Raw genomic sequence first — 99,554 nt, 5'->3', positions numbered from 1 at the left:
GGGGTCGTAGGGGGTGATGTGGTCGAGGTCGCAGCGGGTGGCGGGTTGTCGGCATCCGGGGAACGTGCAGGTCACGTCCCGGGCGATCACGGTCCGGGTCAGGTCCGCACCCGGCCGGTAGCCGACCGTCCCGGTGTCGATGACCAGCCCGGTGGGGTCGGTCAGCAGGCGCCGCCAGGTCCCGTCCTGGGCCAGCTCACGAGCCATCGCCGCGGGGATCGGCCCGAACGAGYCCAGGAACCCGGGTTGGTCGTCGAGCCCGGCCAGGGTGCTCGCGGCGATGGTGACGCCGATGSTGATGGKGTGGCCGTGGCGGCGCGGYAGCGGGGTCCCGTCCGGGGTCGCCTGCCGGTCCACGATGCCACTGAACACGTCACTGAAGGCGTCCGCGCGGCGCTGGTCCACGCTGCGGTCRTCMCCCTGCACCCGGGTGGTGCCGGCCARSGCGTCCAGCACGGTGAAGGCCATGACYGCCTCGGGTGCGGGCAGGTACGCGGACAGCCACGCCATCCCGTCCACCGACGCCGTCAACGACACCGCCCGGTCCTCCCGCGCGGCGACCAGGCGTTCCTGGGCGGCGTGAGGGTCGGTGGCGATCACCGCGGCGCGCACATGCCGGACCAGCTGCGGACCCGTCATCCGCTCCGCCGCCGCCAACCCCACCGCCAAGACCGCGTCACGCCCCGACGGGTCCGCGACCATCACCTCGCCCATCAGGACGTCGACCTTGCGCGCATCCACCACACCCGCAGCCCAGGCGTCCAGGACCACCGGATGCGTGCACGCCAGGGACGCGCGCACGACCAGCATCTCCGCCGAGCGCCGCGTGATCACCAACGCACACGCCAACTCATCCGGCACCGGAGACGGGTGCACCGGGCGGCGGACCTCCAGCTCATGGATCGCGACCGCCTGCGCCGCCTGAGCCGCCCGGATCAGCTGCTCGAAGCCTTGGACCACCCCGATCACCGCACCCGAAGGCAGATCGGCGACCTCCACACCATCAAGCAGGCCCGCCAGGTCCAGAACCGAAGCACCCGGCACCGGGAACTCCGGCAGACCGGCGGCGCGCCCGGTCGCTGACTCCGACGCGGAGATGGACTCGGGCGCAGGGGCGCACTCGGCGCTCGCCGCGGCGGCGGGAGCCGGGCGGGGCGCGGCGGCTGACGCCGGGTCGGACGCGTCGGGTCGTGTCGTGCCCATTCGTCGCGCCTCCTCGTCCGCCGGATCGATCCGTTCGAACAAGTGTACGATCGACCACCGACACGCGACAGGGCCGCGGATGCGATCTGTGGACAACCGAGGCGAGCACCCCGAGAAGGCCGAGAGCCTTACAGCAGCCGGCGGGCGGCGGCCCAGCGGGTCAGCTCGTGGCGGCTGGACAGCTGGAGCTTGCGGAGGACCGCGGAGACGTGGGTCTCGACGGTCTTGATGGAGATGAACAGCTCGCTCGCGACCTCGCGATAGGAGTAGCCGCGCGCGATGAGCCGCATGACCTCCCGCTCGCGGGCGGACAGCCGGTCGAGCTCGTCGTCACCGATCGCGACGTCGCCGGCGGACGACCCGAAGGCGTCGAGGACGAACCCGGCAAGGCGCGGTGAGAAGACGGCGTCCCCGGAGGCCACGCGGCGCACGGCGTCGGAGAGGTCGGTGCCGTCGATGTTCTTGGTGACGTACCCGCGAGCGCCCGCGCGGATGACTGCGACGACGTCCTCGGAGGCGTCGGAGACGGACAGGGCGAGGAAACGGGTCGTCCCGAGCAGGTCGGTGCAGGCGCGGATGACCTCGGCGCCCCCTCCCCCGTCGCCGCCGGGCAGGTGGACGTCGAGCAGGACGACGGGCGGCTTCAGCGACCGCACGAGCCGGATCGCGTCGTCGACGGTGTCGGCCTCCCCCACCACCCGCACGCCGGCATCGAGCGAGGCCTTCACGCCCGTGCGGAACATGTGGTGGTCGTCGACCAGCACGACATCGACGACGTCGCTCATCGTTCTTCCCTCTCGGTAGAGCCCACGGGAACCAGCAGGTGCACCTCGGTCCCGCGGCCGGGTCGGCAGGTCACGGTCGCGGAGCCTCCGCGACGACGCACGCGGCCGATGATCGACTCGCGCACGCCGAACCGGTCGGACGCGACCTCGTCGAGGTCGAACCCCTCGCCATGGTCCCGCACGAACACCTCGACCTGCGACGCACCGACCTCGAGGTAGAGCGAGACCGGCGGCAGACCGTGCACGACGGCGTTGACCAGGGCCTCGCGGGTGGCCTGCAGCAACGCCTCGGTGTCGGCGTCGGGCACGCGGTCCCCGACGACGACCGACTCGATGGCGACCGGGTCACCGGACGGGCCGGAGCGGGAGTCCTCGACCTCCGCGACGATCTCGCGCAGCGACGCGGCGACGGACGTGCCCGGCGCGGGGCGGTCGTCGTAGAGCCACTCGCGCAGCTCGCGCTCCTGCGCACGGGCCATGCGGGCGACCTCAGCGGAGTCGTCGGCACGCAGACGGATCAGCGCGAGGGTCTGGAGCACGGAGTCGTGCAGGTGGGCCGCGATGTCGGCGCGCTCGGACTCGCGCGCGCGGGCGGCCCGCTCGTCGCCGAGCTCTCGCACGAGCCGCAGCCACCAGGGCGTGAGCACGAGCGCGACCCCGCCGAGCATGACCACGGCGGCGATGATCGACTGCGCGAGGGTCGCGGGCTCGACGCCCTGGCCCGACCCGAGGCCGATGAACAGGAGCACCCCGACGCCGGCCAGCAGGATCCCGCCCGCGACGCGCAGCAGGCTCACGGGGGTCCGACCGCCCGCACGGTCCTTCAGGCGGTCGCGCTGTGCGGCGTCGAGCTGGCTCCACGCCAGCCACAGTCCGGCCAGCACGATGAGCGCGGGCAGCAGCCAGTCGGCCTCGACGTCGGCGCCGGCGCGCACCGCGACGAGCAGCACGGCCGCGACGACGAGCACCACGCCGATGGCGATGTCGGTGACCGGGATGCGTCGGCCGGGCTCCACGACGTTCTGCCGTCGCGCCAACCGGGTCAGGGTGCTCGGCCGCACGTCCTGCGCAGCGTCGGCAGGATCGCCGACGGGGATCGCGAGCCACCAGAACACGTAGAGCATCGGTCCGACGGCCGCGACGGGCGTCAGCACGAGGAACGCGAGCCGCACCAGCCCGACGGGCACGTCGAGGTGCGCGGCGAGGCCCAGGGCCACGCCACCGAACCAGCGCCCGCGCACGGGGCGGCGCAGCGGCAGCCGTCGCGGGGCGACGAGAGGTTCGGTGGGGTGCACGGTCCGATCGTCACATGCCCGCAGGCCCCCTGGGGTGCATCTCGGGGGCGCTTCAGGGCTGCGGCCCCGCAGGATCAGGGTGCTCTCAGGGGCACACCCGATGCCGCCCGTCCTCGCCGACGAGCAGGATCGAGACATGGACACGAGCACTCCCCCCGCACCGGAGGAACCGGCACCCGCCCCGGCGGCCCGAGCGACCGACGGCTTCTTCGCCGCGGTCCGCCGCCTTGGCATCACGCGTGCCGACGACCGTTGGGTCGCCGGCGTCAGCGCCGGCGTCGCCGACAGGTTCGGCATCGACCCGCTGCTGGTCCGCGGCATCTTCGCCGCGTCCCTGCTGCTCGGCGGTTTCGGGCTGGTCGCCTACGGCATCGCCTGGGCCCTGCTGCCCGAGCGTCGCGACGGGCGCATCCACTTCGAGGAGATGATCCTCGGCCGGTTCGACATCGCCCTGCTCGGCGCACTCGCGTTCGTGCTGGTGGGCCTGGGCCGCGGCGACAACTGGTTCTTCTTCTGGGGACCTCCCGGATGGATCCAGGGGCTCCTGTGGCTGCTGTTCGTCGCCGGGATCGTCGCGATCGTGCTCGCCGTCGTGAACCAGCGCCCGCGACCCGTCGCGGCTCCGCCCTACGGAGGACCCATGACTGCACCGACGGACGCCCAGCAGGACCAGACAGCACCCGCCGCGACGACCTACGCCGCCGCGACCGCTGCCTCCGCGTACACCGCGCCCGCATACTCGGCACCGGCGTACACGGCACCCGCCTACACAGCGCCAGCCCCGACCGGGCCGGCCTACGCCGCTCCCGCCTACGCACCGCCCGGGTACAACCCGCCCCCGCCCGTCCCGCCGAAGCAGCAGCGACCGCCGCAGCCGCCCAGGCCGCCGAAGCCGCGCACCCCGGGTGCCGGCGCCGGAACGGTCGGCGTGGTGGTCGCGCTCAGCCTGCTCACGCTCGCCGGGCTGCTGATCGCAGAGCGCTCGGGCACCTTCGACGGACCCGTCGCCCTCACGGCGCTCGGCATCGCGATCGTCCTGGCGGGCATCGGGATCATCGTCTCCGGCCTGCGCGGCCGCACCAGCGGGGCGCTCGGCGCCCTCGCGGTCCTCGGTCTGATCGCCTCCGTGCCGCTCGGGGTCGTGACGAGCACCAGCTCGTTCTGGCGAGGCGACGGAGAGCGTCAGCTCAGCGCCTCCGACGTCGCGGCCAGCAGTCGCCAGGAGGCGGCCGACGGCTACTCGATGGGGTTCGGCGACGTCGTCATCGACCTCACGGACGTCCCGATGACCGACCAGACCCTCGTCGTGCCCATCTCGCTGGCCGCGGGCGACCTCACGGTTGTCGTGCCGGAGGGTGCGAGCGTCGACGCCGACGTCAACATCGGCGCCGGCGAGATCACCTGGGACGTCGACGGCGAGAACCGGTCGCAGGACGGCGTCGCCATCGACGACGGCAACTTCACCACCGGGAGCGACGACCCCGAGCTCCGGCTCCAGATCCGCGTCGGCGCCGGTCAGGTCGCGATCACCGACTCCAGCCCGTCCGGCAGGCCGCTCCCGACCGTTCCCACGCCGCCGTCCGTCCCGACGGTTCCGGCCCTTCCCGGGGAGGAGACCCCATGAGCACCGACAAGAACACCCCCGACGACGAGACCCAGGTCATGGACGTCGTCGACGAGACCCAGCAGTCCGTCGACGAGACCGACACCACGGTCCAGGAGACCGCGCCGCTGGTCGACGAGACCGAGACGCCGGTCGACGAGTCCGAGACGCTGGTCGACGAGACCGAGACACTGGTCGACGAGACCGAGGTGCTCCCCGCGCTCGAGGAGCTCCCGGAAGCCGGCGCGCACGACGACGTCGTACCCGAGCCTGTGCTCGCCGAGACTCAGCCGCTCGCAGCGGCCGTGCCGACGATCGAGGACGAGCCGACGCCGACGCGTACGACGCCCGTCGCGGACCCGGATCCGTTCGAGCTGTTCAGCCCGGCACCCGCGGCGTCGGAGGGCTGGCAGTCGGCCCCGGAGCCCGCGGTCGTCGTCGAACCGAGGATCGTCGAGCCGGCAGCCGTCGAAGCAGACACCGGACGACGCCGGCTCCGTGTCGGCACGGTGGTGTGGGGTCTGGTGCTCGCCGCCTGCGGGCTGGGCGTGATCGCCTGGGCCTCCGGGGCGCGCATCGACTTCCAGCTGGCCCTCATCGTCCTGCTCGCCGCGTCCGGCCCCGTCGCGGGGGCCGGACGTCGGCGTGCGTCACTGGACCGGCGGAGCCGGCGGCGCGGTCGGCGGAGCGCTCGGCGGTGCCGGAGGTGCTGCCGGCGGTGCCTGCGGCGGGACGGACGACGCGGGCGGGACGGGCGTCGTCGGCGGAGTCGGTGCGACGTGCGCCGGAGCCGACTCGGTGGCCGGACGCGTCGCGACGACGGGATCCGGCGTCGCTGCCGCCGGAGCACCGAGCCCCGCCACCGCGGCTGGCGGAGCGGCATGCGCGGCCGGCGCCGGAGCCGCGGCAACGGGAACCGCGGCGGCTACGGGTGCCGCGCTCGGCACCACGGCGACGGACCCCTTGCCGAGGTGCCGCACGGCCCAGCCCAGGAGGATGAGCACGACGCCGATCCCCACGACCAGCAGAGCCACGCCGAAGGCGACGACGGACGTGAACAGGGACGCCCGCAGGAACGAGGCCGTCATGACGGTCTGCCGGGTCGGGTCGTCCTGGGGCAGCTCGGCGTAGGTCTTCCCGCCGGACGCCTCGAGCGCGTGCGTGTTGATGATGTCGGCCTGGAACCAGGCCTCCCAGGGCGTGTCGACGAGCTGACCGCCGAATGCCTGCGCGTCGTCGGAGACCGTGATCTTCTCCGCCGCGAGGTTGCTGGACACGGCCCCCCACGTGACCCCGCCGGCCACGATGAAGATGATGCCGAAGATGATGGTCAGGAGCCCGATGACGCGGACCCCCTTGGACCCTTCGGTCCCAGTCGTCGTCGTCGTCATTTCTACCCTTCCGAATCCCGCTGCGGAAACTACGGGCCGCAAGGGCCGGATGAGCGCCGCAGCTCATGCCAGAAGTACCTAACGCGTCCACGTTAGCGAGAATTGTCCGAGAAAGCCCGGATCAGTTGGTTCGACGGTGCGTCTGATCAGGCAGAGCGCACCAGGGAACGCGCTCGCGCGTATTCCGCGTCGGCTGCGAGGAGCACGTCCGACCACCCGAATGCGGGGGGCGTCGAGCGATTGTGCGCGATGATCGTGCGCAACAGCTCGCGGTCCTTCGCCAGGCGCACGATGACGTCGGCCATCTCGTCGTCGTCGGCCACGAGAAATCCGTCGATCCCGTCCTCGACGAACTCCGCCATCCCCGTCCCCCGTCGCGCGACGACCACCAGCCCGGCGGTGCGCGCCTCGAGGGCGGCGATCCCGAACGCCTCGAGCTCGGCGGACGCGAGGAACACGTCCGCGTGCGCGTAGGCGGCGCGAACGGCCGGGCGCGTCAGCCGACCACGCAGGTCGACGACGTCCTCGAGGCCGCTCGACGAGACCGCCGCGGACACGCTCCCCTGCGCCGGACCGGAGCCGATGATCGACAGGCTCACCGCGCCGGGCCCCAGGCGACGAGCAGCACCGCCGACCAGCTCGACGAGCGGGACGGCGCGCTTGCGGGGGACGAGCCGCATCGTCGCGACGAGCCGCAGCGGTCCGTCCTCGACGGGCTCCGCCTCGGTCGGTCCCCACGCCGCCAGGTCGATCCCGTTCGGCAGGACCGCGACCTCGGCGCCGAACACCTCGCGGACCCGGGCGGCCGCCTCGTGGCTCACGGCGTTGAGCGCGGCCGGCGCCCGGTGCCAGCGGGTCCGGCCGACGACGGCGCGCAACGGCGCGACGTACCCGTCGAGCATGCAGTGCCAGGTGATCGTCATCGGCAGACCCAGGTCCAGGGCGATGCGGGCACCGTCGAACGCGAAAGGCGACAGCACGCCCGCGTGGACGTGCACGACGTCCGGCCGCAGGGTGCGCAGCGCGTCCCGTATGAGCCGGGGCCCGACCGGGTTGACCGGCAGCTCGAACGGGAGGCGCGCGCCGAGGCGGTGGACGTGGACGCCGTTCTCGACGTCGACGACCCCGCCCCGCTCCCCGGCCTCGCCGAGCGTCGCGGTGAGCACGTGGACCTCGTGCCCCGCGGCGACCTGCCGGCCGGCGAGATCCCCCACCTGCGACTCGATCCCGCCCGTGCGGGGCGCGAAGCAGTCGGAGACGTGGGTGATCAGCACGTCACGCCCACTTCACGACTGGGCGCCGGCGGCCGCCTCGATGCGGGCGACGGCCTGCGCGTGGACCTTGCGCTCCAGGATGAACGACATGACGGGCACGACGCCGGCCGCGGCCATCGTCGCCAGACGCCCGACCCGCCAGCGCATCTTGGACCAGAGGTCGAACACGGTCACCAGGTAGATGACGTAGAGCCAGCCGTGCGCGTACGCGACCCAGGCGCCGATCACGGGGTTCGGGTGCCCGTCGGCGCCGACGCCGGATGCGTGAAAGCCGTACTTGAGGATGAGCTCCAGGCACAGCAGCAGGAGCATCGACCCGGTGATCCAGGCCATGATCCGGTAGCGCAGCAGCGCCCCGCTCGCCCGGCGCGGCCAGGTGGCTGCCTTGTTCGTCGTCGCAACCGACTCAGTCATGGGTCGATTCTCCCCTACGCGCGGAGTCGCTCACTCCCACTCGATCGTGCCCGGCGGCTTGCTCGTGACGTCCAGGACCACCCGGTTGACCTCGGGCACCTCGTTGGTGATGCGGGTCGAGATGATCGCCAGCACGTCGTACGGCAGGCGGGTCCAGTCGGCGGTCATCGCGTCCTCCGACGACACCGGCCGCAGCACGACGGGGTGCCCGTAGGTGCGACCGTCGCCCTGGACGCCGACCGAGCGCACGTCCGCGAGCAGGACCACCGGGCACTGCCAGATGTCGCGGTCGAGGCCGGCCCTGGTCAGCTCCTCGCGGGCGATGACGTCGGCGGCGCGCAGGATGTCGAGGCGCTCGGCCGTCACCTCGCCGATGATCCGGATGCCCAGGCCGGGGCCGGGGAACGGCTGGCGCCAGACGATGCCCTCGGGCACGCCGAGCTCCAGGCCGACCGCGCGGACCTCGTCCTTGAACAGGGTGCGCAGCGGCTCGACGAGGGCGAACTGCAGGTCGTCGGGAAGCCCGCCGACGTTGTGGTGCGACTTGATGTTGGCCGCACCCTCGCCGCCACCGGACTCGACGACGTCCGGGTAGAGCGTGCCCTGCACGAGGAACTTGACCTCCTCGTCGCTGCCCTCGACGATCTCGCGCGCCGCGTCCTCGAACACGCGGATGAACTCGCGGCCGATGATCTTGCGCTTGGTCTCGGGGTCCGTGTGGCCCGCGAGCGCCCGCAGGAACCGCTCCCGTGCGTCGACGACCTTGAGCTGCACTCCCGTCGCGGCGACGAAGTCCTTCTCCACCTGCTCGGCCTCGCCCGACCGCAGCAGGCCGTGGTCGACGAACACGCAGGTCAGCTGGCTGCCGACGGCCTTCTGGACGAGCGCCGCGGCCACCGAGGAGTCGACGCCGCCGGACAGCCCGCAGATGACGCGCGCGGAACCGACCTGCGCGCGGATCTTCTCCACCTGCTCCGCGACGACGTTGCCGGCGTTCCAGTCGGGCGCGAGCCCGGCGCCCTCGTAGAGGAAGTTCTCGATCGCCTTCTGGCCGAGCGGGGAGTGCTTGACCTCGGGGTGCCACTGCACGCCGAACAGGCGGCGGGACCGGTCCTCGAACGCGGCGACGGGGCTTCCCGACGAGGTCGCGAGGACCGTGAAGCCCTCGGGCGCGGCGTGCACCGCGTCGCCGTGGCTCATCCAGACGGTCTGGCTCTCGGGGCTGCCGCCGAGCACGGTCCCCGGATCGGTCACCGACACCGCCGTGCCGCCGTACTCGCGCTGGCCGGTCTGCGCGACCGTGCCGCCGAGCGCCGCGGCCATCGCCTGGAACCCGTAGCAGATGCCGAGCACCGGGACGCCGGCCTCGAAGAGCGCCGGGTCGACGAACGGGGCGCCGGCGGCGTACACCGACGACGGCCCGCCGGACAGGATGATCGCGGCAGGGTTCTTGGCCAGCAGGTCGGCCACGGAGGCCGTGTGCGGCACGATCTCGGAGTAGACGTTCGCCTCGCGCACGCGGCGCGCGATGAGCTGCGCGTACTGGGCTCCGAAGTCGACGACGAGGACCGGCTGGTGGTCGGTGGTGGCGGGCGGCGGGGGCGTCTGCGTCACGGGTTCAGGGTACCGGCGTGGCGGGACGCCCCGGGCCGTGCACGGCACAGTGCGAAGGCACCCCTCGTCTGCGAAAAGGGTTCGGGGCGTGTCGGTACCGACCCGTAACGTTGCCTCTCGTGCGTTCCCTCCCTCTGGCAGACCCCGGCAACCCGCCGCTGAGCGGGCCGTCCGCGCTGCTCTGGTGGCTCGCGCGCAGGCAGTGGGGCATCCTCCTGGTCGCCGTGCTCCTCGGCGTCACCATGTTCGCGGCCCAGGCCTTCACCCCGTTCGTCGTCGGCAACGCGGTCGACGACGGCCTCGAGCACGGGTTCGGACCCGAGCTGTGGCGCGCCTGCGGCAGCCTGCTCGCGCTCGGGATCGTCGTCATCGTCACCTCCGCGATCGGCCACCGGTACGACATCGCCAACTGGCTGCGCGCGGCGTTCACGTCGTCGCAGCTCGTCGGTCGCACGGTCTCGCGCAGCGGCCACGCGATCACCTCGGAGCTCCCCACCGGCGAGGTCGTCTCGGCCGTCGCCAACGACGCGCTGCGCATCGGCGAGCTCTACGCGCACGCCGCGCACTTCCTCGGCAGCCTCGTCGCGTACGGCGTGGTCGCGGTGCTCATGCTGCGCGTCTCGGTGCCGTTGGGCCTCGTCGTGATCCTCGGCCTGCCGACGGTCGCCGCCGCGCTCGGCCTGCTGGTCAAGCCGCTGCAGCGCAAGCAGGCGGCCCAGCGCGAGGCGTCCGGACGGCTGACCACGCTGGGTGCGGACACGGTCTCCGGCCTGCGCATCCTGCGCGGGATCGGCGGCGAGTCGGTGTTCACCGGCCGCTACCGGGAGCAGTCGCAGACGACGCGGCGGCGCGGCGTCGAGGTCGCGCAGACGCAGTCGATCCTCGACGCCCTGCAGGTGCTGCTGCCCGGCACGTTCGTCGTCGTGCTCATCTGGATGGGTGCGCACATGGCGCAGGCCGGCACCCTCACACCGGGCCAGCTCGTGTCGACGTACGGGTTCGCGGCGTTCCTGGCCTGGCCGGTCCAGAACGCCACGATGATGCTGCAGGCCGCGAGCCGCGCTCACATCGGCGCCGGCAAGGTGGTCAAGGTGCTGCGCGTGGTCCCGTCGACGGGCGCCACGCCCGGCACCGCGGACCTTCCGGAGGCAGGCGTCCCGCTCGCCGACGAGGTCAGCGGGCTGGTGGTCGAGCCCGGACGGGTGCTCGCGCTGGTCAGCGCCGACCCCGAGGAGACGGCACGCCTCGCCACACGCCTGGGCCGGTTCGACGACGAGGCCGAGCGCGAGACGCCGGTGCGCCTCGGTGGCGTGCTGCTGGCGGACCTCGACAAGGACGACGTGCGGTCGCGGATCGTGGTCGCCGAGGCGACGCCGCAGCTGTTCTCCGGACCGCTCGGCGGTGAGCTCGACGTGCGCGGCACCGCGACGCAGGACGACCTGCTGCGCGTGATGGCGACCGCCGACGCGCACGACGTCCTCGACTCGGTGCCCGACGGCCTCGCCGGTGAGCTGCCCGAGAAGGGCCGCTCGCTGTCAGGTGGCCAGCGGCAGCGCGTCGCGCTCGCCCGCGCCCTGCTCGTCGACCCCGAGATCCTCGTGCTCGTCGAGCCGACCAGCGCCGTCGACGCGCACACCGAGGCCCGGATCGCCGTGCGGCTGACGGAGGCACGCCGCGGCCGCACGACGGTCCTGGTCACCGCGAGCCCGCTCGTCCTCGACCACGTGGACGAGGTGGCCTTCGTGCAGGACGGCGTCGTCGTCGCGCGGGGGCGGCACGAGGACCTGCTGGACGACCCGGCGTACCGCTCGGTCGTGGGACGACGGATGGACGAGGAGGTGCTGGCCGGATGAAGCTCCCCATCGCTGACACCGCGACGGTGCGCGCCTACGCCACCGTCCTCATGCGGCGGCACCGCCGGCCGCTGATCGGCATCGTCATCCTGCACACGCTCGCCGCGACGGCGGGTCTGGCGGGTCCCGCGATCCTCGGCCTCCTCGTCAACGCCGTGACCCGCGGCACCACGTCCGCGTACATCAACACGCTCGTGCTCGCGGGCGTGGTCGCCGTGCTCGCGCAGACCGTGCTCATGCGGTTCGCGCAGCGCACCTCGATGGTCTTCGGCGAGGAGGTGTTCGCCGAGCTCCGCGAGGAGTTCATCGAGGCGGTCACCGCCCTGCCGCTGTCGACCGTCGAGCGGGCCGGGACGGGCGACCTCGTCGCGCGCACCACCAACGACGTGAACAAGCTCCAGCACGCCGTGCGCTTCGGGGTGCCGCGCGTGATCGTCGCGGTCGTCACCATCGTGCTCACCGTGGTCGCGTGCCTGATCATCGCGCCGCTGGTCGCCCTCGCGATGTTCGTCGGCGTGCCCACGCTCGTGCTCCTGACGCGCTGGTACCTCAAGCGCGCGACGCCCGCCTACCAGCGCGAGTCGGCTGCCTACGCGACGCTCAACGGCAGCATCACCGAGTCCGTCGAGGGTGCGCGCACGGTCGACGCGCTGCGGCTGGGGTCGCGCCGGCTGGCCCGCGTGGACGCGGACCTGTCCGAGGCGTTCGAGGCCGAGAAGGCGACGCTGCGCCTGCGCACCATCCTGTTCCCCGGCATCGACTCGGCGTTCGTCCTGGCACCGGCCGCCGTGCTGCTGTGGGGCGGGTACCTGGCGTCGCAGGGCGTGGTGACGGTCGGCGCCGTGACCGCGATCGTCCTGTACTGCTACCAGGTGGCCGGCCCGGTGTGGGAGCTGATCTTCTGGATCGACGAGATCCAGGTGGCCGCCACGTCGCTGGCCCGCATCGTCGGCGTGCAGCTGGTCGACCCCGACCGCACGTCGCGCCCGGGCACCCCGGTCGACGAGACCATGGCCGCCCGCGACGTCACGTATGCGTACCGCGAGGGCCACAACGTCCTGCACGGGATCGACCTCGACCTCGCCGTCGGCGAGCGGCTGGCCGTCGTCGGTCCGTCCGGTGCCGGGAAGTCGACGCTGGGGCGGATGCTCGCGGGCATCCACCCACCCAGTGGCGGCTCCGTCGCGGTCGGCGGGGTGCCGCTCATCGACCTGCCGCTCGAGGAGCTGCGCGGACACGTCGCCCTGGTCACCCAGGAGCACCACGTGTTCGTCGGGTCGGTCGCGGACAACCTGCGGCTCGCCCAGGTCGACGCGACGCAGGAGGCCCTCGAACGCGCGCTGCGCGCCGTCGACGCCTGGGACTGGGTGCAGGCGCTGCCCGAGGGCATCGCCACGGAGGTCGGTTCCGGCGGTGCGCCGCTGACCCCGGCGCAGGCGCAGCAGATCGCGCTCGCACGCCTCGTCCTGCTCGACCCGCACACGCTCGTGCTCGACGAGGCGACGTCGCTGCTCGACCCGCGGGCGGCGCGGCACCTCGAGCGGTCGCTGTCGGCCGTGCTCGAGGGCCGCACCGTCGTGGCCATCGCGCACCGGCTGCACACCGCGCACGACGCGGACCGGGTGGCGGTCGTCGACGACGGTCGGATCGTCGAGATCGGCGCGCACGACGACCTCGTGGCCGCCGGCGGCGACTACGCGGCGCTGTGGCACTCGTGGCAGCACGAGTGATGGCGCCTCACCGCGCGGGATGATGCAGACCATGAACGGGCCTCTCGAGCTGCGCGGGGGCGTCGTCGTCCCCGACGACGCCCTCGCGTGGCGCTTCTCCCGGTCCAGCGGACCCGGGGGTCAGTCGGTGAACACCACCGACTCCCGGGTCGAGCTGTCCGTGGACCTGTCGCGCATCCCGTGGACGTCGCCCACGCAGCAGGACCGGGTCCTGGACCGCCTGCGGCCGCGGCTGCGCGGCGAGGTGCTCACCGTCGCCGCGTCCGAGTACCGCTCGCAGCTGCGCAACCGCGAGGCCGCCCTCGTCCGGGCCGCCGCGCTGCTCGACGAGGCCCTCGCTCCCCCGGGACCGGTGCGCAAGGCCTCCCGCCCGAGCCGCGCCTCCCGCGAGCGCCGCGCGCAGTCGGAACGCCAGCGCCGCGCCACCAAGCAGCTGCGCCAGCGCCCCCCGCACGCGTGACCGGCCCGCGAGACGCCGACGGCACCCCTCGCTCGCGACGGCCCCCGTTCTAGGTGGCGCCGTCGCGCGTCTCGGGCGCCGTCGGCTCGTCCTCGTCGTCCGACGCGCCGCGGGCCTCGTCGCGGACCAGCCGGAGCCACAGCAGGACGGCGAACGCGCCGAAGATCCACCACTGCGCCGCGTAGGCGAGGTTCTGGATGTTCAGGCCGGAGCCGGGCTTGGTCGGCGGGTCGAGGAGCGCGACGTCGGCGGACTGCGCCGGATCGGACGAGGACACGACCAGGTATCCCGTGTAGATCGGCCCGCCCCAGGCGTTCAGCAGCTCGGGCGAGCTGATCGCCTCCGTCTGCCCGTCGACCACCCCGGACCCGGCCTCCTCCGAGGCCTGCAGGTAGCCGACGACGTCGACGGTGCCGGCGGGCGGCACGTCGGCGTCGGACGGCGACTCGACCCAGCCGCGCACGACGGGCAGGACCGGCGAGTCGCCGGACGCGACGCGCAGCGGCGTCAGGACGAGGTACCCGACCTGGTCGTCGTGGGCACGGTCGGGGACCAGGAGCTGGCCGGCCGCGTCGTAGGTGCCGGTCACCGCGACCTTGCGGCCGACGAGCATCCCGGTGAAGGAGGTCTGCGGCTGGAACACGGTGTCCAGCGCGACGGGCGGCGCGGCGACGAGCTCGGCGGTGTGCCGGGCCTCGGCGGAGGCACCGCGGACCTGCGCGCGATCGAGCTGCCAGACGCCGAGGCGGGCGCACAGGGCGGCGGCCGCGAGCAGGAGCACGAGGATCACGAGCATCCGAGGGCGCACGGCGGCACGCAGCATCGTCGTCGGAGGCCGGCGTTCTACCTGCTCCCACCCGGACCGGACGGAGGGCCTGGCCGGGCCGGACGACGGGCTCGGAGCACGCTCGCGCGGGGGCGCGGAGGGGCTCGGCTCGGTCACGCCTCACGGTACCCCGCAGGTCGTCGGCAACCGGAGGCGCCTGCTCCCTGGAGCGGCCCCTGTGGCGAACGCCACGAGTTCGGCGAACGTTCGCCGTTCACCAGTGCACGACGCGCTCACCTGCGGTTGTATGGCAGGACGAGGCTGCACATCCGGGCCTATCGGCCCTAGGTGTCGACGCCGTCCGACAACGAGGCTGGCACCGGGGCCGACCGAGGCCCCGAGTGATCACGGGGAGCGCGAGCACATGAGCACCACCACGACACGGCCCACCACCTGGCGACGGGGTTCCGGCGAGACGGTCGACGCCGCGACCCTGCAACGGATCGACAAGTGGTGGCGCGCCGCCAACTACCTGTCGGTGGGGCAGATCTACCTGCTGGACAACGCGCTGCTGCGCGAGACGCTCACCCGGGACCACGTCAAGCCCCGGCTCCTGGGCCACTGGGGCACGACCCCCGGCCTGAACTTCCTGTACGCGCACCTGAACCGCGCGATCGCGGAGCGCAACCAGTCGACGATCTACATCATCGGACCGGGCCACGGTGGCCCGGGGCTCGTCGCGAGCGCGTACCTCGACGGCACGTACTCCGAGGTCTACTCCGACATCACGGACGACGCCGAGGGCATGAGGCGCCTGTTCCGGCAGTTCTCGTTCCCCGGTGGCATCCCCAGCCACGTCGCGCCCGAGACGCCGGGCTCGATCCACGAGGGCGGCGAGCTCGGCTACGCGCTGTCGCACGCGTACGGCGCCGCGTTCGACAACCCCGACCTGCTCGTCGCGACGATCGTCGGCGACGGTGAGGCGGAGACGGGCCCGCTGGCCACGAGCTGGCACTCGAACAAGTTCGGGAACGTGGAGAAGGACGGCGTCGTCCTGCCGATCCTGCACCTCAACGGCTACAAGATCGCCAACCCGACCGTCCTCGCGCGCATCAGCGACGAGGAGCTCAACGCGCTCATGGTCGGGTACGGGCACAAGCCGCACGTCTTCGTCGCGGGGTTCGACGACGAGTCGCACGAGAGCATCCACGGGCGGTTCGCGACGCTGCTGGACGAGGTCCTCGACGAGATCGCGGACATCAAGGCGAGCGGCAGCGAGCAGCGCCCGATGTGGCCGATGATCGTGTTCCGCACGCCCAAGGGCTGGACCGGGCCGGACTACATCGACGGCAAGAAGACCACGGGCTCGTGGCGCGCGCACCAGGTGCCGTTGGCCAGCGCGCGGGACACCCCCGAGCACCTCGACGTGCTGCGGAGCTGGCTCGAGAGCTACCGGGTGGACGAGCTGTTCGACGAGGGCGGCAGGCTGCACGAGGACATCCGCGCGCTGGCGCCGGAGGGGGAGCTGCGGATGAGCGCGAACCCGCACGCCAACGGCGGCCTGCTGCTCAAGGACCTGCGCCTGCCCGACTTCCGCGACTACGCGGTCGACGTGCCGACGCCGGGCGGCTCGTTCAGCGAGGCCCCGCGCGTGCTCGGCGAGTGGCTGACGGACGTGATCCGGCAGAACCCCGACAACTTCCGGATCTTCGGCCCCGACGAGACCGCCTCGAACCGTCTGCAGGCCGTCTTCGAGACGACCGACAAGCAGTGGAACGCGGACTTCTACGGCCCCGACGTCGACGAGCACCTGGCCCGCGCCGGACGCGTGATGGAGATGCTCAGCGAGCACCAGTGCCAGGGCTGGCTCGAGGGGTACCTGCTGACCGGGCGGCACGGCCTGTTCAACTGCTACGAGGCGTTCATCCACATCATCGACTCGATGTTCAACCAGCACGCCAAGTGGCTCAAGGTCTCCGGCGAGATCCCGTGGCGCCGCCCGATCGCGAGCCTGAACTACCTGCTGTCCAGCCACGTCTGGCGCCAGGACCACAACGGCTTCAGCCACCAGGACCCCGGGTTCGTCGACCACGTGGTGAACAAGAAGGCCGAGGTCGTCCGGGTCTACTTCCCGCCGGACGCGAACACGCTCCTGTCGACGTACGACCACTGCCTGCGCAGCCGGCAGTACGTGAACGTCGTCGTGACCGGCAAGCAGCCCGCGCCGAACTTCCTGACCATGGACGAGGCGATCGCGCACTGCACGCGCGGCCTGGGCATCTGGGAGTGGGCCGGTACCGAGGAGCCGGGCGAGAAGCCGGACGTCGTGCTCGGCTGCGCGGGCGACGTGCCGACGCTCGAGGTGCTCGCCGCGGCGGACATCCTCAAGCGCGAGCTGCCCGACCTGAAGGTCCGCGTGATCAACGTGGTCGACCTGATGCGCCTGCAGGACGAGCGGGAGCACCCGCACGGGCTGTCGGACGCACAGTTCGACGGGCTGTTCACACCCGACCGGCCCGTGATCTTCGCGTACCACGGGTACCCGTGGCTCATCCACCGCCTGACCTACCGCCGCACGGGCCACACCAACATCCACGTGCGCGGCTACAAGGAGGAGGGCACCACCACGACACCGTTCGACATGGTGATGCTCAACGACCTCGACCGGTTCCACCTCGTCATCGACGTGATCGACAACGTGCCGTCGCTGCGGACCGCCCAGGCGGGCCTGCGGCAGCGGATGGTCGACGAGCGGCTGCGCGCGCGGGAGTACACCCGCGAGCACGGCGACGACCTGCCCGAGGTGCGCGACTGGGTGTGGCCCGACGCCGGCGACGCCGCGGCCGAGGGCGAGATCGCCGCGACGATCTCCACAGGGGGCGACAACGAATAGCCTGGCCGAACACCTAGGTCAGGAGACCTTTTCGTGGCACGCAGCATCTATGTGACCTCCCCCGAGGGCGACAGCGGCAAGTCCATCGTCGCCCTCGGGCTGGTCGACCTCCTCACGCGCACGGTGCAGCGGGTGGGGGTGTTCCGCCCGGTCGCCCGGTCGACCACGGTCCGCGACTACGTGCTCGAGCTGCTGCTCGGGCAGGACGGCGTCGACCTGACGTACGACGAGTGCGTCGGCACCACGTACGAGCAGGTGCTCGACGACCCTGAGGCCGCGCTCGCGCAGATCGTGCAGCGGTACCACGACGTCGAGCGCCGCTGCGACGCCGTCGTCGTGGTCGGCACGGACTACACGGACGTCGCGGGGCCGACGGAGCTCGCGTACAACGCGCGCATCGCCGCGAACCTCGGCGCACCGGTGGTCCTCGTCGTCAACGGCAGCGGTCGTCCCGCATCGGTGATCACGCAGGTGGCCGAGGTCGTGGTGCACGAGATGCAGGCGAACCACGCGCAGGTCGTCGCGGTCGTCGCCAACCGGTGCGCGTCCGGCGACATCGACAAGGTGCGCCGGTCGCTGAGCATGGACCTGGGGCTGCCCGGCTGGGCCATCCCGGAGAACCCGCTGCTCACGGCCCCGACCATGCGCCAGCTCACCGAAGCCGTCGACGGACGGCTGATCGCGGGCGACGAGAGGCTGCTCGCCCGCGAGGTGCTCGACGTCATGGTCGGCGCGATGTCGATCGAGCACCTGCTCGACCGGCTGAGCGACGGCTCCGTCGTCATCACCCCAGGGGACCGGTCCGACGTCCTGCTGGGCCTGCTCATGGCCCACCAGGCCGACGGGTTCCCGTCCCTGGCCGGCATCATCCTCAACGGCGGCTTCCTGCCGACGCCTCCCGTGGCCCGCCTGATCGAGGGTCTTGGCAGCCGGCTGCCGATCATCAGCACCGAGCTGGGCACGTTCCGGTCCGCGAGCGCCGTGGGCGACACGCGGGGGCGGCTCACCGGCGACTCCCAACGCAAGATCGACACGGCGCTCGCCCTGTTCGAGCAGCACATCGACGGCGCCGCCCTGCTCGCCGCGCTGGACGTCGAGCGCCCCGAGGTGGTCACGCCGCTGATGTTCGAGTACGCGCTGCTGGCCCGGGCGCGCGAGGACCGCCAGCACGTGGTGCTCCCCGAGGGCGAGGACGACCGGATCTTGCGCGCGGCCTCCACGCTGCTGCAGCGCGGCGTCGCCCAGATCACGATCCTCGGCGACGAGGCGTCGATCCGGGCCCGCGGCACCGAGCTCGGACTCGACCTCGAGGACGCCGCCGTGCTGAGCCCGCACGACCCGGAGATGCTGGAGCGGTTCGCGGTGGCGTACACCGAGATGCGCAAGCACAAGGGCATGACCGTCGAACGGGCGCGGGAGATCGTCTCGTCGGTCTCCTACTTCGGCACGATGATGGTCCAGCTGGGGCTCGCCGACGGCATGGTCTCCGGCGCCGCCCACACCACCGCGCACACCATCAAGCCGTCGTTCGAGATCATCAAGACGACGCCCGGCGTCTCCAACGTCTCGAGCTGCTTCCTCATGTGCCTCGAGGACCGCGTGCTCGTCTACGCGGACTGCGCCGTCATCCCCGACCCGACCGCCGAGCAGCTCGCCGACATCGCGATCTCGTCGGCAGCCACCGCCGAGCAGTTCGGCATCGAGCCGAGGATCGCGATGCTGTCCTACTCGACCGGTGCGTCCGGGTCGGGCGCCGACGTGGAGAAGGTCCGCGAGGCGACGGCCCTCGTGCGGTCCCGGCGGCCGGACCTGTCCGTCGAGGGGCCGATCCAGTACGACGCCGCCGTCGACGCGAGCGTGGCGCACACCAAGCTGCCCGACTCCGCGGTCGCCGGACGCGCGACGGTGTTCGTCTTCCCCGACCTGAACACCGGCAACAACACCTACAAGGCGGTCCAGCGGTCGGCGGGAGCCGTCGCCATCGGACCCGTGCTCCAGGGCCTGCGCAAGCCGGTCAACGACCTGTCGCGCGGCGCGCTGGTCTCGGACATCGTCAACACCGTCGCCATCACGGCGATCCAGGCGCAGGCAGAAGGTCAGGCACAGATCTCGTGAGCACCGTCCTGGTCGTCAACTCCGGTTCGTCGTCCATCAAGTACCAGCTGGTCGACCCGGTCGAGGGCGGCGCGATCGCGTCGGGCCTCGTCGAGCGGATCGGCGAGGCGACCGGCTCGATCACGCACACGTTCGCCGGGACCACCACAGAACGCACGCGTCCGATCGCGGACCACGGTGACGGCCTGCGCGCGGTGCTCGAGCTGTTCGAGCACGAAGGCCCCGACCTGTCGACCGCGAGCGCCGTCGGTCACCGTGTGGTGCACGGCGGCTCGGTGTTCGACGGTCCGGCGCTGGTGACCGACGAGGTGATCGCCCAGATCGAGGCCCTGTCGCCGCTCGCCCCGCTGCACAACCCGCCGAACCTCACGGGCATCCGCGTCGCCCGCGAGCTGCTGCCGGACGTGCCGCACGTGGTCGTGTTCGACACCGCGTTCTTCCGCACGCTCCCGGAGGCGGCGGCGACCTACGCCATCGCCAAGGACGTCGCCGAGGCGCACGGCGTGCGGCGCTACGGGTTCCACGGGACCTCGCACCAGTACGTCTCGGCCCGCGTCGCCGAGGTACTCGGCCGGAGGCCGCAGGACGTCAACCAGATCGTGCTTCACCTGGGCAACGGGGCTTCCGCGTCGGCGGTCCGGGGAGGTGTCGCGGTCGAGACGTCGATGGGGATGACGCCCCTGGAGGGCCTGGTCATGGGCACGCGCTCGGGCGACGTCGACCCCGCGGTCCTCATCCACCTGCAGCGCAACGCAGGACTCTCCGTCGACGACGTCGACGACCTGCTCAACCGTCGCTCGGGGCTCAAGGGTCTGGCCGGGGAGAACGACTTCCGCGCCCTGCACACGCTGATCGGCGACGGCGACCAGGACGCGGCCCTCGCGTTCGAGGTCTACATCCACCGGCTGCGCAAGTACGTCGGCGCCTACGTCGCGGTCCTGGGACGCGTGGACGTCATCACGTTCACGGCCGGAGTCGGGGAGAACGACCCCGTCGTCCGCGCCCGAGCCCTGGAGAACCTCGAGCCGCTGGGCATCGCGGTCGACGCCGACCTCAACGCGGTCCGCAGCCGCGAGCCGCGGATCATCTCGCCGGACTGGGCGACGACGACGGTCATGGTCGTCCCGACGAACGAGGAGCTCGCCATCGCCCGCCAGGCCGTGTCGTTGATCGGCGACGAGATCGACGACGACCCGGCCGAGGTGGGCCACGCCTGACTAGGGCAGGCGGAACGCCTTCATCGCGCGCAGCGCCTCGGTGTACAGGCGCGGCCAGGTCTCGGTGCCCAGGTCGAACATCCGGTGCAGCCCCACGCCGGGTCCGCCCAGGACGCCGTGCACCCCGTGCTGGACGGCGATGGTCTGGGTGCGGGTGGTGGCCCAGAGGCCCTCGCGACCGTGCCGCGACCCGATGCCCGACGACCCGATGCCGCCCTGCGGCGCCCCGACCGAGCCCCACGTGGCCACGTAGCCCTCGTTGACGTTGACGGAGCCGGACCGCACCCGCGCGGCCAGCGCGGCACCGCGACGCGTGTCCGCGGTCCAGATGCTGGCGTTCAGGCCGAACTCGGTGTCGTTCATCGCCGCGACGGCCTCGTCGTCGGACGCGACGCGGTAGATCGTCACGACGGGCCCGAACGTCTCCTCGCGGACCAGGCGCGCCTCGTTCGGCACGTCGGCCAGGATCGTCGGCTCGTAGAACCACGGGCCGAGGTCGGTGCGGTGCACTCCCCCGGCCAGGACGGTCGCGCCGTGCCCGATCGCGTCCTCGACGTGCTCGACGACCGTCGCGAGCTGCGCGGCCGACGTCAGGGTCCCGACGTCCGAGCGGTAGTCGAGGTCGGAGCCCAGGCGCAGCTCGCGGGTGCGGCGGACGAAGGCCGCGGTGAACTCGTCGGCCACGTCCTCGTGCACGTAGATCCGCTCGATGCTCACGCAGACCTGCCCGGTGCCGACGAAGCACGCGCGGACCGCACCCTCGGCGGCGACCTCGACATCGACGTCCTCGGCCACGTACATCGGGTTCTTGCCACCGAGCTCCAGCGTGGCCGGGACCAGCAGCGAACCGGCCTGCGCCGCCACGAGTCGCCCGGTCCGCGTCGACCCGGTGAAGCTCACGTGGTCGACGTTCTCGGTCACCGCCGCACCGATCGCGCCGTCGCCGACGACCACCTGCAGCACGCCGTCGGGGAGCCCCGCCTCCTCCAGCAGCTCGGCGGCCCACAGCGAGGTGAGCGCCGTCTGGGGGTCGGGGCGCAGGATCACCGCGTTGCCCGCGACCAGCGCCGGCAGCACGTCGCCGAGCGTGAGGGTCAGCGGGAAGTTCCAGGGCGCGACGATGCCGACCACGCCGACCGGGTGGCGCAGCACGCGCGTCGTCGTCAGTCCAGGGATGAGTCCCGCGACCCGCCGCGGCGCGAGGTAGCGGCCCGCGCGCAGGCTGTAGTGCCGCGAGATGTTCGCGATGTCGCAGACCTCTTCGAACGCCGAGACGCGTGCCTTGCCCGCCTCCAGCTGGATGAGGTCGAGCACGTCGCTCTGCCGTTCGAGCACGAGGTCGTGCACGCGGTGGAGGACCGCGGTCCGCTCGCGCAGGGGGCGCGCGGCCCACAGCCGCTGCGCCGAACGCGCCGTCCGCGCGGCGCGCGCCACGTCGTCGGCCGTCGACAGCGGGATCGCGGCGATGGGTCCGCCCGTGAACGGCGCGTGCGACGTGTACGTCGCGGCGCCGGGTGACGCGACGACGCGTCTCAGGAGGGTGCGGATGTCGTCCGGCTCGAGGACGTAGGTCGCGAGCGGGTCGGTCTCGGGGTCGTGGAGCTCGATGTGCCCAGGGTCGTGCGCCATAACCGCGAGAGTACGCGCGGCTCCTGAGGAACCCGGACTACACGCCGAGCGTCTCGCGCACGTCCGGGTGGAGCAGCTCGACGACGGCCGCCCTGCTCTCGGTCGCCGACGGGGCCGCCAGCGCGCAGGCCGCCATCGTCGCGCACTCCGAGGTCGAGTGGTGCCGCAGCGCGTACCGGACGGCCGGGACCGCGCCCGCCGACATCGACAGGCTGGTCACCCCGAGCCCGACGAGCACGAGAGCGAGGACGGGGTCCGAGGCGGACTCCCCGCACACCCCCACGGGCTTGCGCGCCTCGGCGCCCGCCCGTGCCGTGGCCTCCACGAGGTCCAGCACCGCGGGCTGCCACGGATCGAGCAGGTCGGCCAGCTCGCCCCGCAACCGGTCGGTCGCCATCGTGTACTGCGCCAGGTCGTTGGTACCCAGCGAGACGAAGTCGACCTCGGCGAGGATCTCCCGTGCGCGCAGGGCGGCGGCGGGCACCTCGATCATCACGCCGACGGTGGCGACGCCCGCGGCCCGCGCCCGGGCGGCGAACGCACGGGCTTCCTGCGCGGTGGCGATCATCGGCGCCATGACCCAGGGGGTCGTGCCCGTCTGAGCCTGAGCCTGCGCGAGCGCCCGCAGCTGGGTGTCCAGCAGCTCGGGATGCGTCCGGACCAGCCGGTAGCCGCGCACGCCGAGGGCAGGGTTCTCCTCGTCGGGCTGCGTCGCGAAGGCGAGGGGCTTGTCCGCGCCCGCGCGCCCCCCCCCCCCGCTCGAGGAACAGGACCTCGGTGCGGAACAGGCCGACGCCCTCGACGGCGCCGCCGGCGACGCGGGCCGCGTCCTGCGCGGTGCCGATGTTGGCGAGCAGCGCGACCGGCCGGCCGTCGGAGGTTCCGCCGGGGCCGGTGTCGGACTCGAGCGCGGTCTCGACGGCAGCCCGCCGGACCAGCTCGGCGCGCTGGGCGTCGTCGGGGTCGGTGGTCACCGTGCCGGCGGCGGCGTCGACGGCGACGACCGTGCCGTCCTCGATCGACGTCGCACCGCTCACGCGGACGATGCACGGCAGCCCGAGCTGCCCGGCGATGATCGCCGTGTGGCCCGTCGGACCGCCGAGCTCGGTGACGATCGCCAGCACGTTCGCCAGGTCGAGCGCGGCCGTGTCGGCCGGCGCCAGGTCCTGCGCGACGACGACCGACGGCCGGTCGAGCGCAGGGACCCCCGGTGCGGGGAGGCCGAGCGAGCGGGCCACGACCCGGTCGCGCACCGAGCGCAGGTCCGTGACCCGCTCGGCGAGGTAGCCGCCGGCCTGCTCGAACATGGCCGCGAACGTCGCCACCACGCCGTCGATCGCGCTCACCACGGGCTCGCCGGCGTCGATCCGCGCCAGCACCTGGTTCCGCAGCGCGCGGTCGTCGGCCATCTGGGCCGTGGCCGCGAGCACGTCCTTCACGGTGCCGGCGGACCGGGCCGACTGCTCGCGCAGACCGGCGGCGACGTCGCCGAACGCGGACTCGACGACGGCGTGCGCGGTCGCGAGGTCGGCGGGCACGCCGTCGACCAGCAGAGGCGCGTCCGGGTCGACGTGCGGCGCGGGTCGGACCTGGGCGACGGGTCCGACGACGGCGCGGCGACCGACGCCGACGCCCTGCATCACGTGACCGAGCGTCGGCGCGCTCACGACGCCTCCTGCGCGTCCAGGTCCGTGGCCAGCAGGTCGACCAGCCCGTCGAGCGCGGCGTCGGCCCCCTCGCCCTCGGCCGTGAGGGTGACCTCCTCGCCGCCCGGCACGCCGAGCGACATGACGAACAGGATGCTGCCGGCGTCGACCGGCTCCCCGCCCGGGCGGGCGATGGTCACGGGCAGTCCGGTCTCGGCGACGGCCTGCGTGAAGAGCATCGCGGGACGGGCGTGCAGGCCGACGCGGGACGCGACGACGACGGTGCGCTGGGACATGGGATCTTCTCCGATCGAGAGGTTCGAGGGTCAGGCTGCGGTCGCGACGAGCGACTGGGCGTCGGCGGCTTCGGCCTCGGCGTCCGCCGCCTGCTCGGCCAGGACGAACTCGTTGGTCCGCGCGCTCTTGAGCGCGATGACCAGACCGGCGGAGATCACGGTGCCGACGACGACGGCCAGGAGGAACCCGGCCGGGTTCGAGATGAGCGGCAGGACCCAGATGCCACCGTGCGGTGCGCGCTGCCCGGACCCCATCGCCATGACCAGGGCACCGGTGGCGCTCGAGCCGACGAGGGACGAGACGATCACGCGCCACGGGTCGGCGGCCGCGAACGGGATCGCACCCTCGGAGATGAACGACAGTCCGAGGAGCCAGGCGGCCTTGCCGTTCTCCCGCTCGGCGTGCGTGAACAGCTTCTTGCGGACGACCGTGGCCAGGGCCATGGCGAGCGGGGCGACCATGCCGGCCGCCATGACCGTGGCCATGATCCGGTACTGGACGGCGTCCGTCGCCAGGCCCTCGGTGGCCAGGCCGGTCACGGCGAACGTGTACGCGACCTTGTTGATCGGGCCGCCCAGGTCGAAGCCCATCATCGCGCCGAGCAGCGCGCCGAGCAGGACGAGGTTGGACCCGGACAGGCCGTTCAGCCAGCTGCTCAGTCCGTCCATCAGGCTCGCGATCGGCTGCCCGATGATCAGGAACATCACGAGCCCGACGGCGAACGTGGACAGCAGCGGGATCACCACGACCGGCATGACGCCGCGTACGCCCTTCGGCACCTTCCAGCGGCTGATCCACAGGGCCAGGAAGCCGGCCAGGAAGCCGGTGACCAGGCCGCCGAGGAAGCCGGCGCCGACGACCACCGAGATCGCGCCGCCGACGATGCCGGGCACGAGGCCGGGCCGGTCGGCGATCGCGTAGGCGATGAACCCGGACAGGATCGGCACGAGGAACCCGAACGCGACCGCGCCCGTCTGGAACAGCAGCGCCGCCCAGTCCATGCCGTTGGTGACGGCGAAGTCGTTCAGCAGGTGCGTCACCGGGATGCTGGTCACGGCGACGACGCCGTCGCTGCCGCCGGCGAACTGGGCGACCATGAATCCCAGGGCGATGAGGATCCCTCCCGCCGCGACGAACGGGATCATGTAGGAGACGCCGGTCATGAGCCACTGGCGGATCCTGGTGCCGACGCCCGCGTTGCGGTCGACCTTCGTCACCGGACCGGTGGGCGCCGCCGGCGTACCCGCCGGAACGCCCGCCTCGACGGCCGCGACCGCCGCCGCGATGACGCCGGGTGCGTCGTGCACGGCCTTCTTCACGCCCACGTCGATGAACGGCTTGCCCGCGAACCGGCCCTTGTCCTTGACCTCGAGGTCGGCGGCGTAGATGACGCCGTCCGCCGCGGCGATGATCGCAGGGTCGAGCGGGGTGGACCCTGCGGCGCCCTGGGTCTCGACGTGGACCTCGTGCCCGGCGGCCTTGCCGGCCTGCTCGAGGGCCTCGGCGGCCATGTACGTATGGGCGATGCCCGTGGGGCAGGACGAGACGGCGACGAGCTTCATGACGGGACAACCTCTCGGGTGACGATGTCGGCGACGGTTGCTGCATCGCCGGCGTCCTTGAGCGACGTGCGGAAGGACTCGTGGACCAGGCGGCGGGCGAGCGCCGCGAGGATCTGCAGGTGGTCGCTGTCGCCGGAGTCCGGGGCGGCGATCAGGAAGATGAGGGTGGCGGGCCCGTCGGGAGCCCCGAAGTCGACGCCGGCGGCGACCTTGCCGACCGCCAGGCTGGGCGCGGTGACGTGGGCGGACCGCGCGTGCGGAAGACCGATCCCGCCCGGCATCCCGGTCGCCATCTGCGCCTCGCGGGCCCGCACGTCGGCGTGGAAGCCGTCGGCGTCGGTGACGCGGCCCGCCGCGTAGAGCAGGTCGATCAGCTGACGGGTCGCGTCGTCACGGTCGGTGGCGACGAGGTCGACGGCGACGAGTTCCGGGGTGATCAGTGGGGTGCTCACGTCACATCTCCTTGAGGGCGAGTCGGGGATCGGGGTTGTGCACGACCCGGACGGCGCCCGGGTCGATGTCGAGGGGGTCGGGGACTGCGGTGCCGGGCAGCAGGACGGCGGCCCGGCCGAACGCGACCGCGGTCCGGAGGCGGTCGCCGCCGGATCCGTCCGCGCAGAGGTACCCGGCGAGGGTCGAGTCGCCCGCGCCGACGGTGGACACCGGGACGATGGGCGGGCCGCCGGCCCACCAGACCTCGTCGGCGTCGACGAGGATCGCGCCGTGCGCGCCGAGGCTGACCAGGACCGCACGGTTGCCGGCGGCCAGGACCTCGTGGGAGGCGTCCACCACGTCGCCGACGGTCACCAGCTCGCGACCGACGAGGTCGGCCAGCTCCTCGTCGTTCGGCTTGACCACGGCGAGCCCGCCGGCGCGGACGGCCTCGGACAGCGGACCTCCGGAGGTGTCCAGAGCGAACGGGACGCCGTGGCGGGCGGCCAGGTCGGCCAGCCGGACGAAGAACGTCTCGGACGCGCCCAGCGGGAGGCTGCCCGCTCCCACGAGCACGAGCGGCCGGTGCGCGAGCTGCTGCTCGACGGCCGCGAGCAGCGCGTCGACCTCGGCGGGCGTGAGCCGCGGACCGGGGGCGTTGACCTTCGTCGTCGCTCCGCCGGCCTCGACGAGCGTCAGGTTGGTGCGCGTGTCGCCGTGCACCGGGACCGCGACGGAGGTGACGCCCTGCTCGTCGAGAAGCTCGACCAGGCGCCGGCCGTCGGGCCCGCCGGTGGGGAGCACCGCGAGGGACGCGACGCCGTTGCGGACGAGCACGCGGGAGACGTTGATGCCCTTGCCGCCCGGGTGGACGTGCGAGCGGTCGGCGCGGTTGACCTCGCCCACCTCGAGGCGGTCGAGCTCGAGCGCGCGGTCGAGGCTCGGGTTGGGCGTCACCGTGACGATCACGCCGTCACCACCCGCGGGCCGGCGGCCTCGATCTCGTCGACGAGCTCGGGCTCGGCGCCGCTGTCGGTGATGACGGTGTCGATCGCGCTCAGGGGCACGACGTGCGCGAACTCGACCCGGCCGATCTTCGAGTGGTCCGTGAGGACGACCGTGCGGCGCGCATTGGCGACGAGCGCCCGCTTGACCGCGGCCTCCGCGAGGTCCGGCGTGGTGAGCCCGTGCTCGACGCTCAGGCCGTTGGTGCCGATGAACGCGACGTCGGCGTGGATGTCGGCGAGCTCCCGCTCGGCCCAGGACCCGACGGCGGCCAGGGTCCGTCCGCGGACGGTTCCGCCGACGAGGTGCAGGGTGATGCCCGGGCGGGTGGCGAGGATCATGGCCACGGGCAGCGCGTGCGTGACGACGGTCAGCTCGCGGTCCGTCGGCAGCAGCTCGGCCAGCCGGACCGTCGTCGTCCCGGCGTCGAAGATCACCGCTCCGCCGTCGGGGAGCTCGTCGAGCGCCGCCTTCGCGATCCGCTCCTTCTCCCCTGCGAACTTGCCCTCGCGGTCGGCGACGCCCGGTTCGAACCCGAGCCGCTCCACGGGGATCGCCCCGCCGTGGACCCGACGGACCAGGCCGTGCCGCTCGAGGATCGTGAGGTCGCGGCGGACCGTCTCGGCCGTGACCTGGAGGGCCTCGGCGAGCCTGTTCACGTCGACCCGGCCCTCGGCGCGCGCCGTGGCGAGGATCTGCTGGTGCCGCTCCGGTGCGTACACGTCGACTCCGTCGTCCGCTGCGCCGACCCTGTCGTCGGCGTCCAGTGGCTCCAGGGTGCTCCTCAGAACACAGGCATGTCAAGCAATTCGGGCACATTCGGCGGTAAACGGGCGTTGATATGGGCATTTGCACGCGCGTTCAGTGGTCACCGGACGCAAAGCGATGCCCGAGTGCGCCCGTTTCGGGCACGCTCGGACATCGCCGGGAGGGGATCAATGCGGCTGGTACGGGCTCACGACGACCTCGACGCGCTGGAACTCCTTGAGGTCGGAGTAGCCGGTCGTGGCCATCGCACGGCGCAGCGCTCCGATGAGGTTGAGGGTGCCGTCGGCCGTGTGGCCGGGGCCGAACAGGATCTGCTCGAGCGTCCCGGCGGTGCCGACCTCGACCCGCTCGCCGCGCGGCAGCTCGAGGTGGTGCGCCTCGGGACCCCAGTGCCAGCCGCGGCCCGGAGCCTCGATCGCACGGGCCAGCGCCGCGCCCAGCATGACCGCGTCCGCACCGCACGCGACGGCCTTGACCAGGTCGCCGGAGCGGCCCACGCCGCCGTCGGCGATGACGTGCACGTAGCGTCCGCCCGACTCGTCGAGGTAGTCCCGCCGGGCCGCCGCGACGTCGGCGACGGCCGACGCCATGGGGGCGTGGATGCCGAGCGCGAGGCGCGTGGTGTGCGCGGCGCCGCCGCCGAAGCCGACCAGGACGCCCGCCGCACCGGTCCGCATGAGGTGCAGGGCCGCCGTGTAGGTGGACGCGCCGCCGACGATCACCGGGACGTCGAGCTCGTAGATGAAGCGCTTGAGGTTGAGCGGCTCGGCGCGGCCCGACACGTGCTCGGCGGAGACCGTGGTGCCGCGGATGACGAACAGGTCCACGCCGGCGTCGACGACCGTGCGCCAGAACTCGTTGGTGCGCTGCGGGCTGAGCGCCCCGGCCACCGTGACCCCGGCGGCGCGCACCTCCTTGAGGCGGGCGGTGATCAGCTCGGGCTGGATCGGGGCGGCGTAGATCTCCTGCATGCGGGCGGTCGCGCCGGCGGAGTCGAACGTCGCGATCTCCTCCAGCAGCGGCGTCGGGTCCTCGTACCGCGTCCACAGACCCTCGAGGTCCAGCACGCCGAGGCCGCCCGCCTGACCGAGCGCGACCGCCGTCGCGGGGCTCATCACCGAGTCCATCGGGGCGGCGACGACCGGGAGGTCGAAGTGGTAGGCGTCGATCTGCCAGCCGACCGAGACCTCCTCCGGGTCACGCGTACGGCGCGACGGGACGACGGCGACGTCGTCGAAGGAGTACGCGCGGCGCCCGCGCTTGCCGCGTCCGATCTCGATGTCGTTGCTCACCGGGCAAGGCTACCGGGGCCCCGACCCGCGCCACGCGGGGTGTCCTGCGGGGTCGTGTCAGACCTCGGTGGCACTCTGGCGGTATTCGAACGAAGGGCACCACGACGATGAGCTGGACGGACGGGCCGCTGCTGGGCTTCGACACGGAGACCACGGGCATCGACGTCGACAACGACCGCATCGTCACCGCCGCACTGGTCCGTCGCGACGAGACCGGCACCCACATCCGCAGCTGGCTGATCAACCCGGGCATCGACATCCCCGAGGCCGCCGCGGCGATCCACGGAATCTCCACCGACCACGCGCGCAGGCACGGCAGCAAGCCGAAAGAGGCGCTCGAGGAGATCGCGACCGAGCTGGCGCAGGCGTTCCGGGACGGCGTCCCGGTCGTGGCCTACAACGCGACGTTCGACCTCTGCCTGCTCGACGCCGAGCTGCGTCGGCACAGGCTCAAGACCTTGCCGGACCGGCTCTACAACGAGGCCCGCCCGGTGATCGACCCGCTCGTGCTCGACCGGGCGGAGGACCAGGAGCGCCGCGGCAAGCGCAAGCTCGTCGACCTGTGCGGGTACTACGAGGTCGTCGAGTCCGGGGCCCTGCACACGGCCGACGTCGACGTCGTCGCGACGCTGGACGTGCTCGAGCGCATCGTGGGGCGCTTCCCGCACCTCGCATCGCTCGATCTGGACACGCTGCACGAGTACCAGTCGACCGCGCACCAGGCCTGGGCCGAGGGTCTGAACGCCTGGCGTCTGGAGCAGGGCCTCGACGGCCCGCAGGTATCGGACGTCTGGCCTGCACGGAAGCCGGTCGGCACGCTCTGGTGAGGTAGGTCATATCGCGGTTGAGTTGCGCCGGGTGAGATTCGCCTCTATGGGCCCGTTCGACACCCCGATCCGGGGTGGCAATATCTCATCCATGAGTTAGCGTCTTCCCCATGACGACCACCAGTACCCCGGTTCCGCTCACCACGGGTTCGTTCCCGATCGCCACCGACCCGCTGGCCCACGTCGGCTCGCTGGTCCGCTCGGCACGGCAGCACCAGGGCCTCACGCAGGCGCAGCTCGCGGAGCGTCTGGGCACCAGCCAGTCGGCCATCCACCGCATCGAGCAGGGTGCGCAGAACGTCAGCCTCGAGATGCTCACCCGCATCGGCGCCGCGCTCGACTCCCCCATCGTGACGCTCGGCGGCCCGCAGCGGACCCACCTGCGCGTGCAGGGCGGCCAGACCCTCAGCGGCCGGATCGACGTCAACACCAGCAAGAACGGCGCCGTCGCCCTGCTGTGCGCGTCGCTGCTCAACCGCGGCACCACCCGCCTGCGCAACGTCGCCCGGATCGTCGAGGTCGACCGCATCGTCGAGGTGCTGCGCTCCGTCGGCGTGAAGGCCGTCTGGTCGACCGACGGCCGCGACCTGGAGATCGTCGTCCCCGACCGCCTGCAGCTCGAGAAGATCGACGTCGACGCTGCCCGTCGCACGCGGTCGATCATCATGTTCCTCGGCCCGCTGCTGGGTCAGCAGGACGAGTTCCGCCTGCCCTACGCGGGCGGCTGCGACCTGGGCACCCGCACCGTGGAGCCGCACCTGATCGGGCTGCGGCCGTTCGGCCTGGAGGTCACGGCGACCGCCGGCGACTACCACGCGCTGGTCGAGCGGTCCGAGCGCACGGACCTGTCGGTCGTCCTGACCGAGCGCGGCGACACCGTCACCGAGAACGTCATCATGGCCGCGGCCCGCCGCACGGGCATCACGACGATCCGCAACGCGAGCCCGAACTACATGGTCCAGGACCTGTGCTTCTACCTGGAGCTCCTCGGCGTCCGGATCGACGGCATCGGCACCACGACGCTGCGCGTGCACGGCCTGGCCGAGATCGACGCCGAGGTCGAGTACGCGGTCTCCGAGGACCCGGTCGAGGCCATGAGCCTGCTGACCGCGGGCATCGTGACCTCGTCGGAGATCACCGTGGGGCGCGTGCCGATCGAGTTCATGGAGATCGAGCTGGCCACGCTGGCCGAGATGGGCCTGCGCTTCTCGCTGTCGGACGAGTACGCCGCCCAGAACGGCCGCACCCGGCTCGTCGACGTGACGGTGTACCCGAGCGACCTGCGGGCACCGATCGACAAGATCCACCCGATGCCGTTCCCGGGCCTGAACATCGACAACCTGCCGTTCTTCGCAGCGATCGCCGCCTGCGCGACGGGCACCACGTTGATCCACGACTGGGTCTACGAGGGCCGGGCCATCCACCTGACCGACCTGACCCGCCTGGGCGCCGACGTCCGCCTGCTCGACGCGCACCGCCTCCAGGTCAGCGGCCCGACGCACTGGTCGGGCGCCGAGGTGTCCTGCCCGCCGGCGCTCCGCCCGGCCGTCGTCATCCTGCTCGCCATGCTCGCCGCCAAGGGCACGTCCGTGCTGCGCGACGTCGACATCATCGCCCGCGGCTACGAGCAGCTCCAGGACCGCCTGGTCCAGCTGGGCGCCCGCATCGAGACGTTCCGCGACTGAGGTCGAAGCCGGTCGCCCCTACCGACGGGTGACCGGCTCGATCCGCGCGCTGCGCAGGTGCTCGAAGACGATCGACGTCCGCACGTCGGCGATCTCCGGCCGTTCCGTGAGCCGGTCGATGACGAACGCGTAGAGCCGGTCGTTGTCCGCGACCGCGACGTGCAGCACGAAGTCCTCGGTGCCGCTGGTGACGAACACGCCGACCACCTCGGGCAGCGCTGCGGCCCAGGTGCGGAACCGCTCGATGTTCTGCCGCGTCGGCGGCCGGATGCGCAGCGCGATCATCGCCTGCACCGGTCGACCGATCTGCGCGAGGTCGACGTCGAGCACCGCGCCACGGATCACCCCGCGCTCGCGCAGGGACCGCGTGCGGTCGAGCGCCGTGGTCGGCGAGACCCCCACCGCGGCGGCGATGTCGCGGTTGGTCCGCCGTGCATCCACCTGCAGCTCGCGCAGGATCGCCGTATCAAGTTCGTCGAGATCGGCCATGCGCCCATGCTAGCCGTACGTCGTACGGAACGCTTGGAGTCCACCCGCACGTCTGCTTAGCATTCTGGTGTCAGTACGGACGAATGCGAAGCAGGACGCACACATGTCGGTCGATATGACGGACCGGATCGGGTTCGCGCCGGAGGAGATCGCGCTGGGCGAGTCCACCCGCGCCGCGCGGTTGAAGTGGGTCGTCGTCGTGGACCAGGACCTGCCGGCCGGGCGCGCGGCGAACGCCGCCGTGTGCGTGGCTGCGGCGACGACCGCGGGCGTGGACGGCCTGCTCGGCCCGGCGGCCCGCGACCTGTCCGGTGTCGACCACCCCGGCATCCCGTGGGTCGGCTGCACGATCCTGGCGGCGCCCGCCGAGCAGCTGGGCGCGATCCGCGCCGGTGCCGCGGCCTCCCCCGACATGTTCGTCGCTGACATGCCCGCCGTCGCCCAGACCATCCGCGTGTACGACGAGTACCTCGAGCGGATCGCGGGCGCCGACGAGCCGGCCTACATCGCCGTCAGCATCGTCGGCCCGCGCAACCAGGTCGACCGGCTGGTGCGCAAGCTCCCCCTGCTGGCCTGAGGACGCGCAGGAACGTCAGGCCGCGGGGCGCAGGAGGAACGTGAACGAGTCCGCGTCCCGGCCGGCGGGACGACCGTCGTCGTCGCGGATGGTCTCCACCAGCAGGCCCGCGGTCGACGCGAGTCGGGAGAAGCCGTCGATCGTGTGCCAGTGCAGCAGCCACTCGCGGTCGGCCGTCTCCGTGACGCCGTCCCGGACGCGCTCGTAGCGCAGCGTCGTGCGCCGCGTCCGGGCGACGGGGTCGCGGTCCTCGTCGAGCAGCGAGACCCGGATGACGGCGCCGTCCGGTTCGACCTCCGAGCGGAGCTCTCCGACCCGGCCGGAGGGCGGCGGGATCCACAGCGGGATCGCCGCGGTGCCTTCGGGCAGGAGGTGGGCGCGGATGCCCGTGAGCGCGGCGAGGGCGGCCTCGTCGGACGGCAGGAGGTTGAACGTCGCACCGGCCAGGAAGATCGACCGGTACCGCCGAGGCAGGTCGAGGTCCTCGAACCGCTGCTGGAACACCGACACGTCGAGGCCGGCCGCGCGCGAGCGCAGCCGGTCCAACATGTCCGCCGACGAGTCGACGCCGTCGACGTCTAGCCCGAGGGCGCGCAGCGCGAGCAGGGGGTCGCCGTCGCCGCAGCCGAGCTCCAGGCCGGGCTCACCGCTCGAGGCGACGAACGCGACGTAGGACTGCGGCGACGGCGAGTACGACCGCAGCGGAGAGTAGAGCTCCGCGACCAGGCCCGTGTAGAAGTCCGCGGGATCCAACGAGGTCAGCGGCCGGAGTAGTTCGGCGCCTCGGAGACCATCTGGACGTCGTGCGGGTGCGACTCCTTGAGCCCCGCCGGCGTGATCCGGATGAACTTGCCGCGGGTCTGCAGCTCGGGGACGGTACGAGCGCCGACGTAGAACATCGACTGGTGCAGGCCACCGATCAGCTGGTGCGCGACGGCCGCGAGCGGGCCGCGGTACGGGACCTGGCCCTCGATGCCCTCGGTGATGATCTCGTCGTCGGACAGGTCGCCCTGGAAGTAGCGGTCCTTGGAGTACGAGCGACGGTCGCCGCGCGACTGCATGGCCCCCAGCGACGCCATGCCGCGGTAGCGCTTGAACTGCTTGCCGTTGACGAAGACGAGGTCGCCGGGCGACTCGTCGCAGCCGGCCAGCAGACCGCCGAGCATCACGGTGTCCGCGCCGGCGACGAGGGCCTTGGCGATGTCACCGGAGTACTGCAGGCCGCCGTCGCCGATGACCGGGACGCCGGCGGGCTTGGCGGCCAGCGACGCGTCGTAGATCGCGGTGATCTGCGGGACGCCGACGCCGGCGACGACGCGCGTGGTGCAGATGGAGCCCGGACCGACGCCGACCTTGACGGCGTCGACACCCGCGTCGACGAGCGCCTGGGCGCCCTCACGGGTCGCGATGTTGCCGCCGATGACCTGCACGTGCCTGGTGCCGGGGTCGCCCTTGATGCGGCGGACCATGTCGAGCATCAGGCGGGCGTGGCCGTTGGCCGTGTCGACGACGAGCACGTCCACCCCGGCCTCGACCAGCGCCGTCACGCGGTCCCACGCGTCGCCGAAGAACCCGACGGCGGCACCGACGACGAGCCGGCCCTCCCCGTCCTTCGTCGCGTCGGGGTACTGCTCGGACTTCACGAAGTCCTTGACGGTGATCAGGCCGCGCAGGATGCCCGAGTCGTCGACCAGCGGGAGCTTCTCGATCTTGTGCTTGGCGAGCAGCGCGGCAGCGTCGTCGCGCGCGATGCCGACCGGGGCCGTGACCAGCGGCATCGCCGTCATGATCTCGCGCACGCGGAGCTTCTCGAACTCGCCCGGCGGAACGAACCGCAGGTCACGGTTGGTGATGATGCCCAGGAGCAGCCCGTCCGGCGCGACCACCGGGAGGCCGGACACGCGGTAGGTGCCGCACAGGGCGTCCAGCTCGGCCAGCGTCGCCTCGGGCGAGACCGTCACCGGGTCCGTGATCATGCCGGACTCCGAGCGCTTGACCAGGTCGACCTGGTGCGCCTGGTCCTCGATCGACAGGTTGCGGTGCAGGATCCCGATGCCACCCTGGCGCGCCATGGCGATCGCCATGCGCGACTCGGTGACGGTGTCCATGGCGGCCGACAGCAGCGGCACGCGCACGGAGATCTCCCGCGTGAGGCGCGAGGTGGTGTTCACCTCGCTCGGGATCACGTCGGTCTCCCCCGGCAGGAGGAGCACGTCGTCGTAGGTCAGCCCGATCCGGGCGAACGGGTCGGCAGGCGAAGGCTCCGTCATTGTCTCAGGATACGCGCGCGCGAGCGCGTGCCGGATCCCGCGTTACTGGATGAGACCCCGGCGCAGGCCGATCGCGACCGCCTGAGCGCGGTCGTTCGCGCCCAGCTTGCGGAACAGGCGACGCGCGTGGGTCTTGACCGTGTCCTCGGAGAGGTAGAGCTCGGCACCGATCTGGGCGTTGGAGCGTCCGTTGCTCATGCCGACCAGCACCTCGATCTCGCGCTTGGTCAGCGGCACACCGGCGATCGCACCCGAGGTCGGGCCGGCGACCGGTGCTGCGTTTGCCGCGTCCGTGGGGACGGCCGACGAGACGCGACCCTCACCGGAGCCGGAGCGCTGCGCGAAGCTGGCCTGGCTGGGCACGTCGACGGTCGAGGTCCGGGCGCCGGACGGGACCGGCAGCGCGGGGCTGGCGAGCACGTGGGCGGCGACGGCGGACAGCTCGGCGCGGCCGACGTCCGGTGCGAGGAATCCGCGGGCGCCGAGCGCGAGCGCCCGGTCGAGCGCCACGGTGTCGTCCGGGACGGCGAGGAGCACGATCGCGGCGGAGGGGGCGACGGCGCGCAGACGGCGGATCGCCTCGATCGCACCCGGCGCACCCAGGTGGGCGTCCAGGAGCACGACGGTCGGCGGCATCCGACGCGCGAGGCTCAGCAGCTCGTCGACGGTGGCGGCCGCACGCACAGGTCCGAGCGCCGGCACACCGATCGATGTCACTACCAGCCGCTCGCGCACGACTGCCGAGCCGTGACACACCACGACTCCTGCCATGTTGATCCCCTCTCGGGCCCCACGCGGGGCACCTGTCGTGTATCGGTCGCCCGGACGAGTGACGTTAGTTCTCCCGGCAACCGACGCGGACCACGGCGCGGGCAATCGTCCGACGATGCGTCGCAAGCGCAGAATGTCTCACCCGATAGAGCGGGTGAAATGGCTGATCACACCCCCGGGGGACCTACAGGTCGGGGGTCGCGACACCCTCGCTGGGACGGCTCGTGACGGCCAGGACCTCGTGCACCAGCCCCGTGAAGGAGTGTGCGCGGTGCACCGACCGCCCCAGCGGGACGGACGCGGAGGCCCGGTCGGGCACCATGACGAACTGCGGCAGCTCGGCGTGCTGCTCGGCGATCCGCTCGACGACCTCGAGGTCCACCTGGTGCCCCTCGCCGATCGTGACGACGGCGCGCGTGCGGGTCATCGCGACGAGCTCGAACGCGTGGTGGACGCCACCGGGTCCGCCGACGATCCGCGCGTCGACGCCGTGCGACGCGAGGGCGCCGGCCACGGCGTGGGCGACGAGCGGACGCGGTTCGCGCGGCACGACGAGCACCAGCACGACCGGCCGGCGCGCCCCCTCGAACGGGGCGGTGCGGTCGCGGAGGGCGGCGAGGGCGGCGGCGTGCACGGTCGCGGTCGCGTCGACGCCCGGGGGGTCCACGACCGTCCGGCGGGCGAGCGCGTCGAGCGCGGGCTCGACCAGGACCGTCCACCACGCCAGGACGTCGGCGTCGGGCGAGAGGGCCAGGACCCGTGCGCAGGCGGCCAGGTCGCCGGCGAGCGCCGCGTCGACGACGGCCGTCGGCGTCCGCTCGGTCGGCGGGCGCACGTCCGCGGGCGCGGCGACGTCGGTGGCCAGCGCGATCCGGGCCGACTCCGCGGGGGCGACACCGTCGAGCGTCAGGCGCCGCATGACGAGCAGCCGCTCGACGTCCGTCGACGAGTACCGCCGGTGCGCGCCGGCCGAGTGCTCGGACGGGCCGAGCCCGTAGCGACGGTCCCAGGTGCGCAGGGTGGCAGGTGCGACGCCCAGGCGCCGGGCCACGGCCGCGACGGCGAGCGCGGGCGCGTGGGCAGCCTGCGGCTCGTCGTCACCAGACATGACCATGGCGCGATTGTGCCAGTCCGAGCCGCGAAGTTCGTCCGGGGGAACCTCTGGACACGGATCGACTACCTGCGGTAATGCGGCCAATCGCTTCATCGAATGGCGGGGCGAACCGGTCTTGAACAACTCTTGAAGCGGTTGTAACGTCCTCCCCAACGCGTCATCCCGTGGGGCACACCCCACGGCAACCCGTACATCACGAACTTCCGGCACAGCCGCCGATCCGCGGCCTGTGACGGAGCGACTGAGGAGGAAACCATGGCCGAGATCTCCCGACTCCCCGGACCCGTGATGGATCTGTGGGAGTGGCAGTTCGAGGGCGCGTGCCGTGACGCAGACCAGGACCTGTTCTTCCACCCTGAGGGCGAGCGTGGATCTGCGCGACGCCGCCGCGCCGAGGCCGCCAAGGCCATCTGCGCCACCTGCCCCGTCATCAAGGAGTGCCGCGAGCAGTCGCTCACGGTGCGCGAGCCCTACGGCGTGTGGGGCGGGCTGTCGGAGGACGAGCGCACCGCCGTCCTCGCTCAGCGCAGCCGCAGGACGCGCGTGGGCTGAGACCTGACGTCCACGAGACCCCTCCGGCGATCAACGGCGATCGCGGAGGGGTCTCGCGTGTCCGGGCCGGAACGAGAACGGCCCCCTCGGTCCGAGGACCGAGGGGGCCGTGCTACGAGGTGCGTCAGATCACTTGACCACGACGGCCAGGATGTCGCGGGCCGAGAGGATGAGGAGCTCCTCGCCCGCGTACTTGACCTCGGTACCGCCGTACTTGGAGTAGATCACCTTGTCGCCGACGGCGACGTCGAGCGGGACCCGGTTGCCGTTGTCGTCGACACGGCCGGGGCCGACCGCCAGGACCTCGCCCTCCTGGGGCTTCTCCTTGGCGCTGTCCGGGATGACGAGACCGGAAGCGGTCGTCGTCTCTGCCTCGAGCGTCTTGACGACGATCCGGTCCTCGAGGGGCTTGATGGAGACCGACACAGCGGACCTCCCCTTCGCATGTGAGTAGTTCGTGAGTCCGAAGAGCGCTGTCGGGCCACCGTCGTCGCGGGTGCCGGGGCCAGGAGCGCCGTTGGCACACTCACGGGGAGAGTGCCAGCTCCTCACTCTAGGAAGGCGTTAGCACTCGGTCAAGGCGAGTGCCAACTGCCGACAGCGAACAGTCCCGCCGTGCAAGGATCGGCGGCATGGACTCCGAGGGCCTCTCCCAGCTCCTCAGCCCCACCGGCTGGGCTCTGCTGTCGGCGTTGCCGCCCTACGACGAGTCCCGCACGATGGCGCTCTCGACCCGCCTCAAGGAGGAGGGCCTCGACCCCGTGCTCGTCGCGGCGGCGCTGACGCAGTCGCGCTTGCGGGCCAAGGCGACGACCAAGTTCGGCGACTTCGCCGGCGGGATGCTGTTCACGGTCGCTGGGCTGGAGCAGGCCACCCGCCTGAACGTCGCCGCGCACCACGCCCGGCGGTACCGCGACGCCGGCAGCACGCGCGTCGCGGACCTCACGTGCGGGATCGGCGCGGACGCGATGGCCTTCGCCGGCATCGGGCTGCGGGTGCTGGCCACGGACGTGGACGAGGCGACCGCGGCGATCGCGACCGTGAACCTGCGGCACTTCCCCGACGCCGAAGTGCGCCACGGGGACGGTCTCGCGCTGGACCTCGAGGGCGAGGGTGTCGACGGCGTGTACGCCGACCCGGCCCGCCGGACCTCGTCGGGAAGCCGGGTGTTCGACCCCTCGGCCTACGAGCCGGCGTTGGACAGGGTGCTCGAGCTGCGCGAGAGGGTGCCCGCGCTCGGGCTCAAGCTCGGACCGGGCATCCCCCACTCCGCCCTGCCGATGGACGCGCACGCGCAGTGGGTGTCCGTGGACGGCGACGTCGTCGAGCTCGGGCTGTGGTTCGGTCCGCTGGCGCCCGAGGGGCCGGGACGGTCCGCGCTCGTGCTCCGCGACGGGCAGGCGCACACGATCCTGGCGAGCAACCCGGACGGCATCTACCGGCCGCCGTCCGGTGAGGTCGGCGCGTACCTCTACGAGCCCGACGGCGCCGTGATCCGTGCGGGACTGGTGGGCGAGCTGGCCGATCAGGTGCGCGGCCGGCTCGTCGACCCCACGATCGCGTACGTGACCTCCGACGTCCTGACTCCCGTGCCGACCGCGACGGCCTACCGCGTGCTCGACACCATGCCGTTCGGGCTCAAGCGGCTCAAGACGTACCTGCGGGAGCGGGACGTCGGGAGGCTGACGATCAAGAAGCGCGGCACCGCCGTCGTGCCGGAGCAGCTGCGACGCCAGCTCGACCTGCGCGGCAGCGCCTTCGCGACCATCGTCCTGACGCGCGTCGCGGGCAGCCAGCAGGTGCTCGTGGTCGAGGCCGCCTGATGGCCGCACCCGTCACGCTGCCGTTCGCGCACTCCGAACGGTCCACCGTCGGGATCGAGTGGGAGGTCGCACTCGTCGACGCCGACTCCGGCGACCTGCGCCAGGCGGCCGAGACGATCCTGGCCGCCGTCCGTCCCGCCGACGGCGGCGAGCACCCGCTGATCACGCAGGAGCTGCTGCTCAACACCGTCGAGCTGCGGTCGGGGAAGTGCACGGTCGTCGCCGAGGCCGTCGCCGACCTGCAGCGCGCGCTCGACATCGTCGGCGAGGCCGCGCAGCCGCTGCGGATCGAGCTCATGGGCAGCGGGACCCACCCGTTCGCACAGTGGTCCCAGCAGCGCGTCACCGACAAGCAGCGCTACGCCACCCTCATCGACCGGACGCAGTGGTGGGGCCGGCAGATGCTCATCTACGGCGTGCACGTGCACGTGGGCGTCGAGGACCGCGCCAAGGTGCTCCCGATCTCCCGCGCGATGCTCACGGTGTTCGCGCACATCCAGTCGCTGTCGGCGTCGTCGCCGTTCTGGGGCGGCAAGGACACCGGGTACGCCTCGAACCGCGCGCTGCTCTTCCAGCAGCTGCCCACCGCGGGCCTGCCCTTCGGGTTCGACGACTGGGCGCAGCTCGAGCAGTACATCGGCGACATGATGCACACGGGCGTGATCGACCAGTTCGACGAGGTCCGCTGGGACGTCCGGCCCTCGCCGCGGTTCGGGACCCTCGAGATGCGGATCGCCGACGGAGCCTCCAACCTCCTCGAGGTCGGGGCGATCTCGGCGCTGACGCACTGCTTCGTCGAGCACTTCTCCACGCTGCTCGACCGCGGCGAGACCCTGCCGACCCTCCCGCCGTGGTTCGCGCAGGAGAACAAGTGGCGCTCGGCGCGCTACGGCATGGACGCGATCATCATCACGAACGCGGCCGGCGACGAGGAGCTGGTCACGGACGCGATCGGCCGGTGGCTGGTCGAGCTGGCGCCGGTGGCCGCACGCCTCGGCTGCGAGGCCGAGCTCGAGCAGGTGCGCGTCATCCTGCGCCGCGGCGCGTCCTACCAGCGGCAGCGCGCGGTCGCCCGGCGTCACGCCGGCGAGCTCGACGCGGTGGTCCGCTCGCTGGTCGCCGAGCTGAAGGCCGGACGTCCGCTCTAGACGAGCACCTGCGTGAGCGGCATCGACGAGTCGACCGGCAGGTCCAGCGGCGACGGCGGCAGGCCGCGGCGCACGACGGCTGACCCGAGGGCGGCGATCATCGCGCCGTTGTCGGTGCAGTACCGGATGGGCGGGATGCGCAGCACGATGCCCGCCTCGGCGCACCGCTTGGCCGCCATGTCGCGCAGCTGCGAGTTCGCCGAGAACCCGCCGCCGATCACGAGGGTGTCGATGCCGTGCTTCTTCGCGGCCGCGATCGTCTTGGCCGTGAGCACGTCGGCCACGGCCTCCGCGAACGAGGCCGCGACGTCGTTGAGCGGGATGTCATCACCGGCGTCCTGGCGGGCCTCGACCCAGCGGGCGACGGCGGTCTTCAGACCCGAGAACGAGAAGTCCGCCGCATGGGCGGCCTGGTCCTTGGGCGCCGTGAGCCCGCGCGGGAACCGGATCGCGGTGGGGTCACCCTCCCGCGCCAGCCGGTCGATGTGCGGACCACCCGGGTAGGGCAGACCCAGCAGCCGGCCGACCTTGTCGAAGGCCTCCCCTGCGGCGTCGTCGAGCGTCGAGCCGAGCTCGGTGACGTTCACGGTGTCGTCGATGAGCAGCAGGCTGGAGTGGCCACCCGAGACCACCAGCGCCATCACCCGGTCCGGGAACGCGCCGTCGACGAGCTCGTCGACCACGGCGTGCCCGATGACGTGGTTGACCCCGTAGAGCGGCTTGTCCAGCGCGAGAGCCAGCGCCTTGGCGGCCGACGCCCCGACGGTCAGGGGTCCGACGAGTCCCGGGCCGGCAGTCACCGCGATGGCGTCCACCTCGCCGAGCGACACGTCGGCCGTGGCCAGAGCGCGCTCGATCGTCGGGACCATGGCCTCCAGGTGGGCCCGCGAGGCGATCTCCGGGATGATCCCGCCGAACCGCGCGTGCTCGTCCACCGAGCTGGCGACGGAGTCGACGAGGAGGTCGAGACCACGGACGAGGGCGACGCCGGTCTCGTCGCAGGACGTCTCGATCCCGAGCACGAGGGGGTCAGCCATGCGGCCTAGTTTAGGCGGGGCCGACGACGTGACGCGCCTCACCCCGTCGCCCGGAACAACCGTGAGTAGTTGATGCTTCAATCAGATATGACCACAGACATCACCGTTCTTGACGGCCTCGACTTCCCGACGCCCGCGCTGGCTGTTGCCGACGACGTCGCCGACCTCCTCTTCCGCGAGGCGCGCACCGTCGCCCAGTTCGTCCCCGGCGAGGTCACGGACGAGCAGCTCGCCTCGGTCTACGACCTGGTGAAGTGGGGCCCGACGGCGATGAACACGCTGCCGCTGCGCCTGCTCGTCGTGCGCACGCCCGAGGCCCGTGAGCGCCTCGCGGCCCTGATGAGCGAGGGCAACCGCGAGCGCGTGCTCGCCGCCCCGGTCACGCTCGTCGTCGCGGCGGACACCGGCTTCCACGAGCACCTCCCGACGCTGGCGCCCCACGCCGCGGCGTTCAAGGACGTCCTCGAGGGCCAGCCCGAGACGCGCGACCAGATGGCCCGCACCAGCGCGCTGATCCAGGCCGGCTACCTGATCGTCGGCCTGCGCGCCGCCGGTCTCGGCGCGGGCCCGATGGCCGGCCTCGACTTCCCGAGCGTCGACGCCGAGTTCTTCGGCGACAGCGGCTGGAAGTCGCTGTTCGTCATCAACGTCGGCAACGTCGAGGGCACCGGCACGCACCGCCCGCGTGGCGAGCGCCTCAGCTACAACCAGATCGCCAAGACGGTCTGACCTACCCCGTTCCGACGAAGGCCGCGATCTCCACTGGTCGCGGCCTTCGTCATGCCCCGGTCGCTACCGGCCTGTCCGGGTCGTTCGACCACTGCGACCACGAGCCCGGGTAGAGCGCGGCATCGATGCCGATCGTCGCGAGCGCGGCGACCTCGTGCGCCGCGGTGACGCCGGAGCCGCAGTAGACGGCGACCGGACCGTCCAGCGACGCGAACCTGTCGCGCAGCGCCTCGGTGCTCAAGAACGTGCCGTCCGCCTCGAGCAGCCACGCCGTCGGGAACGAGAGCGCACCCGGGATGTGGCCGGCCTGCGGGTCCACCGGCTCGACCTCGCCACGGAACCGCTCGGCGGCACGCGCGTCGAGCAGCGAGCCCACCCAGCCGGCGGCGGCATCGGCGTCGATCGTCTCGAGGGCGCCACCGGACAGGACGACGTCGCTCGGCGGCGGCGTGACCTCGCCGGGCTCGAGCGGTCCCGTCCACGCGCCGAGGCCGCCGTCGAGCAGCCGGACGTCGCGCAGTCCGGCCCACCGCAGGAGCCACCAGACGCGCGCCGCGGACATGCCGCCGACCGCGTCGTACGCGACGACCGGGCGGTCCGCGGTGACGCCCCAGCGGCGCACGGACGACTGCAGGTCCGACGGGAGCGGATGGCGTCCGTCGCGAGCGGTCGGCGGGTCCGCGAGCTCGGTCTCCAGGTCGACGTAGACCGCACCCGGCAGGTGGCCCGCGAGGTAGCGCTCGTGGCCGTCGGTCTGGCCGAGCGCCCAGCGGACGTCGAGCAGCACCGGGCGTCTCGGCCCCGCCAGCTCCGCCTCCAACGCCTCGGCCGTGACGAGCACGTTGTCCCTGTCGGTCATGAGGCCCCCTCGCGCAGATCCAGTCGCATGGTCCACGCGTCGATGTTTCCCGGCTGGTAGTAGGCGCGGCGCTTGCCCAGCCGCTCGAACCCGACGCTCTCGTACAGGTGGATGGCCGGCTCGTTGTCGACGCGGACCTCGAGCAGGACCACGGCGGCACCGACCTCGCGCGCCCGCGCCAGGAGGTTGTCGAGCATGAGCCGGGCGAGCCCGCGGCCCTGGAACCGCTCCTCGGTGCCGATGGTCATGACCTGCGCGTCGTAGCCGTCGAACCACAGACCCGCGTACCCGACGAGGTCGCCGTCCTGCTCGACGCCCACGTACCACCGACCGGGTCCGACGAGCTCGTCGGCAAGCCCCTCCGGCGACCACGCCGCCGCGCCGAACAGCTCGCCCTCGAGCCGCTCCAGCGTGGGCAGGTCGTCGTGGGTCAGAGGCCGGACGAGGGTGGTCATCCGAGCACGCGCTTGCGGGCCGCCTGCGGCACGGCGTCCGGGCGGCGCAGGTACAGCGGCTCGGTGTCGAGGACCTCGTCGGCCCGCTGCAGCGACAGGCGCGCCAGCTCCGCAGGGTCGGGGTCGAGCAGACCGTCGAGGGCGGGCTGCAGCGCGACCGCACCGACCGGCGCGACCACCGGGCCGTCGACCGGCGGAGCGAACACGTCCGCGTACAGGGATCCGCCGCGGCCGATCACCAGCGCGCCGTTCAGGACGACGTCGGCGGCGGCCCCGACCGACGGCGGGACGAGCACCTCGATCCGCCCGGGGCCGGCGAGCCGGTACGACGACCAGTAGACCTCGCGACGACGGGCGTCGGTCGCGACCACGACGTCGGTCCCCTCGGGCAGGGTCCGCGACGCTGCCGCCGCGATCGCGTCGAGGCTGGGCACGCCACGGGCGGGGATGCCGAGAGCCAGGCCCAGCGTGCGCGCGGTCACGAGCCCGACGCGCAGGCCCGTGAAGGGCGCGGGGCCGGTGCCGACGACCACGGAGGTCAGCTCGCGGCGGTCCACCCCGGCGTCCGCGAGCACCGCGGCGATCATCGGGGTGAGCAGCTCGGCGTGGTGCCGCTGCTGCTGGTCGGACCGGGCGGCGAGCAGGACCCCGGCGTCGTCGGTCAGGCTGACGGCGACGGCGGCGGAGGTGTCGAGGGCGAGGACGGGCACGGCCTCAGCCTGCCATCGAACCGGGCAGGGTCACGTCCGCCCAGCGGGCGCCGACCGGGTTCAGTGTCACGATGCGCTCCCCTGTCGCCGCGTCGTCGAGGTTCTCCAACGTTCCACCGCGCGGCCGCTGCAGCGTGATCTCCAGGCGGTCCTCGGTCAGCCCCTCGACCCAGCCCTCGCCCCACTCGACCACCGTCACCGCCTCGTCCAGGCTCGCGTCGAGGTCGAGCGCGTCGACCTCGTCGAGGGACCCCAGCCGGTAGGCGTCGACATGCACGAGCGGGGGCCCGTCCTGCAGCGACGGGTGCACGCGCGCGATCACGAACGTCGGCGACGCGACCTGCCCGCGCACCGACAGCCCGGCACCGATGCCCTGCGTGAGCGTCGTCTTGCCGGCGCCCAGGTCGCCCGTGAGCACCACCAGGTCGCCCGCGCGCAGCACGCCCGCGAGCGCCCGCCCGAACGCCCGGGTGGCCTCCGCGTCCGGGAGTCGTACCTGGGTCATGCACCGTCCCCCGTCGTCGACTCCCCGTCCACGTGCACGCGAGGCACGCGTGCGCCCAGTCGCGTCACGATCTCGTAGGAGATCGTCCCCGCCACCCGGGCCCAGTCCTCGGCCGTCGGGCCACCGTCGGCCCCCGTACCGAACAGCTCGACCGTGTCGCCCGCCCGCTCGGTGGCATCGGGCCCGAGGTCGAGCACGAACTGATCCATGCAGACGCGCCCGGCGATGCCGACCGTCCGGCCACCGACCAGGACCGGCCCGCCGGGGCGTTCCTGGCCGCCCGACGCATGCCGGGGGACCCCGTCGGCGTACCCGAGCGGGACGAGGCCGAGCACGGTGTCCTGCCGGGTGACGTACAGATGTCCGTACGAGACGCCGGTGCCGGCCTGTACACGCTTGACGTTGGCCAGCTCGGCCTTGACGGTCATGGCCGGCACCAGCCCGAACTCCTCCGGGCCGCCGAGCTGCGGCACAGGCGAGAGGCCGTAGGTGGCGATCCCGGGCCGGACCAGGTCGTAGTGGGTCGCGGGGCTGGTCAGGGTCGCGGCGGAGTTGGCCAGGTGGCGCACCTCGAGCCGCACTCCGGCACCCTCGACGACCTGGAGCGCGTCCGCGAACACCTCCGCCTGCAGCGCGACCGTCGGGTGGGTCGGCTCGTCGGCGATCGCGAGGTGCGACCACAGCCCGACGACGTCGATCGCCCCCTCGGCCTCCAGGCGCTGCGCGGCAGGCAGGAGGTCCGCCAGGTCGGCCGGCGTCAGGCCGTTGCGGCTCAACCCGGTGTCCACCTTGAGCTGGACCCGCGCGGTCTGCCCGACGGCGCGCGCGGCGGCCGCCACCTCGTCGAGCGCCCACGCCGCGGACACCGTGAGGTCGATGTCGGCCTCGATGGCGTCGTGCAGCGGCGCACCCGGGGCGTAGAGCCAGGTGAGGATGCGCGGGCCGGCGATCCCGGCGCGACGCAGCTCGAGCGCCTCGGCCACCTGCGCGGCGCCGAGCCAGGACGCCCCACCGGCGACGGCGGCCCGCGCGGAGGGGACCAGCCCGTGACCGTACGCGTCGGCCTTGACCACGGCCATGACCTGCGCGGTCGGGGCGTGCGCGGCCAGAGAGGCGACGTTTCCGCGGATCGCGGCGAGGTCGACGACGGCGCGCGCGGGGAACTGGCTCACGGCGTCCAGTCTCGCACTGCCGCTCACCGCACCTCGACGCGCAGGGACGCACGGTGCGCCGTCGCGGCGACGAGCCGGGCGTTCACCTCGTCGGGACCGTAGGACCACGCACGCGCCGCCTCGGGCGACTTCCCGAACGCCTCGTGCCGGGCCACGAGCCGGGCGAGGCGCACGTCGTCGGGCAGCGCCACGAACCACGACTCGTCGAGCAGCCCGGAGACGGGCCCGAACCCGTGCTCGTCGAGAAGCAGGTAGTTGCCCTCCGTGACCACGAGCGGGACGTCCGGCGGAACCGCGATCGCGCCGGCGACGGGGTTGCGCAGGTCGCGGCGGTACTCCGGGGCGTAGACGGTGCCGGGCTCCGACCGCAGCCGCCGCAGCAGGGCCACGTAGCCGGCCGCGTCGAACGTGTCGGGCGCCCCCTTGCGGTCGGCCCGACCAGTCCGCTCGAGCTCGGTCTGCGCGAGGTGGAAGCCGTCCATGGGCACGACGACGGCGCGCGGACCGGCGACCTGGACCACCTGCGCGGCGAGGGTGGACTTCCCGGCGCCCGGCGCTCCCACGATCCCGAGGATCCGGCGCTCGCCCGTGGCCAGCAGCGCGTCCAGCCGGGCGCGGATCTCGTCGTTCACGAACCGTCGACCAGCGCCGCGACGGTGCCGGGGATCGCCTCGGCCACGGCGGTGGCCGAGATCGGGCCGCCCGGGTTGGCCCGGTGCGCCGCGCGGCCGTGGACGAGGGCGGCGGTCGCCGCGAGCGCGGCCACGAGGGTCGGGTCCTCGTGGATCGCCTCGACGCGGGCCGCCAGGAGGGCCCCCAGCAGTCCGGCGAGGACGTCTCCCGCGCCGGCGGTCGCGAGCCACGCGGGCGCGTCGGCCTGCGCGTAGGTGGCGCCGTGCGCGCCGACGACCAGCGTCACCGGTCCCTTGAGCAGGACCGTCGCTCCCGTGAGGTCATGGGTCCGTCGCGCCCAGCGCAACGGCTCTCGCTCGATGGCCGCGCGGTCGACGGTCTCACCGCGCGCGGTGAGCAGCGTGGCCAGCTCACCGGCGTGCGGGGTGAGCACGGCGTGCGGGCCCACCCGCTCGGGCAGCAGCTCGAGCGCGCCCGCGTCGATCACCGCGGGCTCGCCGCCGGTCAGCACGTGCTCGAACGCGTACTGGATGCGGCGCCGCTGGCTCGCGTCGTCGGTGGAGACCCCGGGACCGAACACCCACGCCTGCACCCGTCCGTTGCCGACGACGACCTCGGGGTTCGTCGCGACGACGAGCTCCCCGACGTCGCCGAGGTAGCGGACCATGCCGACGCCCGCCCGCAGCGCGGACCTCGTCGCGAGGATCGCCGCACCCGGGTACGCGCGGGACCCGGCCACGACGCCCACCACGCCGCGCGTGTACTTGTGCGCGTCCGCCGTCGGTACGGGCCACAGCGCGGCCGCGTCGGCGTCCTGCAGCCGGACGACGGCGGGTGCGTCGCCGAGGTCCAGGCCGATGTCGACCACCTCGACCTGACCCGCGTGCAGGGCCGCGGGCGGCAGGAGCAGCCCGGGCTTCGCACCGCCGAACGTCACCGTCAGGTCGGCGTCGAGCACGGTGCCCGTCGCGGTGCCGTCGTCCACGCCGATGCCCGAGGGGACGTCGACCGCGACGACGAACGGGTCGCCGAGGAGGCCGTGGACGATCTCGGCCGCCCGGCCTCGCAGCCCCGACCCGTCACCGCCGATGCCGACGAGCCCGTCGAGGACGAGGTCCGCCGCCCACGGGTCGTCGACGACCCGGCCCCCGGCGTTCGTCAGCGCGGCGAGACCGCCCTGGTGCACGCGCTCACCGACCAGCACGGCGCGCACCTCGACCCCGCGCCTGGCCAGCAGTGCCCCGGCGTACAGGGCGTCACCCCCGTTGTTGCCGGACCCCGCCAGGACGAGCACCCGCGCACCGCCGACCCGTCCGCGCCGCTCGCGCAGGGCTGCGGCCACGTGCACGTGCAGCGCGAACGCGGCCCGCTCCATGAGCGGCTCCCCCGCATCCAGGAGCGGAGCCTCGGCGGCTCGGACCTGCGACGACGTCCACGACTCCAGCACATGCCCATCCTGTCTGGTCCGCGCAGGCGGGGCGAGCCGCAGGTGGGTAACGTGCCGACCATGCGCTTCGGACTCTTCATCCCCCAAGGCTGGCGACAGGACCTCACGGGCATCGAGCCCCACGACCACTGGGCGGTGATGAACGGGCTCGCGCGCCACGCCGACGAGGGCGACGCGTACGAGTCCATCTGGGTCTACGACCACTTCCACTCGGTGCCCCAGCCGCCCAACGGCGAGGCGGTGCACGAGGCCTGGAGCCTGATGAACGCCTTCGCCGCGTCGACCAGCCGCGTGCGCCTCGGACAGATGTGCACGTGCATGGCCTACCGGAACCCGGCCTACCTGGCGAAGGTCGCCACGACCGCCGACGTGATCTCCGGCGGACGCGTCGAGATGGGCATCGGGGCCGGCTGGTACGAGCACGAGTGGCGCGCGTACGGGTACGGCTTCCCGCGGGCGGGCGAGCGGATCGGCATGCTCGACGAGGGCGTGCAGATCTTCAAGCAGCTGTGGACCAACGGCACCGCGACCCTCGACGGCCGCTACTACCAGGTCAACGGCGCGCAGCTGTCCCCGCTCCCCCTCCAGCTGGACGGCCCGCCCCTGTGGATCGCGGGCGGCGGCGAGCAGAAGACCCTGCGCATCGCCGCGGAGCACGCGCAGTACACGAACTTCGACGGCTCGCCCGAGGGCTTCGCGCACAAGTCCGACGTCCTGCGCAGGCACTGCGCCGAGATCGGGCGGCCGTTCGAGGAGATCACGCGGTCGGCCAACTACAACGTGGTCATCGGCGAGACCGAGGCCGACGTCGACGACCGCGTCGCCTGGGCGGAGGAGCACCTGTCGAACACGGTCCCGGAGAAGGCGGCCGAGGAGGCCGAGAACCTGCGCAACGGACCGCTGGTCGGGACGCCGGAGCAGATCGTCGAGAAGCTGAACGCCCTGAAGGACCTGGGCCTCGGCTACGCGATCACGTACTTCCTCGAGGCCGCCTACGACCGCTCGGGCATCGAGCTCTTCGAGCAGCAGGTCATCCCGGCCCTGCGCTAGGGGCTCAGTCGCGCTCGGCGACGACGACCGCCGACGCGATGCCCGCGTCGTGCGAGATCGACAGGTGGAACCGGTCGACGCCGGCCGCGGCCGCCGCGGCGGCGACGGTGCCGACCACCTCGACGACCGGCTGCGCGCCGGAGATCCGGCGGACGGTCGCGTCCTGCCAGCTCATGCCGCCCGGCGCGCCGAGGGCCTTGGCGATCGCCTCCTTGGCGGCGAACCGCGCGGCGAGCGACGTCTCGGGCATCTCGCGCTCCTCGGGCGTGAAGAGCTTGTCGCGCAGGGCGGGGACGCGGTGCAGCGTCGCGACGAACCGCGCGACGTCGACGACGTCGATGCCGACACCGACGATCACTCGACGGTCACGGACTTCGCGAGGTTGCGCGGCTGGTCGACGTCGAGGCCCTTGGCGCTGGCCAGCTCGCAGGCGAAGATCTGCAGCGGCACGACTGCCAGCAGCGGGGCGAGCAGGGTCGGCGACTGCGGCACGTAGAACACCTCGTCGGCGTACGGGAGCACGGCCTCGTCGCCGTCCTCGGCGATCACGAGCGTGCGGGCGCCGCGGGCGCGGATCTCCTGGATGTTGGAGACGACCTTGGAGTGCAGCGAGTCGCGGCCGCGCGGCGACGGCACCACGACGAACACGGGCTGCCCCGGCTCGATGAGCGCGATCGGTCCGTGCTTGAGCTCGCCCGCCGCGAAGCCCTCGGCGTGGATGTAGGCGAGCTCCTTGAGCTTGAGCGCGCCCTCCATGGCCACCGGGAAACCGACGTGCCGGCCGAGGAAGAGCACCGACTGCGTGTCCACCATCCAGCGGGCGATCTCGCGGACGCGGCCTGCGCGGTCGAGGACCTGCTGGATCTTGTCGGGCATCGCTCGCAGCTCGGTGAGGATCTCGGCGACCTCGTCGGCGTACTTGTTGCCGCGCAGCTGCGCGAGGTAGAGGCCCAGCAGGTAGGCCGCGGTGATCTGCGCGAGGAACGCCTTCGTCGAGGCGACGGCGATCTCCGGGCCGGCGTGCGTGTACAGGACCGCGTCGGACTCGCGCGGGATCGTCGAGCCGTGGGTGTTCACCAGCGCGAGCACCTTGGCACCCTGCTCGCGCGCGTGCCGCACGGCCATGAGCGTGTCCATCGTCTCGCCCGACTGCGAGACGGCGACGACGAGGGTGCGCTCGTTGACCACCGGGTCGCGGTAGCGGAACTCGTGCGCGAGCTCGACCTCGACCGGGATCCGGCACCAGTGCTCGAGCGCGTACTTGGCCACGTGCCCGGCGTAGGCGGCCGTCCCGCAGGCGACGACGACGATCTTGTCGACGGCCCGCAGCACGGACTCCTCGATGCGGACCTCGTCGAGGACCAGGCGACCGCGTGCGTCGGTGCGACCCAGGAGGGTGTCCGCGACGGCCTGCGGCTGGTCGTGGATCTCCTTGTCCATGAACGAGCGGAAGCCGCCCTTCTCGGCGGCGGCGGCGTCCCAGTCGACCGTGTACCGCCGCGCGTGCGCGGGCAGCCCGTCGAACCCGGTGACCGCGACGGCCCCGGGCGTGATGGTGACCACCTGGTCCTGCCCGAGCTCGAGAGCCTCGCGCGTGTGCGAGATGAACGCGGCGACGTCGGAGCCCAGGAAGTTCTCCCCGTCCCCCAGGCCGACGACGAGCGGCGAGTCGTGCCGGGCACCGACCACGACGTCCGGCGCGTCCTCGTGGACGGCGAGCAGCGTGAACGTGCCGTGCAGCGTCCGCGCCACCTCGGTCATCGCCGTGGTGAGGTCGCCGGAGGTCGCATAGGCGCGGGCGATGAGCTGCGCGGCGACCTCGGTGTCGGTCTCCGAGAGGAACTCGACGCCCTGCGCGATCAGCTCGGCCTTGAGCGTCGCGAAGTTCTCGACGATGCCGTTGTGGATCACCGCGAGCTTGCCGGCGACGTGGGGGTGGGCGTTCACGTCGGTGGGCCCGCCGTGCGTCGCCCAGCGGGTGTGGCCGATCGCCGCAGTCGAGGTCGGGAGCGGGTTGAGGTCCAGCTCCTCGACGAGGTTGGCCAGCTTTCCGGCCTTCTTGGCGGTCGCGAGATGGCCGTCCGGGCTCACCAGCGCGACGCCCGCGGAGTCGTAGCCGCGGTACTCCAACCGCCGCAGACCCTCGAGCACCACGTCCAGGGGACGATCGCTGGCCACCTGGCTTCCGACGTACCCGACGATTCCGCACATGGCGGGGAGTCTATCCTCGGGCGCTGCGGCAGCCCCGTCAGTCTCTCTCGGGCACAATCGACCCGTGCCACCCTCGCTCAGCCTGGCCACCCCGTTCGTCGATCTCGATCGCGACGCGTGGGCGCGCCTGTCCGCCTCGACCCCCCTGCCGCTCACCGACGCCGACGTCGAACGGCTCGCCGGGCTGGGCGACCCCATCGACCTGGCCGAGGTCGACGTCGTCTACCGGCCGATCTCCCGCCTGCTCGACCTCCACATCGAGGCGACCCGCGGCCTGCACGCGGCGTCGAGCACGTTCCTGCGCGAGGACGTCGGCGGCACCCCGTTCGTGATCGGGGTGGCCGGGTCGGTCGCCGTCGGCAAGTCGACCACCGCACGCCTGCTGCGCGAGCTGCTGGCCCGCTGGCCCGCCACGCCGCGCGTCCAGCTCGTCACCACGGACGGGTTCCTCTACTCCAACGCCGAGCTGGCCCGGCGGGGGCTGATGGAGCGCAAGGGCTTCCCGGAGTCGTACGACCGCCGCGCGCTGCTGCGGTTCGTCTCCCAGGTCAAGGCGGGCCGGCCCGAGGTCAAGGTGCCGGTCTACGACCACCTGACCTACGACATCGTGCCGGGTCGCGAGGTCGTGGTCAGCCGCCCCGACGTCCTGATCGTCGAGGGCCTGAACGTCCTGCAGCCGGCCCGACCCTCGTCGGAGGGCCCGTCAAACCTGGCCGTCAGCGACTTCTTCGACTTCTCCATCTACGTCGACGCCCGCACCAGCGACGTGCGCCAGTGGTACGTCGAACGGTTCCTGCGTCTGCGCGAGACCGCGTTCGCCCGGCCCGAGTCGTACTTCCACCGGTTCGCCGCGCTGAGCGACGACGAGGCGGCCGAGCGGGCCAAGTCGATCTGGGACTCGATCAACGCGCCCAACCTGCTCGAGAACATCCTGCCGACACGCAGCCGCGCCACCCTCGTCCTGACCAAGGGTCCCGACCACGCGGTCCAGCGCGTCCGGCTCCGCAAGCTCTAGGGAGTCTCCTGGACCGGGTACTTCTCGTTGTCGGTCTCCTCGAGCGCCGCGAGGGCCTCCGTGACCTTGGCGCTGGGCTCACCGCAGCGGTCGGTCGGCCAGGTCGGGCGCAGCGCACGACCCAGGGCGTCGACGAGCCACAGGGCGGGCGCCTGGACCTGACCGGAGCTGCACGTGCCCCCGCGCCGCGCGGACGGCTCGTGCAGGGCGGCGACGAGCGGCTCGAGGTCACCCTCGCGATGGCTGGCCGTCAGGGCGAGCCAGGTCCCCGAGGCGTCGTGCAGGGAGCCGTCCGGGGTGCAGACCACGACGCTCACCGGCACGAAGCCGTCGGGCACCGTGCCGGGCTGGGGTGACGCGGTCGGGCTCAGCTCGACGTCCTCGGCGGACGCCGGGACGAGGCCCAGGTCGTTCAGGACCGCCGGCGACATGCAGTCGGCGGCCGGTGCCACGACCGCGGTCGGCGTCGTCGGCTCGCTGGGTCCTGCGCTGCTGCACGAGGCGAGGAGCAGGGCGGCGGGCAGCACGACGACTGCCGTCCACCTCGCCCGCACGTCCATCTCGCCCGTCCCCCTCGCCGCCGGTACCCATGCCGCGGCGCACCCCCACGGGTGTCAGACGAGATGGGAGTGCCGTCCTCGCCGCCGGCACTCTTCGAGAGTAATGGCAGCCATGACGGCAGTGACCGAGCGATACCGGATCGTTAGGCCGCGGGGTCCGATCGTGAGCGTCCCGTGACCGGATGCACCGGCGGAGCCTCGTCGACGGCCGCGGCCGTCCCGGGCTCGGTCGCCCCGGCGTCGGGATGCAGCTCGTCGGACGTGTGGGTCAGCCTGCGCATGACCCAGTCGATGAGAAGGCCCAGCAGGATGCCGCCCGCCACCCCGACGGCCACGGCGACGAACATGTGGTCCCCGAGCCAGGCGCCCGCCCCGATGCCGATCAGGGCGGCGTAGGCGGACCACGTCACGGCGGCGAGCGCCGTGAGCCCGACGAACCGACGCCGCGGGTAGGCGACGGCGCCGGCCGTCATGTTCACGGCCACGCGCCCGACCGGGACGTAGCGCGCGGCGATGATGAACGCCGCGCCGCGTCTGGCCAGGGTGTGCTCGGCCCAGTCGATCGCGGCCTGCCCGCGCGCCGAGCTGAGGATCCTGAGCTGGCGCACCTTGACCTTGGTGCCGATCTGGTACGCGATCTGGTCCCCTGTGAAGGCGCCCAGCGCCGAGAAGAGCATCACCAGCCAGATGTTCGGCTCGCCGCTCGAGATCGCGAGGGCGGCGAGCGCGATCACCAGCGACTCGCTGGGGACCGGCGGGAAGAACCCGTCGATGGTGGCGAACAGGTAGAGGACGACGAAGATCCACGGGGACCCCGCCAGGGCGAGCGCCCATGCCTCGATCACCTGTGTCCCCTTCCGGAGGTGTGCGTCGACCGTCGGTACGGCCGGTTGTTCACCACAACGGTAAGCCGCCCCGATACGTGCCCGGCATCAGCGACCGGCTCTGGCCGTCAAGAGGCACCCGACGCCGACCCGACGAGCTCGCGCTCGGGCTCCGCGGGCACGGCCGGCGGCGTCGGACTCTCGCCGACCTGCACCATCCGCATGACCCGGTCGATGACGAGGCCGAGCGCGATGCCCCCGACGACCCCGACCGCGACGCCCAGCATCGTGTGGCTGCCGAACCACGCACCCGCCCCGATGCCGATCAGTGCCGCGTAGACCGCCCAGGAGGCCGAGGCGATCGCGGCGAGCCCGACGAACCGTCGGCGGGGGTAGCGCACCGCGCCCGCCGTCATGTTGACCGCCACGCGGCCCACCGGGACGTACCGGGCGGCGACGACGAACGCGGCCCCTCGTCGCGCGAGCGTGTCCTGCGCCCAGCGGATCGCCGCCTGCGCACGCGCGGACCGGAAGATGCGGACCTCGTGCACCTTGACCTTGGTGCCCAGCTGGTAGGCGATCTGGTCGCCGGTGAACGCACCGAGCGCGGCCGCGAGGACGAGGAGCCACAGGTTCGGGTGTCCCTGCGAGACCGCGAGCGCGGCGACCGCGATGACGACGGACTCGCTGGGGATCGGCGGGAAGAACCCGTCGACCGTGGCGAACAGGTACACGACCAGGAAGATCCACGGCGACCCCGCCAGGGCCACGGCCCATGCTTCGACCACCGCGCGCCTCCTCCGTCGGGGCGTCCTGACCGGCTCGCCCTCGCACTCAACGCTAGGCACGCGCCGTCGCCACCGACATGGGGGATGCCCCCGGTTCTACCCTGGGGTCAACCCACGAAGACCCTCAGTCGAGCGGGAACCCGAGAGCGTGGCTCGCGCCCGCCGGCCGCGGCTCTGCGGCCCAGCGTGCGCCGAAGCCGTCGGTCGTCGCCAGGGAACGCAGCTCGGCCCGGTCCAGGTAGAGCGTGCCGCCCAGGTGGTCGGTCTCGTGCTGGACGATCCGCGCCGACCAGCCGGTCACCAGCTCGTCGACCTCCTCGCCGTGCTCGTCGTGGCCGGTCAGGTGCACCTGTCGCGCCCGGGCCACGACGGCGGTGTAGCCGACGACGCTGAGGCAGCCCTCGTAGAAGGAGGAGCGGACGTCGCCGACCGGCTCGTACGACGGGTTCACGAGCACCCGGTACGGCAGGGCCTCGCGCTCGCGCACCTGCGCGTGCTCGTCGGACAGGGTGCCCGGGTCCTCCAGCACCGCGATCGCGAGCGGCAGGCCGAGCTGCGGGGCGGCCAGGCCGACGCCCGGCGCCGCCCGCATGGTGCGGTGCATGACCTCGAGCAGCGCCGTGAGCTCCTCGTCGGAGAGCTGCGCGTCGTAGGGCGTCGCGACCGCCCGCAGCGCGGGGTGCCCGGCCTGGACGATGGGCGCGACCCCCTGGGCCCCTGCCTCGATGATCCACAGCGCGGTATCGCGCAGCGCCTGGTCCCACTCGGGGCCGGAGTGCGCCGCGCTCACAGGGCCAGCCGTTCCTTGACGACGTCGGCCAGCTCGTGCGCGACCCGGTCGGCCTCGGCCTGGGTGCCGGCCTCGACCATGACGCGCACCAGGTCCTCCGTGCCCGACGGGCGCAGCAGCACGCGGCCCGTGTCGCCCAGACCCGCCTCGGCGAGCCGGACGGCGTCGAGCAGCGGACCGTCGGCGTCGGCCCGGCCCTTGTCGACCCCGGGCACGTTGACGAGCGTCTGCGGGAGCCGGCGGACGATGCTGGCGAGCTTCGCGATCGGCTCGCCGGTCGCCGCGACCCGGGCCGCGAGCTGTAGTGCGGTCAGCACGCCGTCCCCGGTGGTCGCGTGCGCGGCCATGATGATGTGCCCCGACTGCTCGCCGCCGAGCGAGTAGCCGCCGGCGCGCATCGCCTCCAGCACGTACCGGTCGCCGACCGCGGTGAGGACCGTCGCGATCCCCGCGTCGCGCATCGCGATCTTCAGGCCGAGGTTGCTCATCACCGTCGTGACCAGGGTGTTGTCCGCCAGGTCGCCGCGGTCGCGCATCGCCAGGGCCAGGATCCCCATGATCTGGTCGCCGTCCACGAGCACGCCGGACGCGTCCACCGCCAGGCAGCGGTCGGCGTCCCCGTCGAACGCGACGCCCAGGTCGGCGCCCGACGCGACGACCGCCGCCTGCAGCTGCTCGGGGTGCGTCGACCCGCACTTCTCGTTGATGTTGCGGCCGTCGGGCGACGCGTTGATCACGACGACGTCGGCCCCCGCGGCCCGCAGCGCGACCGGACCCACGTCGCTCGCGGCACCGTTCGCGCAGTCGACCGCGATCCGCAGACCGGTCAGCGGGGCGTCGATGGTGCCCACGAGGTGCTCGACGTACTGCTCGCCGGCGCGGCCCGTGTCCACGCGGATGCGTCCGACGTCGCCACCGAGCGGGCGCTCCCAGTGCTCGCCCATGCGCGCCTCGATGGCGGCCTCGAGCTCGTCGTCGAGCTTGTGCCCGCCGCGCGACAGGAACTTGATGCCGTTGTCGGGCATCGGGTTGTGCGACGCCGAGAGCACGACACCGATGTCGACCCCGAGCGCGGCGGTGAGGAACGCGACCGCCGGCGTGGGCAGGACGCCGACGTTGTTCACGTCGATCCCCGCCGAGGCCAGCCCCGCGGAGACCGCCGCGGCAAGGAACTCCCCCGACGCCCGCGAGTCACGTCCGACGATCGCGCGCGGCCGGTGCCCCTCGAACTCGCCGAGCGACCCGAGCACGTGCGCGGCCGCGACCGACAGGTCGAGCGCGAGCTCCGCCGTCACGTCGCGGTTGGCGAGCCCACGCACGCCGTCGGTACCGAATAGCTGCCCCATGGTCGTCAGACCCCTTCGTCGTCGCCGGGCCAGGGCGCGAGCCCACCCGCCTCGATGGTCGCAGACATGCCGATGGCCCCGCTGGTCGTGAGACCGGCGGAGCCATCGAGCGGAAGCGGAACGATCAGCGCTTCGAGTACTGCGGAGCCTTGCGGGCCTTCTTGAGACCGGCCTTCTTGCGCTCCACGACGCGGGCGTCGCGGGTCAGGAAGCCGGCCTTCTTCAGGGCCGGGCGGTTGTGCTCCTCGTCGATCGCGTTCAGCGCACGGGCGATGCCCAGGCGCAGCGCGCCGGCCTGGCCGCTCACGCCACCACCGGTGATGCGGGCGACGACGTCGAAGCGACCCTCGACGTCGACCAGCTTGAACGGGGAGTTGACGAGCTGCTGGTGCACCTTGTTGGGGAAGTAGTCCTCGAGCGTGCGCCCGTTGACCTTCCACTGCCCGGTGCCGGGGACGATGCGCACGCGGGCGATCGCCTCCTTGCGACGGCCGAGCGCGTTGGCCGGGGCCACGTTGCTCAGACCGCGCCCCGTGGGGGCAACCGTCTCGGAGGTGTAGCTGGTGGGGGTGTCATCGCCCTCGAGGTCGATGTCGACCGTGGTCTCTGCCACTGGTTTCCTCGCGTCCTTGTTCTCTGCGCTCAGCCGGCTCACGCCTGCTGAGAAACCTGGGTGATCTCGAAGGGCTTCGGCTGCTGCGCCGCGTGCGGGTGCTCCGCGCCGGCGTAGACCTTGAGCTTGGTGAGCTGCTGGCGCGCGAGCGAGCTCTTGGGGAGCATGCCGCGCACTGCCTTCTCGATCGCGCGCTCGGGGTGCTTCTCCAGAAGGTCGGAGTAGGCCACGGCCCGCAGACCACCCGGGTATCCGGAGTGGCTGTACGCGAGCTTGTTCTCGCGCTTGTTGCCGGTCAGAGCAACCTTCTCCGCGTTGATGACGATGACGAAGTCACCGCCGTCGACGTGCGGAGCAAAGGTCGCCTTGTGCTTGCCGCGCAGCAACGTGGCCACGTGAGTGGCCAAGCGGCCCAGGACGACATCGCTTGCGTCGATGATGTACCAGTTCCGCTCGACGTCGCCGGGCTTCGGGGTGTACGTACGCACGGTCGTCAGCCTTCGTTTCGATTGCGAATCTTGTCGTGGCGGAGCTCCGCAGGATGCGGGTCCGCCGATGAGAACTCTCGCTTGCATCCGGACGGCGAGCGGGAACGCACCGGTCCTGCCGTTCTGGCTCGGTGCTGAGTACACCTGCACACGAACGGGGACGCACAACGACTCACTAGATTACCGGCCGTCTCGGTGAGGGGTCAAAACGCGGTTGGTCACACCCGCCGCCGCCGGGCGTGCGTCGGACGAGGGATCACCCCGCGGCCGGCGGGCCGTGCCTCCGGACCGGTCGGAGCGCCGCGGAAGCCGCCCGCACCACGCGGTCGGTCAGGTCGTCGAGCGTCGGCGTCCGCAGCGCCCAGTGCTGCCAGTACAGCGGGACGTCGAGCGTCCGGCCGGCGCGCACCTCCACCAGAGACCCGCGCTCGAGCCCGTCCCGGGCCGCGACCTCGGGCACCATCCCCCACCCGAGCCCGGCCTCGATGAGGCCGACGAACGCCGACTGCGAGGGCACGTAGTGGACCATCGGGGTCACGGTCCGCCTGCCGACGACGGCCGCCACGAAGCGTTCCTGCAGGCCATCCTCCCTGTTGAACGCCAGCAGGGGTGCGGCGGCGAACGCCTCGGCGGTCAGCCCGTCGGCGAACCAGCGGTCCTTGCGGTGCGGCGCGGCCACGGCCAGGTAGCGCATGGCGCCCAGCCGACGGACGCGGCAGCCCTGCACCGCGCGGGGGTCGGCGGTGACCGCGGCCATCACGGTCCCGTCGCGCAGCAGCCCCGCCGACAGGTCCTGGTCCTCGCGCCGCAGGTCGAGCAGGACGTCGGAGGGGAGGTCCGCGACGGCGGCCGGGAACCAGGTGGACATCGAGTCGTCGTTCACGGCCACGGGCAGGCGCCTCGACGCCCCGCCGGTCCTCACGGAGCGCGCACCGCCGGGTGCGGGCACCAGCTGGCCCAGGGCGTCGCGCCCGAGGAGGTCCACCTGACCCGCCAGCCGGACCAGGATCTCGCCGTCCTCCGTCGGCCGGCAGGGCCGCGTGCGCAGCACCAGAACCCTTCCCACCTGCAGCTCTAGTGCTTTGACGCGCTGGCTGACGGCCGACGGCGTGATGTGCAGGCGCTGTGCGGCCGCGTCGAAGCTGCCCTCGTGGACCACCGCCGCGAGGGCGCTCAACTGGTCGGGATCGAACGCCACATGAAGGATCCTAACGGTTCCACAGAACCATTAACTAGGCTTCATCGACGGAACCGTCTAGCGTCGCCGACATGTTCTCCGCGGCCCTCGCCGGCTTCCTCACGTCGATGACACTCATCGTCGCCATCGGCGCGCAGAACGCCTTCGTGCTGCGCCAGGGCATCCGTCGGGAGCACGTGCTGCCGGTCGTCGCCGTGTGTGCGACGGCCGACGCGGTCCTCATCACCGCGGGCATCGCGGGGCTCGGGGCGCTGATCACCAACCACCCGACCGTCCTGACCGTGACCCGGTACGGCGGAGCGGTCTTCCTGCTCGTGCTGGCGTTCGGGGCGTTCCGGCGCGCGCGGCACCCGGAGACCCTCGATCCGGCCGCTGCCGGGCCCGCGAGCCTCTCCGCCGTGCTGACCACCTGCCTGGCGCTGACCTTCCTCAATCCCCACGTGTACCTCGACACCGTCGTGCTGCTCGGGTCCCTGGCGCACCAGCACGACCCCGGCGCGTGGGCGTTCGGCGTCGGAGCCGCTCTCGCGAGCGTCGTCTGGTTCACGGCGCTCGGGTTCGGCGCCGCCTACCTGCGCCCGGTGTTCGCGCGGCCGCGGTCCTGGCAGGTGCTCGACGTCGTCATCGGCGTCGTCATGACCACCCTGGCCGTGCTCCTGGTGGTCTGAGCCGTCAGCCCAGCTCGTCGCGACGGCGGACGAGAGCGGCCTTCTCGGCGGTGTTGCCGGTGAGCCCGACGGCCCGGTCGTACGCCGCCCGCGCCTCCTCGTCGCGCCCGAGCCGGCGCAACAGCTCGGCCCGCGTGGCGTGGAAGGGGTGGTACCCCTCCAGCGGCAGGCCCTCGACCTGCGCGAGCGCCACCTGCGGACCGTCGAGCTCCGCGACGGCGACCGCACGGTTGAGCCGCATGATCGGGGAGGGGTCGAGACGGACCAGCTGGTCGTAGAGCGCGACGACCTGCGCCCAGTCCGTGTCCCGGACGTCGGGTGCGTCGGTGTGCACCGCGTTGATCGCGGCGAGCACCTGGTACCGACCGGGCGCCTCGCCGGACTCCAGGCGTGCGCGGACCAGGGCGTGCCCCTCGGCGATCAGCCCGGCGTCCCAGGCGTCGCGGGCCTGCTCGTCGAGGGGGACGAGCCGGCCGTCCGACACTCGTGCGGGCCGGCGCGACTCCGTCAGGAGCATGAGCGCCAGGAGCCCCACGACCTCGCCGTCGTCGGGCAGCAGGTCGCGGACCAGCCTGGCCAGCCGGATCGCCTCGAGCGTCAGGTCGCTGCGGACCGGCGCGGACTGCGGGCCCGAGGCCAGGTAGCCCTCGTTGAAGATCAGGTACAGGACCGCCAGCACGCCGGTGACGCGGGCCGGGAGGTCCTCGCGCGACGGCACGCGGTACGGGATCCTCGCCGCCGCGATCTTCGCCTTGGCGCGCGTGATCCGGCGGGCCATGGCGTCCTCCTGCACCAGGAACGCGCGCGCGATCTCGGGCACGGTGAGCCCGCCGACCATCCGCAGGGTCAGCGCGATCCGCGCCTCGGGCGCCAGGGCGGGGTGGCAGCACGTGAAGACGAGCCGGAGCCGGTCGTCGTCGACGGCGCCCAGCGGTTCGGGGCCGCCGGAGAGCAGCGCCGCCTCCCGGTGCAGCTCGTCGCGCCGCGACTCGCGCCGGTATCGGTCGATCGCCTTGCGGTGGGCGGTCGTGGTGAGCCAGCCGCCCGGGTTCGGCGGGACACCGTCGGTCGGCCAGCGGTCGACGGCGGTCGCGAAGGCCTCGGCGGCCATCTCCTCGGCGATGTCGAGGTCGCCCCAGCGCCGGGCCAGCGTGGCGACCACCCGCGCCCACTCCTCGCGGTGGACCCGGGCGATCTCCTCGTCGATGTCGGTCACGTCAGCGGGCGCGCTCGACCCGTCCCACGTCCCACACGGGCTCCGGCGTCTCGAGCACGTCGCCGTCCGCGCCGAACACGAGGAACCGGTCGAACGTGCGCGTGAACCAGCGGTCGTGCGTCACGGCCAGCACGGTGCCCTCGAACGCGGCCAGGCCCGTCTCCAGCGCCTCCGCCGAGTGCAGGTCGAGGTTGTCCGTGGGCTCGTCGAGAAGCAGGAGCGTCGCTCCGCCGAGCTCGAGGAGCAGGATCTGGAGCCGCGCCTGCTGGCCGCCCGAGAGGGTCTCGTAGCGCTGCTCGGCGGCTCCGACGAGCTCGTACCGGTCCAGCGCCTTGCTCGCCTGCTCGCGGCCGATGCCCGAGCGGTGCCCGTCGCCCCGGTTCAGGATCTCCAGCAGCGTGCGGCCGACGAGCTCGGGGTGGCCGTGGTTCTGCGCGAACCAGCCGGGCCGCACGCGCGGGCCGAGGACGACGCGGCCGGTGTGCTTCACGGGCGCGACGGGTGTGTCGTCGGCAGGCTCGTGCTCGGGGCTCGGGTCGCTGCCTCCCGCGGCCAGCAGCCGCAGGAAGTGCGACTTGCCCGACCCGTTCGAGCCGAGCACCGCGACGCGCTCCCCGAACCAGACCTCGAGGTCGAACGGCTTCATCAGCCCGGTGAGCTCGAGCCCCGTCGCGACGACCGCGCGCTTGGCGGTCCGACCGCCGTGCAGCCGGACGCGGACGTTCTGCTCGCGCGCCAGCAGCGTCGGCGGACCGGCCTCCTCGAACTTCCGCAGCCGCGTCTGGGCCGCCTGGTAGCGGCTGGCGAGGCCGTCGTTGAACGCCGACTTGGTCTTGAGGGTGAGCACGAGCTCCTTGAGCTTGGCGTGCTCCTCTTCCCATCGTCGCAACAGCTCCTCGAGCCGCGAGCGCCGGTCCTCCCGGGCCTGGTGGTAGGTGCCGAAGCCGCCGCCGTGCACCCAGACCGTCGCGCCCATGACGCCCGGCTCCAGGGTGGCCACCTGCGTGGCGACGTTGGCGAGCATCTCGCGGTCGTGGCTGACGAACAGGACGGTCTTGTTGCTCGCGCGCAGCTTCTCCTCGAGCCACCGCTTGGTGGGCACGTCGAGGGCGTTGTCGGGCTCGTCGAGCAGCAGGACCTCGTCGGGACCCCGCAGCAGCGCCTCCAGGACGAGCCGCTTCTGCTCACCGCCCGACAGCGAGCGCACCTCACGGTGCTGCGCCTGGTCGAACGGGATGCTCAGCACGGCGTCGGTCACGCGGTCCCAGCCCGCCTCTGCCTCGTACCCCCCGACGTCGGCCCAGTCGACGAGCGCCTGTGCGTACCGCATCTGCGACGGCTCGTCGTCGGTCTCCATGATCGCGATCTCGGCCGCGGACAGCTCGACCGCGGCGTCCCGCACCGCGGGCACGGCCAGCGACGCCAGCAGGTCGCGGATCGAGCGGTCGTCGTTGATCCGCCCGATGTCCTGGCGCATGATCCCGAGCCCGCCGCTGCGCCCGACCGACCCCGCGTGCGGCTGCTCGTCGCCGGCGACGATCCGCAGCAGGGTCGTCTTGCCCGCGCCGTTGGGTCCGACGAGCGCCACCCGGGCGCCGTCGCCGACCCGGAACGTGACGTCGTCGAGGAGCGGACGGCCGTCGGACAGCACGTAGCCGATGCCGCCGATGTCGAGGTGACCCATGCGACCAGTGTCCCCTGCGGACCTGCGCGTCAGCACCGCAATACTGGCGCGCGAGGCCGCCGGGTGCGAGGGTCGGGGCATGAGCTACGACACGTCCGGTACCAGCCAAGACCCTGAGCTCGACAGCGAGGGCGACGGCGACCAGCTGTCCAGCGAGGACACCCTCCTGGACCGCGGTGTGGACGACCTGCTCGACGAGGGCTACTCGGTGCCGCTGCGGCCGCGCGCCAACCACTACGGCGAGACCCCGTGGGAGGAGGCGCACCGCGAGACGATCGACCAGCGCATCGGCCAGGAGGAGCCCGAGGTCTGGGAGGCCCGCGAGATCCCGCTCGACGACCGCGAGCAGTTCCGCGCCGGGCGCCTGGTCGAGGACGACGACGCGGTCGAGGCCGGTGGCACGGACGGGTTCGCGATCGACGCCGGGATCTCCGGCGGGGCGGCGAGCGCCGAGGAGGCCGCGGTCCACCTCATCGCCGAGGAGTACGTGGACGAGCGTCGGTACCACGACGACGACGACGAGGTCTAGGAGCAGCAGCCCCCGGGTCGCGGGTCCACGTCGTGGGCCTGGCGACGCGCCCGCGTCTGCTGAGCGCGCACGCCCAGCTCCTCGTCGAGCGGGTAGCCGACCTCCTCGAGCGTGAGCCCGTGCGCCGGGACCACGTGCGCGCCGGCCAGCCGGCTCCTGGCCGCCAGCAGCTCCGCCGGCCAGCCCACGGCCCGGCGGCCCTCCCCCACGGCCGTGCTCGCGCCGACGAGCGTGCGCACCATCGAGTGGCAGAACGCGTCGGCCTGCACGGTCGCGACGACGAGCCCGGCGTCCGGCCCGTCCAGCGGCCTCGTCCAGCGGAAGACCTCGAGCGTGCGGATCGTCGTGGCGCCCTCGCGCGGCTTGCAGTACGACGCGAAGTCGTGGCGCCCCTCCAGCGGGCGGCCGGCGAGATCCATCGCCTCGACGTCCAGCGGGCGCCGGTGCCACAGGACGTGCGCGCGGGACAGCGGGTCGCGCCGGGCCGAGTCGTCGCAGATCCGGTAGGTGTACCGCCGGCGCAGGGCCGAGAACCGGGCGTCGAACCCGTCCGCGGCCGCCGACACGGCGTGGACGACGAGGTCCGTCGGCAGGACGCCGCCCAGCCGTGTGAGCAGGGCCTCGGCGACCGGCCGCTCGGCCCGTCCGCGCGAGCGTTCCAGCAGGTCCACGGGGATGTCGACGTGCGCCACCTGGCCGCGCGCGTGCACGCCCGAGTCCGTCCGTCCGGCCACGGTCACCCGCGGCGGTCCGTCGGTCCGCAGGACCATGCCCAGCGCGTCCTCCAGCACCCCCTGCACGGTGCGCAGGCCCGGCTGCACCGCCCACCCCGCGAACGCGGTGCCGTCGTACGCCAGGTCCAGCCTCAGCCGCACCACGGAGCCGGCGTCGTCGTCAGGGGTCACGCTCACGGGTCCACACGCTAGTCGCCGACCGTGCCGCACGATGCCAGGACGACGCCCGCCCCGGGGCGTCGATAGCGTGGCCACGTGGCGAAGACCGGTGGGGACCTGTTCACGCTCGCGGTCGACTGCGGCGGCGGGGGGATCAAGGCGTCCGTGCTCGACGCCGCCGGCACGCTGCACGCCCCGGCGGTCCGCGTCGCGACGCCCTACCCGCTCTCGCCCGACCGGCTCGTGCAGACGATCGCGGACATCGCCTCGGGACTGCCCCCGGCCGACCGCGTCACGGTCGGGATGCCGGGGATGATCCGGCACGGTGTCGTCGTCGCGACCCCGCACTACGTCACCCGCAGCGGGCCCCGCTCCGCCGTCGACCCCGAGCTCGTCGCGGCCTGGTCCGGCTGCGACATCCGCGCGAACGTCGAGGCGTGGCTGGGACTGCCGACGCTCGTCCTCAACGACGCCGAGGTGCACGGCGCCGGCGTGATCTCCGGGACGGGGATCGAGCTCGTCCTGACCCTGGGCACGGGCCTGGGCTCCGCGCTGTTCGACGGCGGGCAGCTCGCGCCGCACCTCGAGCTCTCGCACGCGCCGGTCCGGTGGGGCACGTCCTACGACGTCTACATCGGCCAGGTCGAGCGCGCCCGGCTGGGTGACGGCCTGTGGTCGCGGCGGGTGCGACGAGTCGTCGAGGGGCTGCGGCCCGTGTTCTGGTGGGACCGCCTCTACCTCGGCGGCGGAAACGCCCGGCAGGTCACCCCGCAGGTCCTGGCCAAGCTCGGCGACGATGTCGTCGTCGTGCCCAACCAGGCCGGCATCGTCGGCGGTGTCAGGGCCTGGACGCTGGGCCGCTGACCGCCGCGCGGCTCTCCGCGTCCGCGAGCGCCTCCAGCAGCACGCGCGTGAACCGCGCCGGCTGCGCCAGGCTCACCAGGTGGGTCGCGCCGGGAACGACGACGAGCCGCCCGTCCCGGCACGCCGCCAGGAACCTGCGCTCCTCCCCGCGGAAGTGGTCGAGGCGCCCGTTCACCAGCCACACCGGCGCCTCGACGCGCGCCAGCTCCTCCAGCGGGGTCGCGGTCGCCATCTCGCTCAGCACGTCGTCGGTGACGTCGAGCGCGAACCCGCCCGCGCCCGCGTCGGCAGCGCCGATCGGTGGCAGGACGCGGTCGACGAAGAACTGGTTGAGCGCAGCGCCACCGTCGGGCAGCCGCACGATGTACCGCGCCCCGAACGCCCAGCCGGACAGCAGGATCCGGTGCGGCCGCGTCGAGCACGAGGCCGCGAGCAGCCCCGCGACCTGCTCCGGGTGGCGCGCCGCGTGCCGGATCCCGACGTAGCCGCCCAGGGACAGCCCGACGACGAACGCGCGCCCGCCCAGCCCGTCGACCGCCTGCGCGACCGTGGCGACGGCCTCGTCGAGCGTGAACGGCTCTCCGAGGCGGGTTCCGTGCCCGGGCAGGTCGACGGCGACCGCCGGACGGCTCGCGCGCTCCAGCACCTCGAGCTGCGACCGCCACATGGTCCGCGACGTCCGCAGCCCGTGCACCAGCACCACGGGCAGCCCGGAACCAGTACGGTTCCGGGCCCTCTCGTGAGCTGCGTCAGGCCTTGTCGGCCTCGGGCGCGTCGGTCTCGTCGACCGGGGCGTCCTCGACGGGCGCGTCCTCGACAGGAGCGTCCTCGACGACGGGAGCGTCCTCGACCTTGTCGGCCTTCTTCGCCTTCGGCGCGGCCTTCGAGGCGGCCTTGGTGGCCTCCTTCACGACGGCCTGCTTCGGGGAGAGCGGCTCGAGCACGAGCTCGATGACGGCCATCGGGGCGTTGTCGCCCTTGCGGGGGCCGATCTTGGTGATGCGCGTGTAACCACCCTGGCGCTCGGCGACGGCCGGAGCGATCTCGGTGAACAGCACGTGCACGACGGACTTGTCCTTGACGACGGTCATCACGCGGCGGCGGGCGTGCAGGTCACCACGCTTGGCGAACGTGATGAGGCGCTCGGCGAGCGGACGCAGGCGCTTGGCCTTCGTCTCGGTCGTCGTGATGCGCTTGTGCTCGAACAGCTGCGTCGCGAGGTTCGCGAGGATCAGCCGCTCGTGCGCCGGTCCGCCACCGAGCCGGGGACCCTTGGTGGGCGTAGGCATGGTTATTACTCCTTGAGTTCCAGTGATGGGCGGCGAGCGAGGTCAGGAAGGCGACCCCGCCCGCTTCCCCGGCGTCAGTACTGCTCGTCCTCGACGAAGTCGCCCTCGTCGTCGCCGTAGTAGGCGGTAGCGGACGGGTCGAAGTCGAGCGGGCTGTCCTTGAGCGTCAGGCCGAGCTCGGCGAGCTTCTCCTTGACCTCGGTGATGGACTTCGCACCGAAGTTGCGGATGTCCAGGAGGTCGGCCTCGGAGCGCGCGACGAGCTCACCCACGGAGTGGATGCCCTCACGCTTGAGGCAGTTGTAGGAGCGGATCGTGAGCTGCAGGTCCTCGATCGGGAGCGCGAGGTCCGCAGCGAGCGCGGCGTCCGTCGGCGACGGGCCGATCTCGATGCCCTCGGCCTCGATGTTGAGCTCACGGGCCAGGCCGAACAGCTCCACCAGCGTCTTGCCGGCCGAGGCCAGCGCGTCGCGGGGGCCGATGGCCGACTTCGTCTCGACGTCGACGATCAGCTTGTCGAAGTCCGTGCGCTGCTCGACACGCGTCGCCTCGACCTTGTAGGTCACCTTGAGGACCGGCGAGTAGATCGAGTCGACCGGGATGCGGCCGATCTCGGCGTCGAACGACTTGTTCTGGTTCGCCGACACGTAGCCGCGGCCACGCTCGACCGTCAGCTCGATCTCGAGCTTGCCCTTGTCGTTGAGCGTCGCCAGGTGAAGGTCGGGGTTGTGCACCTCGACGCCGGCCGGCGGCACGATGTCCGCGGCGGTGACCTCACCGGCACCCTGCTTGCGCAGGTACATCACCACGGGCTCGTCGTTCTCCGAGGAGACGACCAGCTGCTTGATGTTGAGGATGATCTCGGTGACGTCTTCCTTGACACCAGGAACGGTCGAGAACTCGTGGAGCACGCCGTCGATGCGGATCGACGTGACGGCGGCACCCGGGATGGAGGACAGCAGCGTCCGGCGGAGCGAGTTTCCGAGCGTGTAGCCGAAACCCGGCTCCAGGGGCTCGATGGAGAACCGCGACCGGTTCTCCGAGATGACCTCTTCGGTCAGGGTGGGGCGCTGTGCAATCAGCACGGTGTGTTTCCTCTCAGCGGGCGTCCGCCATATGACGCTGCGCAGTACTACGAGCCGACCTGGTCTCGGTCCACCTGGTCGGACGGACTGATGCCGGGCCGGTGCCCGAAGACACCGACCCGGCTAAACCATGGTCAGACGCGGCGACGCTTGGGCGGGCGGCAGCCGTTGTGCGCCTGGGGCGTCACGTCCTGGATCGAGCCGACCTCGAGGCCGGTCGCCTGGAGCGAACGGATCGCGGTCTCACGGCCGGAGCCGGGGCCCTTGACGAAGACGTCGACCTTCTTCATGCCGTGCTCCTGGGCGCGGCGAGCGGCGGCCTCGGCGGCGAGCTGCGCCGCGAACGGGGTCGACTTGCGCGAACCCTTGAAGCCCACCTGGCCCGACGAGGCGGACGCGATGACGGCGCCCGACGGGTCGGTGATGGAGATGATCGTGTTGTTGAACGTGCTCTTGATGTGCGCCTGGCCGTGGGAGACGTTCTTCTTCTCCTTGCGGCGCGGCTTGCGCACGGCGGAACGGGTCTTGGGAGGCATTCTCTTCTTCTCTCGAGGTCTGGTCGGCTTGCCCTGGCGCGAGGCGCCCGGGGCGGAGGGCTACTTGCGCCCGGCCTTCTTCTTGCCGGCGACGGTGCGCTTGGGGCCCTTGCGGGTACGCGCGTTGGTCTTCGTGCGCTGACCGCGCACAGGAAGGCCGCGGCGGTGACGCAGACCCTCGTAGCAGCCGATCTCGACCTTGCGGCGGATGTCGGCGGCGACCTCGCGGCGGAGGTCACCCTCGAGCTTGTAGTTGCCCTCGAGGAAGTCACGGAGCGCGACGAGCTCGGTGTCACCGAGGTCCTTCACGCGGAGGTCCGGGCTGATACCGGTGGCGGCGAGGGTCGCCTGCGCACGCGTGCGCCCGACCCCGTAGATGTAGGTGAGTGCGATCTCGAGCCGCTTCTCGCGGGGGAGGTCGACTCCGACAAGACGTGCCATGTGCCTGGTGGCTCCTGAACTGCATCGGAGGTCTGCCGCATCACCCTCCCGCGTTCTGCGGGCCCCGGCCTCCGACCGGGGGTTCACCGGACCCGAGGGCCCGGAGTGGTGGTGCGCTTGCTTGCTGGTGGTGCGGTCCTGCAGAAGTGCTAGGGCGTCAGCCCTGGCGCTGCTTGTGGCGCAGGTTCTCGCAGATCACCTGGACGCGACCGTGCCGGCGGATCACCTTGCACTTGTCGCAGATCTTCTTGACGCTGGGCTTGACCTTCATCGCGTGTTTTCCTCCGCCGCCGTGTTCGCTCCCTCAAGGAGTCAGACGGCGTGATCGAGTGGGCTGTTACTTGTAGCGGTAGACGATCCGGCCACGGGACAGGTCGTACGGGCTCAGCTCCACCACCACGCGGTCCTCGGGGAGGATCCGGATGTAGTGCTGACGCATCTTGCCCGAGATGTGGGCGAGCACCTTGTGGCCGTTGGTGAGCTCCACGCGAAACATCGCGTTGGGCAGAGCCTCCACGACGCTGCCCTCGATCTCGATGACACCGTCCTTCTTCGCCATATCCTCCGCTAACTGTTCGTCCGAGTGCTGTCCAAGACTTGATCGACCCACGGCGATCGTCGTCGCCCAGCGGGAAGCTGGTCGTCGTCGCTCTCGTGGAGAGTGCGGGTGCCGTTGGCTCGCTCGTCGCGGCACACGATGACATCGCGTGACGACGAACCAGAGATTCCGATGAACCGGGCGCACACACCCAACGGACGATCTTACGCCATCAGGGCCGTTCGAGGAAACCAGCGACTGTGGCCTTGCACACCTGCTGACCAGGTCGTCGTCAGGTGAGCGGCGCGACGGTCACGCCGAGCGCCCCGAGCGCCCCCGCTCCCCCGTCGACCGCGGTGAGCACCCAGATGCCGTCCTCGAGGATCGCCACCGAGTGCTCCCAGTGCGCGGCGCGCGAACCGTCGTCCGTGACCACGGTCCACTCGTCGTCCAGCTCGCGCGTGAACCGCGAGCCGCGCACCAGCATCGGCTCCACGGCGACGCACAGGCCCGGGCGCAGCTTCGGGCCGCGGTCGCGCGCCCGGTAGTTCAGGACGTCCGGCGGCTGGTGCATCGCGGTGCCGATCCCGTGGCCCACGTACTCCTGCACGATGCCGTAGCGCACACCCCCGTTGAGGCCGGCCGCCTGGGCGTCGTCGACGAGATCCTCGACCGCCTCGCCCACGACGCCGAGCCGGTCGCCGGTCGCGAGTGCCGCGATCCCCGCCCAGAGCGCGCGCTCCGTCGTCGCCGCGAGCTGTACGTCCTGCTCGTCGGCACCGTCCAGTACCACCGTGATCGCCGAGTCGCCGTGCCAGCCGTCCACGATCGCGCCGCAGTCGACGCTGACCACGTCACCGTCGACGAGCACCCGCGGCCCGGGGATGCCGTGCACGATCTCGTCGTCGACCGAGATGCACAGCGTGGCCGGGTAGCCGTGGTAGCCGAGGAACGACGGCTTGGCACCGTGGTCGCGGATCACCGTGGCGGCAAGGGCGTCGAGCGACGCGGTGGTCACGCCCGGAGCCGCGGCCTCGCGCACGACCCGCAGCGCCTCGGCGACGACGAGCCCGGCGCGACGCATGAGCAGCACCTGCTCGGGCGTCTTGTACTCGATCCGCTCCCGGCCGAACATGCGATCTGACCAGCCGGTCAGCGAGCCCCGGCGCCGATGGCCGCGAGCAGCCGCGTCGTGACGTCGTCGACCTCGCCGATGGCGTCGACCTGCGCGAGCAGCCCACGGTCGGCGTACACCGAGGCGATCGGCGCGGTCTCCTGGGCGTACACGTCCAGGCGGTGCCGGATGACGTCCTCGGTGTCGTCCTCGCGGCCCTCGATCTCGGCACGCTTGAGCAGCCGGGGCACGACCGCCTCGGGGTCGGCCGTGAGCTCGACCGCGAGGTCCAGCGTCAGACCCGACTCCGCGAGGATCGCGTCGAGCTCGCCGACCTGGGCGACGTTGCGCGGGTACCCGTCGAGCAGGAACCCCTCCGCAGCGTCGGGCTGGGCGAGCCGGTCGCGCACCATGTCGTTGGTGACCGAGTCCGGCACCAGCGCACCGCGCGACGTGTACTCCTGGACCTTCAGGCCCAGGGGCGTGCCGCCCTTGATGTTGGCGCGGAACAGGTCGCCCGTCGAGATCGCCGGGATGCCCAGCGACTCGGCGAGGCGGACCGCCTGCGTGCCCTTGCCCGCACCCGGAGCACCGAGCAGGACGAGGCGCGTGCTCATCGCAGGAACCCCTCGTAGTGGCGCTGCTGCAGCTGCGACTCGATCTGCTTGACGGTCTCGAGCCCGACACCGACGACGATCAGGATCGACGAGCCGCCGAACGGGATGTTCGTGCCGACGCCGAGGATGATGAACACGATCGTCGGGATGAGCGCGACCACCGCGAGGTAGATCGAGCCCGGCGCCGTGATGCGCGAGATGACGAAGTCGAGGTACTCGGCCGTCGGACGGCCGGCCCGGATGCCCGGGATGAAGCCGCCGTACTTCTTCATGTTGTCCGCGACCTCGTCCGGGTTGAACGTGATCGCCGTGTAGAAGTAGCAGAAGAACACGATGAGGAAGACGTAGAGCGCGAGGTGCAGGGGCGCGCTCGGGGACGCCAGGTGCCGCGAGATCCACTGCACCCAGCCCGCCGTCGGGTCGCCGAACTGCGCGAGCAGCCCAGGGACGGCCAGCAGCGACGACGCGAAGATGATCGGGATGACGCCGGCCATGTTGATCTTGATCGGGATGTACGTGCTCGAGCCGCCGTACATGCGCCGACCGACCATGCGCTTGGCGTACTGCACCGGGATGCGGCGCTGCGACTGCTCGACGAACACGACCATGCCGACGACCAGGACGATGACGGCCATCACGATGATGAACTTGAAGGCGCCGTTGTCGCCACCGGCGATCGACCACAGGGCGGTCGGGAAGCTCGCGGCGATCGACGTGAAGATGAGGAGCGACATGCCGTTGCCGACGCCGCGCTCCGTGATCAGCTCACCGAGCCACATGATCAGGCCGGTACCGGCGGTCATGGTCAGGACCATGATCAGCAGGACGTACCAGGAGTCGTTCGGGATGACGTCGACGGAGCAGCCGCTGAACAGCTGACCGCTGCGCGCGACCGTGATGATCGTCGTCGACTGCAGGACGGCCAGGCCGATGGTCAGGTAGCGCGTGTACTGCGTGAGCTTCGCGGTGCCGGACTGGCCCTCGCGGTGGAGCTCCTCGAAACGGGGGATGACCACCCGGAGAAGCTGGACGATGATGCTGGCGGTGATGTACGGCATGATGCCGAGCGCGAACACCGAGAGCTGGAGCAGTGCTCCGCCGCTGAACAGGTTCACCAGTCCGAGCAGGTCGTTGCCCGCGGACTCGTCGATACACGTCTGCACGTTCGGGTAGGACACTCCCGGGGTGGGCAGGAACGAGCCCACCCGGAAGATCACCATGATCCCGATGGTGAAGAGCAGCTTGCGCCGCAGGTCGGGCGTTCGGAACGCCCGCACGAATGCGCTGAGCACCTGTCCTCCTGAGCCGCCTGAGCGGCGTTCGTACGACCGGCCCATTCCGGCCGTGCAGCCTGCGAAACGTCGCAGGCACCGGGGCACCCTAACTGATGCTGACGAACAAACGGAACGGGACCGGTGGGTACCTACGACCCCACCGGTCCCGTCCTTCGATCAGTCCTGCGCGACGCTTCCGCCGGCGGCCACGATCGCGTCCTTCGCGGACGCCGAGTAGGCGTCGACCGCGACGGAGACCTTGACCGTGAGCTCACCGGTGCCGAGCACCTTGACAGGCTGGCCCTTGCGGACCGCACCCTTGGCGACCAGGTCGGCGACCGTCACGTCGCCACCGTTCGGGTACAGCGCCGAGAGCTTGTCCAGGTTGACCACCTGGTACTCGACGCGGAACGGGTTCTTGAAGCCACGCAGCTTCGGGAGGCGCATGTGCAGAGGCATCTGCCCACCCTCGAAGCGCGTCGGCACCTGGTAGCGGGCCTTGGTGCCCTTGGTGCCACGACCGGCCGTCTTGCCCTTGGACGCCTCGCCACGACCCACGCGGGTCTTGGCGGTCTTGGCGCCCGGGGCCGGACGGAGGTGGTGCATCTTCAGCGTGCCACCGTTGCCGGGCAGCGCAGCTGCCTCGGCGGCCGCAGCCGCAGCAGCGGACACGGTCTTCTTCGGCGCTGCAGCCTTGGACTCGGCCTTCGGCTCGGCCTTGGCCTTCGGCTCAGCCTTGGGCTCGGCCTTCGCCTTGGCGGCAGCCTTGGGCGCAGCCTCGGTCGTCGCCTCGGCCTTGTCGGCCTTCGGCTTGGCCGCAGCCTTGGTCGCCTTCGGAGCGGACTCCGTGTCGGCGGCCTTCTTCGCGGGGGCCTTCTTGGGGGCGGCGGCCTTCTTGGGGGCCGTCACCTCCTCAGGCGTCTTGTCGTCTGCCATGGTCACTCCACCTCTTCGACCGCGACAAGGTGCGTCACCGTCTTGACCATGCCGCGGATCTCAGGACGGTCCTCCTTGACGACGACGTCGCCGATCCGCTTGAGGCCGAGGGTGCGCAGGGTGTCGCGCTGGTTCTGCTTACCGCCGATGCCAGAACGCGTCTGGGTCACCTTGAGTCGAGCCATCAGGCACCTGCCTTCGTACCCGCCGCAGCGGCCAGGCCGGCGGCCTGGGCGCGCAGGAGGGCAGCCGGGACGACGTGCTCGACCGGGAGACCACGGCGCGCGGCCACGGCCTCGGGACGCTCGAGGCCGCGCAGGGCCGCGACCGTCGCGTGCACGATGTTGATCGCGTTCGACGAACCGAGCGACTTGCTCAGGACGTCGTGGATGCCGGCGCACTCGAGAACGGCGCGCACCGGACCACCGGCGATAACACCGGTACCCGGCGACGCCGGACGCAGGAAGACGACACCGGCAGCGGCCTCACCCTGGATGGGGTGGGGGATGGTGCCCTGGATGCGGGGAACCTTGAAGAAGTTCTTCTTGGCCTCCTCGACGCCCTTGGCGATCGCCGCGGGCACCTCCTTGGCCTTCCCGTAGCCGACACCGACCGTGCCGTCGCCGTCGCCGACCACGACGAGCGCGGTGAAGCTGAAGCGACGACCGCCCTTGACGACCTTGGCGACGCGGTTGATCGTCACGACGCGCTCGAGGAACGCGCTCTTCTCTGCAGAGTCGCGGCCACCACGGCCGCCGTCGCGGCCACCGCGACCGCCGTCGCGACGGTCACCGCCGCCGCCGGCTCCGGCGCCGCCCGCAGGCGCGCCGGTGTTGCTGCGCTGAGGAGCAGCCATCAGATTGTCCTCTTCTTCAGTCCGTTGTTCGTCGTCGTCGTCACAGCTTCAGACCGCCCTCGCGAGCGCCGTCCGCAACCGCTGCGACGCGGCCGTGGTACTTGTTGCCGCCGCGGTCGAAGACGACAGCCTCCAGGCCGGCAGCCTTCGCGCGCTCGGCGATGAGCTCGCCGACCTTGCGGGCCTTGGCCGTCTTGTCGTCGTTCGAGCCGCGCAGGTCGGCCTCGAGGGTCGACGCGGACACGAGCGTCTGGCCGATGCCGTCGTCCACGACCTGCGCCGTGATGTGCCGGGCGGACCGGGTCACGACGAGACGGGGACGAGCAGCCGAGCCGGAGACCTTCTTGCGAAGGCGGACGTGGCGACGCTGGCGGGCCTTGCGCTTGCCCTTGCCGATGATCTTGAGTGCCATGGTTACTTACCGGCCTTTCCGACCTTGCGGCGCACGTTCTCGCCCGCGTACCGCACGCCCTTGCCCTTGTACGGCTCAGGCTTGCGGATCTTGCGGATGTTGGCGGCGACCTCGCCGACCTGCTGCTTGTCGATGCCCTGCACCGAGAAGCGGGTCGGAGCCTCGACGACGAAGGTGATGCCCTCCGGCGGGTTGACCGTGACCGGGTGGCTGAACCCGAGCGCGAACTCGAGGTCCGAACCCTTCGCCGTCACGCGGTAACCGGTACCGACGATCTCGAGCTTCTTGACGTAGCCCTCGGTGACGCCGATGACGAGGTTCGACAGCAGCGTGCGGGTGAGGCCGTGCAGCGAACGCGAGGCGCGCTCGTCGTCGGGGCGGGTGACCACAAGGGCACCTGCCTCGTCGCGCGCGACCTCGATGGGCGCAGCGATCGTGTGGGAGAGAGAACCCTTGGGGCCCTTCACCGTCACGACGGCGCCGTTGATGTTGACCTCGACGCCGGCGGGAACCGGGACGGGGACTCTGCCGATTCGGGACATTGGCTAGCTCCTTTCCGTCTCGGACTTACCAGACGTAGGCGAGGACTTCCCCACCCACGCCCTTCTTGGCGGCCTGCTTGTCGGTGAGGAGACCAGAGGACGTGGACAGGATCGCCACGCCCAGGCCGCCGAGCACCTTGGGCAGGTTGGTCGACTTGGCGTACACGCGCAGGCCCGGCTTGGACACGCGCTTGACACCGGCGAGCGCACGCTCGCGGTTCGGGCCGTACTTCAGCTCGATGATGAGGTTCTTGCCGACGACGGCATCCTCGACCTTCCAGCCCGAGATGTAACCCTCGGCCTGCAGGATCTCCGCGATGTGCGACTTCAGCTTCGAGAACGGGATCAGCACGGTGTCGTGGTGAGCCGAGTTCGCGTTACGCAGCCGCGTGAGCAGGTCTGCGATGGGGTCGGTCATGGTCATGGGGCTATCGCCCTCTCTCGCCGGGGTATCCCGCCCATCTCTGGGCTGGACCTACCGACGCTCGTATTGCCTGAACTACACGTGCGTGGGTTACCAGCTGCTCTTGGTGACGCCGGGAAGCTCGCCACGGTGGGCCATCTCGCGCACGCAGATCCGGCACAGGCCGAACTTGCGGTACACCGAGTGGGGCCGGCCGCAACGCTGGCAGCGCGTGTAGCCACGCACCGCGAACTTCGGCTTGGCAGCAGCCTTGTTCTTGAGGGCAGTCTTCGCCATGGTCAGATCTCCTTGAACGGGAAGCCGAGGAGCTTGAGGAAAGCGCGACCCTCGTCGTCGGTGTCAGCGGTCGTGACGACCGTGATGTCCATCCCGCGGACCCGGTCGATCTTGTCCTGGTCGATCTCGTGGAACACGGACTGCTCCACGAGGCCGAAGGTGTAGTTGCCGTGACCGTCGAACTGCTGCGGCGAGAGGCCACGGAAGTCACGGATGCGCGGGAGCGCGGTCGACAGCAGACGGTCCAGGAACTCCCAGGCACGGTCGCCGCGCAGCGTGACGTGCGCGCCGATCGGCATGCCCTCACGCAGCTTGAACTGCGCGATGGACTTGCGGGCCTTGGTGACCTGGGGCTTCTGGCCGGTGATCTGCGTGAGGTCGCGGATCGCGCCCTCGATCAGCTTGGAGTCCTTGGCGGCCTCGCCGACGCCCATGTTCACGACGACCTTGACCAGCCGCGCGACCTGGTTGATGTTCTCGTGGGAGAACTGCTCGAAGAGCGCGGGGCGGATCTCGTCGTTGTACTTGGTCTTCAGACGGGGCAGCTCGACTGCTGCGAGAGTCTCGGTCATCAGATGTCCTTACCGGAGCGCTTGGCGACGCGGACCCGAACGGTGCGGGTACGGCCGTCGCGCTCGACCTGCTCGGTGCGGTAGCCGACCCGGGTGCCCTTCTTGGTCTCCGGGTCGACGAGCATCACGTTGCTGATGTGGATGGGGGCCTCGATCGTCTCGATGCCACCGGTGCGCGTGCCGCGCTGCGTCTGGCCGGCCTTGACGTGCTTGGTGACGCGCTGGACACCCTCCACGACGAGGCGCTGCGACTCGACGAGGACCTCGAGCACACGGCCCTGCTGTCCCTTGTCGCGGCCGGAGATGACGACGACGAGGTCGCCCTTCTTGATCTTCGCCATGGTCAGAGCACCTCCGGTGCCAGCGAGATGATCTTCATGAACTTCTTGTCGCGCAGCTCGCGCCCGACCGGGCCGAAGATGCGCGTGCCGCGGGGCTCGCCGTCGGCCTTGAGGATCACTGCGGCGTTCTCGTCGAACTTGATGTACGAACCGTCCGGACGGCGGCGCTCCTTGCGGGTGCGCACGATGACCGCCTTGACGACATCGCCCTTCTTGACGTTGCCGCCGGGGATGGCGTCCTTGACGGTGGCGACGATGACGTCACCGATGCCTGCGTAACGACGGCCGGAACCGCCGAGAACACGGATGCACAGGATCTCCTTGGCACCAGTGTTGTCAGCGACACGAAGCCGCGACTCCTGCTGAATCATTACTACTCCTGTCGTCTGGCGGGTTCTCGTGCTGGTCAGCGCGAGCCTGGCCGAACGGATAGTTGCCGTGATGCACACGTTGCGCCGGGTGTCGCTGCTGCGTCACCCGGCGCCCGTGGGCAACTGGGGGTCGTGCTGGTCTTACTGGGCTTACTTGGCTTACTTAGCCTTCTCGAGGACCTCGACCAGGCGGAAGCGCTTGGTGGCGCTCAGCGGCCGAGTCTCCATGATGAGGACGAGGTCGCCGACGCCGGCAGTGCCGTTCTCGTCGTGCGCCTTGACCTTGCTCGTCCGACGGATGACCTTGCCGTAGAGCGGGTGCTTGACCCGGTCCTCGACCTCGACCACCACGGTCTTGTCCATCTTGTCGCTGACCACGTAGCCGCGGCGCGTCTTGCGGTCGCCACGCTTCTCGGCGACAGCGGTCGTCTTCTCGTTCTTCTCGTCTGCCATCAGTCTCACTCGCTCGCGCTCGGGGCGGTACGGATGCCGAGCTCGCGCTCACGCAGGATCGTGTAGATCCGCGCGATGTCGCGACGAACGGCCTTCAGACGCCCGTGGCTCTCGAGCTGACCGGTTGCCGACTGGAAGCGGAGGTTGAACAGCTCCTCCTTGGACTTCTTCAGCTCGGCGACCAGCTTGTCGTCGTCGAAGGTGTCCAGCTCGCTGGGAGCCAGCTCCTTGGTGCCGATAGTCATCAGTTACCACCCTCGCGAACCACGAAACGTGTCTTCATCGGGAGCTTGTGCTGGGCGCGACGCATGGCCTCGCGCGCCAGGGGCTCCGGGACGCCGGCGAGCTCGAAGAGAACTCGGCCCGGCTTGACGTTGGCGATCCACCACTCCGGCGAGCCCTTGCCGGAACCCATGCGGGTCTCGGCGGGCTTCTTCGTGAGGGGGCGGTCCGGGTAGATGTTGATCCAGACCTTCCCTCCACGCTTGATGTGGCGGGTCATGGCAATACGTGCAGCCTCGATCTGCCGGTTCGTGACATACGCAGGCTCGAGAGCCTGGATGCCGAACTCACCGAACGAGATCGCGGTACCACCGGTCGCGGCGCCGGAACGCCCCGGGTGGTGCTGCTTGCGGTGCTTCAGCCTGCGCGGGATGAGCATTGCGGTCAGGCCTCCGTTCCGGTGTCAGTTGCGGGTGCCGCTGCCTCGGCCGGAGCCTCGACTGCAGCCTCAGGAGCGGCGTCACGGTCGCGACGAGGAGCGCCACCGGCACGGGGGCCGCGGTCACCGCGGTCACCGCCGGGACGGTCCGTCCGCGGGCCACGAGCCGGGCGCGGGGCCTGGGTCGCCTGCTCGCGAGCAAACTCCTTCTCGGTCATGTCGCCCTTGTAGACCCACACCTTGACGCCGATGCGCCCGAAGGTCGTGCGAGCCTCGAAGAACCCGTAGTCGATGTTCGCGCGGAGCGTGTGCAGGGGCACGCGGCCCTCGCGGTAGAACTCCGTGCGGCTCATCTCCGCGCCGCCGAGGCGGCCGGAGACCTGCACGCGGATGCCCTTGGCACCGGCGCGCTGGGCAGACTGGATGCCCTTGCGCATGGCGCGGCGGAACGAGACGCGGCTCGCCAGCTGCTCGGCGATGCCCTGGGCGACCAGCTGAGCCTCGATCTCGGCGTTCTTGACCTCGAGGATGTTCAGCTGGACCTGCTTGCCCGTGAGCTTCTCGAGCTCGCCACGGATGCGGTCGGCCTCCGCGCCACGACGCCCGATGACGATGCCCGGGCGGGCGGTGTGGATGTCGACACGAACGCGGTCACGCGTGCGCTCGATCTCGACCTTGGCGATACCGGCGCGCTCGAGACCCGTGCTCATGAGCTTGCGGATCTTGACGTCCTCGCCCACGTAGTCGCGGTAGCGCTGACCCGGCTTGGTCGAGTCGGCGAACCAACGCGAACGGTGGTCGGTCGTGATGCCCAGGCGGTACCCGAGCGGGTTGACTTTCTGTCCCACTATCGGGCCCTTCCCTTCGAGGTCTCACGCTCAGCGACGACCACGGTGATGTGGCTCGTGCGCTTGAGGATCTGACTGGCACGGCCCTGCGCACGCGGACGGAACCGCTTGAGCGTCGGGCCCTCGTCGACGAACACCTCAGAGATGTAGAGGTCGCTCTCGTCGAGACGCTCGTTGCTGCGCTTGGCAGCCTCACGAGCGTTCGCGATCGCGCTCTCGACGACCTTGAGGACGGTCTCCCCCGCGGCCTGCGGTGCGAACTTCAGCACCGCCACGGCCTCGCCGGCCTGCTTGCCACGGATGAGGTCCACGACGCGCCGGGCCTTCTGGGGCGTGACGCGGACGAACCGCGCCTTCGCCTTGGCTTCCATTGCTGTCCTGCCTTCTTGTCTCTGCCGGTGAGGGCGTCGCCTGGCTGACCCGGGGGTCAGCGGCGACGACCCTTCCGGTCGTCCTTCTCGTGGCCGCGGAACGTCCGCGTCGGGGCGAACTCGCCGAGCTTGTGCCCGACCATCGCCTCCGTCACGAACACCGGGGTGTGCTTGCGTCCGTCGTGCACGGCGAACGTGTGGCCGAGGAAGTCCGGCGTGATGACCGAACGGCGCGACCACGTCTTGATGACGTTCTTCGTGCCGGCGGTGTTCTGGACGTCGACCTTCTTCTGCAGGTGACCGTCGACGAACGGGCCCTTCTTCAGGCTACGTGGCATCTCAGGCTCCTATCAGCGCTTGTTCTTGCCGGTGCGCCGACGGCGCACGATGAGCTTGTCGCTCGGCTTGTTCGGACGACGGGTACGACCCTCGGCCTGGCCCCACGGGCTGACGGGGTGACGTCCACCGGACGTCTTGCCCTCGCCACCACCGTGCGGGTGGTCGATCGGGTTCATGGCGACACCACGGACGGTCGGGCGCTTGCCCTTCCAGCGCATGCGGCCGGCCTTGCCCCAGTTGATGTTCGACTGCTCGGCGTTGCCCACCTCGCCGACCGTCGCGCGGCAGCGCAGGTCGACGTTGCGGATCTCACCGGACGGCATACGCAGCTGGGCGTAGGCACCGTCCTTGGCGACGAGCTGCACGGACGCACCAGCCGAACGCGCGATCTTCGCACCGCCACCGGGCCGGAGCTCGATCGCGTGGATGACCGTACCGGTCGGGATGTTGCGCAGCGGCAGGTTGTTGCCGGGCTTGATATCGGCGCCGGGGCCGTTCTCGATGCGGTCGCCCTGCGCCAGCTTGTTCGGCGCGATGATGTAACGCTTCTCGCCGTCCGCGTAGTGCAGGAGCGCGATGCGGGCGGTGCGGTTGGGGTCGTACTCGATGTGAGCGACCTTGGCCGGCACGCCGTCCTTGTCATGGCGACGGAAGTCGATGACGCGGTACGCACGCTTGTGACCGCCACCCTGGTGGCGCGTGGTGATGCGACCCGTGGAGTTGCGGCCGCCCGTCTTGTGGAGGGGACGGACGAGCGACTTCTCCGGCGTGGATCGCGTGATCTCGACGAAGTCGGCCACGCTCGAGCCACGACGGCCCGGCGTTGTCGGCTTGTACTTACGGATTCCCATGAGTTCTCAGTCCTTCTCAGCCGACCGGACCACCGAAGATGTCGATCGTGCCCTCGCGGAGGGTGACGATCGCACGCTTCGTGTCCTTGCGGCGGCCGGTGCCGAAACGGGTCCGACGGGACTTGCCCTGCCGGTTCGCGGTGTTGACCGAGTCGACCTTGACGCCGAAGACCTGCTCGACGGCAATCTTGATCTCGGTCTTGTTCGCCCGCGGGTCGACGAGGAAGGTGTACTTCCCCTCGTCGAGCAGGCCATAGCTCTTCTCGGAGACGACCGGCGCGAGCAGGATGTCGCGCGGGTTCTTGCCGATGTCGGTCACTTGGTCTCCTCCTTGGCAACGGAGGACGTGGGACCCGCGAGGAACGCGTCGAGCGCGCCCTGCGTGAACACGACGTCGTCCGAGATCAGGACGTCGTAGGTGTTGAGCTGGTCAGCGACCAGCAGGTGCACCCGCTCGACGTTCCGCAGCGACTTCCACGTGATCTCGTCCTGACGCTCGACGACGACCAGGACGTTCTTGCGTCCCGAGAGGTTGTCGAGCACGGCGAGCGCGGACTTGGTCGACGGCGCGGTGCCCGGGGCGAAACCCCTGACGACGTGCACGCGGCCGGCACGAGCGCGGTCCGAGAGAGCACCGCGGAGCGCCGCGGCCTTCATCTTCTTGGGGGTGCGCTGTGCGTACTCACGCGGGGTGGGGCCGTGAACGACGCCACCACCGGCGAACTGCGGAGCACGCGTCGAACCCTGACGGGCGCGGCCGGTGCCCTTCTGCTTGTACGGCTTGCGGCCACCACCACGGACCTCGCCACGAGACTTCGTGTCGTGGGTGCCCTGGCGAGCCGCCGCGCGCTGCGCGACGACGACCTGGTGGATCAGCGGGATGTTGGTCTGAACGTCGAAGACCTCGGCGGGCAGATCGGTGGAACCGGTCTTCTTGCCCTCGAAGTCGACGACGTCGACGGTCAGCGTGTCAGACATGGTCACGCCCCCTTCACAGCGGAACGCACGACCACGACGCCACCCTTGGGGCCGGGAACGGCACCCTTGACGAGGAGAAAGCCCCGCTCGACGTCGACCGCGTGCACGGTCAGGTTCTGGGTGGTCTGGCGGTCCACGCCCATGCGACCGGCCATCTTGATGCCCTTGAACACGCGCGACGGCGTCGAAGCGCCACCGATCGAGCCGGGCTTGCGGTGGTTGCGGTGCGCACCGTGCGAGGCGCCGACGCCGTGGAAGCCGTGACGCTTCATGACACCGGCGGTGCCCTTGCCCTTGGTGGTGCCGATGACGTCCACGAGCGCGCCGGCCTCGAACAGGTCGGCGGTGAGCTCCTGGCCGAGCGTGAACTCGGAGGCGTTCGGCGTGCGGATCTCGGCCACGTGCCGGCGCGGCGTGACGCCGGCCTTCTCGAAGTGGCCCTTCAGCGGCTTGGTGACCTTGCGCGGGTCGATCTGGCCGTGGGCCAGCTGGACCGCGGCGTAGCCGTCAGCGTCAGCGGAGCGCACCTGGGTCACGACGTTCGTGCCGACAGCGACCACGGTGACGGGAACGAGACGACCGTTGTCGTCCCACACCTGCGTCATGCCGAGCTTCGTGCCGATCAGAGCCGTGACTGCGCGCTCGTTCTGCTGGGTAACCATAGAAATCAGTTCCTTCCCAGCGTCAGAGCTTGATCTCGATGTTCACGTCCGCAGGCAGGTCGAGACGCATGAGCGAGTCGACGGCCTTCGGCGTGGGATCGATGATGTCGATGAGCCGCTTGTGCGTGCGCATCTCGAAGTGCTCGCGGCTGTCCTTGTACTTGTGGGGCGACCGGATGACGCAGAAAACGTTCTTCTCCGTCGGCAGCGGCACCGGACCCACGACCGACGCACCAGCGCGAGTCACCGTGTCGACGATCTTGCGCGCCGAGCTGTCGATGACTTCGTGGTCGTAGGACTTGAGCCTGATGCGGATCTTCTGTCCCGCCATGGCGCGTCTACTTCTCTCTCTTCATGAACCGGTCCGTCCGACCCCCGCACTCGGGCGTGTCGCTTGGCGCGACACACCGTTGCGCTGCGTACCGTTGTCGGCACGAGATCGGTGGTTGTTGTCGGGCGCCAACCTCCGGGTGAACCCGGGGTCCAGACGCCGTCCACGTGTGCGAGCCCCGTCGTGTGCAGCGCGCGCAAACGCGCCGCCCTCGACTAGGCAACCTGAACAGTGTGCCAGACCGGGCGCCGGAACTCCAATCGCCTAGGTCACACCAGCCGGGGATTCCCGCGTGATCTCCAGCACTCCGGCCAGGCGGCCCGCGTAACGGGCTTCGGCACCTGGCGTCGGACCACCACCGAACGCCATCCGCCGTCATCGAGCGCCGCCGCGCGTCGCCCAACGCGTCCCCCACAGGACAGCGGTGGATGACGGACGACCGCTCTCGACGACGCGGGATAGCGCGCGCGGGAAAGGGGAACGCGCGCGGGGCGCCGACGGGACCGCGCGGCCGGCGGCATGTTGCCCGGCGTGTCAGCGGACGCCGGCGGCGCGGAGCCGGGTCACCATCGGACCGCCCGTCCAGGCGTCGGCCCAGGTCCATCGCACGACGGCCGCGCCGGTGCTGCGGATGCGGTCCTCACGTTGCTTCTCCCGCCACAGCCGGTCGGCGGCGGCACGAGGGTCCTCGTCGACCGCGACCCCGTACTTCTGACGACCGTCGAACTCACCGACCACGCCGCACCCGGGCCACCAGAAGTCCACGCGTCCGACGAACCCCCGCGCGTCCGACACGACGTGCTGGAGCACCGGTGCCGGGACCCCCAGCTGATGCATCCGCACCCGGCTGAGCGACTCTCCGACGGACTCGGCCGCAGGCGAGGCGAACCCGACCATGCTTCGCGCGTCCCGGACGCCCCGCACGGCACCTATCACGGCGACCTCTCGTGCGAGTTCCGAGAGCGTCGTCATGCGCTCGCGCAAGGCGTGGTCGGCGGCGCAGACGCCGGCGAGGAGCCCAGCCGCGCGTGCCAGGTCGACGACCGTCCTCGCCACCGGTGTGAGCCGAAGCCCCTCCACCTCTGCGACGTCGTCCACGCCGGCCGCGGCGTGCCGCACCACTGCATGACTGGAGCGTCCGCCGCTCGCGGGCGCGTGGGTCACGTGCACGCTCGACCCCCGACGCCCGACCATCGGCAGGTTCCACACCGCCGCGGCGGACCAATGCGAGAGGACCGCGGACTCGAGACCTCGCGCCGCCGCGACGACAGTCACGCGGTAGCGCTCGTCGTCGGACATCGCCTTCCAGGTGCGCGCGCCGAGGTACCACCCCCGACGGACGCGGACCAGGTCACCTCGTCTGCACGCGGCCGCGAGGTAGGCGCGGTCGTGGCCGACGGTGGCCCCACGGACGCCAGCGACCGCGAGCAGTCCCGCGTCAGGAAGCACGCCCACGATGTCCACCTGCGCACCCTAGAAACGTCACACGACGTCCGACGGCGCTTGTCCACAGCCCGCCGACGCGCACCCGAGTGCCGGTCGCCTTGGCGACCGGGCCCTTCTGCAGATCAGCTGCCCCGAGGGGCTCGCATCACTTGATGATCTTGATGACCTTGCCCGAGCCGACGGTGCGGCCACCCTCGCGGATGGCGAAGCCGAGGCCCTCTTCCATCGCGATGGGCTGGATGAGGTTCACGTGGATCTCGGTGTTGTCGCCGGGCATGACCATCTCGGTGCCCTCGGGCAGCGTGATGACGCCGGTGACGTCGGTGGTGCGGAAGTAGAACTGGGGGCGGTAGTTCCCGTAGAACGGGTTGTGACGGCCACCCTCGTCCTTGGCCAGGATGTAGACCTGGCCCTCGAACTCGGTGTGCGGCGTGATCGAGCCGGGCTTGACGACGACCTGGCCGCGCTCGACCTCCTCGCGCTTCGTGCCACGAAGGAGCAGACCGACGTTCTCGCCGGCCTCGGCGTAGTCGAGCAGCTTGCGGAACATCTCGACGCCGGTGACCGTGGTCTTGATCGCCTTCTCCTTGATGCCGACGATCTCCACCTCCTCGTTCACCTTGAGCTTGCCGCGCTCCACGCGACCGGTGACGACGGTGCCACGACCGGTGATCGTGAAGACGTCCTCGATCGGCATGAGGAAGGGCTTGTCGATGTCGCGCACCGGGTCCGGGACGCTCTCGTCGACGGCGTCCAGCAGGTCCTGCACGGACTGGACCCACACCGGGTCGCCCTCGAGGGCCTTCAGGCCCGAGACGCGCACGACGGGGACGTTGTCGCCGTCGAAGCCCTGCGCGGTGAGGAGCTCGCGCACCTCGACCTCGACGAGCTCCAGGATCTCCTCGTCGTCGACCATGTCGGTCTTGTTCAGTGCGACGAGCAGGTACGGCACGCCGACCTGACGGGCGAGCAGGACGTGCTCACGCGTCTGGGCCATCGGGCCGTCGGTGGCGGCGACCACGAGGATCGCGCCGTCCATCTGCGCGGCACCGGTGATCATGTTCTTGATGTAGTCCGCGTGCCCGGGAGCGTCGACGTGAGCGTAGTGACGCTTCTCCGTCTGGTACTCCACGTGCGCGATGTTGATGGTGATGCCGCGCTGCTTCTCCTCAGGGGCCTTGTCGATCTCGTCGAAAGGCGTGAAGGGGTTCAGGTCCGGGTACTTGTCGTGCAGCACCTTCGAGATGGCCGCGGTCAGCGTCGTCTTGCCGTGGTCGACGTGGCCGATCGTGCCGATGTTGACGTGCGGCTTCGTCCGCTCGAACTTCGCCTTGCCCACTGGGTGTCCTCCTCAGGACTTGGTAGAGATTGGCCGACGTTGTGCGGCTACCGGACGGTAGCCGCTTGACGCGGCGTCCTACGGGTCGGTTTGTGTGATGGAACTACAGATGTCGACCTGTGGGACTACTCGCCCCGGGTCTTCTTGATGATTTCCTCGGCAACGTTCCGAGGAACCTCGGCGTAGCTGTCGAACTGCATCGAGTACACCGCGCGACCCTGGGTCTTCGACCGCAGGTCACCGACGTACCCGAACATCTCGGAAAGGGGGACCTGCGCACGGACGACCTTCACGCCCGTCGCGTCCTCCATGGACTGGATCATGCCGCGGCGCGAGTTGATGTCGCCGATGACGTCACCCATGTACTCCTCAGGGGTACGGACCTCGACGGCCATGACCGGCTCCAGGAGAACCGGGTCGGCCTTGCGGACCGCTTCCTTGAGGATCATCGAGCCCGCGATCTTGAACGCCATCTCCGAGGAGTCGACGTCGTGCGCGGCACCGTCGAGCAGGATCGCCTTGACGCCCACGAGCGGGAAGCCCGCGAGGACGCCGAGCTGCATCGCGCTCTGGATCCCGGCGTCGACCGACGGGATGTACTCGCGCGGGATGCGGCCACCGGTGACCTTGTTCGAGAACTCGTAGATCTCGCCGTCGGCGGTGTCCAGCGGCTCGAAGGTCATCTGCACCTTGGCGTACTGGCCGGAGCCACCCGTCTGCTTCTTGTGCGTGTAGTCGATCTTCTCGACCGAGCGACGGATCGTCTCGCGGTAGGCCACCTGCGGCTTGCCGACGTTGGCCTCGACCTTGAACTCGCGACGCATGCGGTCGACGAGGATGTCGAGGTGGAGCTCGCCCATGCCGCCGATGACGGTCTGGCCGGTCTCCTCGTCGTGCTTGACGCGGAAGGTCGGGTCCTCCTCGGCCAGCTTCTGGATGGCCACGGAGAGCTTCTCCTGGTCACCCTTCGTCTTCGGCTCGATGGCGACGTCGATGACCGGCTCCGGGAACGTCATGGACTCGAGCACGACCGGGTGTGCCGGGTCGCACAGGGTGTCGCCCGTGGTGACGTCCTTCAGACCGATGAAGGCGTAGATGTGGCCGGCCGTGGCGTCCTCGACCGGGTTCTCCTTGTTGGAGTGCATCTGGAAGAGCTTCCCGATGCGCTCCTTCTTGTTCTTGGTCGAGTTGAGCACCTGGGCGCCCTGCGCGACCTTGCCGGAGTACACCCGGACGTAGGTCAGCTTGCCGAAGAACGGGTGCGAGGCGACCTTGAACGCGAGGGCCGAGAACGGCTCCGTCGAGTCGGGGTGGCGCTCGACGACGAGCTCGGGGTCCTTCATGTCGTGGCCCTCGACAGCCGGGACGTCCAGGGGCGTCGGCAGGTAGTCGATGACGGCGTCGAGCATGGGCTGGACGCCCTTGTTCTTGAACGCCGAGCCGCACAGGACGGGGTACGCCTGCGACTTGACCGTGAGCTGGCGGATGCCGGCCTTGATCTCGGCCTCGGTCAGCTCCTCGCCACCGAGGAACTTCTCGAGCAGCTCGTCGTCGGTCTCGGCGACGGCCTCGAGGAGCTCGGCGCGGTACTGCTCCGCCTTCTCGACGAGGTCGGCCGGGATGTCCTCGACCTCGTACTTCTCGCCCAGGGCGGTCTCGCCGCGCCAGACGAGGGCACGCATGGTGACCAGGTCGACGACGCCGATGAAGTCGTTCTCGGAGCCGATGGGCAGCTGGATGACCAGCGGCTTGGCCTTGAGTCGGTCGACGATCGTCTTGACCGTGAAGTAGAAGTCGGCGCCGAGCTTGTCCATCTTGTTGACGAAGCAGATGCGCGGGACGTCGTACTTGTCGGCCTGACGCCAGACGGTCTCGGACTGGGGCTCGACGCCCTCCTTGCCGTCGAACACGGCGACGGCACCGTCGAGGACGCGCAGCGAGCGCTCCACCTCGACCGTGAAGTCCACGTGGCCGGGCGTGTCGATGATGTTGATCTGGTTGTCGTGCCAGTAGCAGGTCGTCGCGGCGGACGTGATCGTGATGCCGCGCTCCTGCTCCTGCTCCATCCAGTCCATCGTCGACGCACCGTCGTGCGTCTCACCGATCTTGTAGTTGACCCCGGTGTAGAACAGGATCCGCTCGGTGGTCGTCGTCTTGCCGGCATCGATGTGAGCCATGATGCCGATGTTGCGGACCTTCGTGAGGTCCGTCAGCACATCCAGTGCCACGTGAGTTGCCCCTTACAGGTTGGCTTGGGTGGCGCCACCGGCCCGGCCCGAGGATCGGACCGGCGGCGCAGCGCCCGAGGGTGCCGGGATTACCAGCGGTAGTGCGCGAAGGCCTTGTTGGACTCGGCCATCTTGTGCATGTCCTCACGACGCTTCACCGCGGCACCGAGGCCGTTGGACGCGTCGAGGATCTCGTTCATGAGGCGCTCGGTCATCGTCTTCTCGCGACGAGCGCGCGAGTAGTCGGTGAGCCAGCGCAGCGCGAGGGTGGTCTGGCGGACCGGGCGCACCTCGACGGGCACCTGGTACGTGGCGCCACCGACGCGGCGCGAACGCACCTCGAGCGACGGGCGGACGTTGTCCAGCGCGCGCTTGAGCACGACGACCGGGTCGCCCTGCGTCTTCTCACGGACACCCTCGAGGGCGCCGTAGACGATGTGCTCCGCGACGGACTTCTTGCCGTCGAGCAGGACCTTGTTGATCAGCTGCGTGACGACCGGCGACCCGTAGACGGGGTCGATGACGAGCGGCCGCTTGGGGGCCGGACCCTTGCGAGGCATCAGCCCACCTTCTTCGCGCCGTAGCGGCTGCGCGCCTGCTTACGGTTCTTCACGCCCTGCGTGTCGAGGGCGCCACGGACGATCTTGTAACGGACACCCGGGAGGTCCTTCACACGGCCGCCGCGCACGAGCACGATCGAGTGCTCCTGCAGGTTGTGGCCGACACCGGGGATGTACGCGGTGACCTCGACCTGGCTCGAGAGACGAACGCGCGCGACCTTGCGGAGGGCGGAGTTCGGCTTCTTCGGGGTCGTGGTGTAGACGCGGGTGCACACACCGCGTCGCTGGGGGGAGCCCTTGAGGGCAGGCGTCTTCGACTTGTTCGACTTCGCCTGCCGGCCCTTGCGGACCAGCTGCTGGATCGTAGGCACTACGTCTCCGTCTGTTGGATGATCTCTGGTCGACCGGACCCGTCACCCAGGACGGCCGGCATGGTCGAGGTTCGTCGCCCGTCGCGCGACTACCTCCGGTCTTTCGTCCCGCACCGACCCCCGCGCTCGGGCGTGTCGCCCCGGCATTCCGCACGGCATTCCGCAAGACGTTCCTTGCCGGAGTGACGACGCGGTGGAGGGGGACACCACCTGATGCTCCCGTAACGGATCGCCCGCAAGAGCGAACCTTCAGGTGCATGCGCGAGAGCCCGACGGCGCGGGCACGGTGTCCTACGTTACCTGGCGCCCGTGAGGGCGTCAAAGCGGGGGCGCGTCCAGCGCTGCGCCTGCACCGGTGCCACGGGACTTCGGATACAACTCCGCGGGGTCGTGAATTCATCCCCTGCACACCTGCCCGCCCTCTCGCGCCCGGTATCACACGGTTTGCCCCGTTCCCCCTCCTGGGTGAGGCGCCGCCGGGGTGCCGTCACCTGAGGGGGCTGTGCCATGAAGCGTCACTACTACCTGCGCGGAGACCTGGTCGAGGTGGACGAGGTCGACGACGTCGTCGCCGTCCGCGCGCACGGCCGTCCCGGGTGTCGACGAGGCCTCGCTCGCCGCGTTCGCCGCCGCCGGGTGGCGCGTGGTGCAGCCCGCGCCAGGACGTTCGCTCGACGAGGTCCGCAGCACCGGTCAGCGCGCCGACACGGAGGCCGGCGCCGTCCTGGTCGTGCGCGGCGGACGCGTGGCGATCGCGACCGGCCTGCTGAACGTGCAGCTGTCCGGGGACCCGAGCGAGAGCGAGACCGACGCGATCCTCACCGAGGTGGGGCTGGCCAAGGTGGGCGTCCTGCGGTTCGCGCCGCACCTGTACGAGGTCCGGGCGACCTCCGGCGACGCGCTCGCCGCCTCGGTCGCGCTGCACGACGACCCCCGGTTCGTGTTCGCGGAGCCGTCGCTGGTCGAGCACATCCCGGGCCGGTTCACCCCGACCGACCCCCGCTACGGCGAGCAGTGGCAGTGGAGCAACACCGGCCAGGCCGGCGGGACCGCCGGCGCCGACGTCAGCGCCGAGGCCGCCTGGGACCACACCTTCGGCGCGGGCGTGCGCGTCGCCGTCATCGACAACGGGTTCGAGACGACCCACGAGGACCTGTCCGCCGCCATCGCCGCGGGCTCGGGCTTCTTCCAGTCCGGCTCCCCCGCGACGTTCATGTCCGGGACGGCCGGGATGCCGTCGGGCGACCACGGCACCTTCTGCGCGGGCATGGTCGCCGCGCGGTCGGGCAACGGCCTGGGCGTCGTCGGTGCCGCCCCCCAGTCGGACCTCATGCTCGTCGCCTGCCTGAACGACCAGGTGGGCACGCAGACGACGCTGGCCCGGGCGATCGCCTACGCCGCCGACCCGACCACCGAGGGCGGCTCCGCGGCCGACGCCGCCGACATCATCGTGTCCTCGCTCGGGCCGAACGGCGCGGCGTGGGACCTGACCTCGACGCTCGACCTCGCGCTGGTCGGCGCGGCGGCGAACGGTCGCGGCGGGCTCGGCACCGCCATCTTCTGGGCGGCGAGCAACGGCAACAACGTCGACGTCCTCGAGGACCACGTGGTCTCGCACGCGGACGTCATCGCCGTGGTCCGGTCCACCAACATGGACCTCGAGGACAACGCCGCGCGCGGGTCCGAGGTCGAGCTCATCGCTCCCGGGGTCGACGTGGTCAGCACGCACGACGGCAACGACTACGGCCCGTGGACCGGCACCAGCTTCGCCGCGCCCTGCGCCGCAGGCTGCGCCGCTCTCGCCCTGTCGGTGCGCCCGACCCTGACGCGCGACGCCCTGCGCGAGATCATGCACACGACCGCCGACCAGATCGGCGGGGTGGTGTACGACGCCAGCGGCCACAACGACGACTACGGCTTCGGCCGCGTCAACGCGTTCGCGGCGGTGCAGGCGGCGGCCCGGCGGGTCACGCTCATGACGAACCCCGTCGTCTTCAACGACGTGCCCGAGGGCGAGACGACCGCCCGCTCGGTCACGTGGGACGTCGAGGGCGTCGAGGACCTCACGTTCGAGGTCACGGCCGGCCCGACCACCACGACCGGCCCGGCGAGCTCGTTCCAGCTGCTGCTGGGCCCGAGCGTCACGGTCACCTCCCCCGGCGTCGGCGTGACCGCGCAGGCCCGGATCTGGCTCACCTACACGGGCACCGCGGCCGGCGACACGGCGAGCGGCACGATCGAGGTGCACAGCGTCGCGACGGACGAGACGTGGACCGTCGACCTGCAGGCCAACACGATCGAGCGCCCGACGGCCGCGGTCGTCATGGTCCTGGACAAGTCGGCGTCGATGGACTGGGACGCGGGTGACGGCCGGGCGCGGGTGCAGGTGCTGCGCGAGTCGGCGGGGATCTTCGTCGACACGCTCCACTCGGACACGGGTGTCGGGATCGTGCGGTTCGACCAGGACGCGACCGCGGTGATGTCGGTGACCGACGCGGGACCCGAGATCTTCGGGGCGGGCCGCGCGCAGGCCGCCGCGCTCGTCGCGAGCCACGTGGCGAACCCTGCGGGGAGCACGTCCATCGGCGACGGGGTCGTCGAGGGAGGCCTGCTGCTCGACGCGGCCGCGCCGAGCTACGACACCACGGCGATGATCGTGCTCACGGACGGTCAGGAGACCGCCCCGGCGTACATCGCGGACGTCACGGGAAGCATCGACGACCAGGTCTTCGCGATCGGGCTCGGCGACCCGTCGGACATCAACCCGTCCGCCCTGACCGCGCTGACCAACGGCACGGGCGGCTACGTCAACGTCACCGGCAACATCTCCGCCGACGAGCGCTTCCTGCTGGCGAAGTACTACCTGCAGATCCTGGCCGGGGTGACCAACGACCAGGTGGTCCTCGACCCCGACGGCTACCTGCGGCCCGGCGACGTGGTCAAGGTGCCGTTCGACCTGACCAGCGCGGACATCTCCAGCGACGTCATCCTGCTGACCCCCGTGCCGGATGCCGTGAGCTTCTCGGTCGTCGCGCCCAGCGGGGCGACGCTGTCCCCGACCGCGAGCGGCGTCACGTTCGTCAAGGGCGCGCAGGTCGCCTACTACCGGTTCACGCTCCCGCAGGTGGACGCCGGCGGGAGCGCCGACTGGGCGGGCACCTGGACCGCGGTTCTCGAGATCGACAGGCGCGTCTACGACTCGTACCTGAAGAAGCTCGAGTCGACGGACATCACGACCTACCAGCAGGTCGTCGAGAACGGTCTGCGCTGGGTGGTCGAGGTGCACAGCCGGTCCAACGTCCGGTTCGGTGCGACGCTCGAGCAGTCGGCGATCACGCCGGGCGCGCTGATGACGATCACCGCGACGGTCGACGAGATGTCGATCCCGGTCGGCAAGGACCGGGTCAAGGTCTACGCCGAGGTCACCGCCCCGTCGGGACCGGACACGATCGTGCTCGACGCCGTCCAGGACGGGGCCTTCGTCGCCACGTACACGGCCAAGGACTACGGCCTGTACACGTTCCGCGTGATCGCGGACGGGACGACGCTGCGCAACGAGCACTTCACGCGCGAGCAGCTGCTGTCGGGTGCGGTGTACGTCCCCGGCAAGCCCAACGACCCCGAGGGCGGCGGTGACGACGACGGCGGCACGGGCTGCGACCGGACGATCGCGATCTTCGTCGAGACGGTCAAGGGCAACGCGCGCCTCGCGAAGATGCTCGACACCTACCTGCGCCGCAACGGCTCCAGCCTCAAGGAGCTGCTGCACTGCCTGGGCAGGCGCGCGGTCGACGGCAGCGCCGACGTCACGGCCACCTCGACCCTGGCCCAGGCCCTGCGCACCGCCGCGGACGCCCTGGAGTCGCGGTGAGCCTCCTGCTCTGCCGCGCGACCGGCGACGCACCGACCCTGCGTGCGTTCCTGGCCGAGCCCGGTGTCGCCGTCCCGTGCCGCCCCGTGGCGGTCCGGGCCGGCGGCGCGGGGCTGGCCGTCCACGTCCTGGTCGAGGACACCGAGGTCGCCGCACGAGCAGGGCGCGCGGGCGGCCCGACGCTCGAGGTCCTCGAGGACGTCACGGCCTCCACCGAGGCGGCCCGGCGCGAGGTCTCCCCTGGCGGGCGGTACGCCGACCGGGCGGCCGTCCCGCGCGGGCKCGGCCGGAAGGAGTGAGGGCGTGTACTCCACGACCGACGAGCTCGAGGCGGCGCTGGCCGCCCTCGCCGCCGCCTATCCGACGACGAGCACGCTGCACGCGGTGCCGCACCCGACGCACGACGGCCGCACGGCCCACGTGCTGCGGGTGGGCGCCCGTACCGACGCGCCCGACGGCGTGGCCGTCCTCGGCGGGGTGCACGCCCGCGAGTGGGTGCCGCCGGAGCTGTGCGTCAGCCTGGCCGCCGACCTCCTGGAGGCCTACGCGAACGGGACCGGCCTCGGCTACGGCGGCGCGTCGTTCACCGCGGCCGAGGTGCACCGGCTCATGAGCACGGTGGACCTGTACGTGTTCGCGTGCGTCAACCCCGACGGGCGCGTGCACAGCCAGACCACCGAGGCGCTCTGGCGCAAGAACCGCCGACCGACCGGCGGGGGCTGCGTCGGCGTCGACGTCAACCGGAACTTCGACTTCCTGTGGGACCACACCGCCAGGTTCGCCGCCGACGCGGGCGTGAACACCTCGTCGGACCCCTGCGACCACGACGTCTACCGCGGCCCGTCCGCGGCCTCCGAGCCCGAGACGCAGAACGTCGTCTGGCTGCTCGACACCTTCCCGATCCGGTGGCTCGTCGACGTGCACAGCGCCGTCCCGGTGGTCCTCTACAGCTGGGGGTCGGACACCGATCAGACCGCCGACACCACGCAGAGCTTCCTCAACCCCGCGCTCGACGCCGTCCGCGGCCGCGTGGGCGACGCGTACGGCGAGTACCTCACCGCGCACGACCTGTCCGTCGGCAGCACGCTCGCGACCGCGATGAGCACCCAGGCGCTCGCCGTCCGCGGGACGGTCTGGCCGGTCGAGCAGGCCATGACCCTCTACCCGACGTCCGGCGCGAGCGACGACTACTCGTTCTCAAGGCACTTCGCCGACCCCGCCAGGAGGCCCGTGCACGCCTGGACCATCGAGTGCGGGTCGTCGTTCCAGCCGGCGTGGTCGGAGGCCGAGCAGGTCGCGATCGAGACCTCGGCGGCGCTCCTGCGGTTCGCGCTGGACGCGCTGGCGACGACCGACGGCCTGTCCGTGACGATGGTGAGCACCGCGCTCGACCTGCAGGTAGTCGAGAGCGAGACGTCGGCGCAGGCTGTGGTGCTCGACGTCTCGGGCGCGCACGACGTGACTCTTGTCGCGAGCGTCACCGCAGGTTTTCAGCTGCCGTTGGGTGGCACCGTGCACGTCGCCGGTCCCGGGGTGGGATCGACGACGCAGGGCAGGGTCTGGGTGTCGTGGACCGCCGGAGCGGCGGGGACCACGGCGTCCGGCACCGCGACGGTGCGCTGCCTCGAGACGGACCAGGAATGGGTGGTGCCCGTCGGCGCGACCTCCCTGCCGGCCACCAAGGTCGCCGTCGGGCTGGTGCTCGACGCGTCCGCCTCGATGCTCGACGACGCGGGCGACGGACGGCGTCGGGTCGACGTCCTCAAGGACGCCGCGGGCGTCTTCCTCGCCGTCGTCGCACCGCGGCACGGCGTGGGGCTCGTCCGTTTCGACCAGGACGCGACCGCGGTCATGGCGGTGACGACGGTCGGGCCTGAGCACTTCGGGCCCGGACGGGCCGCGGCCCAGGCGGCGGTCGCCGCGCACACGCCGAACCCGGCCGGCAGCACGTCCATCGGCGACGGCGTGCTGGCCGGCCAGGCGGTGCTCGCCGGAGCCGCCGGGTTCGACACGGACGCGCTGGTGGTCCTCACCGACGGTCAGGAGAACGCGCCCGCCTGGATCGCCGACGTGACCCCGGGCAACCGCACTTTCGCGATCGGGCTCGGACGTCCGGAGGACCTGAACCCGGCGGCCCTCGGCGCGCTCGTCAGCGGGGACGGCTGGGTCGGCGTCACGGGCGACCTCTCGGTCGACGAACGGTTCCTGCTCGCGCAGTACTTCCTGCAGGCGCTGGCCGGCGCGACGAACGACCAGATCGTCACGAGCTGAAGCGGCGGGCGAGATCTGGGGTAGAACGGTCGTCGTGGAGGTCCTGCGCTACGCCGCGTTCTCGATCGTGCCCACGGGCGGCAACCCGGCGGGGGTGGTGCTCGACGCCACGGGCGCGACGGACGACGAGCTGCAACGGGTCGCGACCGACGTCGGGTACCCGGAGACGGCGTTCCTCGTGCCCACCTCCGTGCCCGGCGAGCTCGACGTCCGGTACTTCAGCCCGCTGGCGGAGGTCCCGTTCTGCGGGCACGCGACGATCGCGTCGGCGGTGGCGCTCGCCGAGCGCGGCACCTCGGGCCCGGTCCGGTTCGCCACCGCAGCGGGCCCGGTCGCCGTACGGACGTCCACGGCCGAGGACGGCCGGATCGTCGCGACGCTGGTCAGCGTGCCGCCGCGGTCGACCGCGCTTGCCGACGACGACCGCGACGAGCTGCTCGCCGCGCTCGGCTGGGAGCAGGACGACCTCGACCCGGCGCTCCCGCCGAGGGTGGCGTTCGCCGGTGCCCGGCACCCCGTGGTCTCGACCCGGACCCGGCAGCGGCTCGCCGACCTGGACTACGACTTCGACCGCCTCGGCGCCCTGATGGCCGCGCGGGACTGGACGACCGTCGCCCTCGTGCACCGCGAGACCGCGGACGTGTTCCACGCGCGCAACCCGTTCCCGCCCGGCGGGGTACGGGAGGACCCGGCGACGGGCGCTGCGGCGGCCGCGTTCGGCGGCTACCTGCGCGAGCTCGGTCTGGTCGACGTGCCCGCCACGGTCACGATCCACCAGGGCGACGACCTGGGCCGGCCGGGCGTGATCACGGTCGGGATCCCCCGTGACCCGGGCTCGGGCATCGAGGTGTCGGGCACGGCGGTCCCGATCCCCTGAGAACGCCGCAGGGGGCCCACCGTCACCGGTGAGCCCCCTGCGGGTCAGAACAGATCGATCAGCGCTCGTTGTCGGTCTCGGCCTGCGCTCCGCAGTCGGCGGGTGCCGCTCCGCGACCCCCACCGACTGCTGCGCTACGGCCGTGACCTCAGCGGTAGTCGCCGAAGTCGATGTCCTCGAGCGGGATCGCCTCGCCGGAGCCGAGGCCCAGGGCGGGGAAGTCGATCTCGTCGTAGCCGAAGGTCGGGTACAGCTCGGCCTTGGCCTCCTCGGTGGGCTCGACCGCGATGTTGCCGTAGCGGGGCAGACCCGTTCCGGCCGGGATGAGCTTGCCGAGGATGACGTTCTCCTTGAGGCCGAGCAGCGGGTCGGAACGACCCGACATCGCAGCCTCGGTGAGCACGCGGGTGGTCTCCTGGAAGGAGGCCGCCGAGAGCCACGAGTCCGTCGCGAGCGACGCCTTCGTGATGCCCATGAGCTCAGGACGACCGGAGGCCGGCTGGCCGCCCTCGGACACCGCAGCGCGGTTCGCGTCCTCGAAGCGCCCACGCTCGGCGAGCTCGCCGGGCAGCAGGTCGGTCGTGCCGGAGTCGAGGACCGTCACGCGACGCAGCATCTGCCGCACGATGACCTCGATGTGCTTGTCGTGGATGTCCACGCCCTGGGAGGAGTAGACGACCTGCACCTCGTCGACCAGGTGCTTCTGCGTCGCACGCGGGCCGAGGATGCGCAGGACCTTCTTCGGGTCGACCGCACCCTGGACCAGCTGGGTACCGACGGAGACGTGGTCGCCGTCCGAGATCAGCAGGCGCGTGCGCTTGGTGATCGGGTAGGCGATCTCCTCCGAGCCGTCGTCCGGCGTGAGCACGAGGCGACGCGAACGGTCCCCGTCCTCGACCGCGATGCGACCGGAGAACTCGGCGATCGGCGCCTCACCCTTGGGGGTGCGGGCCTCGAAGAGCTCCTGGACGCGGGGCAGACCCTGCGTGATGTCGTCGGCCGAGGCCACGCCACCGGTGTGGAAGGTACGCATGGTCAGCTGCGTGCCGGGCTCACCGATCGACTGGGCCGCGATGATGCCGACGGCCTCGCCGATGTCGACGAGCTTGCCGGTGGCCAGCGAACGGCCGTAGCAGCGCGCGCAGGTACCGACGCGGGACTCGCAGGTGAGGACCGAGCGGATCTTGAGCGTGTCGACGCCCGCCTCGAGGAGGCGGTCGAGCAGCACGTCGCCGACGTCGTCACCGGCGTGACCGATGACCTCGCCGTCCACCTCGATGTCGCTCGCCAGGGTGCGCGAGTAGACGCTCGTCTCCACCTTGTCGTGGCGACGAAGAGCGCCGTCCGCACCCGGGACGCCGATCGGCATCGTCAGGCCACGCTCGGTGCCGCAGTCGTCCTCGCGGACGATGACGTCCTGCGAGACGTCCACCAGACGACGGGTCAGGTAGCCCGAGTCGGCGGTCCGCAGAGCGGTGTCCGCCAGACCCTTGCGGGCACCGTGCGTCGCGATGAAGTACTCGAGGACCGACAGCCCCTCGCGGTAGTTCGACTTGATCGGGCGAGGGATGATCTCGCCCTTCGGGTTGGCGACGAGGCCACGCATACCGGCGATCTGGCGAACCTGCATCCAGTTACCACGGGCTCCCGAGCCGACCATCTTGTAGACGGTGTTGTGCTTCGGGAAGTTCTCCTGCATCGCCTTGGCGACCTTGTCCGTGGCCTGCGTCCAGATCTCGATGAGCTCCTGACGACGCTCGTCGTCGGTGATCAGGCCCTTCTCGTACTGGCCCTGCACCTTCGCCGCGCGGCCCTCGTGCTCCTCGAGGATGCCGGCCTTGGCCGACGGGGTCGCGACGTCCGAGATGGAGATCGTGACGCCCGAGCGGGTGGCCCAGCGGAAGCCGGCCTCCTTGAGCGCGTCCAGAGAGGCAGCGACCTCGACCTTGGGGTACCGCTCGGCCAGGTCGTTGACGATGACCGAGAGGCGCTTCTTGTCGACGACGCCGTTCTCGTACGGGTAGTCCACGGGCAGCAGCTCGTTGAACAGCGCACGACCCAGGGTCGTCTCGAAGAGCAGCGCGTCGCCCTCGGTCCAGCCCTCGGGCGCCTGCTCCTCGGTGAGGACCAGGTCGTCGAAGCGGATCTTGATCACGGCGTTGAGGTCCAGGGAACCCTGGTCGAACGCCATGATCGCCTCGGAGACCGTGCTGAACGCGCGGCCGGCGCCGAGCGCCTCGTCCTTGTCGTTGGTCAGGTGGTACAGACCGATGATCATGTCCTGCGAGGGCATGGTCACCGGACGCCCGTCCGACGGCTTCAGGATGTTGTTGCTCGAGAGCATGAGGATGCGGGCCTCGGCCTGCGCCTCGGCGCTCAGGGGCAGGTGGACGGCCATCTGGTCACCGTCGAAGTCCGCGTTGAACGCGGCGCAGACGAGCGGGTGCAGGTGGATCGCCTTGCCCTCGACCAGCTGGGGCTCGAACGCCTGGATGCCCAGACGGTGCAGCGTGGGTGCGCGGTTGAGCAGCACCGGGTGCTCCGTGATGACCTCTTCGAGCACGTCCCAGACGACGGGGCGCGCGCGCTCGACCATGCGCTTCGCAGACTTGATGTTCTGCGCGTGGTTCAGGTCGACGAGGCGCTTCATGACGAACGGCTTGAACAGCTCGAGCGCCATCTGCTTGGGCAGGCCGCACTGGTGCAGCTTGAGCTGCGGGCCGACGACGATGACCGAACGGCCCGAGTAGTCGACGCGCTTGCCGAGCAGGTTCTGGCGGAACCGACCCTGCTTGCCCTTGAGCATGTCCGAGATGGACTTGAGCGGGCGGTTGCCCGGACCCGTCACCGGACGGCCACGGCGGCCGTTGTCGAACAGCGAGTCGACGGCCTCCTGGAGCATCCGCTTCTCGTTGTTGACGATGATCTCGGGCGCGCCGAGGTCGAGCAGCCGCTTGAGGCGGTTGTTCCGGTTGATCACGCGGCGGTACAGGTCGTTCAGGTCCGAGGTGGCGAAGCGGCCACCGTCGAGCTGGACCATCGGACGCAGGTCCGGCGGGATGACCGGGACGGCGTCGAGCACCATGCCGGTGGGCGAGTTGCTCGTCGTGAGGAACGCGTTGACGACCTTCAGACGCTTGAGGGCACGCGTCTTGCGCTGGCCCTTGCCCGTCTTGATGATCTCGCGCAGCGAGTCGGACTCGGCCTCCAGGTCGAAGGCCTCGAGGCGCTTCTGGATCGCCGCGGCGCCCATCGAGCCCTCGAAGTAGTTGCCGAAGCGGTCCTGGAGCTGGCGGTACAGCATCTCGTCGCCCTCGAGGTCAGCGACCTTGAGGTTCTTGAAGCGGTCCCACACGGTGTCCAGGCGCTCGAGCTCGACGTCGGCACGCTTGCGCAGCTGAGCCATCTCGCGCTCGGCCGAGTCGCGCACCTTGCGGCGGGCGTCGGCCTTGGCACCCTCGGCCTCGAGCTCGGCCAGGTCGGCCTCGAGCTTGCTGGCACGGGTGTTGATGTCGTTGTCGCGGCGGTCCGCGATCTCCTTCTTCTCCAGGTCGATCCCGTTCTGGAGGTTGGGGAGGTCCTCGTGACGACCGTCGACGTCGACCCAGGTGATCATGTACGCCGCGAAGTAGATGACCTTCTCGAGGTCCTTCGGGGCGAGGTCGAGCAGGTAGCCGAGTCGCGACGGCACACCCTTGAAGAACCAGATGTGCGTGACGGGCGCGGCGAGCTCGATGTGGCCCATGCGCTCACGACGGACCTTGGAGCGGGTCACCTCGACGCCGCAGCGCTCGCAGATGATGCCCTTGAAGCGCACGCGCTTGTACTTGCCGCAGTAGCACTCCCAGTCCCGGGTGGGACCGAAGATCTTCTCGCAGAACAGGCCATCCTTCTCCGGCTTCAGGGTCCGGTAGTTGATGGTCTCGGGCTTCTTGACCTCGCCGTGCGACCAGGCACGGATGTCGTCGGCAGTGGCAAGGCCGATACGCAGCTCGTCGAAGACGTTGACGTCGAGCAAGGGGGGTCCTACTTCCTTCGCTTGCCGGTGCTACCGGCGGAACGGAAATGTTGCTAAGGGTGCGGGCGCCCGCCGCCCACCCTCACGGAAAGGGCGGCGGGGCTCGACGTCAGATCTCTTCGATGCTGCTGGCGTTCGGGCGCCGCGACAGGTCGATGCCGAGCTCCTCCGCTGCGCGGTAGACCTCGTCGTCGTTCTCCTTCATGTCGATGGAGACGCCGTCCGAGGAGAGCACCTCCACGTTCAGGCAGAGCGACTGCATCTCCTTGAGGAGCACCTTGAAGGACTCCGGGATGCCCGAGTCGGGGATGTTCTCCCCCTTGACGATCGCCTCGTACACCTTGACGCGCCCGGGGACGTCGTCCGACTTGATGGTGAGGAGCTCCTGCAGCGTGTAGGCAGCGCCGTACGCCTCGAGGGCCCACACCTCCATCTCGCCGAACCGCTGGCCACCGAACTGCGCCTTACCACCCAGCGGCTGCTGCGTGATCATCGAGTACGGGCCCGTGGAGCGAGCGTGGATCTTGTCGTCGACAAGGTGGTGCAGCTTCAGGATGTACATGTAGCCGACGGCCACCGGCTCCGGGAACGGCTCGCCGGAGCGACCGTCGAAGAGGCGGGCCTTGCCGTCACCACCGACGGTGCGGACACCGTCGCGGTTGGGCAGCGTC

105 protein-coding genes and 1 pseudogene (1 of these 106 running past the window's edge) are annotated in these 99,554 nt (G+C 71.5%); 23 read left to right on the top strand and 83 right to left on the bottom strand.

Annotated elements, in window-relative coordinates; all coding sequences use genetic code 11:
* The 3 genes from AC1DUE_RS15360 to AC1DUE_RS15350 form a co-directional block, all read right to left on the bottom strand.
* Window positions 1-1,203, bottom strand: a 1,203-nt coding sequence (locus AC1DUE_RS15360; RefSeq protein WP_477040275.1) for a DUF222 domain-containing protein, incomplete at its 3' end; no start/stop codon positions are given.
* Window positions 1,204-1,331: 128 nt separating this feature from the next.
* On the bottom strand, window positions 1,332-1,988 hold the full coding sequence (locus tag AC1DUE_RS15355; RefSeq protein ID WP_477040274.1) for a LuxR C-terminal-related transcriptional regulator: 657 nt from the start codon (window positions 1,986-1,988) through the stop codon (window positions 1,332-1,334).
* Window positions 1,985-3,283: a PspC domain-containing protein gene (locus tag AC1DUE_RS15350; RefSeq protein WP_477040273.1), complete on the bottom strand. Its 1,299-nt coding sequence runs from the start codon at window positions 3,281-3,283 to the stop codon at window positions 1,985-1,987. Before AC1DUE_RS15350 ends, AC1DUE_RS15355 begins: the two co-directional genes overlap by 4 nt.
* A gap of 136 nt (window positions 3,284-3,419) precedes the next feature.
* Here AC1DUE_RS15350 and AC1DUE_RS15345 point away from each other — a divergent pair, with 136 nt between their 5' ends.
* Window positions 3,420-4,907: a PspC domain-containing protein gene (locus AC1DUE_RS15345; RefSeq protein WP_477040272.1), complete on the top strand. Its 1,488-nt coding sequence runs from the start codon at window positions 3,420-3,422 to the stop codon at window positions 4,905-4,907.
* A gap of 265 nt (window positions 4,908-5,172) precedes the next feature.
* Here AC1DUE_RS15345 and AC1DUE_RS15340 read toward each other — a convergent pair whose 3' ends face one another.
* From AC1DUE_RS15340 to guaA, 5 genes are all read right to left on the bottom strand, one after another.
* Window positions 5,173-5,484, bottom strand: a complete 312-nt coding sequence (locus AC1DUE_RS15340) for a hypothetical protein (RefSeq protein ID WP_477040271.1) — start codon at window positions 5,482-5,484, stop codon at window positions 5,173-5,175.
* Window positions 5,485-5,536: 52 nt separating this feature from the next.
* On the bottom strand, window positions 5,537-6,277 hold the full coding sequence (locus AC1DUE_RS15335) for a hypothetical protein (protein ID WP_477040270.1): 741 nt from the start codon (window positions 6,275-6,277) through the stop codon (window positions 5,537-5,539).
* Between the two features lie 146 nt (window positions 6,278-6,423).
* A complete protein-coding gene (locus AC1DUE_RS15330) occupies window positions 6,424-7,551 on the bottom strand; it encodes a glycosyltransferase family 4 protein (RefSeq protein WP_477040269.1) in 1,128 nt (375 codons plus the stop codon).
* A 12-nt stretch (window positions 7,552-7,563) separates the two neighbouring features.
* Window positions 7,564-7,965 (bottom strand): DUF3817 domain-containing protein, encoded by a 402-nt coding sequence (locus AC1DUE_RS15325; protein WP_477040268.1) that lies wholly within the window; start codon window positions 7,963-7,965, stop codon window positions 7,564-7,566.
* Between the two features lie 30 nt (window positions 7,966-7,995).
* On the bottom strand, window positions 7,996-9,579 hold the full coding sequence (gene guaA / locus AC1DUE_RS15320; RefSeq protein WP_477040267.1) for a glutamine-hydrolyzing GMP synthase: 1,584 nt from the start codon (window positions 9,577-9,579) through the stop codon (window positions 7,996-7,998).
* 119 nt (window positions 9,580-9,698) lie between these two features.
* On the opposite strand from guaA, the gene AC1DUE_RS15315 reads away from it, so the two are divergent.
* The 3 genes from AC1DUE_RS15315 to arfB are packed head-to-tail and all read left to right on the top strand — an operon-like array spanning window position 9,699 to window position 13,622.
* Window positions 9,699-11,432 (top strand): ABC transporter ATP-binding protein, encoded by a 1,734-nt coding sequence (locus AC1DUE_RS15315; protein WP_477040266.1) that lies wholly within the window; start codon window positions 9,699-9,701, stop codon window positions 11,430-11,432.
* On the top strand, window positions 11,429-13,162 hold the full coding sequence (locus AC1DUE_RS15310; protein ID WP_477040265.1) for an ABC transporter ATP-binding protein: 1,734 nt from the start codon (window positions 11,429-11,431) through the stop codon (window positions 13,160-13,162). The genes AC1DUE_RS15315 and AC1DUE_RS15310 overlap by 4 nt, the downstream gene beginning before the upstream one ends.
* A 31-nt stretch (window positions 13,163-13,193) precedes the next feature.
* Window positions 13,194-13,622, top strand: a complete 429-nt coding sequence (arfB, locus tag AC1DUE_RS15305; protein WP_477040264.1) for an alternative ribosome rescue aminoacyl-tRNA hydrolase ArfB — start codon at window positions 13,194-13,196, stop codon at window positions 13,620-13,622.
* Window positions 13,623-13,671: 49 nt separating this feature from the next.
* Here the strand turns inward: arfB and AC1DUE_RS15300 are convergent, their stop codons facing one another.
* Window positions 13,672-14,565 (bottom strand): SURF1 family protein, encoded by an 894-nt coding sequence (locus tag AC1DUE_RS15300; RefSeq protein ID WP_477040263.1) that lies wholly within the window; start codon window positions 14,563-14,565, stop codon window positions 13,672-13,674.
* Between the two features lie 247 nt (window positions 14,566-14,812).
* Here AC1DUE_RS15300 and AC1DUE_RS15295 point away from each other — a divergent pair, with 247 nt between their 5' ends.
* Genes AC1DUE_RS15295 through AC1DUE_RS15285 form a run of 3 tightly spaced genes read left to right on the top strand, consistent with a single transcriptional unit; the run spans window position 14,813 to window position 20,613 of the window.
* Window positions 14,813-17,281, top strand: a complete 2,469-nt coding sequence (locus AC1DUE_RS15295; RefSeq protein ID WP_477040262.1) for a phosphoketolase family protein — start codon at window positions 14,813-14,815, stop codon at window positions 17,279-17,281.
* Between the two features lie 33 nt (window positions 17,282-17,314).
* Window positions 17,315-19,396 carry a phosphate acetyltransferase gene (gene pta / locus AC1DUE_RS15290; protein WP_477040261.1) on the top strand — a complete coding sequence of 694 codons (2,082 nt, stop codon included), beginning with the start codon at window positions 17,315-17,317 and terminating at the stop codon, window positions 19,394-19,396.
* On the top strand, window positions 19,393-20,613 hold the full coding sequence (locus AC1DUE_RS15285) for an acetate/propionate family kinase (protein WP_477040260.1): 1,221 nt from the start codon (window positions 19,393-19,395) through the stop codon (window positions 20,611-20,613). Before pta ends, AC1DUE_RS15285 begins: the two co-directional genes overlap by 4 nt.
* Here the strand turns inward: AC1DUE_RS15285 and AC1DUE_RS15280 are convergent, their stop codons facing one another.
* The 9 genes and pseudogenes from AC1DUE_RS15280 to AC1DUE_RS15240 form a co-directional block, all read right to left on the bottom strand.
* Window positions 20,614-22,242: a succinic semialdehyde dehydrogenase gene (locus AC1DUE_RS15280; RefSeq protein WP_477040259.1), complete on the bottom strand. Its 1,629-nt coding sequence runs from the start codon at window positions 22,240-22,242 to the stop codon at window positions 20,614-20,616.
* A gap of 37 nt (window positions 22,243-22,279) precedes the next feature.
* Window positions 22,280-22,921 carry a putative PEP-binding protein gene (locus AC1DUE_RS15275; protein WP_477040258.1) on the bottom strand — a complete coding sequence of 214 codons (642 nt, stop codon included), beginning with the start codon at window positions 22,919-22,921 and terminating at the stop codon, window positions 22,280-22,282.
* A gap of 133 nt (window positions 22,922-23,054) precedes the next feature.
* Window positions 23,055-23,882: pseudogene (locus AC1DUE_RS15270) on the bottom strand (PEP-utilizing enzyme); the annotation flags it as partial.
* A 23-nt stretch (window positions 23,883-23,905) separates the two neighbouring features.
* Window positions 23,906-24,184: an HPr family phosphocarrier protein gene (locus AC1DUE_RS15265; RefSeq protein ID WP_477040257.1), complete on the bottom strand. Its 279-nt coding sequence runs from the start codon at window positions 24,182-24,184 to the stop codon at window positions 23,906-23,908.
* A 30-nt stretch (window positions 24,185-24,214) separates the two neighbouring features.
* Window positions 24,215-25,747, bottom strand: coding sequence for a PTS fructose transporter subunit IIC (locus tag AC1DUE_RS15260; protein ID WP_477040256.1), 1,533 nt, complete (start codon window positions 25,745-25,747; stop codon window positions 24,215-24,217).
* Complete coding sequence (locus tag AC1DUE_RS15255) at window positions 25,744-26,199, bottom strand: PTS sugar transporter subunit IIA (protein ID WP_477040255.1); 456 nt, start codon at window positions 26,197-26,199, stop codon at window positions 25,744-25,746. The genes AC1DUE_RS15260 and AC1DUE_RS15255 overlap by 4 nt, the downstream gene beginning before the upstream one ends.
* A gap of 1 nt (window position 26,200) precedes the next feature.
* Window positions 26,201-27,148, bottom strand: a complete 948-nt coding sequence (gene pfkB, locus AC1DUE_RS15250; protein WP_477040254.1) for a 1-phosphofructokinase — start codon at window positions 27,146-27,148, stop codon at window positions 26,201-26,203.
* Window positions 27,145-27,906, bottom strand: coding sequence for a DeoR/GlpR family DNA-binding transcription regulator (locus tag AC1DUE_RS15245; RefSeq protein WP_477040253.1), 762 nt, complete (start codon window positions 27,904-27,906; stop codon window positions 27,145-27,147). The genes pfkB and AC1DUE_RS15245 overlap by 4 nt, the downstream gene beginning before the upstream one ends.
* Before the next feature lie 213 nt (window positions 27,907-28,119).
* Entirely contained in the window at window positions 28,120-29,244 is a 1,125-nt protein-coding gene (locus AC1DUE_RS15240) for a GuaB3 family IMP dehydrogenase-related protein (protein ID WP_477040252.1), read from the bottom strand.
* 107 nt (window positions 29,245-29,351) lie between these two features.
* Here AC1DUE_RS15240 and AC1DUE_RS15235 point away from each other — a divergent pair, with 107 nt between their 5' ends.
* Window positions 29,352-30,071 (top strand): exonuclease domain-containing protein, encoded by a 720-nt coding sequence (locus AC1DUE_RS15235; RefSeq protein WP_477040251.1) that lies wholly within the window; start codon window positions 29,352-29,354, stop codon window positions 30,069-30,071.
* 110 nt (window positions 30,072-30,181) lie between these two features.
* The gene (locus AC1DUE_RS15230) at window positions 30,182-31,756 is read left to right on the top strand and encodes a helix-turn-helix domain-containing protein (RefSeq protein WP_477040250.1); all 1,575 of its coding nucleotides are present in this window, start codon (window positions 30,182-30,184) and stop codon (window positions 31,754-31,756) included.
* Between the two features lie 18 nt (window positions 31,757-31,774).
* Here AC1DUE_RS15230 and AC1DUE_RS15225 read toward each other — a convergent pair whose 3' ends face one another.
* Entirely contained in the window at window positions 31,775-32,245 is a 471-nt protein-coding gene (locus tag AC1DUE_RS15225) for an Lrp/AsnC family transcriptional regulator (RefSeq protein ID WP_477040249.1), read from the bottom strand.
* Window positions 32,246-32,348: 103 nt separating this feature from the next.
* On the opposite strand from AC1DUE_RS15225, the gene AC1DUE_RS15220 reads away from it, so the two are divergent.
* Entirely contained in the window at window positions 32,349-32,822 is a 474-nt protein-coding gene (locus AC1DUE_RS15220) for a DUF2000 domain-containing protein (RefSeq protein ID WP_477040248.1), read from the top strand.
* A 15-nt stretch (window positions 32,823-32,837) separates the two neighbouring features.
* Here the strand turns inward: AC1DUE_RS15220 and AC1DUE_RS15215 are convergent, their stop codons facing one another.
* The 4 genes from AC1DUE_RS15215 to AC1DUE_RS15200 form a co-directional block, all read right to left on the bottom strand.
* On the bottom strand, window positions 32,838-33,575 hold the full coding sequence (locus tag AC1DUE_RS15215; protein WP_477040247.1) for a class I SAM-dependent methyltransferase: 738 nt from the start codon (window positions 33,573-33,575) through the stop codon (window positions 32,838-32,840).
* Window positions 33,576-33,580: 5 nt separating this feature from the next.
* On the bottom strand, window positions 33,581-35,092 hold the full coding sequence (gene guaB / locus AC1DUE_RS15210; RefSeq protein WP_477040246.1) for an IMP dehydrogenase: 1,512 nt from the start codon (window positions 35,090-35,092) through the stop codon (window positions 33,581-33,583).
* Between the two features lie 42 nt (window positions 35,093-35,134).
* Window positions 35,135-35,863 carry a response regulator transcription factor gene (locus AC1DUE_RS15205; RefSeq protein WP_477040245.1) on the bottom strand — a complete coding sequence of 243 codons (729 nt, stop codon included), beginning with the start codon at window positions 35,861-35,863 and terminating at the stop codon, window positions 35,135-35,137.
* A 184-nt stretch (window positions 35,864-36,047) separates the two neighbouring features.
* Window positions 36,048-36,977: a MerR family transcriptional regulator gene (locus AC1DUE_RS15200; protein WP_477040244.1), complete on the bottom strand. Its 930-nt coding sequence runs from the start codon at window positions 36,975-36,977 to the stop codon at window positions 36,048-36,050.
* 255 nt (window positions 36,978-37,232) lie between these two features.
* Between AC1DUE_RS15200 and AC1DUE_RS15195 the strand changes: the two genes are divergently transcribed.
* Window positions 37,233-37,529, top strand: a complete 297-nt coding sequence (locus AC1DUE_RS15195) for a WhiB family transcriptional regulator (RefSeq protein WP_477040243.1) — start codon at window positions 37,233-37,235, stop codon at window positions 37,527-37,529.
* A gap of 129 nt (window positions 37,530-37,658) precedes the next feature.
* Here the strand turns inward: AC1DUE_RS15195 and groES are convergent, their stop codons facing one another.
* Window positions 37,659-37,955: a co-chaperone GroES gene (gene groES, locus AC1DUE_RS15190; protein WP_477040242.1), complete on the bottom strand. Its 297-nt coding sequence runs from the start codon at window positions 37,953-37,955 to the stop codon at window positions 37,659-37,661.
* 206 nt (window positions 37,956-38,161) lie between these two features.
* Between groES and AC1DUE_RS15185 the strand changes: the two genes are divergently transcribed.
* Together AC1DUE_RS15185 and AC1DUE_RS15180 are read left to right on the top strand one after the other, a co-directional pair.
* Window positions 38,162-39,352, top strand: a complete 1,191-nt coding sequence (locus AC1DUE_RS15185; RefSeq protein WP_477040241.1) for a class I SAM-dependent methyltransferase — start codon at window positions 38,162-38,164, stop codon at window positions 39,350-39,352.
* Window positions 39,352-40,500 carry a glutamate--cysteine ligase gene (locus AC1DUE_RS15180; protein ID WP_477040240.1) on the top strand — a complete coding sequence of 383 codons (1,149 nt, stop codon included), beginning with the start codon at window positions 39,352-39,354 and terminating at the stop codon, window positions 40,498-40,500. The genes AC1DUE_RS15185 and AC1DUE_RS15180 overlap by 1 nt, the downstream gene beginning before the upstream one ends.
* Here AC1DUE_RS15180 and tsaD read toward each other — a convergent pair.
* Window positions 40,497-41,537 (bottom strand): tRNA (adenosine(37)-N6)-threonylcarbamoyltransferase complex transferase subunit TsaD, encoded by a 1,041-nt coding sequence (tsaD, locus tag AC1DUE_RS15175; RefSeq protein ID WP_477040239.1) that lies wholly within the window; start codon window positions 41,535-41,537, stop codon window positions 40,497-40,499. The two genes, AC1DUE_RS15180 and tsaD, sit on opposite strands and share 4 nt — an antisense overlap.
* A gap of 87 nt (window positions 41,538-41,624) precedes the next feature.
* On the opposite strand from tsaD, the gene AC1DUE_RS15170 reads away from it, so the two are divergent.
* The gene (locus AC1DUE_RS15170; protein WP_477040238.1) at window positions 41,625-42,266 is read left to right on the top strand and encodes a malonic semialdehyde reductase; all 642 of its coding nucleotides are present in this window, start codon (window positions 41,625-41,627) and stop codon (window positions 42,264-42,266) included.
* Window positions 42,267-42,315: 49 nt separating this feature from the next.
* Here the strand turns inward: AC1DUE_RS15170 and AC1DUE_RS15165 are convergent, their stop codons facing one another.
* The 7 genes from AC1DUE_RS15165 to AC1DUE_RS15135 are packed head-to-tail and all read right to left on the bottom strand — an operon-like array spanning window position 42,316 to window position 48,047.
* On the bottom strand, window positions 42,316-43,125 hold the full coding sequence (locus tag AC1DUE_RS15165) for a sulfurtransferase (RefSeq protein WP_477040237.1): 810 nt from the start codon (window positions 43,123-43,125) through the stop codon (window positions 42,316-42,318).
* A complete protein-coding gene (rimI, locus tag AC1DUE_RS15160; RefSeq protein WP_477040236.1) occupies window positions 43,122-43,580 on the bottom strand; it encodes a ribosomal protein S18-alanine N-acetyltransferase in 459 nt (152 codons plus the stop codon). The genes AC1DUE_RS15165 and rimI overlap by 4 nt, the downstream gene beginning before the upstream one ends.
* Entirely contained in the window at window positions 43,577-44,290 is a 714-nt protein-coding gene (tsaB, locus tag AC1DUE_RS15155) for a tRNA (adenosine(37)-N6)-threonylcarbamoyltransferase complex dimerization subunit type 1 TsaB (protein ID WP_477040235.1), read from the bottom strand. Before tsaB ends, rimI begins: the two co-directional genes overlap by 4 nt.
* A gap of 4 nt (window positions 44,291-44,294) precedes the next feature.
* Window positions 44,295-44,795, bottom strand: coding sequence for a tRNA (adenosine(37)-N6)-threonylcarbamoyltransferase complex ATPase subunit type 1 TsaE (tsaE, locus tag AC1DUE_RS15150; RefSeq protein ID WP_477040234.1), 501 nt, complete (start codon window positions 44,793-44,795; stop codon window positions 44,295-44,297).
* The gene (gene alr, locus AC1DUE_RS15145) at window positions 44,792-45,967 is read right to left on the bottom strand and encodes an alanine racemase (protein WP_477040233.1); all 1,176 of its coding nucleotides are present in this window, start codon (window positions 45,965-45,967) and stop codon (window positions 44,792-44,794) included. The genes tsaE and alr overlap by 4 nt, the downstream gene beginning before the upstream one ends.
* Window positions 45,968-45,990: 23 nt before the next feature.
* Window positions 45,991-46,599, bottom strand: coding sequence for a nucleoside/nucleotide kinase family protein (locus tag AC1DUE_RS15140; protein WP_477040232.1), 609 nt, complete (start codon window positions 46,597-46,599; stop codon window positions 45,991-45,993).
* Window positions 46,596-48,047: a bifunctional ADP-dependent NAD(P)H-hydrate dehydratase/NAD(P)H-hydrate epimerase gene (locus AC1DUE_RS15135; protein WP_477040231.1), complete on the bottom strand. Its 1,452-nt coding sequence runs from the start codon at window positions 48,045-48,047 to the stop codon at window positions 46,596-46,598. Before AC1DUE_RS15135 ends, AC1DUE_RS15140 begins: the two co-directional genes overlap by 4 nt.
* Before the next feature lie 60 nt (window positions 48,048-48,107).
* Between AC1DUE_RS15135 and AC1DUE_RS15130 the strand changes: the two genes are divergently transcribed.
* Window positions 48,108-49,097: an LLM class F420-dependent oxidoreductase gene (locus tag AC1DUE_RS15130; protein WP_477040230.1), complete on the top strand. Its 990-nt coding sequence runs from the start codon at window positions 48,108-48,110 to the stop codon at window positions 49,095-49,097.
* Window positions 49,098-49,101: 4 nt separating this feature from the next.
* Here AC1DUE_RS15130 and AC1DUE_RS15125 read toward each other — a convergent pair whose 3' ends face one another.
* Together AC1DUE_RS15125 and glmS are read right to left on the bottom strand one after the other, a co-directional pair.
* Window positions 49,102-49,455, bottom strand: coding sequence for a holo-ACP synthase (locus tag AC1DUE_RS15125; protein WP_477040229.1), 354 nt, complete (start codon window positions 49,453-49,455; stop codon window positions 49,102-49,104).
* Complete coding sequence (glmS, locus tag AC1DUE_RS15120) at window positions 49,452-51,308, bottom strand: glutamine--fructose-6-phosphate transaminase (isomerizing) (protein ID WP_477040228.1); 1,857 nt, start codon at window positions 51,306-51,308, stop codon at window positions 49,452-49,454. Before glmS ends, AC1DUE_RS15125 begins: the two co-directional genes overlap by 4 nt.
* Here glmS and coaA point away from each other — a divergent pair.
* Window positions 51,307-52,323 (top strand): type I pantothenate kinase, encoded by a 1,017-nt coding sequence (gene coaA, locus AC1DUE_RS15115; protein WP_477040227.1) that lies wholly within the window; start codon window positions 51,307-51,309, stop codon window positions 52,321-52,323. The two genes, glmS and coaA, sit on opposite strands and share 2 nt — an antisense overlap.
* Here coaA and AC1DUE_RS15110 read toward each other — a convergent pair.
* From AC1DUE_RS15110 to AC1DUE_RS15075, 8 genes are all read right to left on the bottom strand, one after another.
* Window positions 52,320-52,877 carry a hypothetical protein gene (locus AC1DUE_RS15110; RefSeq protein ID WP_477040226.1) on the bottom strand — a complete coding sequence of 186 codons (558 nt, stop codon included), beginning with the start codon at window positions 52,875-52,877 and terminating at the stop codon, window positions 52,320-52,322. The two genes, coaA and AC1DUE_RS15110, sit on opposite strands and share 4 nt — an antisense overlap.
* Before the next feature lie 149 nt (window positions 52,878-53,026).
* The gene (locus tag AC1DUE_RS15105) at window positions 53,027-53,728 is read right to left on the bottom strand and encodes a DedA family protein (protein WP_477040225.1); all 702 of its coding nucleotides are present in this window, start codon (window positions 53,726-53,728) and stop codon (window positions 53,027-53,029) included.
* A gap of 107 nt (window positions 53,729-53,835) precedes the next feature.
* On the bottom strand, window positions 53,836-54,495 hold the full coding sequence (locus AC1DUE_RS15100) for a DedA family protein (RefSeq protein ID WP_477040224.1): 660 nt from the start codon (window positions 54,493-54,495) through the stop codon (window positions 53,836-53,838).
* 124 nt (window positions 54,496-54,619) lie between these two features.
* Window positions 54,620-55,285, bottom strand: a complete 666-nt coding sequence (locus AC1DUE_RS15095; protein WP_477040223.1) for a peptide deformylase — start codon at window positions 55,283-55,285, stop codon at window positions 54,620-54,622.
* Window positions 55,282-56,631, bottom strand: a complete 1,350-nt coding sequence (gene glmM / locus AC1DUE_RS15090) for a phosphoglucosamine mutase (RefSeq protein ID WP_477040222.1) — start codon at window positions 56,629-56,631, stop codon at window positions 55,282-55,284. The genes AC1DUE_RS15095 and glmM overlap by 4 nt, the downstream gene beginning before the upstream one ends.
* Window positions 56,632-56,755: 124 nt before the next feature.
* Window positions 56,756-57,244, bottom strand: a complete 489-nt coding sequence (rpsI, locus tag AC1DUE_RS15085) for a 30S ribosomal protein S9 (RefSeq protein ID WP_426593009.1) — start codon at window positions 57,242-57,244, stop codon at window positions 56,756-56,758.
* A 38-nt stretch (window positions 57,245-57,282) separates the two neighbouring features.
* Entirely contained in the window at window positions 57,283-57,732 is a 450-nt protein-coding gene (gene rplM, locus AC1DUE_RS15080) for a 50S ribosomal protein L13 (RefSeq protein WP_028045033.1), read from the bottom strand.
* A gap of 256 nt (window positions 57,733-57,988) precedes the next feature.
* On the bottom strand, window positions 57,989-58,930 hold the full coding sequence (locus AC1DUE_RS15075) for a LysR family transcriptional regulator ArgP (protein ID WP_477040221.1): 942 nt from the start codon (window positions 58,928-58,930) through the stop codon (window positions 57,989-57,991).
* Between the two features lie 71 nt (window positions 58,931-59,001).
* Between AC1DUE_RS15075 and AC1DUE_RS15070 the strand changes: the two genes are divergently transcribed.
* Window positions 59,002-59,598, top strand: coding sequence for a LysE/ArgO family amino acid transporter (locus tag AC1DUE_RS15070; RefSeq protein WP_477040220.1), 597 nt, complete (start codon window positions 59,002-59,004; stop codon window positions 59,596-59,598).
* A gap of 4 nt (window positions 59,599-59,602) precedes the next feature.
* On the opposite strand, the gene AC1DUE_RS15065 is transcribed toward AC1DUE_RS15070, so the two are convergent.
* The gene (locus AC1DUE_RS15065) at window positions 59,603-60,814 is read right to left on the bottom strand and encodes an RNA polymerase sigma factor (protein WP_477040219.1); all 1,212 of its coding nucleotides are present in this window, start codon (window positions 60,812-60,814) and stop codon (window positions 59,603-59,605) included.
* Between the two features lies 1 nt (window position 60,815).
* Window positions 60,816-62,498, bottom strand: a complete 1,683-nt coding sequence (locus AC1DUE_RS15060; RefSeq protein WP_477040218.1) for an ABC-F family ATP-binding cassette domain-containing protein — start codon at window positions 62,496-62,498, stop codon at window positions 60,816-60,818.
* Between the two features lie 79 nt (window positions 62,499-62,577).
* Here AC1DUE_RS15060 and AC1DUE_RS15055 point away from each other — a divergent pair, with 79 nt between their 5' ends.
* The gene (locus AC1DUE_RS15055) at window positions 62,578-63,027 is read left to right on the top strand and encodes a DUF5709 domain-containing protein (RefSeq protein ID WP_477040217.1); all 450 of its coding nucleotides are present in this window, start codon (window positions 62,578-62,580) and stop codon (window positions 63,025-63,027) included.
* Here the strand turns inward: AC1DUE_RS15055 and truA are convergent.
* A complete protein-coding gene (gene truA, locus AC1DUE_RS15050; protein WP_477040216.1) occupies window positions 63,024-63,938 on the bottom strand; it encodes a tRNA pseudouridine(38-40) synthase TruA in 915 nt (304 codons plus the stop codon). The genes AC1DUE_RS15055 and truA overlap by 4 nt on opposite strands.
* 78 nt (window positions 63,939-64,016) lie before the next feature.
* Between truA and AC1DUE_RS15045 the strand changes: the two genes are divergently transcribed.
* Complete coding sequence (locus AC1DUE_RS15045; protein ID WP_477040215.1) at window positions 64,017-64,784, top strand: ROK family protein; 768 nt, start codon at window positions 64,017-64,019, stop codon at window positions 64,782-64,784.
* Here AC1DUE_RS15045 and AC1DUE_RS15040 read toward each other — a convergent pair.
* The 36 genes from AC1DUE_RS15040 to rpsL form a co-directional block, all read right to left on the bottom strand.
* Window positions 64,759-65,487: an alpha/beta fold hydrolase gene (locus tag AC1DUE_RS15040; protein WP_477040214.1), complete on the bottom strand. Its 729-nt coding sequence runs from the start codon at window positions 65,485-65,487 to the stop codon at window positions 64,759-64,761. The genes AC1DUE_RS15045 and AC1DUE_RS15040 overlap by 26 nt on opposite strands.
* A 46-nt stretch (window positions 65,488-65,533) precedes the next feature.
* On the bottom strand, window positions 65,534-66,073 hold the full coding sequence (gene rplQ / locus AC1DUE_RS15035; protein ID WP_477040213.1) for a 50S ribosomal protein L17: 540 nt from the start codon (window positions 66,071-66,073) through the stop codon (window positions 65,534-65,536).
* 74 nt (window positions 66,074-66,147) lie between these two features.
* Complete coding sequence (locus AC1DUE_RS15030) at window positions 66,148-67,158, bottom strand: DNA-directed RNA polymerase subunit alpha (RefSeq protein ID WP_477040212.1); 1,011 nt, start codon at window positions 67,156-67,158, stop codon at window positions 66,148-66,150.
* Window positions 67,159-67,292: 134 nt separating this feature from the next.
* On the bottom strand, window positions 67,293-67,694 hold the full coding sequence (gene rpsK / locus AC1DUE_RS15025; RefSeq protein ID WP_028050085.1) for a 30S ribosomal protein S11: 402 nt from the start codon (window positions 67,692-67,694) through the stop codon (window positions 67,293-67,295).
* Between the two features lie 60 nt (window positions 67,695-67,754).
* On the bottom strand, window positions 67,755-68,135 hold the full coding sequence (rpsM, locus tag AC1DUE_RS15020) for a 30S ribosomal protein S13 (RefSeq protein WP_477040211.1): 381 nt from the start codon (window positions 68,133-68,135) through the stop codon (window positions 67,755-67,757).
* 157 nt (window positions 68,136-68,292) lie between these two features.
* A complete protein-coding gene (gene rpmJ, locus AC1DUE_RS15015) occupies window positions 68,293-68,406 on the bottom strand; it encodes a 50S ribosomal protein L36 (protein WP_013117849.1) in 114 nt (37 codons plus the stop codon).
* Window positions 68,407-68,472: 66 nt separating this feature from the next.
* On the bottom strand, window positions 68,473-68,694 hold the full coding sequence (gene infA / locus AC1DUE_RS15010) for a translation initiation factor IF-1 (RefSeq protein ID WP_013770189.1): 222 nt from the start codon (window positions 68,692-68,694) through the stop codon (window positions 68,473-68,475).
* A gap of 271 nt (window positions 68,695-68,965) precedes the next feature.
* Window positions 68,966-69,808, bottom strand: a complete 843-nt coding sequence (gene map / locus AC1DUE_RS15005; RefSeq protein ID WP_477040210.1) for a type I methionyl aminopeptidase — start codon at window positions 69,806-69,808, stop codon at window positions 68,966-68,968.
* Window positions 69,809-69,825: 17 nt separating this feature from the next.
* Window positions 69,826-70,404 carry an adenylate kinase gene (locus AC1DUE_RS15000; RefSeq protein WP_477040209.1) on the bottom strand — a complete coding sequence of 193 codons (579 nt, stop codon included), beginning with the start codon at window positions 70,402-70,404 and terminating at the stop codon, window positions 69,826-69,828.
* Window positions 70,401-71,696, bottom strand: coding sequence for a preprotein translocase subunit SecY (gene secY, locus AC1DUE_RS14995; RefSeq protein WP_477040208.1), 1,296 nt, complete (start codon window positions 71,694-71,696; stop codon window positions 70,401-70,403). Before secY ends, AC1DUE_RS15000 begins: the two co-directional genes overlap by 4 nt.
* 159 nt (window positions 71,697-71,855) lie before the next feature.
* Window positions 71,856-72,614, bottom strand: a complete 759-nt coding sequence (gene rplO, locus AC1DUE_RS14990) for a 50S ribosomal protein L15 (protein WP_477040207.1) — start codon at window positions 72,612-72,614, stop codon at window positions 71,856-71,858.
* 2 nt (window positions 72,615-72,616) lie between these two features.
* The gene (gene rpmD, locus AC1DUE_RS14985) at window positions 72,617-72,799 is read right to left on the bottom strand and encodes a 50S ribosomal protein L30 (protein ID WP_028045050.1); all 183 of its coding nucleotides are present in this window, start codon (window positions 72,797-72,799) and stop codon (window positions 72,617-72,619) included.
* Window positions 72,799-73,470: a 30S ribosomal protein S5 gene (rpsE, locus tag AC1DUE_RS14980; protein ID WP_477040206.1), complete on the bottom strand. Its 672-nt coding sequence runs from the start codon at window positions 73,468-73,470 to the stop codon at window positions 72,799-72,801. Before rpsE ends, rpmD begins: the two co-directional genes overlap by 1 nt.
* 40 nt (window positions 73,471-73,510) lie before the next feature.
* The gene (gene rplR / locus AC1DUE_RS14975; RefSeq protein WP_477040205.1) at window positions 73,511-73,882 is read right to left on the bottom strand and encodes a 50S ribosomal protein L18; all 372 of its coding nucleotides are present in this window, start codon (window positions 73,880-73,882) and stop codon (window positions 73,511-73,513) included.
* Between the two features lie 2 nt (window positions 73,883-73,884).
* Window positions 73,885-74,424: a 50S ribosomal protein L6 gene (gene rplF, locus AC1DUE_RS14970; protein WP_477040204.1), complete on the bottom strand. Its 540-nt coding sequence runs from the start codon at window positions 74,422-74,424 to the stop codon at window positions 73,885-73,887.
* Between the two features lie 25 nt (window positions 74,425-74,449).
* Window positions 74,450-74,848, bottom strand: a complete 399-nt coding sequence (rpsH, locus tag AC1DUE_RS14965; RefSeq protein WP_028050095.1) for a 30S ribosomal protein S8 — start codon at window positions 74,846-74,848, stop codon at window positions 74,450-74,452.
* A 90-nt stretch (window positions 74,849-74,938) separates the two neighbouring features.
* Window positions 74,939-75,124, bottom strand: a complete 186-nt coding sequence (locus tag AC1DUE_RS14960) for a type Z 30S ribosomal protein S14 (protein WP_028045055.1) — start codon at window positions 75,122-75,124, stop codon at window positions 74,939-74,941.
* Window positions 75,125-75,126: 2 nt separating this feature from the next.
* Window positions 75,127-75,696, bottom strand: coding sequence for a 50S ribosomal protein L5 (gene rplE / locus AC1DUE_RS14955; RefSeq protein WP_477040203.1), 570 nt, complete (start codon window positions 75,694-75,696; stop codon window positions 75,127-75,129).
* Window positions 75,696-76,037: a 50S ribosomal protein L24 gene (gene rplX / locus AC1DUE_RS14950; protein WP_055912166.1), complete on the bottom strand. Its 342-nt coding sequence runs from the start codon at window positions 76,035-76,037 to the stop codon at window positions 75,696-75,698. The genes rplE and rplX overlap by 1 nt, the downstream gene beginning before the upstream one ends.
* Window positions 76,038-76,039: 2 nt before the next feature.
* Window positions 76,040-76,408 carry a 50S ribosomal protein L14 gene (rplN, locus tag AC1DUE_RS14945; RefSeq protein ID WP_028045058.1) on the bottom strand — a complete coding sequence of 123 codons (369 nt, stop codon included), beginning with the start codon at window positions 76,406-76,408 and terminating at the stop codon, window positions 76,040-76,042.
* A 159-nt stretch (window positions 76,409-76,567) separates the two neighbouring features.
* Complete coding sequence (gene rpsQ / locus AC1DUE_RS14940) at window positions 76,568-76,861, bottom strand: 30S ribosomal protein S17 (RefSeq protein WP_477040202.1); 294 nt, start codon at window positions 76,859-76,861, stop codon at window positions 76,568-76,570.
* Between the two features lie 5 nt (window positions 76,862-76,866).
* On the bottom strand, window positions 76,867-77,106 hold the full coding sequence (gene rpmC, locus AC1DUE_RS14935) for a 50S ribosomal protein L29 (protein ID WP_028045060.1): 240 nt from the start codon (window positions 77,104-77,106) through the stop codon (window positions 76,867-76,869).
* Entirely contained in the window at window positions 77,106-77,522 is a 417-nt protein-coding gene (rplP, locus tag AC1DUE_RS14930; protein ID WP_028045061.1) for a 50S ribosomal protein L16, read from the bottom strand. The genes rpmC and rplP overlap by 1 nt, the downstream gene beginning before the upstream one ends.
* A gap of 5 nt (window positions 77,523-77,527) precedes the next feature.
* Window positions 77,528-78,370: a 30S ribosomal protein S3 gene (rpsC, locus tag AC1DUE_RS14925; protein ID WP_477040201.1), complete on the bottom strand. Its 843-nt coding sequence runs from the start codon at window positions 78,368-78,370 to the stop codon at window positions 77,528-77,530.
* On the bottom strand, window positions 78,370-78,741 hold the full coding sequence (gene rplV / locus AC1DUE_RS14920) for a 50S ribosomal protein L22 (protein ID WP_426593030.1): 372 nt from the start codon (window positions 78,739-78,741) through the stop codon (window positions 78,370-78,372). The genes rpsC and rplV overlap by 1 nt, the downstream gene beginning before the upstream one ends.
* A 56-nt stretch (window positions 78,742-78,797) precedes the next feature.
* On the bottom strand, window positions 78,798-79,079 hold the full coding sequence (gene rpsS / locus AC1DUE_RS14915) for a 30S ribosomal protein S19 (protein WP_055912154.1): 282 nt from the start codon (window positions 79,077-79,079) through the stop codon (window positions 78,798-78,800).
* Between the two features lie 12 nt (window positions 79,080-79,091).
* A complete protein-coding gene (rplB, locus tag AC1DUE_RS14910) occupies window positions 79,092-79,931 on the bottom strand; it encodes a 50S ribosomal protein L2 (RefSeq protein ID WP_477040200.1) in 840 nt (279 codons plus the stop codon).
* Window positions 79,932-79,947: 16 nt separating this feature from the next.
* A complete protein-coding gene (gene rplW, locus AC1DUE_RS14905; RefSeq protein ID WP_028045066.1) occupies window positions 79,948-80,250 on the bottom strand; it encodes a 50S ribosomal protein L23 in 303 nt (100 codons plus the stop codon).
* A complete protein-coding gene (gene rplD / locus AC1DUE_RS14900; RefSeq protein WP_477040283.1) occupies window positions 80,247-80,909 on the bottom strand; it encodes a 50S ribosomal protein L4 in 663 nt (220 codons plus the stop codon). The genes rplW and rplD overlap by 4 nt, the downstream gene beginning before the upstream one ends.
* A 2-nt stretch (window positions 80,910-80,911) precedes the next feature.
* Window positions 80,912-81,571: a 50S ribosomal protein L3 gene (gene rplC, locus AC1DUE_RS14895; protein ID WP_034610223.1), complete on the bottom strand. Its 660-nt coding sequence runs from the start codon at window positions 81,569-81,571 to the stop codon at window positions 80,912-80,914.
* Window positions 81,572-81,593: 22 nt separating this feature from the next.
* Window positions 81,594-81,902, bottom strand: coding sequence for a 30S ribosomal protein S10 (gene rpsJ, locus AC1DUE_RS14890; RefSeq protein ID WP_013117879.1), 309 nt, complete (start codon window positions 81,900-81,902; stop codon window positions 81,594-81,596).
* A 534-nt stretch (window positions 81,903-82,436) separates the two neighbouring features.
* Complete coding sequence (locus AC1DUE_RS14885) at window positions 82,437-83,366, bottom strand: hypothetical protein (protein WP_477040199.1); 930 nt, start codon at window positions 83,364-83,366, stop codon at window positions 82,437-82,439.
* A 127-nt stretch (window positions 83,367-83,493) separates the two neighbouring features.
* Window positions 83,494-84,687: an elongation factor Tu gene (gene tuf / locus AC1DUE_RS14880; RefSeq protein WP_477040198.1), complete on the bottom strand. Its 1,194-nt coding sequence runs from the start codon at window positions 84,685-84,687 to the stop codon at window positions 83,494-83,496.
* Window positions 84,688-84,812: 125 nt separating this feature from the next.
* A complete protein-coding gene (gene fusA, locus AC1DUE_RS14875; protein ID WP_477040197.1) occupies window positions 84,813-86,915 on the bottom strand; it encodes an elongation factor G in 2,103 nt (700 codons plus the stop codon).
* A gap of 89 nt (window positions 86,916-87,004) precedes the next feature.
* Window positions 87,005-87,475, bottom strand: coding sequence for a 30S ribosomal protein S7 (gene rpsG / locus AC1DUE_RS14870; RefSeq protein ID WP_028045072.1), 471 nt, complete (start codon window positions 87,473-87,475; stop codon window positions 87,005-87,007).
* Complete coding sequence (gene rpsL, locus AC1DUE_RS14865; protein ID WP_028050107.1) at window positions 87,475-87,846, bottom strand: 30S ribosomal protein S12; 372 nt, start codon at window positions 87,844-87,846, stop codon at window positions 87,475-87,477. Before rpsL ends, rpsG begins: the two co-directional genes overlap by 1 nt.
* Before the next feature lie 643 nt (window positions 87,847-88,489).
* Between rpsL and AC1DUE_RS14860 the strand changes: the two genes are divergently transcribed.
* Genes AC1DUE_RS14860 through AC1DUE_RS14845 form a run of 4 tightly spaced genes read left to right on the top strand, consistent with a single transcriptional unit; the run spans window position 88,490 to window position 94,865 of the window.
* Window positions 88,490-91,717 (top strand): S8 family serine peptidase, encoded by a 3,228-nt coding sequence (locus AC1DUE_RS14860; RefSeq protein ID WP_477040196.1) that lies wholly within the window; start codon window positions 88,490-88,492, stop codon window positions 91,715-91,717.
* Window positions 91,714-92,016: a hypothetical protein gene (locus AC1DUE_RS14855; RefSeq protein WP_477040195.1), complete on the top strand. Its 303-nt coding sequence runs from the start codon at window positions 91,714-91,716 to the stop codon at window positions 92,014-92,016. The genes AC1DUE_RS14860 and AC1DUE_RS14855 overlap by 4 nt, the downstream gene beginning before the upstream one ends.
* Window positions 92,017-92,020: 4 nt before the next feature.
* Complete coding sequence (locus AC1DUE_RS14850; protein WP_477040194.1) at window positions 92,021-93,988, top strand: M14 family zinc carboxypeptidase; 1,968 nt, start codon at window positions 92,021-92,023, stop codon at window positions 93,986-93,988.
* A 34-nt stretch (window positions 93,989-94,022) separates the two neighbouring features.
* Entirely contained in the window at window positions 94,023-94,865 is an 843-nt protein-coding gene (locus tag AC1DUE_RS14845; RefSeq protein ID WP_477040193.1) for a PhzF family phenazine biosynthesis protein, read from the top strand.
* 148 nt (window positions 94,866-95,013) lie between these two features.
* Here AC1DUE_RS14845 and AC1DUE_RS14840 read toward each other — a convergent pair whose 3' ends face one another.
* On the bottom strand, window positions 95,014-98,883 hold the full coding sequence (locus tag AC1DUE_RS14840) for a DNA-directed RNA polymerase subunit beta' (RefSeq protein WP_477040192.1): 3,870 nt from the start codon (window positions 98,881-98,883) through the stop codon (window positions 95,014-95,016).
* Between the two features lie 109 nt (window positions 98,884-98,992).
* On the bottom strand, window positions 98,993-99,554 hold the 3' end of the coding sequence (rpoB, locus tag AC1DUE_RS14835; protein ID WP_477040191.1) for a DNA-directed RNA polymerase subunit beta. Its footprint extends 2,948 nt past the window's final position; 562 of the gene's 3,510 nt are visible here — the last part of the coding sequence; its start codon lies beyond the right edge, outside the window; the stop codon is at window positions 98,993-98,995.

The sequence above is a fragment of the Cellulomonas sp. P4_A2 genome, assembly GCF_056402515.1.
The sequence above is the reverse complement of the archived record's forward strand: the minus strand, read 5'-3'. Positions and strand labels throughout refer to the sequence as shown.

Coding starts and splice junctions, on each gene's coding strand:
- AC1DUE_RS15000 (WP_477040209.1), bottom strand. CDS start 70,404: ATGAGCACGCGCCTCGTCCTGCTCGGTGCTCCGGGTGCGGGCAAGGGC.
- AC1DUE_RS15230 (WP_477040250.1), top strand. CDS start 30,182: ATGACGACCACCAGTACCCCGGTTCCGCTCACCACGGGTTCGTTCCCG.
- rpmJ (WP_013117849.1), bottom strand. CDS start 68,406: ATGAAGGTCAAGCCCAGCGTCAAGAAGATCTGCGACAAGTGCAAGGTG.
- tsaE (WP_477040234.1), bottom strand. CDS start 44,795: ATGACCCAGGTACGACTCCCGGACGCGGAGGCCACCCGGGCGTTCGGG.
- coaA (WP_477040227.1), top strand. CDS start 51,307: ATGGCGGGGAGTCTATCCTCGGGCGCTGCGGCAGCCCCGTCAGTCTCT.
- rplQ (WP_477040213.1), bottom strand. CDS start 66,073: ATGCCTACGCCCACCAAGGGTCCCCGGCTCGGTGGCGGACCGGCGCAC.
- arfB (WP_477040264.1), top strand. CDS start 13,194: ATGAACGGGCCTCTCGAGCTGCGCGGGGGCGTCGTCGTCCCCGACGAC.
- AC1DUE_RS15200 (WP_477040244.1), bottom strand. CDS start 36,977: ATGGTCATGTCTGGTGACGACGAGCCGCAGGCTGCCCACGCGCCCGCG.
- tsaD (WP_477040239.1), bottom strand. CDS start 41,537: ATGGCTGACCCCCTCGTGCTCGGGATCGAGACGTCCTGCGACGAGACC.
- AC1DUE_RS15130 (WP_477040230.1), top strand. CDS start 48,108: ATGCGCTTCGGACTCTTCATCCCCCAAGGCTGGCGACAGGACCTCACG.
- glmS (WP_477040228.1), bottom strand. CDS start 51,308: ATGTGCGGAATCGTCGGGTACGTCGGAAGCCAGGTGGCCAGCGATCGT.
- rplB (WP_477040200.1), bottom strand. CDS start 79,931: ATGGGAATCCGTAAGTACAAGCCGACAACGCCGGGCCGTCGTGGCTCG.
- rplP (WP_028045061.1), bottom strand. CDS start 77,522: ATGCTCATCCCGCGCAGGCTGAAGCACCGCAAGCAGCACCACCCGGGG.
- AC1DUE_RS15345 (WP_477040272.1), top strand. CDS start 3,420: ATGGACACGAGCACTCCCCCCGCACCGGAGGAACCGGCACCCGCCCCG.
- AC1DUE_RS15220 (WP_477040248.1), top strand. CDS start 32,349: ATGTCGGTCGATATGACGGACCGGATCGGGTTCGCGCCGGAGGAGATC.
- rpmD (WP_028045050.1), bottom strand. CDS start 72,799: ATGGCTCGACTCAAGGTGACCCAGACGCGTTCTGGCATCGGCGGTAAG.
- AC1DUE_RS15170 (WP_477040238.1), top strand. CDS start 41,625: ATGACCACAGACATCACCGTTCTTGACGGCCTCGACTTCCCGACGCCC.
- AC1DUE_RS15060 (WP_477040218.1), bottom strand. CDS start 62,498: ATGGGTCACCTCGACATCGGCGGCATCGGCTACGTGCTGTCCGACGGC.
- AC1DUE_RS15235 (WP_477040251.1), top strand. CDS start 29,352: ATGAGCTGGACGGACGGGCCGCTGCTGGGCTTCGACACGGAGACCACG.
- AC1DUE_RS15180 (WP_477040240.1), top strand. CDS start 39,352: ATGGCCGCACCCGTCACGCTGCCGTTCGCGCACTCCGAACGGTCCACC.
- rpsM (WP_477040211.1), bottom strand. CDS start 68,135: ATGGCACGTCTTGTCGGAGTCGACCTCCCCCGCGAGAAGCGGCTCGAG.
- AC1DUE_RS15225 (WP_477040249.1), bottom strand. CDS start 32,245: ATGGCCGATCTCGACGAACTTGATACGGCGATCCTGCGCGAGCTGCAG.
- AC1DUE_RS15195 (WP_477040243.1), top strand. CDS start 37,233: ATGGCCGAGATCTCCCGACTCCCCGGACCCGTGATGGATCTGTGGGAG.
- AC1DUE_RS15070 (WP_477040220.1), top strand. CDS start 59,002: ATGTTCTCCGCGGCCCTCGCCGGCTTCCTCACGTCGATGACACTCATC.
- rplV (WP_426593030.1), bottom strand. CDS start 78,741: ATGGAAGCCAAGGCGAAGGCGCGGTTCGTCCGCGTCACGCCCCAGAAG.
- AC1DUE_RS15265 (WP_477040257.1), bottom strand. CDS start 24,184: ATGTCCCAGCGCACCGTCGTCGTCGCGTCCCGCGTCGGCCTGCACGCC.
- rpsG (WP_028045072.1), bottom strand. CDS start 87,475: ATGCCTCGCAAGGGTCCGGCCCCCAAGCGGCCGCTCGTCATCGACCCC.
- AC1DUE_RS15310 (WP_477040265.1), top strand. CDS start 11,429: ATGAAGCTCCCCATCGCTGACACCGCGACGGTGCGCGCCTACGCCACC.
- rpsK (WP_028050085.1), bottom strand. CDS start 67,694: ATGCCTCCCAAGACCCGTTCCGCCGTGCGCAAGCCGCGCCGCAAGGAG.
- AC1DUE_RS15295 (WP_477040262.1), top strand. CDS start 14,813: ATGAGCACCACCACGACACGGCCCACCACCTGGCGACGGGGTTCCGGC.
- AC1DUE_RS15205 (WP_477040245.1), bottom strand. CDS start 35,863: ATGGCAGGAGTCGTGGTGTGTCACGGCTCGGCAGTCGTGCGCGAGCGG.
- AC1DUE_RS15165 (WP_477040237.1), bottom strand. CDS start 43,125: ATGACCGACAGGGACAACGTGCTCGTCACGGCCGAGGCGTTGGAGGCG.
- AC1DUE_RS15280 (WP_477040259.1), bottom strand. CDS start 22,242: ATGGCGCACGACCCTGGGCACATCGAGCTCCACGACCCCGAGACCGAC.
- glmM (WP_477040222.1), bottom strand. CDS start 56,631: ATGGGGCAGCTATTCGGTACCGACGGCGTGCGTGGGCTCGCCAACCGC.
- rimI (WP_477040236.1), bottom strand. CDS start 43,580: ATGACCACCCTCGTCCGGCCTCTGACCCACGACGACCTGCCCACGCTG.
- AC1DUE_RS15355 (WP_477040274.1), bottom strand. CDS start 1,988: ATGAGCGACGTCGTCGATGTCGTGCTGGTCGACGACCACCACATGTTC.
- rpsH (WP_028050095.1), bottom strand. CDS start 74,848: ATGACCATGACCGACCCCATCGCAGACCTGCTCACGCGGCTGCGTAAC.
- rplN (WP_028045058.1), bottom strand. CDS start 76,408: ATGATTCAGCAGGAGTCGCGGCTTCGTGTCGCTGACAACACTGGTGCC.
- rplO (WP_477040207.1), bottom strand. CDS start 72,614: ATGGCAGACGACAAGACGCCTGAGGAGGTGACGGCCCCCAAGAAGGCC.
- AC1DUE_RS14960 (WP_028045055.1), bottom strand. CDS start 75,124: ATGGCGAAGACTGCCCTCAAGAACAAGGCTGCTGCCAAGCCGAAGTTC.
- AC1DUE_RS15055 (WP_477040217.1), top strand. CDS start 62,578: ATGAGCTACGACACGTCCGGTACCAGCCAAGACCCTGAGCTCGACAGC.
- rpmC (WP_028045060.1), bottom strand. CDS start 77,106: ATGACTATCGGCACCAAGGAGCTGGCTCCCAGCGAGCTGGACACCTTC.
- infA (WP_013770189.1), bottom strand. CDS start 68,694: ATGGCGAAGAAGGACGGTGTCATCGAGATCGAGGGCAGCGTCGTGGAG.
- rpsQ (WP_477040202.1), bottom strand. CDS start 76,861: ATGGCAGACGAGAAGAACGAGAAGACGACCGCTGTCGCCGAGAAGCGT.
- AC1DUE_RS15185 (WP_477040241.1), top strand. CDS start 38,162: ATGGACTCCGAGGGCCTCTCCCAGCTCCTCAGCCCCACCGGCTGGGCT.
- rplX (WP_055912166.1), bottom strand. CDS start 76,037: ATGGCGAAGATCAAGAAGGGCGACCTCGTCGTCGTCATCTCCGGCCGC.
- rpsS (WP_055912154.1), bottom strand. CDS start 79,079: ATGCCACGTAGCCTGAAGAAGGGCCCGTTCGTCGACGGTCACCTGCAG.
- rplE (WP_477040203.1), bottom strand. CDS start 75,696: ATGACCGAGACTCTCGCAGCAGTCGAGCTGCCCCGTCTGAAGACCAAG.
- guaB (WP_477040246.1), bottom strand. CDS start 35,092: ATGACGGAGCCTTCGCCTGCCGACCCGTTCGCCCGGATCGGGCTGACC.
- map (WP_477040210.1), bottom strand. CDS start 69,808: ATGTTCGGCCGGGAGCGGATCGAGTACAAGACGCCCGAGCAGGTGCTG.
- rplR (WP_477040205.1), bottom strand. CDS start 73,882: ATGGCACTCAAGATCATCGGCAAGGGCAAGCGCAAGGCCCGCCAGCGT.
- rplC (WP_034610223.1), bottom strand. CDS start 81,571: ATGGTTACCCAGCAGAACGAGCGCGCAGTCACGGCTCTGATCGGCACG.
- rplF (WP_477040204.1), bottom strand. CDS start 74,424: ATGTCCCGAATCGGCAGAGTCCCCGTCCCGGTTCCCGCCGGCGTCGAG.
- AC1DUE_RS15335 (WP_477040270.1), bottom strand. CDS start 6,277: ATGACGACGACGACGACTGGGACCGAAGGGTCCAAGGGGGTCCGCGTC.
- rpsE (WP_477040206.1), bottom strand. CDS start 73,470: ATGGCTGCTCCTCAGCGCAGCAACACCGGCGCGCCTGCGGGCGGCGCC.
- AC1DUE_RS15260 (WP_477040256.1), bottom strand. CDS start 25,747: ATGAAGCTCGTCGCCGTCTCGTCCTGCCCCACGGGCATCGCCCATACG.
- AC1DUE_RS15325 (WP_477040268.1), bottom strand. CDS start 7,965: ATGACTGAGTCGGTTGCGACGACGAACAAGGCAGCCACCTGGCCGCGC.
- AC1DUE_RS15340 (WP_477040271.1), bottom strand. CDS start 5,484: ATGAGGGCCAGCTGGAAGTCGATGCGCGCCCCGGAGGCCCAGGCGATC.
- rpsJ (WP_013117879.1), bottom strand. CDS start 81,902: ATGGCGGGACAGAAGATCCGCATCAGGCTCAAGTCCTACGACCACGAA.
- rplD (WP_477040283.1), bottom strand. CDS start 80,909: ATGTCTGACACGCTGACCGTCGACGTCGTCGACTTCGAGGGCAAGAAG.